Here is a 111,098-nt window from a genome sequence, read left to right as displayed (position 1 = left end):
CGCCATAAAACGGCTGCGTCTCCATACGGGCATTGGGCGACAGCGTGCCGGGCGCGCTTTGCGGTTTCGCCGCATGCGCTACCGGACAGCCACCGGCCAGCGCAAGGGCGCCCCCCAGCGCCCCTACCCCTTTTAACAATCGACGACGTGAAGGCTCAACCACGTCGTTCTCGCTATGCTTGTTCATCGTGCTTAGTCCAGACCCAGTACGCCACGCAGCAGAGAAAGGTCTTCCGCCAGGGCGGTAATCGGGCCTTTCAGCGCGTTACGGTCGGCATCGGTCAGCTTGTCGTAGGTTTCAAACCCGTCTTTGGTACGGTACTTCGCCAGAATAGCGTCGACTTTTTTGAAGTTGGCATCCACTTTGGCCAGCAGTTCGCCGTTCTCTTTCTGCAGCTGAGGTCGCAGCAGGTTAACAATTTTCTGCGCGCCGTCGACGTTGGCCTGGAAGTCCCACAGGTCGGTATGGCTGTAGCGATCTTCTTCGCCGCTGATTTTGCTGGCGGCCACTTCTTCAATCAGACCGGCCGCGCCGCCCACCACTTTTGACGGCGGGAAGGCCAGCTCGCTGATGCGCTTTTGCAGCTCCAGCACGTCGCCGTTCAGCTGCTCAGCGTATTTCTCCATCCCTTTGGTGGAGTTGTCGCCAAACAGGGCTTTCTCCAGACGGTGGAAACCGGTGAATTTCGGATCGGCGGCCTTTTGCTCGAAATCGTCTTCGCGGGCATCAATACTGCCATCAAGGTCAGAGAACAGCTCGGCAATCGGCTCGATACGCTCGTAGTGCTGACGGGTTGGCGCATAGAGGGATTTCGCTTTTTCGATGTCACCGGCTTTCACCGCATCGGTAAAGGCTTTGGTTGCCGTCGCCAGGTCCGCCGTCTCTTTCGTGACGTAGGCTTTATACGCGGTAATCGCGTCACCCAGGCTCAGCACCGCAGCGCCTTTCGCCGCATCGGCCGTCGCTTCACCTTTGACGATAAGCTTTCCTTTCGGGTTGGTCAGCAGGCCGCAGGTCATCTCATACTCGCCAGGCTGCAGGTTGGCGGTCATCTTCTGGCTAAAGCCAGGGGCGATATTTTCACGCTCCTCCACCACCAGAACCCCTTTCAGGATCTCCCATTCCAGCGCCTTCTGGCTGTGGTTCTGAATAATGAACTGGGTTTTGCCGCTGTTCACCGTGAGGGTCATCGGCTCACACTGCTTATCGTTGACGGTGACTTTAACCTGAGGAACATCCGCGCCCCAGGCGGAGAATGCAGAAGCGAACAGCGCGGCAATGCCTGCGCATAACGCACTACGACGGAACTGAATTGCCATGACTCTTCCCTTTAAAAGTATGTTGTAACTAAATCAACTATTATGGCGTAACGCGCGACGCCTGCGTGCCGGTACGCGGCGGCATTGCGAACAGCACCAGCGCCGGAACCAGATAAATAAAGTACATCGCCACTTCGCTGACGCTCGGCGTTTCCTGATAGCCGAAGATACCTTCGAGCAGGGTGCCGGTCAGAGAATGGGTGGAGAGCACGTTGCTGAGGTCGAACGCGACGTCCTGGAAATGGTTCCACAGGCCCGCCTCGTGGAAGGCACGTATCGCCCCCGCCGCCAGCCCTGCCGCCACCAGCAGAATAAACAGGCTGGTCCACTTGAAGAACGCGCCCAGGTTCAGGCGAATACCGCCCCAGTAAAGCAGAAAGCCCAGCACGACGGCGGTTGCCAGCCCGAGCATCGCGCCAACCGGCGGCCAGATGCCGACATCCTGCTGAAACGCCGCCAGCAGGAAGAAAACAGACTCCAGGCCCTCACGCGCGACGGCGAAAAAGACCATCATAATGAGCGCCCAGCCGTGGTTGTTTCCCTTTTGCAGCGCGTTATCCACCGCCTGCTCCAGCTGCACCTTCACGTTGCGCGAGACTTTACGCATCCAGAACACCATCCAGGTAAGGATCGCTACCGCAATCACGGCAACGATCCCTTCGAACAGCTCCTGCTCTTTCTGCGGGAACTCCCCGGTGGTTTCGTTGATGAGGATACCGAGGCCCAGACAGAGCGCCGCGGCAAGGAATACCCCGACCCACATGACGCCAATCCAGCGCCCGCGCTGGGTTCGCTTCAGATAGCTGGCGATGAGGCTCACGATGAGGGCAGCTTCGAGCCCTTCACGTAACATAATGAGAAATGGAACAAACATGCCGACACCTTAAATGTTTATCGCGGTCAACTGATGCAAAGAAAGGTAAATTCTTGTGATAGTGATTATCATTACGGAGAAGAGAAACACAAGCGAAATGTGCGCTGTTTTGATGACGAGTTGTAAACGCAAAGCCTGTTAATAGTTGCTGACGTTACCGTTAAGTTTATAAGTTATAATAAAATTGCCCATTTACGGTTAACCAGCGCTGTGGCTAAATATCCTCCTCAAAAACCAACTGAAAATAAACCATGTTTAAGATTGTCCATTTCCTGCTGGCGCTGGTGATTATTCTTGCGCTCGCCTGGCTGGTGAGTTTCGACCGCCGAAAAATTCGCATTCGTTATGTTTTACAGCTTATTGTCATTGAAATAGCCCTGGCGTTCTTTTTCCTGCACGCCGAAAGCGGGTTATTCCTGATTAAATACGTCTCGGGATTTTTTGAGTCACTGCTTAAATTTGCCGGCGAAGGCACCAATTTCGTCTTTGGCGGAATGGGGGAAAAAGGGCTGGCGTTCATTTTCCTCGGCGTGCTTTGCCCGATTATTTTTATTTCCGCGCTGATTGGTATTCTTCAGCACTGGCGGATCCTGCCGATTTTTATTCGGGTAATCGGTACGCTGCTGTCAAAACTGAACGGTATGGGCAAGCTGGAATCCTTTAACGCGGTGAGTTCCCTGATCCTCGGCCAGTCGGAAAACTTCATTGCCTACAAGGGCGTGCTGGGCGATCTCTCCTCTCGTCGTCTGTTCACCATGGCGGCCACGGCCATGTCGACGGTCTCCCTGTCGATTGTCGGCGCCTATATGACCATGCTCGACGCCAAATTTGTCGTCGCGGCGCTGATTCTGAACATGTTCAGCACCTTTATTATTCTCTCGGTCATCAACCCGGCGCGCCCGGAAGCGGAGCCGGATATCAAGCTGGAAAAACTGCATGAATCGCAGAGTTTCTTCGAGATGCTCGGCGAGTATATTCTGGCCGGTTTTAAAGTGGCGATGATTATTCTGGCAATGCTGATTGGCTTTATCGCGCTTATTAGCGCCGTTAACGCCCTCTTCTCCAGCGTATTTGGCATGAGCTTCCAGCAGATTTTGGGCTACGTGTTTTATCCGCTGGCATGGCTTATCGGTATTCCGCTGAGTGACTCCCTGAACGCGGGCAGCATTATGGCGACCAAGCTGGTGGCGAATGAATTTGTGGCGATGATTGAGCTGCAAAAAATCGCGCATCAGATGTCCCCGCGCGGACTGGGCATTTTGTCCGTCTTCCTGGTGTCGTTCGCGAACTTCGCCTCCATCGGCATTGTGGCCGGGGCGATTAAGGGCCTGAACGAGCAGCAGGGGAACGTGGTATCGCGCTTCGGCCTGCGTCTGGTGTACGGCGCGACGCTGGTGAGCCTGCTGTCGGCGAGCTTTGCGGGGTTGGTGTTGTAGGTTTTGTGCCGTTTGTGCCCGGCGGCGCTTCGCTTGCACGGGCCTACGATACAATAACGGCGGGAATTCCCGCCGTTTTTATTAAAACTGCACGCACACCGGCTGGTCGACGCGCATCACCGACTCCTGCGCGAAGCGTGATTTATAAATCCCGCGTAACGCTTCGATGTTCTTCTCGCTCTGCGCATCTTTACCGTGGATCAGCATCAGCGCTTTGCTCGGCTCACGCGCCACTTTTCCGTCGTTCCCCAGCCACTGCCCGCGCGCGTCAAACACCGTTAAGCCATCGCGAAAGCGCGGCGTCACGTCCTGGTCAACAAACTGCTGCCACTCGTTGCCGGTAATCTGCGCCCCGGCCGGACGATTCAGTCCGAAATAGAGCGTGGTTTGCTGCATCTGGTTATCCGCTTTGCAGGTTTCGACCGCCGCGTGTTGCGATGGCGCAGTGCACCCAGCCAGCATCAATAATGCCGCCGCCATTAACCCTGTTTTGATTGTCATGCTTCGCTATCCTCATTGTTATAAGTGCAGCGATATCAACGTAATTCTGGAAAATTTGCAAGAAAAAGCCGGGTGGCGCTAACGCTTACCCGGCCTACGGTGTTAGTGGGAAAATTATTCCGGCTGCAGCTTAGACGGCGGCGCGGAGTGGTAGTGCGCGTCGGCTTCAGCAAAGCGTTTCTGCATGGAGGCAGACGGTGCTTTACCCAGCAGGCTGAACACCACGATGCCGATGCTGCCGAAGAGGAAGCCTGGGATGATTTCGTACAGGCCCAGCCACGCGAACTGTTTCCAGACGATAACGGTCAGCGCACCGATGATCATCCCCGCCAGCGCGCCGTTACGGGTCATACGTGACCACATGACGGAGAACAGCACGACCGGACCAAACGCCGCACCAAAGCCCGCCCACGCGTAGCTCACAAGGCCCAGCACGCGGTTTTCCGGGTTGGCCGCCAGCGCGATGGCAATCAGCGCCACCACCAGCACCATAAAGCGCCCTACCCACACCAGCTCTTTCTGGCTCGCGTTTTTACGCAGGAAGGCTTTGTAGAGGTCTTCGGTGATCGCGCTGGAGCAGACCAGCAGCTGGCAGCTCAGGGTGGACATCACCGCCGCCAGGATCGCGGAGAGCAGAATACCGGCAATCCACGGGTTAAACAGAATTTGCGCCAGCTCGATGAACACGCGCTCGGCGTTCTGGTTCACCGCGCCCGCCTGCGCCGGGTTGTTGTTGAAGTACGCGATACCGAAGAAGCCGACCGCACACGCCCCTGCCAGACACAGGATCATCCACGTCATGCTGATGCGACGGGCATGAACGATGGTGTGGTGAGAATCCGCCGCCATAAAGCGCGCCAGGATATGCGGCTGACCGAAGTAGCCCAGGCCCCAGCCCATCAGCGACACGATGGCAACGAAGTTCAGCCCTTTCAGCATGTCGACGTTTTCAATGCTCTTCTGCTTGATCACTTCCAGCGAATCGGCAAAGCCACCAACGGTGAAAATCACAATCACCGGGGTCAGGATCAGGGCGAAGATCATCAGGCTCGCCTGCACGGTGTCGGTCCAGCTCACGGCCAGGAAGCCGCCCACGAAGGTATAGAGGATGGTCGCCGCAGCACCGGCCCACAGGGCGGTTTCGTAGCTCATGCCGAAGGTGCTTTCGAACAGACGCGCGCCGGCAACAATGCCGGAAGCACAGTAGATGGTAAAGAACAGCAGGATAACCACCGCGGAGATAATGCGCAGGATGCGGCTGTTATCTTCAAAGCGTCCGGTGAAGTAGTCCGGCAGCGTCAGGGCGTTGTTGTTGGCCTCGGTATGCACGCGCAGACGGCCTGCCACCAGCTTCCAGTTGATCCACGCGCCGACGGTCAGGCCGATGGCGATCCAGCTTTCAGAGATACCGGAGATGAAAATCGCGCCAGGCAGCCCCATCAGCAGCCAGCCGCTCATGTCGGATGCGCCCGCAGAGAGTGCGGTCACCATCGGGCCTAAACTGCGTCCGCCCAGAATGTAGTCGTCAAAGTTCTTCGTTGACCGCCACGCCAAAAACCCTATCAGGATCATGCCAAAAATATAAACGAGAAATGTCACCAGCATCGGTGTGCTAATAGCCATTCAAATTCTCCAAAAGTGTCGAGCGACAGCCGTCCGGGCTGCCTTGTTATATGATCACCGGAACGAGGTGAATGTATCTTGTGTTTCGGTTGGGCGCGCTATCCTGCCGTATGCGCCTTCCGCTGACAAACGATTTAACACTGCATTTACATCAATTTCATCCCCGGTTTGATACAAGTTTTCTGTAGGTTGCACTCGCTCACGCTTTTGCGGGTTGCACCTTTGAAAAGTGTTAACTCCCGCATAAAAACAGGCTTCACGTAAAGCCGCCAGCACGATTTTCCAGCTAACCATTCGTTAACAATCCATTCATTTTCCGGGTTGCAAACCAGGTCACATTTAACACGGTTGCACAAAGTTGCAACATGGTGGATATTTCACGCTATCTACAGAATGCTATTACAGAACAACAGGAGCTTTGGCATGGGTATGACCACCATGGGGGTTAAGCTGGATGACGCCACCCGCGAACGGATTAAGACCGCAGCAACCCGCATTGACCGCACGCCGCACTGGTTAATTAAGCAGGCGATTTTTAACTATCTCGAAAGACTCGAGAGCGATGAGGGCCTGCCGGAGCTGCCTGCCCTGCTGGCCGGTGCAGCAAACGAAAGCGAGGAAGCGCCAGCCGCTGGCGACGAGAACCATCAGCCGTTCCTTGAATTTGCCGAGCAGATCCTGCCGCAGTCCGTCAGCCGTGCCGCCATTACAGGCGCCTACCGCCGTGCCGAAACCGACGCCGTGCCGATGCTGCTGGAGCAGGCTCGCCTGCCGGAAGCCATTGCCGCACAGGCGCACAGCCTGGCGTATCAGTTAGCCGACAAGCTGCGCAACCAGAAAACCGCCACCGGCCGCGCCGGGATGGTTCAGGGTCTGCTGCAGGAGTTTTCCCTCTCTTCACAGGAAGGCGTGGCGCTGATGTGCCTGGCGGAAGCGCTGCTGCGTATTCCGGATAAAGCCACCCGCGACGCGCTGATCCGCGACAAGATCAGCAACGGCAACTGGCATTCACACATTGGCCGCAGCCCGTCGCTGTTCGTCAACGCGGCCACCTGGGGCCTGCTATTTACCGGCAAACTGGTCTCGACCCATAACGAAGCCAACCTCTCCCGCTCCCTGAACCGCATCATCGGTAAGAGCGGCGAGCCGCTGATCCGCAAGGGCGTGGACATGGCGATGCGCCTGATGGGCGAACAGTTCGTCACCGGCGAAACCATTGCCGAAGCGCTGGCGAACGCCCGCAAGCTGGAAGATAAAGGTTTCCGCTACTCTTACGACATGCTGGGCGAAGCGGCGCTGACCGCTGCCGACGCGCAGGCCTACATGGTCTCTTACCAGCAGGCCATTCACGCCATCGGTAAAGCCTCCAACGGTCGCGGCATATATGAAGGCCCGGGCATCTCCATCAAGCTCTCTGCCCTGCACCCGCGCTACAGCCGCGCGCAGTACGACCGCGTGATGGAAGAGCTGTATCCGCGCCTGAAGTCCCTGACCCTGCTGGCGCGCCAGTATGACATCGGCATTAACATCGACGCCGAAGAGGCTGACCGTCTGGAGATCTCCCTCGATCTGCTGGAAAAGCTGTGCTTCGAGCCGGAGCTGGCAGGCTGGAACGGCATCGGCTTCGTTATCCAGGCCTACCAGAAGCGCTGCCCGTTCGTCATTGATTACCTGATTGACCTGGCAAGCCGCAGCCGTCGTCGCCTGATGATCCGTCTGGTGAAAGGCGCCTACTGGGACAGCGAAATCAAACGCGCGCAAATGGACGGGCTGGAAGGCTATCCGGTCTATACCCGTAAGGTTTACACCGACGTCTCTTACCTCGCCTGTGCGAAAAAGCTGCTCGGCGTGCCGAACCTGATCTATCCGCAGTTCGCTACCCACAACGCCCACACCCTGGCGGCGATCTACAGCCTGGCCGGGCAAAACTACTACCCGGGCCAGTACGAGTTCCAGTGCCTGCACGGCATGGGTGAACCGCTGTACGAGCAGGTGACCGGTAAAGTGGCGGACGGCAAGCTGAACCGCCCGTGCCGTATCTATGCTCCGGTGGGTACCCACGAAACCCTGCTGGCGTACCTGGTGCGTCGTCTGCTGGAAAACGGCGCGAACACCTCCTTCGTTAACCGCATCGCCGACACCACCCTGCCGCTCGACGAGCTGGTGGCCGACCCGGTGCAGGCCGTTGAGAAGATGGCCGCGCAGGAAGGCCAGATTGGCCTGCCGCATCCGAAGATTGCCCTGCCGCGCGAGCTGTACGGCAAAGGCCGCGTCAACTCGGCGGGTCTGGATCTCGCCAACGAACACCGTCTGGCATCGCTCTCCTCTGCCCTGCTCAACAGCGCATTGCAGAAGTGGCAGGCCAAACCGATTCTGGAGCAGTCCGTCGAGGACGGCGACATGCAGCCGGTCATTAACCCGGCAGAGCCAAAAGATATCGTCGGCTACGTGCGTGAAGCCACCGAAGCGGAAGTGGATCGGGCGCTGGACAGCGCGGTAAACAACGCGCCAATCTGGTTCGCCACGCCGCCGCAGGAGCGCGCCGCGATTCTGGAACGCGCGGCGGTGCTGATGGAAGATCAGATGCAGTCGCTCATCGGCATTCTGGTGCGCGAAGCGGGTAAAACCTTCAGCAACGCCATTGCCGAAGTGCGCGAGGCCGTCGACTTCCTGCACTACTACGCGGGCCAGGTTCGCGATGACTTCGATAACGAAACCCACCGTCCGCTGGGTCCGGTCGTCTGTATCAGCCCGTGGAACTTCCCGCTGGCGATCTTCACCGGCCAGATTGCCGCCGCCCTGGCCGCAGGCAACAGCGTGCTGGCAAAACCGGCCGAGCAGACCCCGCTGATTGCCGCGCAGGGCATCAACATTCTTCTGGAAGCCGGCGTGCCGGCGGGCGTGGTTCAGCTGCTGCCGGGCCGCGGTGAAACCGTCGGCGCCAAACTGACCTCCGACAACCGCGTGCGCGGCGTGATGTTTACCGGTTCGACCGAAGTGGCGTCTCTGCTGCAGCGCAACATTGCCACCCGTCTGGATGCGCAGGGTCGTCCTACGCCGCTCATCGCGGAAACCGGCGGGATGAACGCCATGATCGTTGACTCCTCTGCCCTTACCGAGCAGGTGGTGGTCGACGTGCTGGCCTCCGCGTTCGACAGCGCCGGTCAGCGCTGCTCCGCGCTGCGCGTGCTGTGCCTGCAGGACGACGTGGCGGACCACACGCTGAAGATGCTGCGCGGCGCGATGGCCGAATGCCGCATGGGCAACCCGGGCCGTCTCACCACCGACATCGGGCCGGTGATCGACGCGGAAGCCAAAGCCAATATCGAAAACCACATTCAGACCATGCGCGCGAAAGGCCGTCCGGTATTCCAGGCGGTGCGCGAGAACAGCGAAGATACCCGCGAATGGCGGACCGGCACCTTTGTGCCGCCAACGCTGATTGAGCTGGCAAGCTTCGACGAGCTGAAAAAAGAGGTCTTCGGCCCGGTGCTCCACGTGGTGCGCTACAACCGTAACAACCTGAACGAGCTGGTTGAGCAGATCAACGCCTCCGGCTATGGCCTGACGCTCGGCGTGCATACCCGTATCGACGAGACTATCGCGCAGGTGACCGGCAGCGCCAAAGTGGGCAACCTGTACGTCAACCGCAACATGGTCGGCGCGGTCGTGGGCGTACAGCCGTTTGGCGGCGAAGGTCTCTCCGGCACCGGTCCGAAAGCGGGCGGTCCGCTTTACCTGTACCGTCTGCTGGCGAACCGTCCGGAGAACGCCCTGGGCGTCACCCTGGCGCGCCAGGATGCGGACTATCCGGTGGATGCACAGCTGAAAGCCGTACTGACGCAGCCGCTGGAGGCGCTTATCGCCTGGGCGGAAAAACGTCCTGAGCTGCGTGCCGTTGCCCGGCAGTACGGCGAGCTGGCCCAGGCGGGCACGCAGCGTCTGCTGCCGGGGCCAACCGGCGAGCGCAACACCTGGACGCTGATGCCGCGCGAGCGCGTGCTGTGCGTGGCCGATAACGAGCAGGACGCGCTGGTGCAGCTGGCCGCCGCCATGGCAACCGGGTGTGAAGTCCTATGGCCGGAAGATGCGCTGCATCGCGATCTCGCCAAACAGCTGCCGAAAGCGGTATCGGCCCGCATTCGCTTTGCGAAGGCCGATGCGCTGCTGACGCAGCCGTTTGATGCCGTGATTTACCACGGTGATTCCGACCAGCTGCGCGAACTGTGCGAGCAGGTGGCGGCCCGCAGCGGGGCGATTGTTTCGGTACAGGGCTTTGCACGCGGGGAAACCAACCTGCTGCTGGAGCGTCTGTACGTAGAGCACTCGCTCAGCGTCAACACGGCGGCGGCAGGCGGTAACGCCAGCCTGATGACAATAGGCTAACGCTGTGCTAATAAGGCTCCGGAGACGGAGCCTTATTTTATTGGGGAGTATATGAAACGATATCTTATCGCCTGTGCAGCACTGCTAATGAGCGCCAGCGCGTTGGCCGACGAGTGCGACAAAGCGACCACCCAGCTTGAACTGAACACCTGTAGCGCGCAGCAGTACCAGGCTGCCGATAAAAAACTCAACCAGACGTATCAGGCCGCCATCAAGCGCGCGGCAGCCCCTCAGCGCGACCTGCTGAAAAAAGCGCAGCAGGCGTGGATTGCCCTGCGCGACGCGGACTGCGCGTTTATCGGTTCGGGTACGGAAGGCGGGAGCGTCCAGCCAATGATTGTTAACCAGTGCCTGGCGGAAAAAACCGTCGAGCGCGAAGCGTTTCTGGCCTCGCTGATGCAGTGTGAAGAGGGCGACTTAAGCTGCCCTCTCCCGCCGGGGAACTAGCGTAAGCGGATCCCTTCAATAATCATCCGCTGCACGTTTTCCAGCGTGCTGTGGAAAAACGCCTCGTCCTGGAGCGTTTTACCGGTCACCGCCTCAACCTGGGCCGCAAAGTCAGCGTAATGCTGGGTGGAGGCCCAAATCATAAAGATCAGATGATGCGGGTCGACCGGGGCCAGCTTTCCGCTGGCGACCCATCCGGCAATAATGGCCGACTTATCGTCCACCAGCTGCTTTAAATCTCCGGTGAGTTCCGCCTGCAACAGCGGCGCGCCCTGCAGCATCTCAAGACAAAACAGCCTTGATGCCTGCGGGTAATCGCGCGACACCTCCAGCTTCAGGCGAATGTACTCTTTGATCGCCACCAGCGGGGCCAGCTCTGCGCGAAACGCTTTCAGCGGCGCCAGCCAGATATCGAGGATCTGCTGCATCACCGCGATATAGAGCGCCTCTTTCGACGGGTAATAGTAGAGCAGATTGGTTTTGGATACCCCGGACTGCTCCGCAACCTGCTCCAGGCGCGTGCCGTGAATACCAAACTGCGAAAAGGTCTCCAGCGCCGCGCTGAGGATCGCCTGCTTCTTGGCGCTCACCGCCTGCGAACGTTTACCTGGTGTTTTCACTGCGCCTTGTGCCATTCCCGCTCTCCTTATTCTGCGTTGCCCTCAGCATAGCAAAACCCCCGTCTCGCCACGACATCCTGCACTCCGATCGCGCATGAATGCCTGTTTTCTGTGCAATGTTTTTGACCATTTAGTCCACATTTAGCCGTATCAATCCACCAACTTCTGGTTAACACATTAATAACACTACCATTTTCAAAACTGGCACCGCCTTTGCACAAACACCGTTACACCTGCGACGTAATGAAGAGAGGTTCGTGATGAAAATTGGCGTATTTGTACCCATCGGCAACAACGGCTGGCTTATCTCGACCGCTGCACCGCAATACATGCCGACCTTTGAGCTCAATAAAGCCATCGTGCAGAAAGCGGAGCACTACCATTTCGATTTTGCGCTTTCGATGATCAAGCTGCGCGGCTTTGGCGGCAAAACCGAATTCTGGGATCACAACCTGGAGTCCTTTACCCTGATGGCCGGGCTGGCCGCGGTCACCTCGCGTATTCAGATCTACGCCACCGCCGCCACCCTTACTCTCCCCCCGGCGATCGTGGCGCGCATGGCCTCCACCATCGACTCCATCTCCGGCGGGCGCTTTGGCGTTAACCTGGTCACCGGCTGGCAAAAACCCGAGTACGAGCAGATGGGGCTCTGGCCGGGTGACGATTACTTCTCGCGTCGCTACGACTACTTGACCGAATACGTACAGGTGCTGCGCGATCTGTGGGGCACCGGCAAAAGCGATTTCAAGGGTGACTTCTTCACCATGAACGACTGTCGCGTCAGCCCGCAGCCGTCGGTGCCGATGAAGGTGATTTGCGCCGGGCAGAGCGACGCGGGAATGGAATTCTCGGCGAAATACGCCGACTTCAACTTCTGCTTCGGTAAAGGCGTGAACACGCCTGCCGCCTTCGCCCCGACCGCCGCGCGGATGAAAGAGGCCGCCGACAGGACCGGGCGCGACGTGGGCTCCTACGTGCTGTTTATGGTCATCGCCGATGAAACCGACGACGCCGCGCGCGCGAAATGGGAGCGCTATAAGGACGGCGCCGACGAGGAGGCCCTGAGCTGGCTCACCGAGCAGAGCCAAAAGGATACCCGCTCCGGCTCAGATACCAACGTGCGCCAGATGGCCGACCCGACCTCTGCGGTCAATATCAACATGGGCACCCTGGTCGGCTCTTATGCCAGCGTCGCCAGAATGCTTGACGAAGTGGCGGCTGTCCCCGGGGCGGAAGGCGTCCTGCTGACCTTCGATGATTTCCTCACCGGCGTGGAGACCTTCGGCGAGCGCATCCAGCCGCTGATGCAGTGCCGCGCCCACATCCCTGCCGTCACGAAGGAGGTGGCGTAATGACCACTCTTAACGCACGCCCGGAAGCCATCACCTTTGCGCCGGAGCAGAGCGCGCTGATCGTGGTGGACATGCAAAACGCCTACGCCAGCCAGGGCGGCTATCTGGATCTGGCGGGGTTCGACGTCTCCACCACCCGGCCGGTGATTGAGAACATCAAAACCGCCGTCGCCGCCGCGCGCGCCGCGGGCATGCTCATCATCTGGTTCCAGAACGGCTGGGATGACCAGTACGTCGAGGCCGGCGGCCCCGGCTCGCCCAACTTCCACAAGTCGAACGCCCTGAAAACCATGCGTAAACGGCCAGAACTGCAGGGCAAGCTGCTGGCAAAAGGCGGCTGGGACTATCAGCTGGTGGACGAGCTGGTCCCGCAGGCGGGCGATATCGTCCTGCCCAAACCGCGCTACAGCGGCTTTTTTAACACGCCGCTCGACAGCCTGCTGCGCAGCCGGGGCATTCGCCACCTGGTATTCACCGGCATCGCCACTAACGTCTGCGTGGAGTCGACCCTGCGCGACGGCTTCTTCCTCGAGTATTTCGGCGTGGTGCTGGAAGACGCGACCCACCAGGCCGGGCCGGAGTTTGCCCAAAAGGCGGCCCTGTTCAATATTGAAACCTTTTTTGGCTGGGTCAGCAGCGTTGCGGAGTTCTGCGACGCCCTGACTCCCCCGCTCGCCCGTATCGCCTGAGGAGACACCTGATGCCAAAATCCGTGATTATTCCGCCGGGCACCAGCACGCCGATTGCCCCGTTTGTTCCCGGCACCCTCGCCGACGGCGTGGTGTATGTCTCCGGCACGCTGCCGTTTGATAAAGACAACAACGTGGTGTTTATCAACGACCCAAAGGCGCAAACCCGCCACGTGCTGGAGACGATCAAAACCGTGATCGAAACGGCGGGTGGCACGATGGAGGATGTGACCTTCAACAGCATCTTTATCACCGACTGGAAAAACTACGCCGCGATTAACGAGATTTACGCCGAATTCTTCCCCGGCGATAAGCCGGCCCGGTTCTGCATTCAGTGCGGGCTGGTGAAGCCAGAGGCGCTGGTTGAAATCGCCACCGTTGCGCACATCGCGAAGTGAGGCAGGTATGAAACTCTCCGTCTCGCCGCCCCCGTTCGAGGGTGCGCCCGTGGTGGTCTTTATTTCCGGTCTCGGCGGCAGCGGCAGCTACTGGCTGCCCCAGCTGGCCGCGCTGGAGCCGGAGTACCAGGTGGTGTGCTATGACCAGCGGGGAACGGGCAATAACCCCGACACCCTGCCGGAAGGGTACAGCCTTGCGCAGATGGCGGACGAGCTGGCTCAGGCGCTGGCGGATGCCGGGATTGCCCGCTACAGCGTCGTGGGCCATGCGCTGGGGGCGCTGGTCGGCCTGCAGCTGGCGCTGGATCATCCCGACGCCCTCACCGCGCTGGTGTGCGTCAACGGCTGGCTGACCCTTAACGCGCACACCCGCCGCTGCTTTCAGATCCGCGAGCGCCTGCTGCATTCCGGCGGCCCGCAGGCGTGGGTTGAGGCGCAGCCGCTGTTTCTCTACCCGGCAGACTGGATGGCGGCCCGCGCCCCCCGTCTGGAGGCCGAAGAGGCCCTGGCGCTGGCCCATTTTCAGGGAAAAACCAACCTGCTGCACCGGCTCAGCGCCCTGAAAAAGGCCGACTTCAGCCGCCATGCCGCGCGCATTCGCTGCCCGGTACAGATCATCTGTTCCGCTGACGACATGCTGGTGCCCTCCGTCTGCTCGACTGAGCTGCAGGCCGCGATCCCGCACAGCCGCAGCGCGGTGATGCGCCAGGGCGGGCATGCCTGCAACGTCACCGAGCCGGATACCTTTAACACCCTGCTGCTAAACGGGCTTGCCAGCCTGCTGCACAGCCCGGAACCCGCTTTATAAGGAGCTTTAATGAGCGAAGCCATTACCCCCGCCGCGCTGGAAACGCTGTTCACCGGCGCCCGCACCCATAACGGCTGGCAGGATATGCCCGTCAGCGACGAAACGCTGCGCGAAATCTACAGCCTGATGAAATGGGGGCCAACGTCCGCCAACTGCTCCCCGGCGCGGATTGTGTTTGTGCGAAGCGCTGAGGGAAAAGAGAAGCTGCGCCCGGCGCTCTCCAGCGGCAACCTCGAGAAAACGCTCACCGCCCCGGTCACGGCCATTGTCGCCTGGGACGGGGAATTCTACGAGCGCCTGCCCGGGCTGTTCCCGCACGGCGATGCAAAGAGCTGGTTTACCACCAGCCCCGCGCACGCTGAAGAGACTGCCTTTCGCAACAGCTCAATGCAGGCCGCCTACCTGATTTTCGCCTGTCGCGCGCTGGGGCTGGACACCGGCCCGATGTCGGGCTTTGACCGCCAAAAGGTCGACGAGGCCTTTTTCACCGGCACCACGCTTAAAAGCAATCTGCTGATCAACATTGGCTACGGCGATACCCGCAAACTGTACGGGCGCCTGCCGCGTCTGGACTTCGACGATGCCTGCGGGCTGGCGTAAGGAGCGATTATGACGACACCGGATAAACAAACCTTTCGCGACGCCATGGCCTGCGTTGGCGCGGCGGTCAACATCATCACCACCGACGGCCCGGCGGGGATGGCAGGCTTCACCGCCAGCGCGGTGTGCAGCGTCACGGATTCACCGCCCACCCTGCTGGTGTGCCTGAACCGCGGCGCGTCCGTCTGGCCAACGTTTAGCGAAAACCGCACCCTTTGCGTGAATACCCTGAGCGCCGGACAGGAGCCGCTGTCCAATCTGTTTGGCGGGAAAACGCCGATGGAGGAACGCTTTGCCGCCGCCCGCTGGCAGACGGGCGACACGGGCTGCCCGCGCCTGGAGGATGCGCTGGCCTCGTTTGACTGCCGCATCAGCCAGGTGGTGAGCGTCGGCACCCACGACATTCTGTTTTGCGACATTGTTTCGATAATCCGCCACCCCGCGCCGCAAGGGCTGGTGTGGTTTGACCGCGGCTACCACGCGCTTATGCGCCCCGCCTGTTAACCCGCTCTAAGGAGACAGACCATGTTCGGATTTCCCCACTGGCAGTTGAAATCGACCTCCACAGACGCAGGCGTGGTCGCGCCGGATGAACGCCTTCCGCTCGGGCAGACGATGGTGATGGGCGTCCAGCACGCGGTCGCCATGTTTGGCGCCACGGTGCTGATGCCAATGCTGATGGGACTCGATCCCAACCTCTCCATTCTGATGTCGGGTATCGGCACGCTGCTGTTCTTTTTCGTCACCGGCGGGCGCGTGCCCAGCTATCTCGGATCCAGCGCCGCCTTTGTCGGAGTGGTCATCGCCACCACCGGGTTTAACGGCCAGGGGATCAACCCCAACCTGAGCGTGGCCCTCGGCGGCATCATCGCCTGCGGTCTGGTGTACACCCTGATTGGTCTGGTGGTGATGAAAATCGGTACGCGCTGGATAGAGCGAATGATGCCCCCGGTCGTGACGGGCGCCGTGGTGATGGCGATTGGTCTGAACCTCGCCCCGATTGCGGTCAGGAGCGTCTCCGCCTCGCCGTTTGAAAGCTGGATGGCGGTGATCACCGTGCTGTGCATCGGCCTGGTGGCGGTGTTCACGCGGGGCATGGTCCAGCGGCTGCTGATCCTGGTCGGGCTGATTGTCGCCTGTCTGGTTTATGCCCTGCTGGCGAACGTTTTCGGTCTGGGCAAGCCGGTTGATTTTACGCTGCTTCATCAGGCCGCCTGGTTCGGCCTGCCGAAGATCACCTCCCCCACATTCAACACCCAGGCGATGATGCTTATCGCACCTGTCGCCGTTATCCTGGTGGCGGAGAACCTGGGCCACCTGAAAGCGGTCGCCGGAATGACCGGGCGCAGCATGGATCCGTACATGGGCCGCGCGTTCGTCGGTGACGGGCTGGCGACCATGCTCTCCGGCTCCGTGGGCGGCAGCGGCGTTACCACCTATGCCGAAAACATCGGCGTGATGGCGGTGACCAAGGTCTACTCGACGCTGGTCTTCGTGGCGGCGGCGGTGATGGCGATGCTGCTCGGCTTCTCGCCGAAGTTCGGCGCGCTGATCCACACCATTCCGTCACCGGTCATCGGTGGGGCATCAATTGTGGTATTTGGGCTGATCGCCGTGGCCGGGGCGCGCATCTGGGTGCAGCATCGGGTCGATCTCAGCCAGAACGGCAACCTGATTATGGTGGCGGTCACGCTGGTGCTGGGCGCGGGGGATTTTGCCCTGACGCTGGGCGGGTTTACGATTGGCGGGATTGGTACGGCGACCTTCGGCGCTATCCTGCTTAACGCCCTGCTGAGCCGCCGGAAAGGGGATGAAGCGCAGGCGGAAGCCATCACCCCCTCCACCTGAAATGAGTGCTACTTTCTTGCCGGGTGACGCTACGCTTACCCGGCCTACAACTGGCATGTAGCGCCGCCGGGCAAAACGGGCAGCGTGCGCGTTGTTAGCTATCTGCCCCTTGTTCAGCGTTCACCACGGCAATCGCCTTGCGTCGTTTTTTGAGCTTTAACTCGCTCACCAGCACACCGGCGATAATAAATGCCGCACCCACCAGGGCCAGCAGCGGCAGACGTTCCCCGGCCAGTCGCCCGAAAATGCCCGCCCAGACCGGTTCACCGGTATAAATCACCGTCGCGCGAGTTGGCGATACGCTGCGCTGCGCCCAGTTCATGGTGACCTGAATAATGGCGCTGAAGATACCGAGCCCCAGCGCGACCACCACCAGACCGGTGGACATCGGCGGCACGGACTCGCCTGCCGGCACCATCGTCGCAAACGCCACCAGCGACGCGGTGGCAAGCTGCACCACCGTCACCCGCTTGACGTCCACCTTGCCCGCCCAGGCGCTAATCAGAATGATTTCCGCCGCAATGGCAATCGCCCCAATCAGGGTGATGATTTCGCCCGGCCCCAGCGCCAGCAGGTTATTTTCCGGCCCGGCCAGCAGGATCAGGCCAATAAAGGCCAGCACAATGCCGATGCAGGACATCAGACCGGGCATCCTCCCCAGACAGAGCCACTGCAATAGCGGCACCAGCGGCACGTACATGGCGGTAATAAACGCGGATTTACTGCTGGGGATAGTTTGTAATCCCCACGTCTGCAGGCTGTAGCCCATCGCTATCGCCACACCAATCGCCACGCCGGCCTTAAGCTCTGTAAGCGTCAGCCCCCGCAGCGTTTTAAGCGAAATCAGCCCTACGGCAATCGCCGCCGTCGCGAAGCGCAGGCCGACAAAGAAGAATGGATCGCTGAGGGTCACCGCGTACTGAACGGCCAGGAACGTCCCGCCCCAGAACATGGTGATGAGAATGAGGATGGCTTCCTGCGGTTTTACGGAGAATTTGAAGCGTGAGAGAGACATGCGGCACTCGCAATTAAGATCAATGCTCTAGTGTGCGTTGCCTTTGGTTACAGTTCAATGTTGCAGAAATAAAAAAACCGCCGGGAGATCCCGGCGGCAGGGTTCAACCCGGCGTGTTACTTACTGCTGCTGCCGTGGCTGTTTTTGCCCCCTTTCTTGCCAGCTTCAGATGCGCGTTGCGGGTCATTCTTGAAGTTGCCCCCGCTGTGCTGGCCACCTTTACGGCCTGCTTCTGATGCTCTTTCACGGTCTTCTGCGAAATTACCTGAACCACCACGATGGTTTGCCATCTCTAACCTCCAGAATGTGAAACATTAGACATCATATTGCATTCAGTAAAAGAGGATTCTTTCACCTCGCAACACAAGGACAGTGCCTTTATCTGTGCCGCGTGAAACTAAGCTTAGTGGAATGCCGCTATCCGGCAAGCCGCAGGTAATATCCTGCAACATGAACTCAGCCTTTCAGGTGAGATGACGCGACGGGGATGCATAAGCCTTTCTTATCATTTCAAAAATCCGCCGTGTAAAAGTTGTATCATTTTGCTACAACGCCTTTTTGTAACCATATTGTTATAAATCAAAGAAATGCCGTTCATTTTTGCAGTCTGGCTGTGATGGCATATCTTTAAAAGAACGCAGCGATCCGCTGTCAGAAAAACCAACGAGGAGTGATGCAAAATGGCAAAAGTTCTGGTGCTCTATTATTCCATGTATGGACACATTGAAACCATGGCTCACGCGGTAGCAGAAGGTGCAAACAGGGTTGATGGCGTTGAGGTTGTGGTGAAGCGCGTACCGGAAACCATGCACGCGGAAGCCTTCCTGAAAGCCGGGGGCAAAACCCAAAACGCCCCGGTCGCTACCCCGCAGGAGCTGGCGGATTATGATGCCATTATCTTCGGCACCCCGACCCGCTTCGGCAATATGTCGGGCCAGATGCGCACCTTCCTCGATCAAACCGGCGGACTTTGGGCATCCGGGGCGCTCTACGGCAAGCTCGCCAGCGTATTCAGCTCAACCGGCACCGGCGGCGGTCAGGAGCAGACGATTACCTCAACCTGGACTACCCTTGCTCATCACGGGATGGTGATTGTGCCGATTGGCTACGGCGCGCAGGAGCTGTTTGACGTTTCCCAGGTGCGCGGCGGTACGCCGTACGGCGCAACCACCATTGCCGGTGGGGATGGCTCACGTCAGCCAAGCAATGAAGAACTGGCTATCGCCCGCTATCAGGGTGAATACGTCGCGGGTCTGGCCAAAAAACTGAACGGCTAACACCCAACAGGAGGACAAGCATGCCAACTCAAGAATCCAAAGCTCACCACGTGGGCGAATGGGCAAGTTTACGCAACACCTCTCCGGAGATTGCTGAAGCTATCTTTGAAGTCGCGAAGTACGACGAGAAGCTGGCCGAGCAGATTTGGGAGGAAGGTAACGATGAGGTGCTGGTGCGCGCCTTCGAAAAAACGGATAAAGACTCGCTCTTCTGGGGCGAGCAAACCATCGAACGTAAAAACGTCTAAGCGTTTCCCCCCGCCGCAGCGGGGGGTTCTCCTTTACTTCGCCGCGTTATTCATGACCGCATTGAATTTATCGACAGGACAGAAGCCGTTCGCATCCACCGGGCAGCCTTTCAGCTCCAGCGTCACGCGCTGCGCGGGCGACTGCAGCGACAGCACGCTGGCGTTACGCAGCTGCTCTGCGCTCTGGTAGACATACTCAATTTTCATCAGCTCCTGGTTGGCATTTTTGTCATGCCAGCGCTGGAAGACAATTTTGCCGCCAATCGGGGTACGTTCCTGCTGGTCGTGCAGCTGGTACGGTTTGAAATCCAGGGCAGTCAGCAGGGAAGCAATGTTCGAGTCATGCCCCACCAGCAGGGTGATTTTCGGCGCTTTCGCCTGCTCGGCGACCAGCGTTTTATCGATATATTTCACCAGCGGCTTCGCCACGTTTTGCGCCACCTCGGTAGAGGTAAACAGCGAGTCCTGATAGCCGTTCTTCAGCTTCGACAGCACGCGCCACTGCTGGTCGGTTTTGATTTCGCCCCAGGCCACCTGGTCGGCCGGGAAGCCTTCGTAATACTGCAGCGTAAACGCGTCCACCAGCGAGTTACCCACCTTCAGCGGCCCGGATACGCCAGGCTCTTTTTCATAGTCGGCGCTGAAGGTATCTTTCGCGTCTGCCAGCGAGCAGACCTTTTTCTCTTTGCAGGACGGGGAATCAGCGTAGTTCGTCAGCTGCTCCAGCAGCTTATAGCTTTCCGCGAGCTGCATTTTCTGCCGCTCGGACTCCATCGCCTTCAGCGCTTTTTCGCGGAATTCCGGCGAGTTATCGGTAATCACCGGATTGAAGGTCGGGTCCATGGTGCCCATTTTTTCCTGATGGTGCACGGGGACGTCGCAGCCCGGGAACGCGCCGGTGATAAAGAACTGTGCGGTGGCGACGGTGCGCTGCAGGCTGTTGGCATAAGCATAAACGCTATCCGCCGCTGGACACTCTCCCGTCTTCACCATCCCCTGCTGCGCCAGCCACTCGCGCATGTAATGGCCCATATAGACTTCCAGCACGCCCCCCTTGGTAGTGAGCTGACCGCCCGGCACCTCCCACTCCGGCCACTGCTTCGGCGTGGACTGCTCCAGCACGCTGCCGTTATTGGCGAGCGGCGCGCGCAGGTTATGGCGACTCATGATTAAAACTTGCTCCAGCTGATACCCTTCCGGCGTCTCTTGCGCCTGCACGCCAAACGTTGCTGAAATGGAACCGGCGACTGCCAGCGCGAGTAGTGCTTTTCTCATCCCTAATTCCTCACTCGTTTTAAAATGTCGCGTTCAGTGTGACAGATTCGTGACAGTTTTCCGGGAAGCATTTCTCAAACTGATGATTAACCTGCTTACGACGCGCGCAAATTAGTTTTATAATAAAACCACACCCTACCGGAGAATTGACCGTGAAACGTACCCGCCTCGAAGAGAGCACCTGCCCCGTCGCCCGTTCGCTGGATATCATCGGCGACTGGTGGTCGCTGCTGATCGTGCGCGACGCGCTGCGCGGGATTAAACGCTTCGGCGAGTTCCAGAAAAGCCTCGGCATCGCGAAAAACATGCTGACCACGCGGCTAAAACTGCTGGTTGATGAAGGGATCCTCCGGCTCCAGCCCGCGTCCGACGGCAGCGCCTGGCAGGAGTATGTCCTGACCGAGAAAGGGCGCGCCCTGCAAACGGTGCTGGTTGCATTGTCCCAGTGGGGCAATGAATTTTTGTTTGCTGAAAACGAATGCGGCACCGTGCTGGTCGATTCTGAACAGCGCAAACCCCTGCGCAAGCTGGCGCTTATCGCCGACGATGGGCGCGAACTGACGCCTGAAGAGATCGTGGCTAAACTCCCCTCCTGATCGTTCCCGACGGCAAAAGCACAAAATGATCGCCAGAATGGTTGCATTATAAAACCAAATAGCAGAGAGTTAATTCAGTTTCATCTTGAAACCAAACAACCCACTTTGCCTTGAGGTAACACACGATGACTACGCAAATCACCACCGCCCTGATTACGGGCGCCTCTTCCGGGATCGGTGCCGTCTATGCCGACCGTCTTGCCGCGCGCGGCGCTAGCCTGGTGCTGGTTGCCCGCCGCGAGGATCGCCTGAAGACCCTCGCTGCCGACCTGCGCGCGCGCTATGGCGTGGCCGTCGATATTCTGGTGGCCGATCTTACCGACGAGACCGGGATCCGCGCCGTGGAGGAGGAACTGCGCAGCAATACCGCGATAGATACGCTCATTAACAACGCGGGCACCGCGCAGATGGCACCGTTCCTCGCGGGCGAGGTAGCGCAGCATCAGGCCATTAACACCCTGAACACCACGGCGCTGATGCGTCTGACCTACGCCATCCTGCCGCGCCTGGCGCAGAACAATCGCGGCACGCTGATCAATATCGCCTCGGTGTTAGCGCTGCACGTCCGCGCCGGTAGCGCCCTCTACAGCGCCACCAAGGCGTGGGTACTGAGCTTTACCCGTGGGTTACAGGAAGAGTTTGCCGACAGCAATGTGCGCATTCAGGCCGTACTGCCCGCCGCCACGGCGACGGAAATCTGGAGCCATTCGGGCGTCACGGTGAACGATCTGCCGGAAGGATCGGTGATGACCACCGACGATATGGTGGATGCGTCGCTGGCGGGTCTGGATCAGGGTGAACCGATCACCATCCCGCCGATGCATGACGCAGGCCTGTGGGAGCGCTACGAAGCGGCGCGCCTTGAGCTGTTCAACAGCGCGCGCACCGGCATTCCGGCACCGCGCTACGTAAAACAGTAGCCTAACGCTCAAGCTGGTCGCCGTACTCGCTCATCCAGGCGGCCAGCGGCGAGAGCGCATTTTGCAGGGTTAACCCGAGCGCGGTAATTTGATACTCCACGCGCGGCGGGATCTCCGGGTAGACCGTCCGCGTCACTAGCCCGCGCTGCTCAAACAGGCGCAGCTGCTTCGTCAGCTCTTTCTGCGTGATGGGAGCAGCGGCCCGCAGCAGATCGCCAAAGCGTACGGGCGTGTTGAACACAATCAGGCGGTAGAGAATGGGGATCGCCCACTTACCGGATATCAGGTTGACAAACTGCGTCATCGGGCAGGTATACGCCTCAGATTTTTTTTCGCAGCACGCCTCCAGCCTTTCTGCCATAGCACACCTCTTGCCTCGTTAGTATCCATTTGGTACCTGGTTTCCTTTCGATACTAACGTTTCTATAGTGCTTTCTCCAGAGACATTTCAGGAGAAGAACATGGGTCGTTTAACAGATAAATATACGCTGATTACCGGCGGCACCAGCGGCATCGGCCTCGCCACCGCGCAGGCGTTTATCGCCGAAGGCGCGCGCGTCGCCGTAACCGGACGCAACCCGGAAACGCTCGCCGAGGCAGAACGTATTCTGGGCGATAAGGCCTGGGTAATCCCGACCGATGCGGGCGATATCACGTCGCAAAAAGCGCTGGTGGAAACCCTCGCCGCCCGCTGGCCACGCCTGGACGCGGTATTTCTCAACGCGGGCGACGTCACGCACGCGCCGCTGGAAGCCTGGCAGGAGGAGGCCTGGGACCGCCTGATGGGCATCAACCTGAAGGGACCGTTCTTTTTAATTCAGGCGCTGCTGCCGCTGCTGAATAACCCGTCGTCGGTCATCCTCTGCGGCTCCGTAAGCGCGCGCATCGGCCTGCCCACCAGCAGCGCGTATGCCGCCAGCAAGGCCGCACTGCTGTCGCTGGCGCGCACGCTGTCGGCGGAGCTGCTGCCGCGCGGGATCCGCGTCAACGGCCTGAGCCCCGGCCCGGTGGAAACCCCGGCGTTTACGAAGACGGGCCTAAGCGACGAGGCGCTTAACGCAATGATGGCAGAGGTCATTAAGCTGGTGCCGCTGGGCAGAATGGGCTCGACGACGGAGCTGGCAAAAGCCGCGCTCTATCTGGCGTCCGACGAGTCGAGCTACACGGTGGGAACGGAGCTGCTGGTCGACGGCGGAATGGGGAGTTTATAACTCAAAAGGCGCTGATGCCGGTGACGATGCCGACATACAGCGCCGCCCATACGCAGGCGGAAAGCAGGCCGACGGCGTAGACCTTGACCGCATTCAGCCTGAGCATCCCCGCCGCCAGCGGGACGATGTAACGCAACACCGCCAGAAAACGCGACGTAAACAGCACGATGACCCCGTTCTTTTGCAGCTGATGCTGTACCCGCAAGAACTTATCGGCATGCTTTGTGGTGAAACGCGTGACCAGCCGGGTGTGCCCCATCAGCTGGCCGATATGGTAGTTCAGCACCGAACCCGCCGCTGCTCCCAACACCACGGCGAGCCACGCCAGCACAGGATGCATGGTCGCCTGGCTGACGGTAATCCCCGCGAGCAGCATCACCGAGGCGGGCGGCAGCACGGAGGAGATCAGCACCGTCGATTTACTCAGCGCCATCATAAATAACAGTGCGAAAAGATGTGCCGGATACAGCGCAAAATGATTCAGCAGATTATCAAACCACGCCATTTTCCTCTCCTCCGTTGATTATTTAATCCTCCATTAGAAATGAATTATCTTAAATAAACCTTCAACGCTTTATTAATAATATTCTCCTAAACCGTTCTTAAACATTAATTAATTTCCTGAGCGCTAAAATTAAATAAGCGTATTATCCCTCTCGTTTTACAACGATCTCGTTATGGCGAGGCTCCTGTACAAATACACGTTATCGCTCTGGTGGGTTCGAGAGAACCGGCACAGGGTAAAACAGGCACTGTCGAATCAAGGCTTTGTCAGTATAACTTCCCTCACGGGATACGGTGTACAGTGCTGAACCCAGGACGTGGGGATCTCCTCTTCGACATGCCCTGTCTTGCTCGCCCCTGAGAGATGTTATTATTCAAAGGGAATTCACTATGTCTTACGCTATTCACAACCAAAACCTGGCATTCAACGACAGCGCGATCGCGCAATATATGAATACCGATTTTATCGTCCTCGATATTTCATTATGCGTGGCGCTGGCGCGCGAGAAATTCTTCGAAAAATTAAAAGACGACGATATTCCGTCTCATATTTTTATTGAAGACAATGGTCGCCTGGCGGGCATGATTGCCGTGCGTAAACTGCTGCAGACCGCCGATACGGTACAGCCGGTGAAATCGCTGATGATTTCGCAGTTTTTGCAGATCAAACCGGAGGATGAGCGTGCCGACGTTGCCGGACTGCTGGCGCACGGCGGCGCGGACGTGGTGCCCGTGGTCACCCACGGCAAGCTCGTCGGCTGCCTGACCGAGCGCGAAATCGCCCATCTGCTGGAAGATGACGTCACCGAAGATGCTCAGCTTCAGGGGGCGACGCTGCCGCTGGAGAAACCCTATCTGGACACCAGCCCGTACAGCCTGTGGAAGAAACGCTCCGTCTGGCTGCTGCTGCTGTTTGTCGCGGAGGCCTACACCAGCTCGGTGATCCAGCATTTTGAAGAGGCGCTGGAGTCCGCCATCGCGCTGGCGTTCTTTATTCCGCTGCTGATCGGCACGGGCGGCAACAGCGGGACGCAGATCACCTCCACGCTGGTGCGCGCGATGGCGCTCGGGGAAGTCCACCTTCGTGACGTCGGGCGCGTGCTACGCAAGGAGATGACCACCTCGCTGATGATTGCCGCCACGCTCGGTATCGCCGGGTGTATCCGCGCCTGGATGATGGGGATTGGGCTGGAAATTACGCTTATCGTCAGCCTGACGCTGGTGTGCATTACGCTGTGGAGTGCGATTGTGTCGTCCGTCATTCCGATGGTGCTCAAACGTTGCCGGATCGACCCTGCCGTGGTGTCCGCGCCGTTTATCGCCACGCTGATCGACGGGACCGGGCTGATTATCTACTTCAAAATTGCCCAGTACACGCTGGGGCTGGAGTAACGCGGTTCCCTGCCGGGTGGCGCTGCGCTTACCCGGCCTACCTATCCCGTAGGCCCGTGCAAGCGTAGCGCCGCCGGGCAATATTCAGACCGCACCAAGCTTTCTCACCGCCCGCCCAAACGCCTCAATCGCCAGGGCAACGTCCTCAGCCATCACCGATTCTGCCGGATGGTGGCTGACGCCCCCTTTGCAGCGCACAAACAGCATCCCGACCGGCCAGCGTTCTGCCAGCGCGATGGTGTCATGCCCGGCACCGCTCGGCAGCGATAATGAGCGCCCCTGCACCGATTCAACGGCCTGCCCCAGCAGATCCTGCAAACGCGCATCGCACGGCGTGGCGGCGATACGGTAAAACTCCTCGGCGCTGAAGCTCAGCCCGCGACGAGCGGCAATGGTTTGCGCCTGCGCCAGCAGTTCCGCGAGTAGCGCGTCAAGCGGGGCATCCTGCGGGCCGCGAATATCCAGCGAGAGCGTAACCTCGCCCGGGATCACGTTGACCGCGCCGGGCAGGCAGCGCAGCTCCCCGACCGTCGCCACCCGATTACCGCCCTGCTGTCGGGTGGTGTTTTCGATCAGCACCATCCATTCGGCGGCGGCGGCCAGGGCATCCTTACGGTGATTCATCGGCACGGTTCCCGCGTGTCCGGCCTCCCCGGTGAAGCGGCAGCTGAGGCGGCGCGCGCCGTTAATGGCTTCCACCACGCCCAGCGCCAGACCTTCCTGCTCCAGACACGGCCCCTGTTCGATGTGCAGCTCCAGACAGGCGCTGAAATCGTCCGGATGGCGTGCCGCGAGCGCCACGCGGGCGGGATCGAGCCCCGCCTGCACCATCGCCTGCGCCACGCTGATGCCCTGGGCATCGCAGGTCTCCAGCCAGCCCTGCGGCCAAGTGCCCGTTATGCCCCGGCTGCCTAGCAGGGTGATCCCAAAACGGGTCCCCTCTTCGTCGCCAAACCCGACAATCTCGATGGCCTGCGCCAGATGCAGCCCCTGCTGGTGCAGGCTGTCCACCACCTCAATGGCGGTGAGCACCCCGAGCATGCCGTCGTAGCGCCCGGCGTTGCGCACGGTATCCAGATGCGAGCCGAGCAGCACCGCCTGCGCCCCTTCCTGCGCGCCCTCATAGCGTCCGCAGATATTGCCCACGCTGTCCTGCCAGACGGTCATTCCCGCCTGGCGCATCCACTCTCCGACCAGCTGGTTGGCCTGCAGATGCTGGGTGGAGAGATAGACCCTTGTCAGTGCATCCGGGGTTTCGCTGATGGCGGCCAGCGCGTCGGCGCGCGCCATCACCCGTTGTGCCGCCGGGCTCATTGCGGCGTCTCGCGACGATAGTGGTCCCACGCGGCCTGCATGGCGGCTCCCTGCGTGGTGGTGAATTTCAGGTAGTTCAGCACCGACTCCAGCGCGCTCAGGGTGGTCATCACGCAGTCTTTGCGCGCGTTGTAGCCCATGGTGCCAATCCGCCACACCTTGCCGTGCAGCGGGCCAAACGAGGTGCCGATTTCAATCCCGAAATCCTCCAGCATCAGCTTACGCACCTGGTCGCCGTTGACGCCCTGCGGGATAACCACGCCCAGCACGTTGTTCATCTTGTGCTTCAGGTCGCCGAAGGTCTCCAGCCCCATCGCCTGAATGCCCTTCAGCAGCGCATCACCGTGCAGCTTGTGACGCGCGATGCCGTTATCCAGCCCTTCCTGCAGGATCAGCCGCGCGCACTCGCGGGCGCCAAACAGCGCGGTCGTGGCTTCGGTGTGGTGGTTCAGCCGCTCCGGCCCCCAGTAGTCCATCACCATGCCGAGATCGAAATAGTTGGAGTAGATCATCTCCTCGTCGCCGTCGCGGTGGGCATCGGTGCGAATGCCCTCCTCAATACATTTGCGGCGGCGGATCGCCTCCTCCATGCGCGCGCTCAGGGTGATCGGCGACGTGCCTGACGGGCCGCCGAGGCACTTCTGCATCCCGGCCGAGACGGCATCCAGCCCCCAGGCGTCGGTCTCCAGCGCGTTGCCGCCGAGCGACGCGGTGGCGTCGGTGTAAAACAGCACGTCGTAGCGGCGGCAGATGGCACCAAGCTCGGCGAGCGGCTGCAGCATGGTGGTGGAGGTGTCGCCCTGCACGGTCAGCAGCAGGCGCGGGCGAATACGCTTAATCGCATCCTCGACCTGGTCCGGGGTAAACACCTCGCCCCACGGCACCTCAATGGTATGCACCTCCGCGCGGCAGCGGCGGGCAATTTCGCACAGCAGATGACCAAAGCGGCCAAAGACCGGCACCAGCACCTTATCCCCCGGGCGAATGGCGGAGACCAGAATGGCTTCAATTCCCGCGCGGGAGGTACCGTCCACCAGCATCGTCCAGCGGTTCTCGGTGCGGAACACCCCGCGATAGAGCGCCATCACCTCGTTCATGTAGTGGGTCATGGCCGGGTCGTACTGGCCGATCAGCTGGCTCGACATGGCGCGCAGCACGCGCGGGTCGGCGTTGATCGGGCCCGGCCCCATCAGCAGGCGCTGCGGCGGATTGATTTGCGGAAAGCGTGCGATATCCATTGTTAAGTCCTTATCAGTTGAGGCCGCGCACGGAGGAGATGAACTGCTTCAGTTCCGTGGTCTGCGGGTTGGCGAACAGCGTTTTGCTGTCGCCCTGCTCCCAGACTTTCCCCTGGTGCATAAACACCACGCGGTCGCCCACTTCGCGGGCAAAATTCATTTCATGGGTAACCAGTATGAGCGTCATCCCCTCGGCCGCCAGCTGCTCCAGCACCTTGAGCACTTCGCCCACCAGCTCCGGGTCGAGCGCGGAGGTGATCTCGTCACAGAGTAAAACTTTAGGCGACATGGCCAGCGCCCGGGCAATCGCCACGCGCTGCTGCTGGCCGCCGGAGAGACTCGACGGGTAGTAATCCAGACGATCGCCTAAGCCCACTTTCTCCAGCATCTGCTGCGCCAGCGCCCGGCATTCGGCGGCGCTTTTCTTCAGCACCCGACGCGGGGCGAGCATCACGTTTTCCAGCGCCGTCATGTGCGGAAACAGGTTGAAGCTCTGGAACACCATGCCGACCGAGCGGCTAATTTCACGCGCCTGAGAATCCCGGTCGGTAATGGTCATGCCGCCCAGCTTGATGCTGCCGTCCTGATACCCTTCCAGCCCGTTGATGCAGCGCAGCAGCGTGCTTTTGCCCGATCCGCTGCGCCCGATAATGGAGATCACCTGGCCCATGTCGATATCCAGATCGACGCCCTTGAGCACGTGGTTATCGCCGTAATACTTCTGCACCTGATTAATGGTGATGAGAGGCATTGAATTTCGTCTCCAGATAGCGGCTGTAGCGGGACAGCGGATAACACAGAATAAAGTAGCCCAGCGCCACCAGCGCAAAGACCTTAAACGGCTGATACGTCACGTTGGTCAGCATGGTCCCGGCCTTGGTCAGCTCGATAAAGCCGATAATCGACGCCAGCGCGGTGCCCTTGATCACCTGCACGGCAAAGCCGACCGTCGGGGCGATGCCGATGCGCAGCGCCTGCGGGGCGACCACGCGAAACAGGGTCTGGCCAAAGGTCAGCCCCAAGCAGCGCGACGCTTCCCACTGCCCTTTTGGCAAGGCGCGAATACTGCCAAACCAGATGTCGAGCAGAAACGCGCTGGTGTAGAAGGTTAACGCCAGCGACGCGGCGGTCCACGGCGAGACGTCGATGCCGAACAGCGCCACGCCGAAGAAGGCCAGAAACAGCTGCATCAGCAGCGGCGTGCCCTGAAAAAGCTCAATATAGCCGCGAATAATGCGCTTCACCGTGCGCCCGCCCGTCAGGCGGAGCAGCAGGAGCGGCAGCGTCACCACCGCGCCGCCGACGAAGGCCACGAGCGACAGCAGCACCGTCCAGCGTCCGGCCAGCAGCAGGTTGCGAATAATGTCCCAGTCGGTAAAGGTGGTCATCATGCCTGCACCCCCAGCCATTTCCGTCCCGCCGCCATCATCAGCTGGCGCAGGGTAATCGACAGCGCTAAGTAAATCCCGGTTGTCACCAGATAGACCTCAAAGCTCAGAAACGTTCTGGACTGGATCAGGTTGGCGGCGAAGGTCAGCTCTTCATACGAGACCTGCGACACCACCGACGAGCCGAGCATCACGATAATGCACTGGCTCACCAGCGCCGGATAAATGCGCTGCAGCGCGGGCGGCAGCACCACGCGAATAAAGGTCTGCAGGCGGGTCAGCCCCAGCACGCGTCCGGCTTCCCACTGCCCTTTCGGCGTGACCTGAATGCCCGCGCGGATAATCTCGGTGCTGTAGGCGCCCAGGTTCACCACCATGGCCAGCAGCGCCGCTTCCCCCGCCGTCATCTTCAGCCCCAGATTCGGCAGGCCGAAGACGATGAAAAACAGCTGCACGACAAACGGCGTGTTGCGGATGATTTCCACGTACGCGCCCCAGAACCGGCTGAACCAGGTGGTGCGTCCGCTGCGGATCGCCGCCCCGAAAATCCCTATCGCCAGCCCGCCGACGGTCGCCATCACCGTCAGCTGAACGGTGACCCACAGCCCCGCCAGCAGCTCCGGCCAGTGCGGCCAGAGCGCGGAGAAATGAAGTTGCTCAGTCATCGGCTCAGGCGCCAAGGTTTGCCGGCAGCGGGGCCTTCAGCCATTGCTCAGACAGGCCGTTCAGCGTGCCGTCCTTGATGCCCTGCTCAATCAGCGCATCCACTTTTGCCTTCAGGGCCGGTTCGTTTTTCTTCAGGCCAATAAAGCACGGCGAATCTTTCAGCATAAAGCTCGGCACCGGGGCTTTATCCGCGTTCTGGCGCGAAATGGCCGCCACCACGAGGTTGCCGGTTGCCACGTACTGCACCTGTCCGGAGAGGTAGGCGGAGAGCGTGGTGTTGTTATCTTCGTAGCGCTTCACGTCCGCGTCTTTCGGCGCCAGGCCGGTCAGCACCATGTCCTCCACCGCACCGCGCGTCACGCCGATGGTTTTTCCGCTCAGCGCGGCGGCGTCCTTCAGCTCGGCCCCTTTCGGGCCAAACACGCCGAGGAAGAACGGCGCGTAGGCGCGGCTAAAGTCGATCACCTTCTCGCGCTCCGGGTTTTTACCGAGGCTGGAAATGACCAGATCCACCTTATCGGTTTGCAGGTACGGCACGCGGTTGGCGCTGGTCACCGGCACCAGCTGCAGCTTGAGCTTCATCTGTTTGGCCAGATAGCGCGCCATGTCGATGTCATAGCCCTGCGGCTGCAGATCGGTCCCCACCGAGCCAAACGGCGGGAAGTCCTGCGGAACGGCAATGCGGATAGTGCCGCGCTTCTCGATATCCTGAAGCTGGTCAGCCTTTGCCGGCAGCTGTGTGAAGAGACATGCGGCCCCGGCCAGTGCAATCAACAATTTTTTCATGGTGCTTCCCCGTAACGTTAGCATGAAACAAAAGATTCTTTGAATGTGATTTTGCAACTAATGTGCCAGTTAAGGCGAAACGGGGGATATTGTTGTGAAGCCTGATAAAACGCGGACGGGGCGAAAATTCTCTCCATTTTTGCCCCGTCAAATTGCACCATTTTAATGCAAAGCACCAGCCTGATGCCCCATTATCGCTGTTCGAGTTCGTCCAGCTGCTGGTAGAGGGAGGCAATCTCGTGAATGCGCGGACGGCCTTTGTCGAGAATTTCATGCAGGAAGGCATTCGCCAGCAGGTTAATCAGGCTGTTGACCGAGGAGTAGCTGTCATAGGCCGAGACGCTGTCCAGCGGGGCGCAGAGCTGCCAGCTCGCCAGCGGAAACAGGCTGTGCGCCTGCGGCTCGCACATCAGCAGCACCGGAATACCGCTACTCTGAAGCTGCTGCATCAGCGGGCGGATAATGCGCGGGCGGCGGCGAAAGGCCATCATGACCACCAGATCGTCCGGCGTTAAATCCACCAGCTCTTCGCCCAGGCTCTGCCCGGGCTGCGGCAGGACCAGCACCTGACCGCGCGCCTGCAGCAGCTGCTGGCGCAGGTGCAGCGCCGCCGGATAGGCGTTACGCATGCCGATAATGACGATGCGCCGCGCCTTCACCATGCAGGCCATGGCGTCGGCAAACTGCTGCGCGTCGAGGGCATTGACCCATTGGGTCAGGTTCGCCATCTCCTGCTTATAGTGGCGCGCCAGCAGCGTATTGCCCTGCACCGCGTCGCGGTTATCGGTGAGCGGCATCCCGCTCTGGCGCAGGGTGCGCAGCTCGTCGCGCATGTCCTTATATTTCTCATAGCCCAGACGCTTAAACAGACGGCTGACCGTGGCTTTCGACACCCCGCTCAGCTGCGCCAGCTCGGCGCTGTTGTAGCTAATGAGATCGTCAAAATGGTCGAAAATAAAATCCGCCACCCGCTGCTCCTGCGGCGACAGCGACGGGTACTGTGCTTTCAGACGTTCGTCCAGTTGTTCCATAGCGCCTCTGTAACTTTTGTTTCATCACATTTTGCCTTTCATTCTACCTTTCATTATACGTGCCAGTTTACTGAAACTTTTCTTTCAGAACTGGAACAGCTTTTGCAGCACCTTGTGACTTTCAGGGTTACGAGGATTCTTCATGCAAAGTAATGTCTCCACGCACGGCATGGCCGTTGCGCCCCACCATCTTGCCAGCCAGAGCGCGCTGGCGGTGCTGCGCGAAGGCGGCACCGCCATAGAGGCGATGGTCGCCGCGGCGGCCACCATCGCAGTGGTTTATCCGCACATGAACGGGCTGGGCGGCGACGGCTTCTGGCTTATCGTGCCGCCGGAAGGCGAGCCTGTCGCCATTGACGCCAGCGGCGCGGCGGGATCGCGCGCAACGCTCGCCGCCTACGACGGTCTGGTGCATATCCCCCATCGCGGCCCCCGCGCGGCGCTGACCGTCGCCGGCACGGTGAGCGGCTGGGACGAGGCGCTGAAGGTCTCGCGCGAGATGACCGGCAAGGCGCTGCCGCTGGCTCGCCTGCTGGCCGACGCCATTGAGTACGCGCAGAACGGCACGCCGGTCACGGCCTCACAGGCCCACGCCACGGCCAGCAAATTCGACGAGCTGAAAGACATCCCCGGTTTCGCGGAAACCTGGCTGGTGGACGGTAAGCCGCCGCAGGTCGGGAGCCGCTTTTACCAGCCCGCCATGGCCACGACCCTGACGCGCCTGGCGGAAGACGGTCTGGACAGCTTTTACCGCGGCCCGCTGGCGGACGTGCTGGCGCACGGCATGGAGACGCTGGGCCTGCCCGTGACGCTGGCCGATTTACGCGCGCACGCTGCCCGGCGCACCGCGCCGCTGAGGCTGCAGCATCAGCAGGGGGAGATCTTTAACCACGCCCCGCCGACGCAGGGGCTGGTCTCGCTGGCGATACTCGGCATCACCGACCGGCTAAACATGGCGGAGGCCGACGACGCCGACACCCTTCACCGCATCGTTGAAGCCACCAAGCTAGCCTTTGGCCTGCGCGATGCCCACATTACCGACCCGCGCGAACTGAAAACCGATATTCAGAAACTGCTGGATCCCGCCGCTCTGCAGGCGCTTGCCGACAGGGTTGACGACGGCCGCGCCGCGCCGTGGGGCACCGGAAAAGGCCCCGGCGATACGGTGTGGATGGGGGTGATGGACAACAGCGGGCTCGCCGTGTCGTTTATCCAGAGTATCTATCACGAGTTCGGCAGCGGCGTGGTGCTGCCCGACACCGGCATCGTCTGGCAGAACCGGGGGGCATCGTTCAGCCTCGATCCGGCTCATCTTCTGGCTCTCGCGCCGGGCAAACAGCCTTTCCACACCCTGAACCCGGCGGCGGCACGTCTTAAGGACGGACGCGTGATGGTCTATGGCTCCATGGGCGGCGACGGCCAGCCGCAAACCCAGGCCGCGATCTTTACCCGCTACGCGATTCAGGGCGTGCCTTTACAGGAGAGCATTTCCCGCCCGCGCTGGCTGCTGGGGCGCACCTGGGGACAAACCTCGGACACGTTAAAGCTGGAAGGACGCTTTAGCGCTGAAACGGTCTCACGGCTTCAGGCGCTCGGACATGAGGTTGAAATATTCCCTGACTTCAGTGAAGCGATGGGCCACGCGGGCGCGATTGTTCGCCACCCCAACGGGCTGTTCGAAGGGGCATTTGACCCGCGCAGCAACGGCGCGGCCGCCGGATTCTGAGGAGAAAACAATGACGACACCACAACCCGACTGGCAGGCGTATCTTGCACAAATGGAGTCCGTGCTCGGCGTAGAGCTGGACGATGCCCGCCGCGCCGAGCTGCATCTGCAGTTCAGCCGCATTGCCACCCTGGCAGCCCCGCTGATGGCGCTGCCGCTCGACGACCGTCTGGAGATCGCAGGAGTGTATAAAGCATGAGGCTACACGAGATGAGTATCAGCGCGATCCAGCATGCGCTGAGCGCAGGCGAGCTGAGCGCGAGCGAGATTGCCCGCCAGACGCTGGAGGCGATTGCGCGCGTGAACCCGCAGATTAACGCCTGGACCGCCGTGACGGAAGAACGCATGCTCGCCGAAGCCAAGAGCATTGACACCCTTCGCCGCGAGAAGCGCCCCCTGCCGCCGCTGGCGGGCGTGCCCTACGCGGTAAAAAACCTGTTCGACGTTGCCGGCCACACCACCCTTGCCGGGGCCGAGCTGTTCAGCCAGCGGCCCGCAGCCGCCGCTGACGGCTTCGCGGTGCGCCAGCTGCGCAGCGCGGGCGGGCTGCTGACCGGAATGGTGAATATGGACGCCTACGCCTATGGCTTCACAACCGAAAATAGCCACTACGGCACCACGCGTAACCCGCACGATCTGGCGCGCATTGCGGGCGGGTCGTCCGGCGGTTCAGCCGCCGCCGTGGCCGCCGGGCTGGTGCACTTTTCGCTCGGCACCGACACCAACGGCTCGATTCGCGTTCCGGCCTCCCTGTGCGGCATCTATGGCCTTAAGCCCACCTTTGGCCGCCTGTCTCGATCCGGCAGCCATCCGTTTGTCGCGAGCCTGGATCATATCGGCCCCTTTGCCCGCCGCGTGTGCGACCTGGCGTCCGTATACGACGCGCTGCAGGGGCGGGACGGCAGCGACGGTTTTCAGGCAGAGAGCTCGCGCGAGCAGACGCGCCCCCTGCTCGATCGCGGTCTGGAAGGGTTACGCTGTGCGGTGCTCGGCGGCTACTTCACCACCTGGTGCGACGCGGATGCCAGAGATGCCGTGGCGCGGGTGTCGAAGGCGCTCGACGTGCAGGACGAGCTGCAGTTTCCGGACGCCGAGCTGGCGCGCTCCGCGGCGTTTATCATCAGCGCCTCCGAAGGAGGAAACCAGTACCTGCCCGCGCTTCGCCGCGAGCCCGAGCGTTTTGAGCCGCATTCCCGCGAACGCCTGCTGGCCGGGGCGATGATCCCCTCCGCCTGGTATATTCAGGCCCAGCGGTTTCGCGCGCACGCCCGGCAGGCGTTTAAAACCCTGTTCGCGCAGGCCGACGTGCTGATCGCCCCGGCAACCCCGCGCAGCGCGACGCTCGCGGGTGAGCAGACCATGGAGATTAACGGCCAGCCGCTCCCCGTCCGCGCCAGCATGGGGATGCTGACCCAGCCGATTTCGTTTTTGGGCCTGCCCGTGACCACCGTTCCGCTGCGCACCGCCCAGGGTGCGCCGATTGGCCTGCAGCTGATTGCCGCGCCGTTTAACGAGCAGGCGTGTCTGCGCGTCGCGCGCGTGCTGGAGGAGAGTGGAATAACCGATGCCCGCCCGGCGGAGGTGGCCGCATGATGAATCACGATGACATTAACCTGCCGTGGGTGGTTGCCGAGGTGACCGCCGCGTTTTACCGCTATGAAGACGCGCTGGTCAGCAACAACGTTGCGGTGCTGGACGAGCTGTTCTGGCACGACAAAAACACGGTGCGTCTGGGGGCGGGTGAAAACCTGTACGGGATTGATGAAATCCGCGCCTTTCGCGCGGCGCGCCCGTCCGCCGGGTTACAGCGGACGTTGCGGCATACCGTCATCACCACCTTCGGAGAGGATTATGCCGTGTGCAGCACCGAGTTTACGCGGGAGGGCACGGAACGCATTGGCCGCCAGCAGCAGACGTGGGTGCGGTTTGCCTACGGGTGGCGCATCGTAGCGGCGCAGGTGAGTTTGATGGTGTAGCGCTGAAAAACCTGCCCGGTGGCGCTGCGCTTACCGGGCCTACGATGTCCCGTATGCCCTGTGGGTCCTGTAGGCCGGGTAAGGCGCAGCCGCCACCCGGCTAAATACGGCACACTTGCTTCTGAAACGGATGCACCTGCCGCCCCGGTCGCCCCAGCAGCAGACGTGGGTGCGGTTTGCCTGCGGGTGGCGCATCGTGGCGGCGCAGGTGAGTTTGATGCTGTAACGCTGAAAAACCTGCCCGGTGGCGCTGCGCTTACCGGGCCTACAATGTCCCGTATGCTCTGTAGGTCCTGTAGGCCAGGTAAGGCGCAGCCGCCACCCGGCTAAATACGGCACACTTACTTCTGAAACGGATGCACCTGTCGCCCCGGTCGCCCCAGCAGCATATGTGGGTGCGGTTTGCCTACGGGTGGCGCATCGTGGCGGCGCAGGTGAGTTTGATGGTGTAACGCTGAAAAACCTGCCCGGTGGCGCTGCGCTTACCGGGCCTACGATGTCTCGTATGCCCTGTGGGTCCTGTAGGCCGGGTAAGACGCAGCCGCCACCCGGCTAAACATCGCACAATTATTTCTGAAACGGATACACCTGCCGCCCCGGTCGCCCCAGCAGCAGACGTGGGTGCGGTTTGCCTGCGGGTGGCGCATTGTTGCGGCGCAGGTGAGTTTGATGGTGTAGCGCCACCGGGAATACGAGGTCCTGTAGGCCGGGTAAGGCGCAGCCGCCACCCGGCTAAACACGGCACACTTACTTCTGAAACGGATGCACCTCCCGCCAGTGGTCGGCAATCTGCTGGCGGGTACAGACCCACACCCGCTCATGCTGCTGCACGTAATCCAGGAACCGCTGCAGCGCGCGAAAACGCCCCGGCCGCCCCAGCAGGCGACAGTGCATGCCGATGGACATCATCTTCGGCGCGCTTTCCCCCTCTTCGTACAGCACGTCAAAACTGTCCTTCAGATACGTATAAAACTGCTCGGCGGTGTTAAACCCCTGCGCGGTCGCGAAGCGCATGTCGTTCGCATCCAGCGCATAGGGCACAATCAGGTGCGGTTTACGGGTGCCGTCGCTGCAGGCCACTTCCGCCCAGAAGGGCAGGTCGTCGCCATAGTAGTCGCTGTCGTAGTCGAAGCCGCCATGCTCCACCACCAGCTGGCGGGTGTTGGGGCTGTCGCGCCCGGTGTACCAGCCCGTCGGCGGCTTGCCGAACAGGTCGGTCAGCACCTGCACCGCCTTGTGCAGGTGTTCGCGCTCCTGTTGGATATCCATGTGCTGATAGTGGATCCAGCGCCAGCCGTGGCTCACCACGTCGTAATCCGCCGCCCTGATTGCCTCGACGATCTCCGGGTGACGCGCCAGCGCCATCGCCACGCCAAAGACCGTCAGCGGCAGGCCGCGCTTTTGAAATTCATTGTGGATCCGCCAGAACCCGGCGCGGCTGCCATATTCGTAGAGGGAGTCCATCGACATGTGTTTATCCGGGTAGCTGGCCGCGCCGATGATGTCCGACAGGAACTGCTCGGAACCGGCATCGCCGTGCAGAACGTGGTTTTCCGCCCCTTCCTCATAATTGAGCACAAACTGCACGGCAACGCGCGCCTGATTTGGCCACCGCGCGTGCGGCGGGTTGCCCGCGTAGCCGCGCAGATCCCGCGGGTAATCCTGTTCAAAAAGCGCCATTACGTCTCCCCTCATCGTCAAAATTGATTCAATGCCTGAAACTGTCCGCTTAACGCTTTTTTCTCCGGGAAGGCCAGATCCCCGTGCTTGCTGGTCGACAGCCCCAGCGCCACCAGCGATTCCACCATCTTCACCGCCGCGCTGACGCCGTCGATGACCGGCACGCGCAGCTCGCGGGTCAGCTCCTGCGCCAGCGTCGCCATGCCGCCGCAGCCCAGCACGATGGCGCCACAGCCGTCCTCTTTCAGCGCCTGTATACAGCGCGCGCGCACCTTCTCCTGCGCCAGACCGCTGCCGTCTTCCAGCGCCAGCACCGGGAGATCGATAGCGTGCAGCGCCGCGCAGCGATCGTGAAAGCCATACTGGTGCAGCAGATGCCGGGCAATGATCAGCGTGCGCGGCAGCGTGGTCACCACCGAAAAGCGCGTCGCCACCAGCGTCGCCATATGCATGGCGGCTTCCGCAATCCCCACCACCGGCCCCTGGGCCAGCTCGCGCGCCGCCAGCAGGCCCGGATCGCCAAAGCAGGCAATCACATGACCCGATACGCCCTGCTCCCTGCCTTTTTTGATCTGTTCGAGAACCCCCACGGCGGCGATGGCTTCATCAAAGTGGCCCTCGATAGACGGCACGCCCGCGCTCGGGCAGACCGCGAGGATCTCCGTCCCCGGCGCCGCCACCGCGCGGGCCGCCGCGCCGATGGTTTCCGTCATCGCGAGGCTGGTGTTGGGGTTGATCACTTGTATACGGACAGAGGACATTACGACTCCTTGTGGCCGGCAAACAGCCGGGCAAAATCAGGCAGGCACTCGCCCGCCCGCTCGAAGCAGAGGCTGGCGACGATATGTTCAAAATGGTGCATTAGGGCATCGCTTAATGGCTCAAGCGCCTTCTGGCGCAGCAGATCCACAAGCTGTTCGTGATCGTTGCAGCGACAGCCCTGACGCCACGGCGCGCCCCAGGTGGCAATCACCAGAGACGAGCGCTGGCTCAGGCCGGTCACCATCTCCGTCAGCACCTGGTTGCCGGAGATGGCCTGCAGCTGAATGTGAAAATTGGCGGAGTGGCGGATCGCCGCCGGGCCGTCGTACGCCTCGTGCGCCTGCTGCTCCTGGCGAATGATGGCCTCCAGCGCGGCAAGGTGCGGCGGCTGACAGTGGGCCAGCACGTCCGGCAGGTTGGCGACCTCCAGCAGGGCGCGGGTGCGAAAGATGTGTCGCGCCTCTTCCACCGTCGGACTGGCGACGTGTGCACCACGCTTGGGCGTTAAGGTGACCATTTGCACAGCGGCGAGTCGCTGCAGCACCTTACGAATGCCCGTGCGGCTTACGCCAAACACCTCGGCCAGCGCTTCTTCCGGCAGTTTGCTGCCCGGCAGCAGCTGATGTTCGACAATCGCGGTCATCAGCGCCTGAAAGATCGATTCATCTTTGTCATGCAGGTCTGGCGCGGTCTGCAGGGCGTTTATGTTGTTCATTCACCACTCCGTCTTTTACTCTTCGTTATCGAATCGTATACATAAAAATAAAATATTGCATACAAGATTTATTATTTTGGCCTGGATCCTGCAACACCGTCTGCACTCCCACTCAACGGGTTTTCATTCACAGGAGCAGGTTTCATGCCAAACAGTCAAAACGCGCAGCAGGGTACGGCCGCTGATTCCGGTGCGGTTTACAGCCCACGTCTTTGCAATGAGGATCTGGCACCGACGCGTGACCAGAACTGGAGCTGGTACAACATCTTTTCGTTCTGGATGTCGGACGTTCACAGCATGGGGGGTTATGTTGTCGCCGCGAGCTTCTTTACGCTCGGGCTGGCAAGCTGGCAGGTGCTGCTTTGCCTGCTGGTGGGGATTTGCATCGTGCAGCTGTGCGCCAACCTGGTGGCCAAACCGAGCCAGATGGCGGGCGTGCCCTACGCGGTGATCAGCCGTCAGGCGTTTGGCGTCTTCGGGGCCAATATTCCGGCGGTGATCCGCGGGCTTATCGCCTTCGCGTGGTACGGCATTCAGACCTATCTGGCCGCCAACGCCCTGATGCTGGTGGCGCTGAAGTTCTGGCCGTCGCTCTCTTCGCTTACCACCGGCGCGTTCCTGGGCCTGTCGCACCTGGGCTGGCTCTGCTTTGCCATCATGTGGGTCCTGCAGGCGATGGTCTTCTGGCACGGCATGAGCGCCATCAAGCGCTTTATTGATATCGCCGGTCCGGCGGTCTACGTGGTCATGCTGGCCCTCGCAGGCTGGATTGTATACAAGACCGGTTTTGACGGCATTTCCTTCACCCTCGCCAGCAAATCCCTGAGCGCGGGCGAGCAGACCTGGCAGATGATCACCGCGACCGCGCTGGTGGTTTCGTACTTCTCCGGCCCGCTGCTCAATTTTGGCGACTTCTCCCGCTACGGGAAAAGCATGGGGGAAATCCGCCGCGGCAACCGCTGGGGTCTGCCGTTTAACTTCCTGCTGTTCTCCATCGTCACCGTGGTCATTGTCTCCGGCACCCAGTCGCTGTTTGGCCGCATGATCACCGATCCGATTGAAACCGTCAGCCGCGTGGGCAACGATCTGGCCGTGGCGATTGGCCTGCTGACGATGATCACCGCCACCATCGGGATCAACATCGTCGCGAACTTCGTCTCCCCGGCGTTTGATTTCTCTAACTGCTCGCCGCAGAAAATCAGCTTCCGCACCGGGGGCATGATTGCCGCCGTCGGCTCAATTCTGCTTACCCCGTGGAACCTGTTCAACTCGCCGGAGCTTATCCACTACACCCTGGACGTGCTCGGGGCGTTTATCGGCCCGCTGTTCGGCATTCTGATTGCCGACTTCTACCTGATTAAACGCGGCAAGGTGTCGGTCGACGATCTGTTCGACGACACGCCAAAGGGCAAATACTGGTACCGCAACGGCTTCAACCCGAAAGCCATTGGCGCGCTGATCCCGTCCGTTGCCGTCGGTCTGGTGATTAGCTTTATCCCGGCCCTGCATGAGGTGGCGAACTTCAGCTGGTTTATCGGCGTCTTCCTCGGCGGCGTGACCTACCGCTGGCTGGCGCGGGAAGATCGCGAGACGGCGGGCGCGACGTCGTTTAGCTCCCGCGTGGCGACGCAAAAAGAGTAACCCCTCCCTCCGGCCGCAGCGTATCTGCGGCCCTTTCATTCTGGCACCGTTCTTGCTGCGCCTTATCACCCCGCTACGCAAACACTAAGGCAGGAACCATGATGGATTACCAGACAGCGATCCGCGGTGCATTTTTTGATATTGCCCAGGTCTGCGACAGCGCAGACGCGATTGCCCAACACGCGCGCTACCTTGAGGACGGGCTGCTGTTTATACAGGGCGGGAAAATTCTGGCGCACATGCCCTGGCAGGAAGGCGAGCAGTATCTTGACCCTCACAAAGGCTATACCGACCTGCGCGGCAGGCTGCTGCTGCCCGGTTTTGTCGACACCCACGTCCATTACCCGCAAACGGAGATGATCGGCGCCTTTGGCGAACAGCTGCTGGAGTGGCTGACCACCTACACCTTCCCGGTGGAGAGCCAGTTTTCCGATGAAGCCTACGCGAAAGAGATCGCCGAATTTTTCATTCACCAGCTGGTGAGCAACGGCACCACCACCGCGCTGGTGTTTTGCACGCTACATCCGGAATCGGTCGAGGCGCTGTTTACCGAAGCCCTGCGCCTCAACATGCGCCTTATCGCCGGAAAGGTGATGATGGACAGACACGCGCCGGACTACCTGAGCGAAGACGCGAAGCAGAGCTACCGGCAGACGCGAGCGCTGATCCAGCGCTGGCATCACCGTGGACGCCTGGGCTACGCCATTACGCCGCGCTTTGCCCCGACCTCATCCCCCGAGCTGCTTGCCGCGGTCAGCCTGCTCAGGGAGGAGTTCCCGGATACCTGGATGCAGACCCATCTGAGCGAAAACCCCAACGAAGTGGCCTGGGTAAGCGACCTCTGGCCGGAGCATGAGCGCTATCTCGACGTATATCACCACTACGGCCTGACCGGCGAGCGCAGCGTGTTTGCCCACGCGATTCATCTTCACCACAGCGAGTGGCAGTGCCTGCATGACACCGGTTCGGCGGTGGCGTTTTGCCCCACCTCTAACCTGTTTCTCGGCAGCGGGCTGTTTCGCCTGCCCGCCTGCTGGCAGCACAGGGTGCGGATGGGCATCGGCACCGACGTCGGTGCGGGCACCACCTTCAGCATGCTGCGCACCCTGGGGGAAGCCTACAAGGTCGGCCAGCTTCAGAGCTACCGCCTGCGCGCCAGCGAGGCCTTTTACCACGCCACGCTGGGCGGCGCGCACGCCCTCCGGCTGGACGATAAGATTGGCAACTTCGCGCCCGGCAAAGAGGCGGATTTCGTGGTTATCGACCCTGACGTAACGCCGCTGCAGCGCCTGCGCAATCGCCGCTGCCAGGATATCTACGAGCAGCTTTTTGTGCTGATGACCCTGGGCGACGAGCGCAACATCAGCGAGACCTGGGTCAACGGCGAGCGGATATGGTCAACTGCCCCGGTAGGTTGACCACCCGCCGGGCGCAATCACAAACGGCAGGTGGAAGTGCTCGCCTGCCGCTTCTCCCGTCACAAAATCAATTTGCGCGCAGGGGTAGAGCGTGTCGCGACCGGTTTCGCTAAACCACGCGCCGATCTCCGCCACCAGCCGATAGCGGCCCGCGGGCAGGAAAGGGACAAATTCGGTGATGCGACCGTTTACGTTGGTCACGCCCGTCGCCATGATTTCGCCCTCCCGTTCGAGATGTACCGTCACGCCCGCTGCGGGTTTGCCCGTCGAGATATCCAGAATATGGGTGCTGAGTGTGCTCATTCGCTAATGACTCCTTCCAGCCGTAGCAGCGTAATTTCCCGCAGCTGTTCCAGCGCGGCACGGACTTCCTGCGCGTCGCTGTTCTCCAGCCGCGCGTGCAGCGCCTGTAAAATATCCTCGCCGCTGCGGCCCTTCGCGCGGATCAGAAAGACGCGTCCGAAGCGGGCCTCGTAGCGGGCATTCCCCTCGCGCAGCGCCTGGGCAAGGTCAGCATCACCTTCATTCACCGCGCCCTGCTCCTGGCGCGACAGCGCCGCCTCCGCATGTGAACCCGCGGGCTTTTCCCCGATGCGCGGATGGGCGCCCAATGCCTGCGTTAATGCCGCTTCGTCCCAGGCTTGCGTCAGCGCTTTTGCCGTACTGAGCAATTCCTCCCGGCTGGCGTATGGCCGCCCCAGCGCCAGCGCGTCGGCCCAGCCGGGGAGCGCCACGCAGGGGTGAATCAGCGCTAGCGCCTTTTCGTGGGGAAGATGATTGAACTCGTGCAGTGCGATCATAGCGTCTCCTTTATTGTCTTCCTCCGGGTTATTGCACAAACCACGCCACTCTGAGCGCGGGCGTGAAACAGTCGATTCCGCATAGCTCAACTGGAAATTTTTGATTCAAAAAAAGGCACGCTCACCGCGTTTGCGCACCTTAGCAGTGCAAACCCACCTCTCACAACGCCGTTTTCACCACTCTGCAGCCTGGTACGCAAATTGCTGAATGCCTTTACACCCTGCAAAAGGAGAGAAGCATGAGAGCAATCGTCATTGGCGCGGGTATTGGCGGCCTGAGCGCCGCCGTCGCGCTGAAGAAAGCGGGCATCGACTGTACCGTGTTTGAAGCCGTAAAGGCGATCAGGCCCGTCGGGGCGGCCATCTCCATCTGGCCTAACGGCGTGAAATGCATGCAGCACCTCGGCATGGGCGACATCATCGAGACCTACGGCGGGCCGATGCGTTTTATGGCCTACAAGGATTACCGGCGCGGCGAGACCCTGACCCGCTTTAGCCTTGCCCCGCTGGTTGAGCGTACCGGCGGGCGTCCCTGCCCCGTCTCGCGCACCGAGCTCCAGCGCGAAATGCTGGACTTCTGGGGGCGCGACAGGGTGCAGTTCGGCAAGCGCGTGGAGCGCGTAAGCGAAGACGACGCGGGCGTGAGCGTGACCTTCACCGACGGCACCACGGCATCCGGTGATTTTCTGATTGCCGCCGACGGCAGCCACTCGGCGGTTCGCCCGTACGTGCTGGGATATACCCCCGAGCGCCGCTACGCCGGGTACGTGAACTGGAACGGGCTGGTAAAGATTGACGAAGAGATCGCCCCGGCCCACCAGTGGACCACCTTCGTTGGCGAAGGCAAACGCGTGTCGCTGATGCCCGTCTCCGGCGGTCGTTTCTACTTCTTTTTTGACGTGCCGCTGCCCGCGGGCCTGGCGGAGGATCGCACCACCCTGCGCGCCGATCTCACGGGCTACTTCCGCGGCTGGGCGCCGCCGGTGCAGAAGCTTATCGCGACGCTGGATCCTGAAACCACCAACCGCATTGAAATCCACGACATTGAGCCGTTCGACAGCCTGGTGCGCGGCAACGTCGCCCTGCTCGGCGACGCCGCGCACAGCACCACGCCGGATATCGGCCAGGGCGGCTGTGCGGCGATGGAAGACGCCGTCGTGCTGGGGGAATGCCTGCGCGAAAACCACAGCATTACGCTGGCGCTGCGGCAGTACGAAGCGCTGCGCTGCGACCGGGTGCGCGACCTGGTGCTGAAGGCGCGTAAGCGCTGCGACGTCACCCACGGGAAAGACATGGCGTTGACGCAGGCCTGGTATCAGGAGCTCAAAGAGGAGACCGGAGAGCGCATCATCAACGGTCTGTGCGAGACCATTCAGGGCGGCCCGTTAGGCTGAACGCAAGAGGGACAACGATGAAAAGAGAACCGACTCCACCCGCCCACTGCACGTTTGAGCCAGAGGACTGGCTGCGCCTGGCGAAATGCTGGCACCCGGTCGCGCGCGCCTGCGACGTCGGCCCGGCACCGCTCAAGGCGACCCTGCTGGATGAACAGCTGGTGATCTACCGGATTAACGACCAGGTCGTGGTCGCCCGTGACGTCTGCCCGCACCGAGGCGTGCCGCTGACGCTCGGCTTTCACGACGAGCACGGGATTATCTGCCCCTACCACGGCCTCCGCTTTGGGGAGGACGGGCGCTGCAACCGTATTCCGTCCAGCCCCGACCAGCCCGTTCCGGCGAAGCTGAACCTGATTAACTACGCCGTGGAGGAGCGCTTCGGCCTGATCTGGACCTGCCTGGCCTTTGACCCGGACAATCCCGCGCCGCTGCCCACCATGCCGCACTGGGATGACGCCGGATTTCAGCAGATCAACTGCCCGGCGTTTGAGGTGAACGGCTTCGCCGGACGTCAGGTGGAAGGCTTTCTGGACGTAGCGCACTTTGCGTGGATCCACACCGATACCTTTGCCGATCCCAATAATCAGCTTGTGCCCGCCTATCAGCCGCAGGAGACGCCGTTCGGCTTCGTGGCGGATTACTGGAGCTCCGTGAGCAACTATCCCGCCGGTTCACCCGTGCAGGCGCCAGAAGGGTTCCAGTGGCTGCGCCATTTTGAAATGCATCTGCCGTTTACCGCCACCCTGACGATTCATTTTCCGGGAGAGTCGAGGCTGGTCATCATGAACGCCGCGTCGCCCGTGTCATCGCGCGTGACCCGCATGTTCGCCCCTATTGCGCGCAACCTTGACCTGCATATTCCGGTGGAAGACGTGCATGCCTTTAACCTGCGCATCTTCGAAGAAGATCGCCTGATGGTGGAAACCCAGCGCCCGGAAAGTCTGCCGCTGGATCTGACGCTGGAAGCCCATATTCCCGCCGATAAAAGCTCAATTGCCTACCGTCGGGGACTGAAAAAAATGGGCTTTGGCGAATTTTTCCTGGTATGACGGAGGCCGATATGCTGAGCGTAATTGTTGACGGGCTGTGGCGCGAGGGCGACAAAAGCCTCGCCGTCAGGCTGGTGGCTGAAGACGGCGAAGCGCTGCCGACGTGGCATCCCGGCGCGCACATTGACGTCCACCTGCCCTGCGGCGTGGTGCGCCAGTATTCCCTGACCGGGTCATGTCAGGACGAGAGCTATCTTATCTGCGTGGGCCGGGAAACCGCCTCGCGCGGCGGGTCGCGCTACGTTCACGAGACGCTGCGGCCCGGACAGACGCTGACCATCTCTGCCCCGCGCAATCTGTTTCCGCTTGCTCAGGCAGAGCGGGTTTTGCTGCTGGCGGCGGGCATTGGCATTACGCCGCTGTATGCGATGGCCCTCCAGCTGAAGGCGGCCGGAACGCCGTTTTTGCTGCACTATTACGTCAGAAACCGCGAAAGCGCGGCGTTTGCGCGCGAACTCTCGCAGTGCGGTGAGTGCATCATTCATACAATAAGCCCGCGCACAGTGCTGGCAGAGCATCTCCCGACGGCCGAGGCGGGGCTTCACGCCTGGATCTGCGGTCCGGCAGGATTTATGGAAAAAGTGCGTGAGGTCGCCACGGCGAAGGGATGGGAGGACGCCCATCTTCACAGCGAGGCGTTTCAGCCCGCAGCCCCTGCCGCAGGCGGTGAATCCGGCGAGATCTTTACGGTCAAGCTGGCCTCCACCGGGGAGCGCTGGCCTGTGCCTGCCGATAAGACCATCGCCCAGGTGCTGCAGGAACATGGAGTGGCAGTTCCCCTCTCCTGCGAGATGGGGATCTGCGGGGCCTGCCTGACGCCGGTGATTGACGGCGTGGTGGATCACCGGGACAGCGTGCAGTCGGAGGCGGAAAAAAGCGCGACGGAGCAGCAGGTGGCACTGTGCTGCTCGCGGAGCCATTCCGGGGAGCTGGTGATCGGGCTGTAAACCACCTGCACAGTCTTTCTTGCCGGGTGGCGCTGCGCTTACCCGGCCTACATTGCGCATACTTTTCAATTGGTTGCACGTTTTTTTGTAGGCCCGTGCAAGCGTAGCGCCGCCGGGCGAAACTCACAAATCGCACTTTGCCAGCCCGTAAACGGGCTCGCTATCCTGCCATGCGTACTCAATATGGCTGGCCTGCTCTTGCGCCAGTGCCCCATCGCCCTGCAATCGCGCCGCCAGGGTAAAGGCGAAATCAAACGCGTTGCCCAGCCCACGGCCGCTTAGCAGATTGCCGTCCTCCACCACGTCGGCATTGACGTAAATGCCATCGCTGACCGTTTTCCACAAATCGCCGGAACAGACATAGCGGCGCCCTTTGAGCAGTCCGTTACCGCCCAGCACGCGGGCGGCGGCGGAGCAGATCGGGCAGATATATTTGCCCGCTTCATCATGGCGGCGAACGAAGGCAATCACCTCCGCGCTTTTCGCCAGGTTGACGCTGCCTTCCGGGCCGCCCGGCAGCACCACGGCGTCAAAGGTCCGATTGAGGCTGGCCTTCAGGGTGCTATCCGCCACCATTGGGATGGCGTGATAGCTCACCACTTCGCGACTCTCGCCGCAGGCAATCGTCTGCACCGTAATATTCAGGCGGCGCAGGATATCGATAGTGACAATCGCTTCCCCCTCTTCAAAACCGGGGGCTAATAGCACGGCTACGCTTTTCATCTTGCTCTCCATTGCTTAAGGGTTACCAGTACGGATGCCAAATCTGTCGCAGCCGCGCGAGCAGCTCAAGATAGAAATAGTCACCCCAGCTACAGCACTGATCGACGCCCTTACCGCTGCCCATATGATAAACCGAGTGCTGCAGCAGCCCTTCGGTCGGATCGTCGTCATGAGCCAGGTAGTTATCGGTCAGCGACTGCGCAATACGCAGCGCCATCTCTTCATAATACGCGCGGTGTGCGTCGAGCGTCGGCAGCGCCTTGACCAGCTCCAGCAGGCCACAGGCGGCAATCGCCGCCGCTGAACTGTCGCGCACGGCGTCGGTACCGAGCAGGGCCAGATCCCAGTGGCAAACGTCATCTTCCGGCAGACGGTTGAGGAAGTAATGCGCCAGGCTGCGCGACAGCTCAACCATCTGCTTATCGCCGGTGTGCTGATAGCTGAGCAGAAAGCCGTAAATGCCCCATGCCTGGCCGCGCGACCAGCACGAGGTATCGCTGTAGCCCTGATGGGTATTGCCAAACCGCGGCTCGCCCGTCTGCACATCCATATAGTAAGTGTGGTACGTCGAGGCATCTTCACGCACGATATAGTTCGCTGCCTGTCCGGCGTGAGCCGTCGCCGCTTGCGCATAGCGCGGATCCCCGGTCTGTTCGCTGGCCCAGTACAGCAGCGGCAGGTTCATATTGCAGTCGATGATCATTCGCCCCTGCTGCTCCGGGTCGTTTAAATCACCCCACGCCTGAATAATGTTGGCCGTCGGATTAAAACGCTCCATCAGGCGCTCGGCTGCCAGCAGCGCCGACTGGCGAGCGGCTTCGTTGCCGGTGAGCCGCCAGGCGCTGATGCAGGAGAGCGAATAGAGGAACCCGAGATCGTGCGTTGCGGTGTCGATACGCTGCTCAATACGCCGGGCGAACGACGGTAAATAGCGCTCGGCGGCTTCGCGATAATGCGCTTTGCCGGTCATCTCCCACGCCAGCCACAGCTGGCCAGGCCAAAAGCTGGTGGTCCACTCCACGTTATCGGTGCGCGGCCAGACGCCCTTCTCACAGGCTTCGCCGGGGAACTTATCGCCGAAGGCGACAATATTTTTGTCGAGCTTGCGCGTTACGCGGGTTAAGGCCGCTTCCAGCTTCTGGCTCAGCGCCAGGCGATCGACCTGATGCAGTTCGATCGGCCGCAGCGCTTCGGTAATAACAGATTTGGTCATAACAACTCCTGAATTAATGTTTGGCCGGTTCAACCGGGGCGGTATCTAAAGCCGGAGCAAAGGGTCGTGAAACATCGCGATTCGACTGGCAGCGCGACAGCGTAAAGGCGGAAATCAGCGTAAATATCAGGGCGCAGCAGCCCATCAGCAGATAGGTATGCTCAAAGCCTATCCTGTCGTACAGGTAGCCGGCGGGCGGGGCGACCACAATCGAGCCAACGTAAATCATCGCCTGGTAGCCCAGCAGGTACATCGTGGCGTTAACCCGACGATGGAAATGCTCGGCGATGTATTTGAAGACCGAAATCAGCAGCAGCGCGATCTCGACGCCATAAAACGGTTTGATGATGGAGATAACAATCGGGTCGCTGGTCAGTCCGGAGGCGATCAGCCGTGCGCCTACCACGCAGCCGCAGAACAGCAGGCCGCGCTTAGCGCCGTAGTGGTTCACCAGCCACGGGATAAACATCATCATCACGAACTCCATCCCCGACTGGACGGTGCTCAGGTAGCCGTACCAGGCATTCCCCTGCTCTTTGGTGGCGAAGAACGACACGAAGTAGCGCGGGAACTGCTGCTCGGCGATAAACATCATCCACGCCACCCCGGCAACATAGAGGCTGAACATCCAGAATTTGCGGTTTTTCAGCAGCATCAGCACGTCGGCAAAAACGATCTTATTGGCGGAGATGACGCTGTTGTTGCGCAGCTGCTCGTCGCCGATTTTGAGGCTGACCAGCACCAGCAGCATCAGTACCGAGGTACCGCTGCTGAGCAGAAAGTTGGCGAGCGGCGTGAAGTTAAACAATAGCCCGGAGACCGAAGCCGCCATCGCCCAGCCCAGCGAACCCCACATTCTGATGCGGCCAAACTCCAGCCCGTACAGGCGGCTAAAGCGGTCGGCGTAAGATTCAGACGCCGCCACGCCGGCGTACCAGCCCAGGCTCAGATACAGCGCGCCGATGATAATCCCCGCCATCGCATGGCTTTGCAGCAGCGGCTGATACACCAGCGCGAAGAACGGCGCCATCAGCGCAGAAATGGCGCAGACAAAATAGAGCAGCCACTTGCTCATGCCGATTTTGTCCATGATGTAGCCGTACACCGGCTTCAGGACCACCGCGAAGACGCCGTTGATGGCGAACACGCTGCCGATGGTGACGCTGTCGAGCCCCACTTTCTGGCTCAGCCACAGGGCGTACAGGCCAAAGCTGGATGACCAGGTGAAGAAGTAGAGAAAAATAAAGGTACTCATTTTGTACTGTGCGGCGCGTACGGACGATGATGTGCTCATAGCGATGCCTCCGGGGCCAGAACGAGCGTCGTTTCCTGTCGTGCCGTCACGAAGCGTACCGCGTCATCGCTAATGATGGCCTGTGGGCAGCGTTGCGGATCGAAGTCGGCGGCATTTCCCGCCCACACCGCGCTTATCAACACATGCTTACCGGGGTCGAGTTCACCGCGCAGCAGCGGCACCGCCGCGCGCTCGGCGAACAACAGATTACTGTTTGGCGGCGTCACCACCGTCTCGCCGCGTCGGGCGTGCGGGTGTAAACAGAAAATGGCTGATACATCCCGGGCATTGCGTAACCAGCAGGCGCTGTCGCTCTCGTGTGCCTGCGGCTGCGGGCGGTTAGCCAGGCTAAAGCCGCCCTCCGCGCAATCCAGCGCGCGCCGGGTATTGATACGATGGACGCGCAGCTGCCAGTCGCCCAGCGCCAGCAGCCAGCTTTCAATCACCACATCGCGCCACGGCAGCCAGAGGCTGTAAATGGTGCCGTCTGCGGTGACCACGTGCTGGCATTCGCGGCGGCCACGCCAGTAGTTATCCTTTTCGGCCAGCAGCAGCATCGAATCGGGCGCGGCATGATTCAGGCCGTAGCGCCCGCGTTCGATGGTGAAGCCAAAGCGGGTGGAATAGGCAAATTTGCAGTATTTCGCTTCGGTATTGACGAAGTTGTTTAGCTCCAACTGGCCGGAAGTAAGCATCCACAGGTGATCGGCCTGATGCACCACCACCTGATCCGCGTGGGCTATCGTGTGCTGTACGGGCAACGGCGGCAGCGGCAGCTCAGCCGCCTGCCAGAAGGCGTCGCCCTCATCTAATGCCAGCACCAGCAGGGTCTTCAGGCCCCAGTACGGCGAACCCGGCGCGTTGTAGTCTTCCGCCATCGCCAGATTCGGGTAGCTGTAGCCGACGCTGAGTACGCCGTCGCGGTCGAACATCGGCTGCTTCAGCCACCAGCGCAGATGGCGCAGAACGATGCCCTTAATCACGCCGGGTGAAAAGACCTCCAGCCCGGCGAAGGCCGCCGCACTCCAGAACGCCGCCTCGGCAAAGCGGTAGGTCAGGCTACGGCCAAACGGGATCGCCGCGCCGTCTTCGGCGAAGAAATGGATGAAGTCAGAGGAGAAACGCGCGGCGCGGTGACGCAGCGTTGCACAACGCTTTGGATCGACCTCGACCATAAGCTTCGCGTAAATCAGGCCATAGAAATGAAAGCCCATCGAGATGTAATAGTCGCGCGGCCGCCCCGGACCATCGGAGTACCAGCCGTCGCCGAGATAGTAGTGCTCCATGGCAGCAAAGTGATTTTCCAGCACCTGCGGGTTGGTCGGCATGCCGCAATGATGGAAGCCGACCTGCACCAGAATCGGAAAGAAGTGCCAGTTGTTATCGGGGATCTCCTGGGTCTCGCACTGCTTTAGCCAGCGCCATAAATTCGCTTTCTCCGTCTCGGTGAAGTGCGCCAGTACGGTATCGCCCGCCAGCGCCAGCAGCAGCCCGTAGGCCGCCATCTCGACGATTCGCTGATCGTATGGTTCGACGTCGCCCCAGTAATCGGCATGCTGCGGATTGGTGCCGTTTTTTATCGCCTGTAAATAGAAAGAGAAGCGTTGCGGCTCGCTGCCGCCGGCCAGCAGCGGCGTGACGCCCCACAGCAGGCGGGAAAAGGTTTCCATGCTTGCGACCTGCTGGCCGTAGTGAGCGGTAAAGTTCGCTAAATCAATGCGGCTGGCGTCGTTTTTAAACCAGGGCGCCACCGCGTTTAGCATGTCGTTGACCAGCCGTTGCACCTCTTCCCGGCTTGTCAGTGGATTATCCAGATGAATATTTTCAGGTTGCACAGGGTCCTCCCGCATTACACGAGGGTAGAGATAAGTTATTGTTATTAGGCTTTTTAAAGCCATGAGTGCGACGTCTGGATGAAGAGTAACTGCTTTTATTCCTGGCGCTGAGTGAGCAGACTCACAAAATTGAACCGCCATTTCATTTTCTCTGGATTTTGTCGGTCGCGAGGGGGATAAATTACAAATGATGGCCTAAAAATTTAAATCTGTTGTCCTGGAGGTAAAATGGGTGAAACGCAGCTGCTGGAACGCATTACGCTCGATCGGCAGGCCATTTCTTTTAACCGCCTGTACGCCACCAGCGCGATTTACTACCACTGGCATCAGTGCGTGGAATTGCTCTATATTTCCAGCGGCTACGGCATCGTGGTAGTAGATAATCAGCACTACACCGCCCGTCCGGGGCGATTATTCATCTTCCCGCCCTTCCGTTTGCACAAGGTGCAGGTCGATCATAGCGATAAGAATCCCTATCACCGCACCACGATGCACATTGAGCAAGCGGTCGTCGAAAGCGCGCTTAGCGCCTTCCCGCGCCATCAGGCCCGGTTCGCCGCGCTGGCCGCCAGCAATCTGCCCGCGCAAATCTACGATCTCAGCGAGCACGCGGCGTTTATCGAGAGGATCCTTGAGCAGTTTCAGCGCCAGGAGGGCAACGAGCAGACCGAGGCCTGTGAGGTGGCATTTCTGATGATGCAGCTCATGACATTTCTGCCCGAGCAGCCGCAGCCCTACCCGCCGCGCCAGCAGACCGTCGCCTCGCGGATTATGAGCTGGGTCGAAGCCCACTATGCCAGCAAGTTTTCGCTCGACCAGCTAGCCCACGACCTGGGGCTTTCGCGCAGCTATACCTCACGCATTTTCCGCCAGCAGACCGGGGGCAGCATCCACGAATATTTGCTGACCCGGCGGATAAAAAGCAGCTGCGATCTCTTGCGGTACAGTGATGAGAGTATTGATGCCATTGCGCTGGCCGTCGGGTTTAGCGAGGTGACCTATTTCATTACCTGCTTTAAAAAGATGATGCGTCAGACGCCGCTGCAGTATCGACGCAGTATCCTCAGCACCAGAATGCCCTGTTAACGGGGTTTTGATAACTGGCCCAAAGCTGAAAGGTTTACTGTAGCCCGAGCCTGGCCGGGGGTTTTCTGCGCATAAAAAAACCCAGGTCGCATAACGACCTGGGTTTCGAATTTGGCGGAAGCGTAGAGATTCGAACTCTAGAACCCTTTCGGGTCGCCGGTTTTCAAGACCGGTGCCTTCAACCGCTCGGCCACGCTTCCAAAGTGAGGCGCACTATAAACATCTATTAGCGCCTTGTAAAGCAGGAATTTTTCTATTTTTAGCCGGCGGCGTTTGACTGTGCAAAAAGTCACCCGGTTGCTTCTCCGGCCCCCGTTTCTGCTCTCTTGTACATACCGTAACACAGCAACGCTCATCCTTTTAAATCGCTCTGGTATAGAATGCCAAAAAAAATAAACGGCCATTTGTTGTGTAATTGTTATAAATCTGAGTACCCACAGATTGTAGAAATTACTGCCATGCAGTCTTACTGGTTGATGATGAAAATCAAAAATACGCTTTGCTTACATATCCTGATGGCGACCCTGGCCATATTGTTCCTCTGTGTTCATCCGCTGGTGACGAGCTTCAACCCGCCGCTCACCTTCCAGCCGCTGATTAAATCAATGGCGGGTACGCCTAAAGAGCAAGCGGAAAAAATTGCGACGATTTCCCATGCTTTAGAAGGGAATGCTATTTTCTTCATTGGCGCATCTGAAGTTGCCACTTCAGAAGATGAACATTACGCGGTATATAATTACTTTAATAATCAATTGCACAAACCCGTCGTGGCGTATGGCGATGCGTTTGTCGATGACGAAACGCAATTTTTACTCTTCTCACGTTTTAAAAATAGCCTTAACGCAAACAGTAAAGTTGTTTTGCTTCTGGCACCTGACAGCTTTTATTCAAAAGGACTGCCACCGGCTATCTATGCCGATAATTTCCCCGGTTCTATTTTTAATCCGCTGATGAAGGATCCTCAGGCGCGCCCGCTGCTGGTTAATTACTTAAAACATATTGATGCGAAAGAAATAAGCCATTTAACCTTTGGCCAAATGCGCGTGTTTGGCTGGCACCCCGATCTGATGTGGGACGAGCTGAGCTTCCAGTTCGCGAACGTCTGCACCCTGATAAAAAACGACTGGCTGGCGCTGCTCAACGTCACGCCCCAAACGGTACAGCCCTGGCCGCAGCAGCCAACTACCCACATCGTCCCAAACTGGGATAAAGAGCTGGCGAATGCGCGCGAGTTAAATAAAAAACGCCAGCAGAGCGCGGCCACGCTGTGGATGGACAAAACGATTTACGAAGAGGACGGTAAGCCGCAGCAGTGGGATGACACGCCGGTCGTGCCTGCGCAAATCGCCGCGCTCAGTAAAACCGTCCAGCTGCTGAAAGAACGTCACGTGCAGGTGATTGCTATCGTCGACCCGGTTAACCCCTGGGCGCTTTACAATACCGATACCTTCCGCCCGGTTGATAAGCAAATTAAAACCATTCTGGAAAAGAACCAGATCCCTTATTTAGATATGTACGCCATGCCTTATCAGAATGGCTGGAACTGGGATCGTTTGCACCCTTCCGAACTGGCCTGGGTTCCTATGATTCGCTTTATTGCACAGAGTTTTAAATGATGAAAATCGCGATCCGTCTTTTTTTCCTTTATCTCCTGCTGGCGATCACCATCGTCGCGTGGACCTCTGTCGATGACAGCATGAGTATGCAGCTGCATTTTGAATATCAAAAGTTCTGAGGCCGAATGATGTACAGCTCAGGAATGTTTTTTGTTTATTTGTTTTCCTCCGCCCTGGCGTTTGCGCTGGTCAATCGCGTATTACGCCATCGCCTGACCGGGTTATCCGCGCTGTCGGTGCTGACGGCACTGGGCTGGGGATATATATTTCAGGGGGATTATTTTGTCCCCGCCGCTGTTTTTTTCAGTTTTTATGTTTTCGCCACGTTAAAAGCGAAGGGATGGTTAAAAACGTGGCAGGCGGTCATTCTGACATTATTGCCGTTGTTGCTGGTGAAATTGCACTTAAATAACCACTGGGGGATGATCGGCCTCTCTTTCATGACGTTCCGCGCGGTGGACGTATTGCTCTATCGCAGCAAAAAAGAAGGTCAGAATTTCCTGCACTATTTCTGCTATCTGTTTATGCCCTTTATTATCCTGGCCGGCCCCATGTACCGCTGGCGGACATGGATGAGCGACGTCAGCAAGCCCGTATTTGCCCTTAACCGCGAGCAGTTTTTAGTGGCGTTAGAGCAGATCGTTACCGGTATTATCCAGAAGTTCCTGTTTGCCATGCTTGTCGATACGTTCGTTGTGCAGCCGTGGAGCCATAAGCCGTTTACGCTGACCGTCGGCGTGGTGATGTCGATTGCCTATAGCACCTACCTCTACTTTGATTTTGCGGGTTACAGCAATATGGCCATCGGCGCAGGCCGCCTGTTTGGGCTCAACATTCCGGCAAACTTCAATATGCCGCTTCTGGCAAAGAACCCGCAGGATTTCTGGCGCCGCTTCCACATAAGCCTGTCTGAATGGCTGCGCGATGTGGTCTTTATGCCCGTTTACATGAACCTGATGAAGTTCAACTTTTTCCGTCAGAACAAAACGCTGGCGCAAAATATCGGTATTTTTTGCACCCTGTTCTGCATGGGGGCATGGAATGGCCTGGAGCGCCATTACGTCATCAGCGGCGCGCTATTTGGCGCGATTTCCGTCACGCATAACATGCTGCTGTGGTCAGCCAAACGCAGCCCGGCATTGCACCGCGGCTTGCAGTATCCGGCCGTTGCGTTTTTAGGGAGAATTCTGACGCTGGGAAGCGCCGCGGGATCCCTTTACATCTTTAGTGGAATGTCACCTCTATGAAAAATCACTCCGATCTTCAGGAACTGCAGGATTTCTTGCGTGCGGCATTGTGCGATCCCGCCTCTCCGCAGCAGCTGGCCATCAGCGGCAGCGACGAAGCCTTAAGCTGGCTACAGCTTTCTGCTGCCGTGACGGACTGGGCACAGCGCTATCAGCGTTGCCAGCCTGTTGCCGGTACGCCGGTCGTCTTATACGGACACCAGCAGGCCGAGTTCGCCGTGGCGATTTATAGCTGCCTGCTGCACAACATTCCGTACATCCCGGTGGACTGCATCTACCCGCAGGAGCGCCTGCGGGAGATCTGCCATCTGGCCAATGCCCCTTACTATTACGACGTCGCGACCCGGCAGTTCATCGCCACCGGTGAACCGGGCAAGGTGCTGGAGGAGCAGGATCTGGCCTACATCATGTTTACCTCGGGCAGCACCGGTAAACCTAAAGGCGTGCAGATTGGGCGTGAAAGCGTATGGCACTTCATGAAATGGGTCAGCCAGGAGTTTTCACTGCCGGAAAAACCGGTCCTGATGAACCACGCGGTGTTCAGTTTTGACCTCTCCCTGATCCCTTTGCTGGCGAATCTGGCGATGGGCGGACATATCGTGCTGAACGCCAAAGAGGATATTCAGAAAGAGAACTGGCTGGAGCGACTGAAAAACAACGCGGTCTCCGCCTGGGTTTCCACCCCCTCTTTTGCGTACCAGCAGCTGCTTTCCCCGCAGTTCAACAGCGAGTATTTGCCTGCGCTGAGCGTCTTTATCTTCATTGGTGAAGTGTTAAATAAGGCGCTGGTTAAACAGCTCCGCCGCCGTTTCCCGCAGGCCAAAATCATCAACTCCTATGGTCCAACGGAAGCGACCATCGCGACGACCGTGGTAGAAATTACGGATGAGATCCTGAACAGCGACAGCGCCGTGCTGCCGGTGGGGGTCATGATGCCTGAGAGCAAAATGGAAATTTCCGCCGACGGCGAGCTGATTATCTGGGGTAAAAACGTCATGCGCGGCTACCTCGGCCTGCCGCAGGAGAACGCGGAAAAATTACTCCGTCGGGAAAATGAAGCGTTTCGCGGCTACCGGACCGGCGATCTGGGCTATAAAGCGGGGCTTATCTATTGCCAGGGCCGCAACGATAGCCAGGTCAAACTGAATGGCTACCGTATTGAAATCAATGAGATTGAAAACCGCCTGCTGGCCATGTCCGGCATCAACGAAGCGGTGGTTCTGCCGCTGATGAAATCCTGCGGCAGCGTGCTGCGCATTGCCGCGTTCTGCGTGACGGAGTTGGCGCCGGATACCATCAAAACGTCGCTGTCGAAGGTGGTTCCGCACTACATGGTGCCTTCACAAATTATCGTAAAAGACGCTTTGCCGCTGAATCCTAACGGCAAAATTGACCGCAAGCTGCTGGACGCTTACGCCCGCACCAATTAATGACTCCAGGAAAAATTATGGAACAAGAAATTCTCGCCCTGTTCGAAAAAGTGTTATCCCGTAAGGTGGGCTTTCACGATGAGCTGATTGAATCCGACATTCTCGACTCCATCCTGGCCGTCGATATGGTGCTGGAAGTGCAGGACGTTTACGGCTGTATGATCCCGCCAACTGACGTGGCGACGGTGCTGAAAACCCCGGCTGACCTGGCCCAATATATTGAAGAAAACCGCTAACCCGGAAGGCTCTGGAGGCATGCTCCAGAGCCTGTTTTATTGCTGCTGTCCAAATTACCTGCAAGCCCCCTACCGCTGTCCAGCCACACTCCCGATACAAAAAGCGATCTAAAGCGCCATAATTGATAAGTACTTAACCCTTTTGTCAGGAATTCAGTATGCCGCCACGTACCGCCAGCGATCTCTATTCAGAAATGAAAAATATGTCCGTTGAAGAGCGGATCCGCTTCTTCTCCCTTTCGCTGGCGGAAATGCACAGCGAGCTGCAGGAGAGCATCAGCCAGATAGAGTCGATGAAGCAGGCGCTGGAAGAGAGCGAAGAGTACCATCGTCAGCTGGTTGAAACCGCGCAGGATGCGGTGATTACCATCGATCATGCCGGTAATGTTGTGAACTGGAACCAGGCCGCAGAGCGAATGTTCGGCTGGTCAGCGGAAGAAGCGATAGGCAACAGCCTTGGCAAGATGATCGTACCCGAAGAATTTCGCGAGCAGCACGCGCGCGGCCTGATGCGCTTTAAGGCCGGGCAACCGTCGAATATTCTCAACCGCACTATCGAGATCGCTGCGCTGCATCGCACCAAAGGCGAGTTCCCTATTGAGCTCTCGATATGGCCGCATCAGCAAGCGGGTAAGCAAATATTTTCGGCATTTATTCGCGATATTACCGACCGCAAACAGCGTGAACATATCGCCTGGCTGCACGCTAACTTTGATGCCCTGACGGGGTTACCGAACCGGAGATTATTGGTTAACCGTCTGGAGCTGGCGATCGCCCAGGCTATCGCCCACGATAAGGAAGTGGCGCTGCTGTTTATCGACCTCGACCGGTTTAAACCGGTGAACGATCTTCATGGTCATGCCGTCGGCGACGAGCTGCTGCGGCTGGTGGCATTCCGTCTGCAAAGCGTACTGCGCGAAGGTGACACGGTGGCCCGCCTCGGCGGCGATGAGTTTGTCGCCCTGCTCCCCGATTTAACGACCGACGATCCCTTACCCCCACAAACGGCGGAAAAGGTCAGCGCCGCGCTGGCACAGTCTTTTTTGATTAACGAGCAGGTGATTACCATCTCCGGCAGTATTGGCATTGCCCGCTTTCCTCATGACGCGGGTGATGCCGATACGTTGCTTAATAGCGCAGACAAGGCGATGTATACCCGCAAGCGGGTAACGCCGGGAGAACGATGATCGGATTGACGCTGTGAATACCTTTAACAGCAATGAAACCAACCGCTTTTACTATTTCTCCTACACTTTAGGAGTACTGTCGGTACGGGAAACAGAAAAAAGCCAACTTAATTAAGGCATTACTGATTCGCTGTGCGCTCAGCCGGGGATCGTTTTGCCTTTAACAGAGGAGTCTGCGGTATGGCATTCGTAACAACGAAAGATGGCGTCAATATTTACTACAAAGACTGGGGCCCAAAAGAGGCTCAGCCCATTGTCTTCCACCACGGCTGGCCGTTGAGTGCCGATGACTGGGATAACCAGATGCTCTTCTTCCTCGCGGAAGGCTATCGCGTTATCGCTATCGATCGTCGTGGTCATGGGCGTTCAGACCAGGTGAGCGAAGGCCACGACATGGATCATTATGCGTCCGACGCGTCGGCCGTGGTTGAAAGCCTGGATCTGCGCAATGCCGTGCACGTCGGTCACTCCACCGGCGGCGGCCAGGTCGCCCGCTATGTTGCCCGGTATGGACAACCGCAGGGTCGCGTCGCCAAAGCGGTGCTCGTCAGCGCCGTGCCGCCGCTGATGGTCAAAACGGACGCTAACCCTGGCGGTACGCCCATCGAGGTTTTCGACGGCTTCCGCAAAGCGCTGGCGGCTAACCGCGCCCAGTTTTACCTCGACGTCGCCAGCGGCCCGTTCTACGGTTTTAATCGCGATGGCGCAGAGGTTTCTCAGGGTACGATCGAGAACTGGTGGCGTCAGGGGATGATCGGGAGCGCTAAGGCCCACTATGAGGGGATTAAGGCGTTTTCAGAGACCGACCAGACGGAAGATTTGAAAACCATCACGGTTCCCGTTCTGGTGTTGCAGGGTGATGACGATCAGGTTGTGCCGTATAAAAATGCTGCCCTGCTGCAGGACAAGCTGCTGGCGAACAGCGTACTGAAAATTTATCCGGGCTTCCCGCACGGGATGCACACCACCCATGCGGACACCATCAACGCGGACATTCTGGCCTTTATTCGCTCATAACGCCGCGTTTCTTGCCGGGTGGCGCTGCGCTTACCCGGCCTACATTTGCACAATTCAATGCATGAACGCCACCCGAGGGTGGCGTTGTTTATTGCCCTTAGCGCTTCTGCGCAACCAGTTGGATCATGTTGAAATATGCCCCGGCGCCCGCATCCATAATGGGCACCATCATCTCCTGGGCGATCTCGCATTGCATAAACTCATCCCACGCCTGCTGGCAGGTGTCCATCTCACGCACGATGGTCAGCGCCGCACCGGGCTCTTTTTCCCACAGCGCTTTCCACCAGGAGAGCGGATAGAAATACCACTCTGGGGTCCAGAAAGGTTTAACCACCTCCGGGAGATGCGTTTCGCTGTACTCCCCGATAAACCCCGGAACGGCAACCGCAATATGTCCTCCGGGTTTCAGGAAAGGTAGCAGCGTGCCCAGCATGGCGTCATTGTTGCCAAAGTATTGATACGCATCCACGCTCACGATCAGGTCGAAGTAATCATGCGCGAACGGGATCGCTTTCGTGGCATCAACCCGTAGCGGAAAGATTTTTCCGTCCAGACCCCGTTCGCTGAAACGCGCTGCGTTTTCGCTCGGCGTAATCCACAGATCGGCGGCAAAAACCGTGACGTCATATTTTTCGGCGAGCAGGATAGAAGAGATCCCTTTCCCGCAGCCGAGATCGAGTATGCGCATTCCGGGATCAATCTGCAGTTGAGCAACCAGCTCCTCGGTAAGCCGCATGGCGTTTGGGCCCATCATGGTGTCGAGCAAAAAAGCGCGGTCATAGCTATCTGTGTAAGGTGTATTCATCACTTCTCCTTAGCGATTATCCAGCTGGGCGCGAACGTTGTTCAGCCCGGTGGTGTTGATGCGGTAAGCCTGCCCGTTCACGGATCGGATCAGCTTTTTAGTACGGAGTTTTTTAAAGACGTTAAGCGTGCAGTCGCTCAGCAGCAGCCCTTCACGGGTGTAGCACTCAACGGACGTGACGCGGCCAGAACTGTCGCGGACGTGCATAATTCGTCCACCTTTGGCGAGAACGTGTAAGGTACGTTGTTCCTGACGGGATAAATTCATACTGGAAAACCTGTGTAATCATCATGCGTAAAAACGAGCCCACACCCGCAGGTGCGTGCGTAAGGTTTAAGCGCAGCGATAACCAGTCCGTCCTGAAGAGGGCGGGAAACTGATTATCTGATGAAAACATTCTCCAGCATCAAAGCCTCGGTAAGAGATGAAAAGATATTTACGGGGTGAATGATAACGCCTGGTTTTTACAGGGGAATAGCGGGAGGTTAAAAGTGTGAGGCGGATCGGTTATTCCAAAAGAAAAACCCCAGGTTAACGAGTAACCTGGGGTTTATGTTTGGCGGAAGCGTAGAGATTCGAACTCTAGAACCCTTTCGGGTCGCCGGTTTTCAAGACCGGTGCCTTCAACCGCTCGGCCACGCTTCCTAAGTGAGGCGAACTATAAACACCTCACCGCGTGCTGTAAAGAGTGGCTGCACTCGTTCGCTGTAAAAATAGTCAAAACGTGTTTAATCGGTTGAACTGACGACACATCGACGATTTTATCAGCACAGGCTTAGTGCTTTTTGATGTACATGTCTTTCGTGAAATAGTACCCCAGCTTATCCGGCGTAAATCCGCCCACCCACGGTTTCACCAGGTGCGTACGGACGTAGTGATAAACCGGAATGGCCGGCACATCACGCCCCAGCAGATCTTCCGCCTGCTGGTAGTACTTACCCCGCTCTTCCGCCGTTTTGGCTTTTGCGGCATTCACCAGCGCGCCATCGTAGTCCGGATTGCTGTACTGGCTGGTGTTTTCGCTGTCGCCCGTGCGGAAGTTGTTCAGGAAGGTCGCCGCATCGTCGTAATCGGCAATCCACGCGTAGCGCACCGCGTCAAAGTTGTGGGTGTGCATAGTATCCAGCATGGTTTTCCACTCCTGGTTTTGCAGCTTTGCCTCCACGCCAAGGTTTTTCTTCCACATGGAGCTGGCCGCAATCGCGATGCGCTGGTGCGATTCAGAGGTGTTGTAGAGCAGGTTGAAGCTCAGAGGATGGCTGGCGTTATACCCGGCCTCGTTCAGCAGCTTTTTCGCCTCAGCGATGCGCTTGTCCAGCGGCCAGCTGGCGTAATCCGGGTTCTGTAGCTTAACGCCGCCGATATCCGGCTGGCTGATGAGCCACGCCGGGCGCTGCCCCTGCCCTAATACTTTCCCGGCAATGATGTCTTTATCCAGCGCCATGTTCAGCGCCTTGCGTACCCGCGCGTCGTTGAACGGCGGCCGGGTGGTATTGAACTCGTAGTAATAGGTCGCAAGCTGAGGTGAAACGTCCAGCTGGCTGCCCAGGGTTTTCTTGAGCTGGGCAAACTGGTTAATCGGCACCGTGTACACAATATCAATTTCGCCCGCTTTATAGCGGTTCACATCCGAGGCCTCGGAGGTGATGGGCAGGTAGGTGACCTTGTTAATCACGGTGTGCGCGTTATCCCAGTAGCGCGGGTTGCGCTCAGCCACGATGCGTTCGTTGACCACCCACTGCGACAGCTTGTACGCCCCGCTGCTGACGAAATGCTCCGGCTTGGTCCACTTTTCGCCGAAACGGCCAATCAGCACTTTATCCACCGGCACCAGCGACGGGTGCGCCAGCATCGCGAGGAAGGCCGCGTTTGGCTGCGTGAGCGTCACTTCCAGCGTGGTGTCGTTAATCGCTTTTACGCCCAGCGTATCGGGCGCTTTTTTCCCCTGGGCGATATCGGCCGCGTTGGCGATATGCATGTTGCCCGGATAGCTCGCATAAGGCGAAGCCGTTTTCGGGTCGATCAGGCGCTGCCAGCTCCAGACCACATCCTCTGCGGTAATCGCCGTGCCGTCGCTCCAGGTGATGCCCGGACGCAAATGGAACGTCCAGACGGTGTTATCCTTGTTCTCCCATTTTTCCGCCAGGCGGGGCTGGACTTCTCCTGTCGGAGAGACGCTGACCAGCCCTTCGAATAAATCACTGATAATATTGAATTCGACATCGCTTTCGACTTTATGCGGGTCGAGCGAAGCCGGTTCACTGCCGTTATTCCTGACCAGTTCCTGCTTATCGGCCAGCGCGGTTCCTGCCGGCACGTTAGCCGCCCAGGCTGCCGTGCTGGCGCACAGGATCCCTGCGGTTAACAAAGAGAGCGTAAAGTTCGTGCGTGTTTGTGGTTTCATTTCCTTCGCCTTATTGTCTGTTTTATGACGATCCGGAAATAACTCTTAGCGCTCGAATGGTAATAACGCAATATTTTTCAGTAACCTATAAGAGCTTGATCTGGTAAATTCTCGCAAACCGCTGTTCATACTAGCGAAACGGACTTCCGCAGAAGAAATAACCACCTCCAGCGCTAACGTGCTGAGTAAAGATGGGTAAAACCACTTTGAGACTGGCGTGCCGTTTCCTATTCTTTCCGCTAATTACATCTGTCATAAGAGAGTGACTCATGGATCGTATAATTACTTCTTCACGCGACCGCACATCGCTACTCAGTACCCACAAGGTGCTGCGCAATACCTATTTCATGCTCAGCCTGACGCTGGCGTTCTCAGCGATCACCGCCACCGCCAGCACCGTTCTGATGCTGCCGTCTCCGGGGCTGATCCTGACGCTGGTGGGTATGTATGGTCTGATGTTCCTGACCTACAAAACCGCTGACAAACCGGTCGGTATTCTTTCCGCGTTTGCCTTCACCGGCTTCCTGGGCTACATCCTGGGGCCGATGCTGAATGCGTATCTGTCTGCCGGAATGGGCGATCTTATCGGCATGGCGCTGGGCGGTACCGCGCTGGTGTTCTTCTGCTGCTCGGCCTACGTGCTGACCACCCGTAAGGACATGTCCTTCCTCGGCGGTATGCTGATGGCGGGCGTTGTAGTGGTGCTGGTGGGTATGGTGGCAAACATCTTCCTGCAGCTGCCTGCCCTGCATCTGGCGATCAGCGCCGTGTTTATTCTGATTTCTTCAGGCGCGATCCTGTTTGAAACCAGCAACATCATTCGCGGCGGTGAGACGAACTATATCCGCGCCACCGTGAGCCTGTACGTGTCGCTGTACAACATCTTCGTCAGCCTGCTGAGCATCCTGGGCTTCGCCAGCCGCGATTAAGCAGACCTGCTGAAACAAAAAGGAGAATGCCACCGGCATTCTCCTTTTTTTATGCCCTACTCACCCCGGCAAATATAGGTGGGATAACGCCGGTCCTGAATCAGCCACACGGAAGGCGAGAGTTCAGAGATTGTAAGGTAGTAGCGTGCGGTCGGATTAGCGAAGCTACCCCATTGGGCATCCGGCGTATTGTCATTGTGCCGACGCCAGGTTTTGGTGTAACTCAATACAATGACGTTATCATCGTCCCGCTGCTCCCAGGTAAAGTCCACATCCCTGTCAACGATTAAACTTTGCCCGCCAGCCCTTGCCGCGCCTTTATAGGTGGTCAACCCGGTACCGTCCCGATGAAAATAGAACTGGGCAACGGCATTGACCTTCACCTCACTGGCTTTTCCCTCATTGCGCGTAAAGTTAAATTCCGTGCTGCAGGCCAGCACATCCTTTTTACCCACACAGCCGGAATAGTAAAACAGCGCCAGGGCACCACCGACCAGCGCACCGCCCAGCCCAAAAAGAAGTTTTATTTTCATTTTTGCGCCCCGCTTTTATAACGTATGGTTTTGCACAGGCTGGTTTTGCTAGCCGGACAGGCGCCAATGAACACCTCATCTGCATCGGAAATAGAAAAACGGGCGCTGAAATAATAAATGTCGTACGCCTCTCGTCCGCACGCCACGTTATTAGCCTCCAGCCGCTCCGCTAATTTTGATAACACCAGCGGTCTTCCGTGATCGTTGATAATCCAGATGCTGCAACGCGCGATTTTTTCCTTAACCGGCTTGAGCTTCGCCGGAACGATGATCCCCTGCTGTCGGCTAAAGTAGAGGCTCGCCCCGAGCGCAGCGACGATCGATACGGCCACAATTGCCCATTTTTTAATGGATGCGCGTTGAGGTTTTACCTCTTGCGGTGCGGAAGAGGGCTGCGGATCGGCGGAGGGTATATTCTCTCCGGGCTGAAAAATAACATCAGCATCAAAACGAAACCCGTAACGGGGCACGGTCACGATAAATTCGTACCCCTCTCCCAGAGACTGGAAGCTTTTACGTAATTCGCTAACCGCTTTATTGAGGTTATTTCCCGATGGCGTAAAGCCAAATTCTTCCCACACGCGAGCGATCAATTCCTCCCGGCTCAGGTCGCGTCCTCTGTGTTTTATAAATTCCTGCAAAAGCCGAACGGCTGGCGCCGAAAGCGTTAATACAGATTCTGGTTGTCCAACAAGACTTATTGCATGTGCTTCAGGATCGAATAACAACGAATTATTGCATATAAAAAACATCTTTTATTCTCGGCTGTTACCGCATGCTTTTTTATCCCTGGTACATCGACATGAAAACCGCCTCCTGAACTGCTTATTTTTTCATCAGAAGGAATTTTCTTCCCATCCCTGGTCGCGGTATTTTCGCTTAACTATACAACCTTAAAGCCAGAAAATCAGGATAAAAAACTGTATTTAACGAGTTAATTAATACAAATTTTCACAAACCGCTGTTCTGGTTAAAGTTTCCCTGCCCTGAAGCGATACGAAAGCAGACGGTGTCCTGGTGTTAACGCGCCGCCGATGAACTCAGAGCAGGCAGACTGGATGTGAAACAGAAAAATAGAGTGAGCATGAAAACAGCCTTTTATGTCGCCGCGCTGTCATTGCCATTTTTCTCAGAAATGACAATGGCCAATATGAGCGTGTACCCCATGGAGCTGAATGTGGACAGGTCCGGTGCGGCGCAAATTAAGGTGGCTTCGAAAACCGATGATATTCAGTTCATTCGGGTGAGGCAAAAGAAAATTCTTAATCCCGGCACGGCCCAGGAAAAAGAGATTGATGTGGCCTCGTGGAAAGAAGGTGGCGTTGTTGTCACGCCTGAAAAATTTGCGCTTGCGGCAGGTGCAATGCGTGTGGTTCGCCTGGTATCGCTTACGCCACCAGAAAAAGAAACCACCTGGCGCGTCTATTTTGAAGGGGTAAAACAACCTGACAGCATTATTCCAGGCAAGGCAGAAACCCCTGCCGCGACGGCAACATTGGGCGTCAATGTAATCTGGGGTGCCCTGATCCACCTCGCCCCGGAAAAAAGCGTGGTTTCACTCTCGATAAACCCTCTCAAGGGTACGTTAAAAAACAACGGCACGCTGCGCGTGCCGCTGAGAGAGATCGGTATTTGTGACGCAGATTCGTCGTGTAAATGGGTTAAAGAAGACGCGACGATTTATCCGGATACCGAACGGAAATTAAAAGCGCTCACAAAGACGCAAGGCCAGAAATATAAATTTCGCTACTTCAACTGGGTGAATAAAACCGCTGAAGAAGCTGACTTACCCGTCGTGCATTAACACGACGTCACTGTAAAACCCCATGTGGGTTGTTTAAAGAGCCAGGGTGCTCATTTGTAAATATGGAGATATCAATGCGTAAGTATTTTAAACCTCTGATGATTGTTGCCGCGATGACCACGTCCGTTAGCGCGCTGGCGATTCAAAAAGATATTACCGTCAACGCCAGCGTTGATTCACAGCTGGATATGACCCAGGCCGATAACACGCCGCTGCCGGCAAGCATCGATATGCAGTACCTGCCTGGCCGTGGCCTGGAAAGCTACCGCCTGAATACCAAGGTATGGTCTAACTCCGCCACCAGCAACGTAAAAGTTCGTCTGGTCAGCGCCGCGAAGCTGGCAAATGCCGACGGTGCAGAGACCATCCCAATGACGGTGATGCTGGGTGATAAAACCCTCTCTACCGCCGATGTGGAATATACCGGTACCGAACTGTTCCCGGGGAGCATTGAAAACGGTTCAGCGGTACTGCCGCTGACCATTTCTCAGACCACCAAAGGCATTCTGAAAACCGGTCAGTACAGCGGCGTTGTCAGCCTGATGCTGACGCAGGCAACTACCACGGAAGGCGGTGCGTAACACCACAGCACCTAAGGAATAACGTCAGAGGGTGCCCACCCTCTGACGTCAGGATGATGTCGAGGCTCGTTCATGGCGTTTCACAGAAATACTCTCCTCTTTGTTGCTTTGTTACCCGCATCCATCCAACTCGCCTGCGCCGGGATGGCCGTCCCGGCAGGTTTTGAAGATCTGGCAAAAACGCAGCGCCTGTGGACAGAGGTGAACCTCTACGGCGAATCGCTTGGTCTTTTTGAAACGGATATCACGCTTGAAACGGTCAGTTTCGTTGCACCTGAAACCGTGGTTGCGGCCATCAAACGACGGTTCAATGATGCCCCTGCCCTCGTTGCCACCGTGTCTGCCGCGCTGGCCGTTCCGCTTGCCCGTAACGGCAACCTGGCCTGCAGCAGCAACGGCTCCGCGGCGGGCTGCGATTACATTGATACCGACCGCGCGGCCATTATCTATGACGAGAATAACGCCCGCATTAGCCTGTTTTTGGACAAGAAATATCTGCCTAAAGCCACCGCGGAAAATCAGTGGTATCAGCCCACGCAGGACACCGAAAATGCGCTGATCCATCAGCAGAACATTAATTTTGTTGCCGACAGGGATTATCAGTCAGCCACCGTGCAGGGCAATGGCGCGCTGGCGCTCACGCAGGACGGCTATGTTAATCTCGACTGGACCTGGCTGGGACAGCGTTCACGCCACCAGCAGCAACAGGAGATAACCGTCAACAACGCCTGGTTCCGCCAGGATATCTTGCGTCAATACTATGTCCAGCTAGGCGAGATGGATACCCGCGATCTGTTCAGCAATGCCGGCGGGAATATCAACCTCAGCCAGCTGCCGCTGGGCAAAATTCGCGGTCTGCGCACCGGTTCAACAAGGGCGTGGATGAATCCGGTTCAGCAGTCGAAGGGCACCCCCATCACCGTGCTGCTTTCCCATGACGCGCGTATCGACGCCCGCCGCGGCAATCAGCTGCTGGCCAGTTTTTACCTGAATGCCGGGGCGCAAACCCTGGACACGCGGTCGTTTCCGGACGGGAGCTATACCGTAACGCTGTCCGTCTATGAAAATAACCGGCTGACGCGTACCGAGCAGGTGCCGTTTACCCGAACCGGCATTACGCCATTCGACCGCGTTGAGTGGTTCCTGCAGGCGGGCGAAACCGACAATAGCGATCGGAACGAAGAACGTAGCGCGGTTGCGCAGGCGGGCGTACGCCTGCCCGTCACCCCGACGCTGGCGCTGACCAGCGGTGCAACGATAAAGAAAAACCAACGTTTCCTGGAAAATGCGCTCGACTGGAGCCGGGGCTTCAACGCGGGCCCGATCGACGGCGTGCTGAGCACCCGGTTTAGCTACCTTTACGGCAGCGAAGGCCAGCGCGGCAATATCCAGCAAATCAGCTACAACGACGGCTTTTCACTGAGCCTCTATCGCAACGCGCTATCAGCGGAAAACTGCAACACCCGAAGCGCAGGGTTTGACGCCGTGAACGGCTGTTATCGAACCCTCTCGGTGATGTTTTCCGTCCCTGTCGGCACCTGGTACGCGAGCCTGGGGTATTCGGATAACCGCAACGAAGGACGGTACGTTTCACGCCGGGAGCTCCCGGACAGCGACGATCGCCACGATGCGGGTTTACCGTGGGAATCGGTCTATATGACCCGCTCGCGCACGCGGGCGTGGCAGAGCGGCCTGAGCAATGCCTTTAGCACCCGAGGTCTGAACATTAACAGCAGCATTAACCTGTTTATGCGTAACGATGACTCCCGCGAGGGCAGAGACAAAGGCGGCTACCTGAGCGTGAGCCTTTCCATGGCGCATAACCGTCAGGGTGATGCGTCAAGCTACACCTCTCTGGGCGCAACGTGGCAGCACCAGCAGCGTGAAAAAAATCAGCTGAGCTACAACGTCGCGCATAACTGGTACGCCGATGCACGCGGTGAAAATGAGTACGGTCTGAGCGCGTCGGGCATTAACAGCGATTCGCTGAATACCTCAGCCTATATGCGCCAGGGCGGGCGATACGGCAACGGGAGTCTGACCGTCAGCGACGCCTGGGATCGTCAGGACAGCCGTCATACGCTAAGCAGCAGCGGCAACTACAGCTCGACCCTTGCGCTGTCGCGTTCTGGCCTGTGGCTGGGGCGCTGGAGCGACGGACGTCCTGCTTCAGCCGTCGCGGTTAACGTTGCCACACCGGAAGATACCCAGGATCCGAGCGTCGCCGTATCGCTGGATAACGGCGGCAGCGCAAACATTCCGGGCAATAGCCGCGCGCTTTTCGCCGTGCCGGGCTACCAGCAGACAACGTTGACGATTAACGAATCGCTGGATGTTTCGCGGGGGGCCAGCAGCGAGATTACGCAGGGATCAGGCAGCAGAACGCTGTTTATGGTGCCGGGCAAACTGCTGCGTCGGGACGTACAAACCACCACCAGCTACACCTGGCTCGGCCAGCTAACCGACGAGCGTCATTCGCCGTTTATCGGCGGCGTGCCGTTGAACGTAAACGGCTGGAGCGACCTTGGCAACGGCGGGTTTAGCGCCCAAAGCGACGCCCTGCTGCATAACCTTTACCTGGTGCGTCAGCAGCAGTTTTATCAGTGCGCGCTGAACGTGAAGAGCATGCGCGACGTGGTGCGCTATGTCGGTTCCATTCCTTGCCGGGAGTTAACCTTCTCCGCCCTGCCGGTTGCCGTCCAGCAGCAGGCACAGCTGATGCTCGCCGGACGCACGGTGCCTGCGGGCCCGACTGCCATGAACGCTGAGAACCTCACTAAAGGGAAATGATGTGATTAAGTACCTCTTTATTTTACTGCTCTTAAGCCTGTGGGCTGGCCAGACGCTGGCGGGCGCCCCTGCGGGGCGAAACACCACCGTCGGTATAAGCTACGATCGCGTAGCCCCACCTGCGCGCCTTGATATTTGGGTTCATGAGCCGAGCGGCTATGATGCCGCCGACCCGCAAAAATGGGGGCGAAATACCCTAACCTGTTTATCCCGCACCGACACCATCTACGGAGCCTGCATGACTGCCCCCGTGTGGTTCTCTGCGAACCCGGCCGCGCCTTATGCCATCAATTTACGTTTTACGCATACGCTCACCAGCAAAACGGTGGATATCAAGGTGTATGGCGATCACTACATGTTTATCAACAATAAAGTGTTTACCTTCGCCAGCTTTGTCACAGGGGGAACGGGCGATCTCAGCGCCTGGAACAGAGAGCCCTACTTCGATTTCTATATCGTGAAAAGCGAGCTGGATAAGCTCGCCCTGCCGGGCATCTGGACCGCAACGCTGAAGCAGAACCTGCGTCAGTGGGGAAGCGCCGACTGCGGCGGGAACTTCAATGACGTAAACGTCGGATGTCCTGGCTATCTCACCGTCGCCAGCTGGCAGGCAAATATTCGCATTGAGGTGGTCGACCCGGGTAATCAGCAGATCTATCTGCCGGCGTTTCCGCACTCTACGCCCATCGTTAACCTTAACCTGACCAACTTCCCGGGACGTCCCGGGGGCAGCGAGATCCAGGGTGAAAGCACGCTGGATATGTGCCTGTACGACGGCAAAAACAGTATCAGCACCCGTGCCTATCTTCGCTTTGAGGACGACGGACTGACGTCAGCGGACCGTGCCGAAGGCGCGTTTTCTATCAGGCGACGCGGCGGTAGCCAGACCGATGCGCGGGATCGTCTCGATTATCGGGTCTCCGTCACCAATCCAATAACAGGCGCAACCGAAACCGTCGCGAACGGTAAAACCCTGGTCTGGCAAGGCACAAACGATCCGCAGCATCTGCGTCAGGTCGTGCTGCCCGGCGGGCGCGAGAGCGTACTGTGCATCCCTGCCCCTATTATCCTGAAAACCCCCGCGTTTGCCGCCAGCAGCAAAAACGCGGGCGACTATACCGGCACGCTGCGCGTTATCTATACGCCCAGCACGTTATAACGAGGTCACCGTGAGTTACGCCATTCTCGACAATAATCGATTTTACGCCGAAGGATTGCGCTACGCGCTGCTGCGTCGGGGCGTTCAGTTAGAGGTCCAAAGCGGCACCGTGCAATGGCAGCCAACGCTGCTTACCCGCCGCGTGCTTGTTGTGCGCTGCCGTTTTTCCGTGGCGGCTACGCATCAGGCGCTGATAAACATTTTGCTCAGACTGGAAGCCGCCCGCTGGAAAGGCAGCCTTTATCTGGTCTGCAATGAAAAAGGGTGGGCGCTGGCGACGCATTTACGCAAGCGTTTCAGTACGTTAACCCTTTATATTATTGATGACAGGATCGCCGTGGCGGATGCGGCATATTTGCTGGCAAAAGAGCCCCGTCGCGTTCGAAGCCTTGACAGCTGCCTTACCGTTCCTGAATTCAACGTGCTCGATCTGATGCTTACGGGGTTGCCGGTTCGCCACATTGCCATCGTGACGCACATGTCGGAAAAACAGGTTTCAACACATAAATGCAACGCGCTGAAAAAGCTTAACGCCAACAATCTGCTGCAGCTACTCCTGTAGGTCACGGTTTATCCTGAGGCCGCTTTTTTGCTACACTGTTGCCGATTTTTTCACACACGACAGAAGATTATGTTCATTTTTGCTGGCCAGGAAATTGAGACCGATAGCGAAGGCTATCTGAAAGATATCACGCTCTGGAGCGAACCGCTGGCGGAGAAAATTGCGGAAAACGAAGGGATTACCCTCTCTCCCGAACACTGGGAAGTGGTGCGTTTTGTGCGCGAGTTCTATCTTGAATTCAACACCTCTCCGGCCATCCGCATGCTGGTCAAGGCGATGGCCAATAAGTTCGGCGAAGAGAAAGGCAACAGCCGCTACCTGTATCGTCTGTTCCCGAAAGGCCCGGCAAAACAGGCAACAAAGGTTGCTGGCCTGCCGAAGCCGGTGAAGTGTATTTAATAGCGAATACCGAAGTTAACGTACTCCCGGCCGGGTTGATGCGGTTCCGTTAAGACCTTATCAACCCGTGCGCTGCGCGGCCCACCCGCTTTCAGCCACGCCACCAGCTTGTCGACCTGCTCCGCTTCGCCGCAGGCGACCACCTCAACGCTGCCGTCATCCATGTTTCGCGCGTATCCCGTGAGCCCAAGCTCAATCGCTTCGCGCTGGGTGCTGTAGCGGAACCCGACGCCCTGAACGACGCCGTGAACCCAGGCAATGGTGCAGACTTTTGACATCTTCCTTCTCCTTATCCATCTGGCGCGTTGCATTTCCCCAGCGAACTCGGGAAAATGGCGGCCATTTTCTTGAATCGACAGAACAGCAAATTATGAGTGTACGTTTAGTGTTAGCCAAAGGGCGCGAAAAATCATTACTGCGCCGTCATCCCTGGGTCTTTTCCGGTGCGGTTGCCCGTATGGAAGGCAAAGCCAGCCTCGGTGAAACCATTGATATCGTTGACCATCAGGGGAAATGGTTAGCGCGAGGCGCTTACTCGCCAGCGTCCCAGATCCGTGCCCGCGTCTGGACCTTTGATAAAGATGAAACCATCGACATCGACTTCTTCGTCCGCCGCCTGCAGCAGGCACAGCAGTGGCGCGACTGGCTGGCAAAACGCGACGGGCTGGACAGCTACCGCCTGATTGCCGGTGAGTCCGACGGTATGCCGGGCGTGACCATCGATCGCTTCGGTAATTTCCTGGTGCTGCAGCTCCTGAGCGCCGGCGCGGAATACCAGCGTGCCGCGCTGATTAGCGCGCTGCAAACGCTGTTCCCGCAGTGTGCCATTTATGACCGCAGCGACGTTGCGGTGCGCAAAAAAGAAGGTATGGAGCTGACTCAGGGGCCCGTCACGGGCGAACTGCCACCGGCCCTGCTGCCGATTGAAGAGCACGGCATGAAGCTGCTGGTGGATATTCAGGGCGGACACAAAACCGGTTACTACCTCGACCAGCGCGACAGCCGTCTGGCTACGCGTCAGTACGTTGCCGACAAACGCGTGCTGAACTGCTTCTCCTATACCGGCGGTTTTGCCGTTTCAGCGCTGATGGGCGGCTGTTCCCAGGTTGTCAGCGTGGACACCTCGCAGGAAGCGCTGGACGTGGCAAAACAGAACGTTGAGCTCAACAAGCTGGATTTGAGCAAAGCGGAGTTTGTGCGCGATGACGTCTTCAAGCTGCTGCGTAAATATCGCGACCAGGGCGAGAAGTTCGACGTCATCGTGATGGATCCGCCAAAGTTTGTGGAAAACAAAAGCCAGCTGATGGGCGCGTGCCGAGGGTATAAAGATATCAACATGCTGGCTATCCAGCTGCTGAACCCGGGCGGGGTTCTGCTCACCTTCTCCTGCTCCGGCCTGATGACCACAGATTTATTTCAGAAAATCATCGCCGACGCCGCAATAGATGCTGGCCGTGATGTACAATTTATAGAGCAGTTCCGTCAGGCAGCCGATCACCCCGTGATTGCTACCTACCCGGAAGGACTGTATCTGAAAGGGTTTGCCTGTCGCGTCATGTAACTTGAAAAGAGAAATATTGCCCGCACATAACGTGTAAGTAGTGTTTCCCGGGAGGTGACTATGATTGCCAGCAAATTCGGTATCGGCCAGCAGGTCCGCCACACTTTGCTAGGGTATTTGGGTGTGGTCGTGGATATCGACCCGGAGTATTCCCTTGATGAACCGTCAGCAGACGAGCTGGCGGTGAACGCAGAGCTTCGCGCCGCGCCCTGGTACCATGTGGTGATGGAAGGGGATGATGGACAGCCCGTTCACACCTATCTGGCCGAAGCGCAGCTGAGTAGCGAGCTGCAGGAAGAGCATCCGGAGCAACCCACAATGGATGAGCTTGCTCAGACTATCCGCAAACAGTTACAGGCTCCGCGCCTGCGGAACTAAGCGTGTAAAAAAAGCCCGATGAACGGGCTTTTTTTTATTACTTCGCCAGCCCCAGACGGGGGATGTCGATCGCCGGACAGCGGTCCATGACGACCTTCAACCCTGCATCCCGCGCCAGCACGGCGGCCTGCTCGTTAATCACGCCCAGCTGCATCCACAGCGTTTTCGCGCCGACGGCGATAGCGTCCTGCGCCACTTCCCACGCCGCCTCGGAATTACGGAAGACATCGACCATATCAATTTTTTCCGGCACGTCAGCGAGCGTGGCATAGCCCTGCTGGCCCAGCAATGTTTTCCCCGCCACTTTTGGCGAGACCGGGATGACGTGATAGCCCTGATCGAGAAGGTATTTCATCACCCGATAGCTTGGACGATCGGGTTTATCGCTCGCGCCCACCAGCGCAATGGTACGCGTGGATGTCAGAATCTCGGCAATATCGTTCTCTTTCATGGTTTTTCTCCTGGCTTTTTTAAAAGTGTACGCCAAACCGCACATCTCAACCATCCATCCCATACAGATGCATGAGGGCAAAACGGCGAAATATGTCTATATGTTAGTAAACGTGATTCTCGAAAAATCTAGATACATTAATGCGGCGACAGGATTTCTGACGGGAGCCTTCTATGAAAACCGGTATTGCCACTGCTCTGATTGCGTTAGTGATGCCGGTCTGCGTTTTTGCTACCACGCTCCGGCTTTCTACCGACATTGACCTTCTGGTCCTGGACGGGAAAAAGGTCTCCAGTTCGTTATTGCGGGGTGCAGACAGCATCGAGTTAGATAACGGACCGCATCAGCTGGTCTTCCGGGTAGAAAAATCGATCGGTCTGGCTAATCATGAGCAAAGGATGTACATCTCCCCGCCGCTGATCGTCAGCTTTAATACCCGGCAAATTAGTCAGGTGAACATCACCCTTCCTCGCCTTGAAACGGAGAAGGAATCTGCGGCCTTCGACGCTTCACCCCGCATTGAACTGCTGGACGGGGATGCAATGCCGATTCCGGTGAAGCTGGATATTCTGGCGCTGACGGCCTCACCGAAAGGGGATTACGAGGCCGCGACCCAGACCTATAACAAAGCGGGTAAACGCGCCTCGCTTCCGCAGTTTGCCACCATGATGGCGGACGACAGTACGCTGCTATCCGGCGTCTCTGAACTGGACGTTATTCCTCCCCAGTCCCAGACCCTGACGGAACAGCGCCTTAAATTCTGGTTCCAGCAGGCCGATCCCGACACGCGGGCCCGGTTTTTACAGTGGGCAAAACAACAACCTTCATCATAAGCCACATTTTTTACGCCTTTCTCTTGCAGCGTCAGGCGGTTCCCGTCATCGTGTAGTCAGTTAACCTGATGGATATGATTATGGAACTGACAACACGCACGCTGCCTGAACGCAAACACATTGCTCTGGTGGCGCACGATCACTGTAAACAAATGCTGCTTAACTGGGTTCGCCGCCATCAGTCTTCGCTGGAGAAGCACGCCCTGTCGGCGACCGGCACAACCGGTAACCTGATCCAGCGCGAAACGGGTCTGCAGGTGAATGCCATGCTGAGCGGCCCGATGGGCGGCGATCAGCAGGTCGGCGCGCAGATTTCCGAAGGGAAAATTGATGTGCTGATTTTCTTCTGGGATCCGCTGAACGCGGTTCCGCACGATCCGGATGTTAAAGCGCTGCTGCGTCTGGCGACGGTGTGGAATATTCCGGTGGCGACGAACCTGTCCACGGCGGATTTCATCATCGAATCGCCGCAGTTTAACTCACCGGTGGATATCCTTATTCCGGACTATCAGCGTTATCTTTCCGACAGGCTGAAGTAGTTTTTTTGCCGGGTGGCGGCTACGCCTTACCCGGCCTACAAAATCTTGCCTGACATCGTTATGGTTTACGCGCCACCGGCACATCAATACTCTTCAGGATATCGACAAACACGGATGGCTCCTCTTTATTGAACAGCAGCCACACGCGATGCCGCGCGCGGGTGATGGCCACATACAGCAAACGCCGCTCTTCGGCATCCGGGAAGTCTTCCGGCACCGGCAGTAAGGCCTCTTCCATTACCGACTCGCGGGCCGGGGCCGGGAAACCGTCACTGCCCTCTTTCAGCCCCGCCACAATCACATAATCGGCCTGCTGCCCTTTGCTGGCGTGAATGGTCATAAATTCAAGCTGCAGCTTCGGCCAGCGGGTGGCGGCTTTTTCCAGCGCCGCAGGTTTAAGGTGATGGTAGCGCGCCAGCACCAGAATACGTTCATCGGGCTTTGCATAGCCGCTGAGCTTGTCCAGCAGCGGTTCCAGCTGGTCTTCCGCCAGCAGGGTGACCGCTTTTTTATCTCCTGGGCGCAGGCTATTGAGCGGCTTTGCCAGCTGATGCGGGTTCTGCTGGATAAAGCGGTTGGCGATCTCGCCAATGCGTGAATTGAAGCGGTAGGTGGTGTCCAGATCGCTGCGGTCCCCTTCGCCAAAATAGTGGTGGAACGCGGTCGTCAGGGAGAGCTGCGCCCCGCTGAAGCGATAGATGGCCTGCCAGTCGTCACCCACCGCAAACAGCGACGTATGTTTATTTTGCGCCCGCAGCGCCGAGAGCAGTGCAGCACGCTGCGGTGAGATGTCCTGGAACTCATCCACCAGAATATGTTTCCACGGGCTGACAAAACGTCCCTTTTCAAGAATGATGATGGCCTGATGGATTAAACCGGAGAAATCGACAGCATTTTCCTCCTTCAGCGCGGTTTTCCAGGCTTTCAGCAGCGGAGCCATCAGCTTGACCCGCTTCGAAAACAGATCGCGGATCGCCTCCGGCGCGCTTTCAATCATCTCTGCCTGCGTTCCACCGTGCATTCGCATCAGGCTGACCCAGCGGTCAAGGCGCGAACCCAGCCGACGCGCCAGTTTGTCATCCTGCCAGAAGCCGCCCTCTGGCACCTCCCAGTTGAGCTCCTCCTCCAGCCACTGACGCCACCCTTTCGCCTGCGCTTTTTTCTCACTGCACTGCTGGCGCCACGTTTTGATGAACAGCGCCTGTCGTACCTGCGCGTCGTTTTCCAGCTTACTAATGGAAGGCACTTTTTTACTGCCCTGCTGAATAATATGCAGCGCAAGGGCATGGAAGGTTCTGGCCGTGATATCCCGGGTGTGCAGGCGCTCCTGGATACGCTCGTCCATCTCCTGGGCAGCCTTGCGGCCAAAGGCCAGCAGCAGAATTTGATCGGCTACCGCTTCCCCGGTCGTCAGCAGCCAGCCCGCACGCGCCACCAGCACCGACGTTTTACCGCTACCGGCCCCCGCCAGCACCAGCAGCGACTGCTCGCCGTTGACCACCGCGCGCGCCTGGGCCGGATTGAGCGGTGAAGATTCCACCGTACTGAAAAAGTCGGCGTATTGGGTGAGCATGGCATCCGTCCAGGCCTGATTATGGGCGAGACGGCTTTTATCCATATCATTCAGCCAGGCCTGACACTGGCGCCAGGCGTCACGACAATTATCAAATTCGTCGAGACGCGTCACGGAGAGCGGCAGCGCCGAGAGTGCCTGTCGGATCTTTTGCTGCAGCCCGGCGGTCTGCTGACGGGTCAGCCACGTATGCTGCGCGTTGCTTTGCGCGATATCGTCCAGCACCTGCTGGAGCACCTGGGCGGCAATCACGCTCATATCCTGGCTCCACTGCTGCCAGAGCGCATTCAGGTGATGATGGAAACGCTGAGTTTCCGCCCACTCGGTGCCGTGAAGACGCACGACTTTATCGTCAGGCAGAACGAACTCCAGTTCGCCCCACACCAGCCCGCGCTTGCAGTGGATAGCCAGAAGCTGGTTAAACGGAATAAGGTATTCGTGGCGTTCCCCGGAGACTTTCACCCCGGCATTAAGGAGAACAACCCTGTCGTAAGGGTGTTGCGCCAGGCGTTTGCCTAACGACGTTGCTTTCAGTTCCATGTTCCGCCAAATCCACGAAGAGATAATTTACCTGACAGTTTAACTGCCAGTTTTAAGGTGCTCCAGCCTAAAAAAACGTTACAATCATTAGGCGTTAATTTTATCGAAAGGAAGTGAGAGTTTATGCGTACCGTTCTGAATGTGTTGAATTTTGTGTTGGGCGGTTTTGCCACCACCCTTTCCTGGCTTTTTGCCACGCTGGTGAGCATCGTCCTGATTTTCACGCTTCCCCTGACCCGTTCCTGCTGGGAAATCACAAAACTCTCCTTAATCCCCTACGGGAATGAAGCCATCCACGTTGACGAGCTGAATCCGGAGAGCAAAAACGCCCTGATGAATACAGGCGGAACCCTGCTGAACATTCTGTGGCTGATTTTCTTCGGCTGGTGGCTGTGCATCATGCATATTTTTGCCGGAATTGCACAGTGCATCACGATTATTGGTATTCCGGTGGGGATCGCGAACTTTAAGATCGCCGCCATCGCCCTTTGGCCCGTCGGTCGCAGGGTTGTTCCGGTAGAAGTGGCCCAGGCGGCGCGTGAAGCAAACGCTCGTCGTCGTTTTCAGTAAATAAGGACCGGCCGCGTTTATGCTAAGCCCACTGCTTCGCCGTTATACCTGGAACAGCACCTGGCTTTACAACGTCAGGATATTTATCGCGCTTTGCGGCACGGTTGCCCTGCCCTGGTGGCTGAATGATGTCAAGCTCACCATTCCGCTCACGCTGGGGGTGGTGGCCGGGGCGCTGGCGGACCTGGACGATCGTCTGGCCGGGCGTTTACGTAACCTGGTCATTACGCTTGTCTGCTTTTTTATTGCGTCAGCGTCCGTTGAGCTGCTTTTCCCGTGGCCCTGGCTGTTTGCCCTGGGCCTTACGCTCTCAACAAGCGGGTTTATTTTGCTGGGCGGCCTTGGGCAGCGCTATGCCACCATCGCTTTTGGGGCATTGCTGATCGCTATCTACACCATGCTGGGCGTTTCCCTGTACGACCAGTGGTACCAGCAGCCGGTTCTGCTGTTGCTGGGCGCCATCTGGTATAACCTGCTGACGCTAACCGGTCATCTGATCTTCCCGGTTCGCCCTCTGCAGGATAACCTTGCCCGCAGCTTTGAGCAGTTAGCCCACTATCTGGAACTGAAGTCCCGGCTGTTCGACCCGGATATAGAGGAAGAAAGCCAGGCTCCGCTCTACGATCTGGCGCTGGCAAACGGCCAGCTGGTCGCCACCCTAAACCAGACAAAAGCCTCTCTGCTTACCCGTCTGCGCGGCGATCGCGGTCAGCGCGGAACCCGAAGGACCTTACACTACTATTTTGCCGCCCAGGATATTCATGAACGCGCCAGCTCCTCGCACGTTCAGTATGCTGCCCTGCGCGAGAAGTTCCGCTACAGCGACGTCATGTTCCGCTTCCAGCGCCTGCTGTCCATGCAGTCCCAGGCGTGCCAGCAGCTCTCGCGCTCCATTCTGCTGCGCACGCCCTATCAGCATGACCCCCGCTTTGAACGCGTATTCAGCCATCTTGATGCGGCACTCGATCGCGTTCAGGCCAGCGGAACGTCACCGGAGCACATCAAAGCGCTGGGCTTTCTGCTGAACAACCTGCGGGCGATTGATGCTCAGCTGGCGACAATTGAGTCCGAACAGGCGATGGCGCTGCCGGGCAGTGAGGTGGAAAATCAGCTTGCTGATGACAGCATGCACAGCGTTAGCGATATGTGGCTACGGCTGAGCCGTAACTTTACGCCGGAGTCGGCTCTCTTTCGCCACGCGGTGAGAATGTCGCTGGTGCTGTGCGTGGGTTATGCCTTTATTCAGATAACCGGGCTGCACCACGGCTACTGGATCCTGCTGACCAGCCTGTTCGTGTGCCAGCCGAACTATAACGCCACCCGACACCGTCTTGCGCTGCGTATTATCGGCACGCTGGTTGGCGTCGCGATCGGCCTTCCGGTGCTCTATTTTGTGCCTTCCGTTGAAGGTCAATTGATCCTGATCGTGATCACCGGCGTGCTGTTCTTTGCGTTTCGCAACGTGCAGTATGCCCACGCCACCATGTTCATCACGCTGCTGGTGCTGCTCTGCTTTAACCTGCTGGGTGAAGGGTTTGAAGTTGCCCTTCCCCGCGTGATCGATACCCTGATTGGCTGCGCGATAGCCTGGGCCGCGGTCAGCTTTATCTGGCCGGACTGGCGTTTCCGCAATTTGCCGCGCGTGGTAGACAGGGCGATGAACGCCAACTGTCGATACCTTGACGCTATCCTGGAGCAGTACCACCAGGGGCGCGATAACCGCCTGGCTTACCGGATAGCACGTCGCGACGCGCACAACAGTGATGCAGAACTGGCCTCCGTTGTCTCTAACATGTCAACGGAGCCTCGCGCCACGGCGGAGATCCGTGAGACCGCGTTCCGCCTGCTCTGCCTGAACCATACGTTCACCAGCTATATTTCGACGCTGGGGGCCCACCGTGAGAAACTCACCAACCCAGGTATCCTCAACCTGCTCGACGACGCCGTCTGTTATGTCGATGACGCGCTTCATCACCGGCCGGCCGATGAGCCCCGCGTTGAACAGGCGCTGGATGAACTCGCGCAACGCATTGCGCATCTTGACCCAGGAAACGACAGCAAAGCGCCGCTGGTTCTTCAGCAGATAGGCCTGCTTATCGCTCTGCTGCCTGAAATTTGCCGGCTGCAACAGCAAATCGCTACCTGGAGGAGTGATTCTCCTGTGGCTCAGGCAACGCATTAAACCACTCCGTCAGCTCCCGGCGAATACCTGCCGGGAGTGCCGCCTCATGCAGCCCTTCGATAGCCCCTTCCAGCGCAAAGAGAACTTTGATACTGAGCGCTTTGTTTTTTGCCCGCATCTTTAGCCAGCTCGCTCTGGCACCCAACGCCCGCAGCGTTTCCTCATTGGTGATGCCAGCTTCTAAGAGCAAGACCTCAAGCTGAAAGGTCAGGTTTGGCAGATCCTTCAGGCGGTTTCGCTGATGGCGCTGATAGCGCTCTTTTCTTGCCGCACTGAGCGCAAACGAGGAGAGCTGAAGCAACCGCTCCCTGTCCTGCCATAATCCGTCATCCACACGATAATAGTTAAGCAGCACCGGGCGGCCTCGCTTCATCAACGTCAAAAATGAAGAGGCATTCTTTACACAGTATTTCGCACTCTCCTCACAAGCGCGAAGATAAAGCTCGCCATCGGACACCATGGCAAAAACCGCGTCATCCACCGCCAGGGTATAGCCTCCAAACAGCGCGCGATGATGTATTTCGCCCAGCGGGGAGAGGTATTCCTGGGATTTATAAATCCGTTCATAAGATATCTTTTTCATGATATTTCCCTTCAAAATCATAAAGTAACAACGAATTTTCTTACTGCCGGATCCGTTAGCAGGAAAATAGGCAACTTATCGCCGTTGAGCAAGATGATTTTACGAGGGGCATCAAGATTGAATGAATTTTGCGAGTCGCTTTCCGAAAATGAGGTTGATCTTTATGCATACAGGGGTTACTGTATATCCATACAGTAACTACAGGGCTGGAATGAATATGCACACTTCAGGCTATGCAAATCGCTCAACCTCTCTCTCTTCTACCGCAGGCAATGTCGCGCAGAATTCCGTCGAGCGTGTTTCCACGGGGCTTATCAGTGAAGTGGTTTATCGTGAAGACCAGCCCCTGTTGACGCAACTTTTGTTGTTGCCGTTATTGCAACAGCTTGGTCAGCAATCGCGCTGGCAGCTTTGGCTCACGCCTCAGCAAAAACTAAGCCGTGAGTGGGTTCAGTCCGCTGGCCTTCCACTCACCAAGGTTATGCAAATTAATCAGCTCTCGCCTTGCGATACCGTTGAGTCGATGATCCGCGCGTTACGCACCGGAAATTACAGCGTGGTGATTGGATGGTTATCGGAAGAGTTGACGGAAGAAGAACATTTCCGTCTGACTGAAGCAGCTGAAGAAGGGAATGCGATCGGCTTCATTATGCGTCCGGTTCGATCGGATTCTTACCGCAAAGGACAACATTCTGGGCTAAAAATTCACTCGAATTTGTATCATTGAGTGAAATTAAGATTTTTCCTGGAATTTTTTTTGACCTCAAGATGCGGTTTTAGTTCCCGCCCTCAAAATTGCGGCAAGGCTTGTCTGGTGCGGTTCTCCTTAATTTTATTGCACAAAATTCGTTCAGAAAATGTTAAATAATCGGTATACGGAACTTTTTTTTTCATATGCCTGACGGACTTCACACTTGTAAGTTTTCAGCTACGTTGTAGACTTTACATCGCCAGGGGTGCTCGGCCTAAGCCGAAGATATCGGTAGATTTATATTTGACCACGCCCCCCGGTGAAGGATTTAACCGTGATTCTCTCTTGAGACTTTCATGGCGAATTTTGGATGATAACGAGGCGCAAAAAATGAAAAAGACAGCTATCGCGATTGCAGTGGCACTGGCTGGCTTCGCTACCGTAGCGCAGGCCGCTCCGAAAGATAATACCTGGTATGCAGGTGGTAAACTGGGCTGGTCTCAGTTCCATGACACCGGCTGGTACGACAGCGCAAACAACAATGATGGCCCTACTCACGAGAGCCAGCTTGGTGCAGGTGCGTTCGGTGGCTATCAGGTTAACCCGTATGTTGGTTTTGAAATGGGTTACGACTGGTTAGGTCGTATGCCATACAAAGGCGACAACGTAAACGGCGCTTTCAAAGCACAGGGCGTTCAGCTGACCGCTAAACTGGGTTACCCAGTAACTGACGATCTGGACGTGTACACCCGTCTGGGCGGCATGGTATGGCGCGCTGACTCCAGCAACAGCCGTGCTGGCGACGATCATGATACCGGTGTTTCCCCAGTATTCGCTGGTGGCGTTGAGTGGGCTATGACCCGTGACATCGCTACCCGTCTGGAATACCAGTGGGTTAACAACATCGGCGACGGCAACACCGTTGGTGTTCGTCCAGACAACGGCATGCTGAGCGTAGGTGTTTCCTACCGCTTCGGCCAGCAGGAAGATGCAGCACCAGTTGTTGCTCCAGCGCCGGCTCCAGCTCCAGAAGTACAGACCAAGCACTTCACTCTGAAGTCTGACGTTCTGTTCAACTTCAACAAAGCGACTCTGAAACCAGAAGGTCAGCAGGCACTGGATCAGCTGTACTCTCAGCTGAGCAACCTGGATCCTAAAGACGGTTCTGTAGTGGTTCTGGGCTTCACCGACCGTATCGGTTCTGACGCTTACAACCAGAAACTGTCTGAGAAACGTGCTCAGTCTGTTGTTGATTACCTGATCTCTAAAGGTATCCCAGCTAACAAGATCTCCCCACGTGGTATGGGCGAATCTAACCCAGTTACTGGCAACACCTGTGACAACGTGAAAGCTCGCGCTGCACTGATCGACTGCCTGGCTCCAGATCGTCGCGTAGAGATCGAAGTTAAAGGCATCAAAGACGTTGTAACTCAGCCAGCGGCATAAGTTATCGTCTTATAAAAAAACCCCGCCATGCGGGGTTTTTTATTGTCTGCAGAAAAGAAAAATCTACTTTTTACCCAACAGAGCCTGAAGGTCGTTCTTCAGCGTTGACATCTGATTGGCGTACTTCTCTTTATGTTCGGCATCCTCAATCAACTGTACGATGGTTTCCGAAAGCGTTTTCCCCCGTCGTTGCGCCAGCCCAGCCAGGCGTTGCCAGACGACGAACTCCAGATCGATTGATTTTTTGCGAGTGTGCTGATGCTCAGCATTAAAATGCCGTTTGCGTCGCGCGCGGATAGTTTGCTTCATCCGGTTTAACAACGCGGGATTGATGTGTTTCTCAATCCAGCTGTTAACCTGTACCGGTTCATTTTCGAGGGTCAGCAAAATATCCACGGCTTCTTGCGCAGCGCTGGCTTCGATGTAGCAGGTGATCAGCTCCCCTTCACGGTGCTTTTTGACCAGGTACTTCCATTTCCAGCCGCTTTCAAGATTTTCCAGTTGTTGATATTTCATTGCGATCTCAGTGTTACCACGTAACTCTGTTCAGAATATCAGTTTTTTAGCAATCTGCTGAAAAGAAATCATATCCTGTGAGTGAATGCAGCCAATCGTCCTCTCGAAATACCCAATCCTGCTTGGGTACAGCCCCCCGCTTACGGTATACTCCACGCTTTTACATCTGACTAAAAAACATCAACTTTGACCATTACGAAACTTGCATGGCGTGACCTTGTTCCGGATACCGAAAGTTACCAGGAACTGTTTGCACAGCCCGAACTCGCAAAAGAACACGAATTCATCCTTAGCGATACGCAGCCTCGTTTGCATTATGCGCTGGAGCAGGTGTTAAGCCCGTGGGCAACAGCGCCCTTCATGCTGCTCAAGGCCCCGGAAGAAGCGGAATACCTGACGCTGCTCGGAGATGCCGTGCGCCAGCTGAAGCCGGAAGCGAACGCAGTTTTTGGCGGCCAGTATCGTATTACGGGACATGATGTCACTTTCGAACCGGCGGCGCAGGCCGATGGTCGTTTTGCCGCTAAGGGCGAAGTGATTACCGCTAACTGGGCCGAGGCGGAACAACTCTTTGGTTGTCTGCGCCAGTTTAACGGTGAACTTTCGCTGCAGCCGGGGCTGGTACATCGCGCAAATGGCGGTGTTCTCATCATCTCTCTGCGTACCCTGCTCTCGCAGCCGCTGCTGTGGATGCGTCTGAAAACCATCGTGCACCAGCAGCGTTTCGACTGGGTCGGCTACGATGAGTCTCGTCCCCTGCCTGTCTCCGTTCCGTCTATGCCGCTGTCGCTGACCGTCGTGCTGACGGGCGACCGTGAATCGCTGGCGGACTTCCAGGAAATGGAGCCAGAACTCGCTGAGCAGGCGGTGTATAGCGAATACGAAGACAACATCCAGATTGCTGACGCCGACGATATGGCACAGTGGCGTCAGTGGGTGATGGCCGTTGCTGAACGTTTTGCGCTGCCAACCCCTGCGGCTGACGCGTGGCCGGGTTTAATCCGCGAAGCGGTACGCTACACCGGTGACCAGGAAACGCTGCCGCTTTGCCCGCTCTGGATCGGCAAACAGCTGCGTGAAGTGGGTGCGATCAGCGGTGACGGAGCGTTCACCGGCGAACAGCTCACTCAGATGCTGGCTCAGCGTGAGTGGCGAGAAGGCTATCTTGCCGACCGTATGCAGGATGAAATTCTGCTGGAACAAATTCTGGTGGAGACCGAAGGCGAACGCGTCGGGCAGATCAACGCCCTGTCGGTGATTGAATTTCCTGGCCATCCGCGCGCATTCGGGGAACCGTCCCGTATCAGCTGCGTTGTGCACATTGGCGATGGTGAGTTCACCGACATCGAACGGAAAGCCGAGCTGGGCGGAAACATTCACGCGAAAGGCATGATGATCATGCAGGCGTTTTTGATGTCAGAGCTGCAGCTTGAACAACAGATCCCCTTCTCCGCCTCGCTGACGTTTGAGCAGTCCTACAGCGAAGTGGATGGCGATAGCGCCTCTATGGCCGAGCTGTGCGCCTTAATCAGCGCCCTGGCGGAAGTGCCCATCAATCAGAACATCGCGATCACCGGTTCGGTGGACCAGTTCGGTCGTGCCCAGCCAGTGGGAGGCCTCAACGAAAAGATTGAAGGCTTCTTCTCTATCTGTCAGCAGCGCGGTTTAAACGGCAAACAGGGTGTGATTATTCCTGCTCCCAACGCACGCCATTTGAGCCTCAGTCAGGACATTCTGGATGCGGTTGAGCAAGAGCAGTTCACCATCTGGGCCATCGAAGGGATTGAGGATGCGCTACCCTTACTGACAAATCTGGTTTGGGATGGCGAAGGGCAAACCACCCTGATGCAGACCATCCAGGAGCGCATTGCTCAGGCGACGCAGCAGGATGCTCGTCATCGTTATCCATGGCCGTTACGCTGGCTGGGCTGGTTTAGTTCGAACTGATCGGACTTGTTCAGCGTACACGTGTTAGCTATCCTGCGTCCTTCACTAAAATAAGGCTTACTGAGAACATGGTAGATAAACGCGAATCCTATACAAAAGAAGATCTTCTTGCCTCTGGTCGCGGCGAACTGTTTGGCGCAAATGGCCCACAGTTGCCGGCCCCGAACATGCTGATGATGGACCGTGTCGTGAAAATGACCGAAACCGGCGGCAACTTCGATAAGGGTTACGTAGAAGCAGAACTCGATATCAACCCGGACCTGTGGTTCTTCGGTTGCCACTTTATTGGCGATCCGGTAATGCCTGGCTGTCTGGGCCTGGATGCCATGTGGCAGCTGGTTGGTTTCTATCTGGGCTGGCTGGGCGGCGAAGGTAAAGGCCGTGCACTGGGCGTGGGCGAAGTAAAATTCACTGGCCAGGTTCTGCCTACAGCGAAGAAAGTGACCTATCGTATTCACTTCAAGCGCATCGTTAACCGTCGCCTGATTATGGGCCTGGCTGATGGCGAAGTGCTGGTAGACGGCCGTCTGATCTATAGCGCAAGCGATCTGAAAGTTGGCCTTTTCCAGGACACTTCCGCGTTCTGATTGTGCTTTTCGCACCTCCAGAAAGGCGAAACCTCCGCATTGCGGAGGTTTCTTTTTTTGAAAGAGACGTTATCAGGCTATGAGTGCCCTGTCGCCGATGGCTTCTCGCCAGCCTCCAAGCCATTGTGACCTTTGATTTATCGTCTGATAAGGACACATTTCTTTAGAACGTCCAGCGATGCCGGCCTGATAACCACGTTGATGAGCCCGTTCCAGGCGATCTCGTTTCTGTCTCTTCATGCCTCGTTTCCCTCATTCTTTTGTCTGGTGGAAAGAAAACAGTGTCTGCACTAAATGCACAGGCACAGATAACGAATACCCCGAATTACTCGCAGCGTCAATGTTCAAAATTCATACGGGTGTCATATTTGTGAGCTACCTGGAAGTTCATTTGTACAAAAATTGTGACGTGGCACAAGTAACGATCTGAAGTGAAAACGAAAAAAAACCGCAATCAGCGACAGGCCAACTGCGGTTTTTGATGATGAATTTTACTTATGGCAGCCGGGAAATTTCTCTCGCGATGCTGGCCGACTCCTGTGCCCAACCCTGAGCCAGGACTTTCACCATTTCGTCATAGCCATCTTTCTGCTGCTTAAGCTCCAGATGGAAAGGACGCTTAATCAGCTGCCCCTGGTGATTTAGCAACCACTCCCCGCTGATCACCACCGCACCGTCGTAACGGCCGTGGAAGGCCGTTACCGTGACGTTCAGCGTATCCTGGTCGTTACCCAGCGGCTGCGACGCGACAACCCAACCCGGAAGCTGGCTGCCCAGATTGGCCACCAGCGTGTTGCGCAGCTGCTGATCCAGCGGGCTGGCCCACAGGTTGTTCGTCGCAATCACGTATTTAACGTCGCTGGTCTGATAGACCACGCCGTTTCCTGCCAGATAATCCGGCACCGTAACCTGCTCAACCCACAGCTGACGGTTTCCCTGGCTGGCCGTACTTTGCCCACCGCTGTGGATAGCCACAGGCAGCTGATAGTAACTTTTATTATCTACCCCTGAACTGCACGCCGTTAACAGCAGAGCGCCAACCATCAATAGCCACTTTTTCATTCTTTTGCCCTCTTCGGCTCAGGATCCTTTTTATCTTTCGCTTCGAACACCAGCGCGTTGCTCTTCTCGTTGAGCGTTTTCAGCACCGGCTGCAGTTCGCGCAAAACCTGATCAAGACGCTGCATATCTGCCACCATCTTGTTGTAGGCCGCTGAACCCGGCTGGAAGCCCTGCATACTGCGGTTCAGCTCACGCAGCGTTTTCTGCATATCCTGCGGCAGCTGCTGCATACTCTGGCTCGCCGTGATCTTGTTGATGTTATCCAGCGTGGTTTGCAGACGACGCATCGTTGCCTGGCTTTCGCTCAGAGAGTTCGTCGCCGCTTCAATCATCGGATTCAGCGGCAGATTGTTGATCTTATCCAGCGTCTCCATCAGGCGCTGCTGGATCTGAGCCAGACCGCTGCTCACCGTTGGGATGATCTTGTAGCCACCGAATTCACGAATACCGGTAATCGGCGGTGCTTTCGGGTAGAAGTCCATATCCACATACAGCGCACCGGTCACCAGGTTACCCGTCTTCAACGATCCGCGCAGACCGCGTTCCATCAGTTGACTGATATGGGCGGCAATATCCTGATTCTCACCAATCTGATTAAGTAAACGTTCCGGCTCGATGCGGATCAGCACCGGAATACGATAATCATCGTCCAGCATCTGGCTCAGGCCAGGTACAAAGAACGGAACTTGTCCCACCGTACCAAGACGAATACCGCGGAACTCAACAGGCGCTCCCGGCTGCAGACCGCGGACGGAATCTTTGAAGAACATCAGGAAGCCGATGTGATCGGTATAGAGCGCGTCCTGAATGCTTCGCTGATCGTCAAAGAGTCTGAACGCCGTTTTCTCGGCAACCGGCTGCCCCAGATCCTGCCCTTCCGGCACATCAAAGCTCACCCCGCCGCCAAACAGCGTGGTTAATGATCCCATTTCTACGCGCATGCCCGCAGAGGTAAGATCCACCGCGATCCCGCTGTCCTTCCAGAAGCGAACGTTGCTGGTCACCAGACGATCGTTTGGCGCATTGATGAACAGCTGGTAGCTGATGGTACGCTTTTGCGCATCGAAGGTGCTGGTTTCAACAGAACCCACGCGGTAGCCGCGGAACAGTACCGGGTCACCCGCCGTAAGCTGGCCCGCTTTTTTGCTGTCGAGGATCACGCGGATACCCTTGGCATCAGGCGGCGCAAGCGGCGGTGAGTCGAGAAGCTGATATTGCCCAGGCTGGCTGCCCTTCGTGCCGGGCTGCAGTTCAATGTAGGCCCCAGAGAGCAGCGTCCCTAAGCCGCTGATCCCTTCGCGCCCCACCTGCGGTTTAACCACCCAGAAAACGGAATCGCCATGCAGCAGTTTTTCCATGCCGGCATTAAGGCGCGCCTTAATCTCCACATGGGTTAAATCGTCGGTCAGGGTTGCGCTTTCGACCACGCCAACGTCCACGCTACGGCTTTTGATGGTCGTTTTACCGCCCTCAATCCCCTCGGCATTGGTGGTTATCAGCGTGACTTCCGGTCCCTGATGGCTGTAATGATAAAACAGGATCCATGCACCGATCAGCGCGGTCACGATGGGAAAAATCCACACCGGCGACCAGTTTTTGACCTTCTGCACTTTCGCCTCTCCACTCTTATTTTCCATGCTCTTACTCTTCCTCATGGCTTGATTCAGGCTCACGATCCCACGATAAACGAGGGTCGAAGGTCATGGCCGCAAACATGGTCATAATCACAACCAGTGCAAACATTAAAGCCCCCATCGCGGGATAAATACTCATCAAACCGCCCATCCGCACCAGCGCAGAGAGAACGGCGATGACAAACACGTCAATCATTGACCAGCGTCCGACAAACTCGACCACTTCATAAATCAGGTGCATGCGCTCGCTGTCGCGTTTCCCATGACCTTTCGCATCCCAGCAGAGCCAGGCGATGGCGATCATTTTTAGGGTTGGCACCATAATACTGGCGATAAAAATGACGCCGGCGACCGGATAAGAACCTTCGCCCCACAGCAATACCACCCCGGCCAGGATCGTCGAGGGCATTTTGTCGCCAAGCAAATCGGTGATCATGATCGGCAGAATATTGGCGGGCAGATACAGCATGATGGACGTAACCAGCAGCGCCATCGTCCACTGCAGACTATTTTTACGGCGTACGTGACCTTTTGTTTCGCAGCGTGGACAAACGTCGAGATCGGCGGGCAGTACGGCGGTGCAGCAGGGGCAAGAACGCAGCCCCTGACGAATACCGGGCACGCCGACCTTCACCGTCTGCGCAAGCGTCGGTGCCGGGGCGATATCATCCCACGCCCAGCGCCTGTCCACGCACTGAAACGCGCGCAGCTGCAGGACGCAGTACAGGCACCAGGGAACAAAGCTGCTGCCGATCCCCACATCGCCATACGCCATCAGCTTCACGAAACTGACCAGAATGCCCGCCAGAAAAATCTCGGCCATGCCCCAGCTTTTGAGCTGAAAAAGGATACGCGCAAGCCGGATTTTCAGTGATACCGGCATCCTAACGCGGTTCACCAGTAAAAGGATGGCGACCAGGCACAACGCCGGGACTATCTGGACAAACAGGAGAAAAAAGGTGCCGAGGCTGGCGTAATCTTCCGAGAACATCACGCCCGGGATTTCAAGCAAATCCACCTGGCTGGTTATCCCCCCCACCTTCATATAGATGAAGGGGAAGAGATTGGAGAGCAGCAGCATGAACAATGCTGCGAGAGCGTAAGCAGTGGGACGCTGCCGCGGCGCGTCCCACTCGGTTGTCAACGTCGCACCGCAACGTGGACACAGGGCTTTATGTCCGTGACCAAGCTCTGGCAACGCCACGAGCATATCGCATTGCGAGCATAAAATATGCCTGTCGGCATGGTGCTGGTCACACATATGTTATCCCTGTTTATGCGCCGTTCTTCAGAGACTCAAGGTACTCCCAGCGCTCAAATGCTTCTTCCAGGGCTTTTTCAGCCGCGGACAGTTCAGCCAGTACTTTCTGAGTATAGTCATGAGATTGGGTAAAGAATGACGCATCAGCAACCTGTTTTTGCAGATCCTCAAGCGCGTTCTCCAGCTCTTCCAGACGCTGAGGTAGCCCCTCCAGTTCGCGCTGCAGGTTATAACTTAGTTTAGCCGAGGTTTTCTTGACAGTTTCTGCTTTTGTTACAGCAGGTTCAGAACCTGTTTTGGACTTTGACTGTTTCTGCGCCAGAGACTGCGATTGCTGCCCTTTTGCATCGTGATAACCGCCGACGTACTGTCCAATTCGCCCTTCACCTTCGAAGATCCAGCACTCGGTCACGGTGTTATCAACGAACTGACGATCGTGGCTGACCAGCATCACGGTACCCTGATAGCCGTCAATCAGTTCTTCGAGCAGTTCCAGCGTTTCGACATCCAGGTCGTTCGTTGGTTCATCGAGAATCAACAGGTTACTCGGTTTCAGGAACAAACGCGCCAGCAGCAGACGATTTCGCTCCCCGCCTGACAACGCACGCACCGGGGTCATTGCACGTTTCGGATGGAACAGGAAGTCCTGCAGATAGCCCAGCACGTGGCGCGGTTTACCGTTAACCATCACCTCTTGCTTACCTTCAGCAAGGTTATCCATCACCGTTCTGTCTGGGTCCAGCTCTGCACGGTGCTGGTCAAAGTAGGCGACTTCCAGCTTGGTCCCGCAGTGAACGCGGCCGCTGTCAGCCTGCAGCTGACCGAGCATCAGCTTGAGCAGCGTGGTTTTACCACAGCCGTTCGGGCCAATGAGGGCAATTTTATCGCCACGCTGCACCTGAGCGGAGAAGTCTTTCACCAGAACTTTTCCATCGACCTGGTAATCGACATTTTCCATTTCAAAGACAATCTTACCGGAGCGGGATGCCTCTTCGACCTGCATCTTCGCGCTGCCCATCACTTCACGACGAGCGCTGCGCTCGTTACGCATCGCCTTCAGGGCACGCACGCGGCCTTCGTTACGGGTACGGCGGGCTTTGATACCCTGACGGATCCAGACCTCTTCCTGTGCTAGCTTGCGGTCGAACTCCGCATTTTGCAGCTCTTCCACGCGCAGGTTTTCTTCTTTTTCCAGCAGATAGGTATCGTAATCGCCAGGATAAGTCACCAGCTTGCCGCGATCGAGATCGACAATACGCGTCGCCATGTTGCGGATAAACGAACGGTCGTGTGAGATGAAAATAATGGTGCCGTTAAAGGTCTTCAGGAACCCTTCCAGCCAGTCAATCGCTTCGATATCCAGGTGGTTGGTCGGTTCATCCAGCAACAGCACCTTCGGGCCGCTGACCAGCGCGCGGCCAAGCGCCGCTTTACGCAGCCAGCCGCCGGAGAGCGCCGACAGCTCCATATCCGCATCCAGACCTAACTGATCCAGCACTTCGGTGATACGGCTTTCAAGCTGCCACAGACCGTGATGATCCAGAAGCTCCTGCAGGCGCGCCATCTCATTGAGATTTTTTTCACTTGGGTCGGTCATCACCAGATGTGAAATTTCGTGGTAGCCCTTCAGGTATTCAGCCTGCTCAGAAATCCCTTCTGCAACGAAATCATAAACGGTACCCGCCACGTTACGAGGAGGGTCCTGCTGCAGACGGGAAACAATCAGATCCTGTTCGTAAACAATGCGCCCGTCATCCAGGCCCTGTTCACGGTTGAGGATTTTCATCAGCGTGGATTTACCCGCGCCGTTACGGCCTACAAGACAGACGCGTTCGTTATCTTCAATATGCAGTTCAGTATCATCGAGAAGTGGCGCATCGCTAAAAGAGAGCCACGCGCCGTGCATGCTAATTAATGACATTTATTTTTCCTTTCAGACCGCGGTAATCAACCAGCAGTTATGAATTTGACGGTTACGGGCAAAGTCCTGAGACAGCGTTTTTTGGCTGATTTCTTGTGCTTTCAGGCCCAGGGCTGCTAAACCGTCATGGTCCATACGGAAGCCGCGTTTGTTGTTCGAGAACATAATGGTGCCGCCCTTGCGCAGCAGGCGCTTCAGGTCGGTCATCAGGCGCAGGTGATCGCGCTGTACGTCAAAGCTATCTTCCATACGCTTGGAGTTGGAGAAGGTCGGCGGATCGATAAAGATCAGATCGAACTGCTCGTCGGTTTCACGCAGCCAGCCCAGCACGTCGGCCTGCATCAGGCGGTGCTGGCGTCCGGTTAAACCGTTAAGACGCAGGTTGCGCTCCGCCCATTCCAGATAGGTGCGGGACATATCCACCGTAGTGGTGCTCCGCGCGCCGCCCAGACCCGCATGCACGCTCGCGCTGCCGGTATAGGAGAACAGGTTGAGGAAATCTTTGCCCTTGCTCATCTGGCCCAGCATGCGACGGGCGATACGGTGGTCCAGGAACAGGCCGGTATCCAGATAGTCGGTCAGGTTTACCCACAGGCGGGCGTTGTACTCGCCCACTTCGATAAAATCGCCCTTCTCATTCATCTTCTGGTACTGGTTTTTCCCTTTCTGCCGCTCGCGGGTTTTCAGCACCAGCTTGTTTGGCGTGATGCCGAGCACGGCGATGGTCGCCGCAATGACGTCCAGCATGCGCTGACGCGCTTTTTGCGCATCGATGGTTTTCGGTGGAGCATATTCCTGAATCACCACCCAGTCCGCGTAGCGGTCAACCGCCACGTTGTACTCCGGCAGGTCGGCGTCGTACAGGCGGTAGCATTCAATCCCTTCCTGCTTCGCCCACTTCTCGTATTTCTTCAGGTTCTTGCGCAGGCGGTTGGCGTAATCCTCCGCCACGCCGGATGGCTTGCTGTCTGCCGCTTTCTCCGCCAGATGGTAGTTCTTCTGCACGCAGTCCAGCGGGCCGTTTTTCGCCTTAAACTGGCGATCGGCACGCAGCTGCAGGCAGCTCAGCAGCTCCGGCGAGGCGCTAAACAGAGACAGGTTCCAGCCGCCGAAGTAGTCCTTCATATTGCGGCCCAGCAGGCTGTGCAGGGCAATCAGCGCCGGTTCGCTGTCCAGACGCTCGCCGTATGGCGGGTTGCTGATCACGGTTCCGTACGGGCCTTTTGGCAGCGGGTTGGTCAGGTTCGCCACGTCTTTCACCTCGAAGGTGACCAGCTCGCCGATACCGGCGCGACGGGCGTTGCTGCGCGCGCGTTCAATGACGCGCGGGTCGCTGTCCGAACCGTAGAAGTGGGAGGTGTACTCCGCCAGACCTTTGCGCGCGCGGGTTTGCGCGTCGTCTTTGACCTCTTTCCAGATCGCTTCGTCGTGCTGTGCCCAGCCTTTAAAGCCCCAGTGACCGCGATGCAGGCCCGGCGCGCGGTCGGTTGCCAGCATGGCCGCTTCAATCAGCAACGTACCGGAACCACACATCGGATCGAGCAGCGGCGTGCCCGGCTGCCAGCCGGAGCGCATGACGATGGCGGCGGCCAGCGTTTCTTTAATTGGCGCCATACCGGTACGATCGCGGTAGCCGCGCAGGTGCAGGCCCGCGCCGCTCAGATCGAGAGAAATACTCGCCGTGTCGCCGTTGAGCCAGACGTTAATACGCAGATCCGGATTTTCGCGATCGACGTTCGGACGTTCCTTATTTTTACGCGTGAAGCAGTCCACAATGGCGTCTTTTACGCGCAGGGCACCGTACTGGCTGTTGCGGATCTCGTCGTTCACGCCGTTGAAATGCACCGCAAAGGTGGCATTTGGCGTGAAGATCTCTGTCCAGTCGATCATCTGTACGCCGGTATAGAGGTCCAGGTCGCTATAGACCTTGCACTCCTTCATCGGCAGCATGATGCGCGACGCCAGACGGCTCCACATCAGGCTCTGGTAAATAAGCCGCGTGTCGCCCTCAAAGTGGACACCACCCTGAACCACCTGACACTCTTGTGCGCCCAGGCTTTCCAGTTCAGTTTTTAACAGCTCTTCCAGCCCACGGGCCGTACTGGCAAACAGAGAATTCATATCGTCACTTTTACTCTTAGAAAATTGTCGCGCATTATAGCTAATATGGCGTGTATGTCATAAAGTTGAAGGCTTATTTTCACTTGTGGGAGTGTGCAGTGGCGACGTTATCCAGGCTTTTTATTCATCCGGTGAAATCCATGCGCGGAATCGGCGTCTCTCACGCGCTGGCCGACATGAGCGGATTTGCCTTCGATCGTATTTTTATGGTCACCGAGCCTGACGGCACGTTCATTACCGCACGCCAGTTCCCGCAGATGGTTCGCTTTACCCCTTCCCCGCTTCATGACGGTTTGCATCTGACCGCGCCGGACGGTTCCAGTACGGTCATTCGCTTTGCTGATTTTGCGCCTGTCGATGCGCCAACGGAAGTGTGGGGCAATCATTTTACCGCGCGCATCGCTCCGGATGAAATTAACCGCTGGCTGAGCGGTTTCTTCTCCCGCGACGTGCAGCTGCGCTGGGTTGGGCCTGAACCGACGCGTCGCGTGAAGCGCCACGACGCCGTTCCCCTCTCCTTCGCCGATGGCTTCCCTTTCCTGCTGACTAACGAAGCCTCGCTGCGTGATTTACAAGGCCGCTGCAAAGCCAGCGTTCAGATGGAACAGTTCCGCCCTAACCTGGTGGTGACGGGTGTCGACGCCTGGGAAGAAGACACCTGGAAAGTGATCCGCATTGGCAGCGTCATTTTTGACGTCGTTAAACCCTGTAGCCGCTGCATTTTCACCACGGTGAGCCCTGAGAAAGGCCAGAAGCACCCTTCCGGCGAACCGCTGAAGACGCTGCAGTCGTTCCGCACCGCGCAGGACAACGGCGATGTGGATTTCGGCCAGAACCTGATCCCTCGCTCCAGCGGCGCAATTCGCGTCGGTGATGAGGTAGAGATCCTGGCCCGCGGGCCAGCAAGAGTGTACGGCTCAGGTCAGGAAGAAGAAATGGTCGACGTTGTGACGAATGTCGCTTCTGCGGTAGATATTCACTGGCAGGGCAACGTCATCCGTGGCAACAACCAGCAGGTATTACTGGAGCAACTGGAGCAGGCAGGTATTCGCGTACCCTATTCCTGTCGCGCAGGCATTTGCGGATGCTGCCGCATCAAGCTGGTGGATGGAGAGGTCAGTGCGCTGAAAAAATCGGCAATTGGAAATGACGGCACAATCCTGTGCTGTAGCTGCATACCGAAAACGTCCGTACAGCTGGAAGCTTAAACCGCCTGTTCGAGGCTGAAGGAATCTACGCGCAGCTGTGGCTTCAGCCGGTCGTTCATCACTTTAATGGCATCGCCAAGCTGCATCGTCCGCCCGGCAATGGTTACGCCGGGCTGTGCCAGCAGGCAGAGCGCAGCATTTTCGCCTGGCTCAACCACCAACAGGCTTACCTCTTCTGCGGTATCGCTCAGATTTACGCTGGCCGCGTCACCCGTTGCCGGGGTCCAGCTCATACCGTGCGCAAGAAAATGCCAGCTTTTTGGCATTTGCGGTTTCAGGAAGCGGATAGCCACCAGCGCATTTAATACCAGCTCGGCACGCTGCTCTTTCGAGAGCACCAGATCGCGGCATTTTTCTTCAAAAGAGAAATAAAGCGCCGCATCGTCAACGCAAAAGCCCGACGGGGAAAACGCGTCCGGGGTTAACATTCGGCGGGCAAAACGAGAACGAAACAACATGCCATTGGCTAAATCGAGCATCATTCGATCATGCTCGTCGCAAAAATACCAGCGCCAGTTATCGTCAGGTTTAATTCGCATGTGTCTCTCCCGTCCCCAAACATCCTGTACTAAAATTGTCCTGATCGCCGCTTCGTTTATAACACCATTAATAAAAGACTATAATGTTTAAATAAGCAACAGTGACGGAATATAAAACAACCAGGGCTGGAAATAAAGCCCTGGTTGTCTGATTAAGAGAAAAGATTAGATATGAGTAACGATTTCTTTAATCAGCGGTGGTCCTTTAAAAATAAAGCCGGAATAGATTTGCACCAGTGACGCACCCGCAGCCATCTTCTCGCGTGCAGCAATCACTGAGTCAATGCCGCCGACGCCAATAATCGGCAGACGTCCTTTTAATTCCACAGACAGGGCGCGAATAATTTCGGTGCTTTTTAATTGTACCGGACGTCCACTTAACCCACCCGCTTCGTCACAGTTTTTCATTCCCTGTACGAGGGAACGATCGAGGGTGGTATTGGTCGCAATCACACCATCAATATTATGGCGAACCAAACTGTCGGCAACCTGGATCAATTCTTCGGCAGAAAGATCCGGGGCGATCTTAACCGCGACCGGAACATATTTATGGTGGATCGTCTGGAGTTCATTTTGCTTATTTTTAATGGCACTCAGAAGATCGTCCAGCGCTTCGCCATATTGTAAGGAACGCAGCCCCGGGGTATTGGGTGAAGAAATATTCACCGCAATATAACCGGCATAGGCGTAGACTTTTTCCATACAAATCAGATAGTCATCTTTACCCTGCTCTACCGGCGTGTCTTTATTTTTGCCGATATTGATGCCTAATATCCCGTCAAAATGGGCTTTTTTTACGTTCTCAACAAGGTGATCAACACCGAGGTTATTAAAGCCCATGCGGTTGATCAGCCCTTCGGCTTCAACCAGGCGGAACAGGCGCGGCTTGTCATTTCCCGGCTGCGGGCGCGGCGTGACGGTACCGATTTCAATGGAGCCAAAGCCCATCGCGCCCAGGGCATCAATGCACTCGCCATTTTTGTCCAGACCCGCCGCCAGACCCAGCGGATTTTTAAAGGTCAGACCCATGCACTGCACAGGTTTTTCCGGCACATTCTGACGCACCAGAGCGGCCAGAGGCGTTCCGGTAATACGACGTAATTGCTGGAATGTAAATTCATGAGCGCGCTCAGGGTCGAGCTGGAAAAGGGCTTTACGAACGAAGGGGTAGTACATGAACTCTCCTGGATTCCCGGTGTGCAAACCGGGAGGGGATTATGGGCGATCCACGCGCGAAAGGGAATTGACCTGCGGCAAAAAATCAGCGTAAAACGCAATCGTTTTCCTCCCTGCCTATTTCTTATGCACTTTTTCGCATTTTAATTGCAGATAAATCATTTAGTGGAATAACCGCGCGGTGTCACACTCCTGAAAATTGTTATGAATGTTAGATAAAAGCAAACAATTAGTTATAAGGAGGAAGTATGCGCGTCATTACCCTGGCCGGAAGTCCACGATTCCCTTCGCGCTCCAGCGCCCTGCTGGAATATGCCCGCGAAAAACTCAATGCCCTGGATGTGGAAGTGTGCCACTGGAACCTGCATAACTTCGAACCTGAAGATCTGCTCTATGCCCGTTTCGACAGCCCTGCGCTTAAAACGCTCATTGAGCAGCTTAACGGAGCTGACGGCTTAATTGTGGCAACGCCCATTTATAAAGCCTCTTTTTCCGGGGCGCTGAAAACCCTGCTCGACCTGCTTCCTGAACGCGCGCTGGACGGCAAAGTCGTGCTGCCGCTGGCAACGGGCGGTACGGTTGCCCATTTACTGGCCGTGGATTATGCCCTGAAGCCGGTGCTGAACGCGCTGAAAGCGCAGGAGATCCTCCACGGCGTTTTCGCAGATGACTCCCAGGTTATCGATTATCAACATAAACCTCATTTTACGCCGAACCTGCAAACCCGCCTCGATACTGCCCTGGAAACCTTCTGGCACGCTCTGCACCGCAGGGATATTCAGGCGCCGGCGTTTGGTCAGCCTCAAGGAGTCGCACATGTTTAAAACGTTAACCCGCATCGGCCTGGCAGGTCTGATGGCGCTTACCTCGCTGGCCCATGCCGCAGAAACGGCTCCGGAAAGTTTACGCATTGGCTACCAGAAAGGCAGCGTCAGCATGGTGCTGGCGAAAAGCCACCAGCTTCTGGAAAAACGCTTCCCGGACACCAAATTCTCCTGGGTGGAGTTCCCGGCTGGCCCGCAGATGCTTGAGGCCCTGAACGTTGGCAGTATCGATCTCGGCAGCACGGGTGATATTCCGCCGATATTCGCCCAGGCGGCGGGAGCAGACCTCGTCTATGTTGGCGTTGAGCCGCCCAAACCAAAGGCAGAAGTGATTCTGGTGCCTGAAAACAGCGATATTAAAAGCGTCGCCGACCTTAAAGGGCATAAAGTTGCTTTCCAGAAAGGTTCCAGCTCACACAACCTGCTGCTGCGCGCCCTGCAAGAAGCCGGGCTCAAGTTCACGGACATTCAACCGGTTTACCTGACGCCTGCCGACGCCCGCGCCGCGTTCCAGCAGAAGAACGTTGATGCCTGGGCTATCTGGGATCCGTACTACTCCGCCGCATTACTGCAGGGCGGCGTTCGCGTGCTGAAAGACGGTACCACGCTGAAGCAGACCGGCTCGTTCTATCTGGCCGCCCGTCCTTATGCGGAAAAGAACGGCGCATTTATTCAGGGCGTACTGGATACCTTTACCCAGGCCGATGCGCTGACCCAGACCCAGCGCCAGGAGAGCATTACCCTGCTGGCGAAAACCATGGGCTTACCTGAGCCGGTGATCGCGAGCTATCTCAACCACCGTCCGCCGACCACCATTACGCCTGTGGACGCGCACGTCGCCGCGCTTCAGCAACAAACGGCTGACCTTTTCTATCAAAACCACCTGGTACCAAAACAGGTCACTATTCGCGAACGCATCTGGCAGCCCGCAGGCAAAGAAGGAGCTAAATCATGAGTCTGAATCTTTTCTGGTTTTTACCTACCCACGGTGATGGACACTATCTTGGTACAGAAGAGGGCTCGCGCCCGGTTGACCACGGCTACCTGCAGCAGATTGCGCAGGCGGCGGACCGAATCGGTTTCACCGGGGTGCTGATCCCGACCGGACGTTCATGTGAAGATGCCTGGCTGGTGGCCGCGTCGATGATCCCGGTCACCCAGCGCCTGAAGTTCCTGGTTGCATTACGCCCGAGCGTAGTCTCCCCCACCGTGGCGGCGCGTCAGGCGGCAACGCTGGACAGGCTGTCCAACGGTCGCGCCCTGTTTAACCTGGTGACGGGCAGCGATCCGCAGGAGCTGGCGGGCGATGGGGTGTTCCTCGACCATACCGAGCGCTATGAAGCCTCCGCCGAGTTCACCCGCGTCTGGCGACGTCTGCTCGAAGGTGAAACCGTCACCTTTGAAGGCAAACATATTCACGTTCGCGACGCGAAACTCTACTTCCCGCCGGTGCAGCAGCCGCGCCCGCCGCTCTATTTTGGCGGATCGTCGGATGTGGCCCAGGATCTGGCGGCAGAGCAGGTCGATCTCTATCTGACCTGGGGCGAACCGCCTGAGCTGGTGAAAGAAAAAATTGCCCAGGTACGCGCTAAAGCAGCCGCCCATGGCCGCAAGGTGCGCTTCGGCATTCGCCTGCACGTGATTGTGCGCGAAACCAATGAAGAAGCCTGGCAGGCCGCCGACCGCCTGATTTCCCATCTGGACGATGAGACCATTGCGAAGGCGCAGGCCGCGTTTGCGAAGACCGACTCCGTCGGACAGCACCGAATGGCGTCCCTGCACAACGGCAAGCGCGAGAACCTGGAGATCAGCCCGAACCTGTGGGCGGGCGTCGGTCTGGTGCGCGGCGGTGCGGGCACGGCGCTGGTCGGCGACGGGCCGACCGTAGCCGCCCGGATTAATGAATACGCCGAGCTGGGTATCGACAGCTTTATTCTCTCCGGTTATCCGCATCTGGAAGAGGCATACAAGGTGGGCGAGCTGTTATTCCCGCATCTGGATGTTGCCATTCCGGAAATTCCGCAGCCGCAGCGGCTTCAGCTTCAGGGCGAAGCCGTGGCGAACGAGTTTATTCCACGCAAAGCCGCACAGAGCTAAGGAGTGACCATGTCTGCCACCTCACAAAAATGGCTGCTGCGCGCCGCGCCGTGGTTTTTACCCGTCGGCATTGTGGCTCTCTGGCAGCTCGCGTCATCCACCGGCTGGCTGTCGAGCCGCATTCTGCCCTCTCCGGAGGGCGTCGTAGAAGCGTTCTGGTCGCTGAGCGTGAGCGGTGAGCTGTGGCAGCATCTGGCGATCAGCTCCTGGCGCGCCGTGATAGGGTTTTCCATTGGCGGCAGCATCGGTCTGGTTCTGGGCTTGATCAGCGGCCTTTCCCGCTGGGGCGAGCGGCTACTGGATACCTCCATTCAGATGCTGCGAAACGTGCCGCATCTGGCGCTGATCCCGCTGGTTATCCTGTGGTTTGGTATTGATGAGAGCGCCAAGATCTTCCTCGTGGCGCTGGGCACATTGTTCCCGATCTACATCAACACCTGGCACGGCATCCGCAACATCGATCGCGGTCTGGTCGAGATGGCGCGCAGCTACGGCTTATCGGGTTTCTCTCTCTTTATACACGTGATCCTGCCGGGCGCCCTGCCCTCCATTATGGTCGGGGTGCGTTTTGCGCTCGGCCTGATGTGGCTGACGCTGATTGTGGCAGAGACCATCTCGGCCAATTCAGGCATTGGCTACCTGGCGATGAACGCCCGCGAATTCCTGCAAACGGACGTGGTGGTGGTTGCCATCATTCTGTATGCCCTGCTCGGCAAACTCGCCGACGTTAGCGCCCAGTGGCTGGAGCGCAGCTGGCTGCGCTGGAACCCGGCCTACACCCTTCAGGAGGCGAAAGCATGAATACAGCACGACTGAACCAGGGAACACCGTTACTGCTGAACGGTGTGACCAAACGCTACGGCGAAAACACCATTCTTAACGGGCTGGATCTGCATATTCCCGCCGGACAATTTGTGGCCGTTGTCGGTCGCAGCGGCGGCGGCAAGAGTACCCTGCTACGCCTTCTGGCCGGACTGGAAGCCCCCAACGGCGGTGACATTCTGGCAGGAACGACGCCGCTTTCGAATATTCAGGACGATACCCGCATGATGTTTCAGGACGCGCGCCTGCTGCCGTGGAAAACGGTTATCGACAATGTCGGGCTCGGTCTGAAGGGCAACTGGCGGGATGAAGCCCGCCAGGCGCTGGCCGCCGTTGGGCTGGAAAATCGTGCGGGTGAATGGCCGGCAGCCCTCTCGGGTGGGCAGAAGCAGCGCGTGGCGCTGGCGCGCGCGCTGATTCACCGTCCGGGCCTGCTGTTGCTTGATGAACCGCTCGGCGCGCTCGATGCCCTGACGCGGATCGAAATGCAGGATTTGATTTGGTCCCTGTGGCAGGCGCACGGCTTTACGGTACTGCTGGTCACCCATGACGTGAGCGAAGCCGTCGCGATGGCTGACCGGGTGCTGTTAATAGAAGAAGGGAAAATTGGCCTGGACCTGACGGTCGATCTTCCTCGCCCTCGTCGCGTCGGTTCGGCAAGACTGGCGGAGCTAGAGGCGGAAGTGCTGGATCGGGTAATGAAACGTGGGGTGAATGAGCGGGCGTTGATTAAAGCTAATGCCTGATGCCCTCACCCCGGCCCTCTCCCACAGGGAGAGGGAGGGTTAAGCTTTCTATCAGGCCAGCGCCTTAGCAATCTTCTCGTACAGATCGCCAGACAGGTTCTCCAGCCCTTTCAGCTGCTCAAGCGCGGCACGCATCTTCGCCTGACGCTTCGCGTCGTAGCGTTTCAGACGGATTAGCGGCTCAATCAGGCGGGACGCCACCTGCGGGTTACGGCTGTTCAGCTCGGTCAGCATTTCCACCATGAACTGATAACCGCTGCCGTCTTCGGCGTGGAACGCGGCCGGGTTGCTGCTGGCAAACGCGCCAATCAGAGAACGCACGCGGTTTGGGTTGCTCAGGGTAAAGGAGCGATGCTTCAGCAGGCTGCGCACGTTGCTGAGCGCATCGGCCGCCGGGCTGGTCGCCTGAAGGATGAACCACTTGTCCATCACCAGGCCATCCTTATGCCACTTGTCGTCGTACTCCTGCATCAGCGCATCGCGGCACGGCAGTTCGGCGGCAACGCTTGCACCCAGCGCGGCCAGGGCGTCGGTCATGTTATCCGCTTCGTGATACTGCTTGCTCACCAGGGTGTTCGCCAGCCCGGTTTCACCAAACGCCAGATAGCGCAGGCAGGTATTGCGCAGAGAACGCTTACCAATGTCGGCGTGCTCAACGCGATAAGCGTCAAGCTTGTTGGCGTTATAAATCGCCAGGAACTCATCGGCCAGTTCTGCAGCCAGCGTACGGGTCAGCGCTTCACGCACCGCCACGATGGCAATCGGGTCGATGATATCAAACAGCTCGGCGATTTCAGTCGCTGACGGCAGGGTCAGAATTTCAGCGGCCAGCGCCGGGTCAATCTTCTCATCCAGCAGGATCGCGCGGAACGCGTCAGCCACATGGACAGGCAGCGACAGCGGCTGGCCCTGCTGATGACGGTTTACGTTGAGCTTAATGTAGGTCGCCAGCAGGCTTTGCGCCGCATCCCAGCGGGAGAAGTCGTTACGCGCGTGACGCATCAGGAACGTCAGCTGCTGATCGCTCCACTTGTACTCCAGCTTCACCGGCGCGGAAAATTCGCACAGCAGCGCAGGTACCGGCTGGAAGTAGACGTTATCAAAGATAAAGGTCTGCTCGGCCTGGGTCACGTTCAGCACGTGGTGTACCGGGTGGCCGCCCTTCTGGAGCGGGATGACTTTGCCTTCGTTATCGTACAGCTCAATGCTGAACGGAATATGCAGCGGATATTTCTCTTCCTGCTCGGCCGTAGGCGGCGTGCGCTGGCTGATGGTCAGCGTGTACTGCTCGGTTTCCGGGTTGTAGTCGTCTTTGACGGTAACAATCGGCGTACCGGCCTGGCTGTACCAGCGGCGGAAGTGAGAGAGATCGACGTTAGAGGCATCTTCCATCGCCTGCACAAAATCGTCGCAGGTGGCCGCGCTGCCGTCATGACGCTCGAAGTACAGCTGCATCCCTTTCTGGAAGTTCTCCTCACCCAGCAGGGTGTGGATCATGCGGATAATTTCAGCGCCCTTCTCGTACACCGTCAGGGTGTAGAAGTTGTTCATCTCGATGACTTTATCCGGGCGGATCGGGTGCGCCATTGGGCTGGCATCTTCCGCAAACTGCAGGCCACGCATGGTGCGCACGTTGTTGATGCGGTTCACCGCGCGTGAACCCAGATCGGAGCTGAACTCCTGATCGCGGAAGACGGTCAGGCCCTCTTTCAGGCTCAGCTGGAACCAGTCGCGACAGGTAACGCGGTTACCGGTCCAGTTGTGGAAATATTCGTGGCCGATGACGCGTTCAATATCGAGGTAGTCTTTATCCGTTGCGGTATCGGTACGCGCCAGCACGTATTTGGAGTTAAAGACGTTAAGGCCTTTGTTCTCCATTGCGCCCATGTTGAAGAAATCGACGGCGACGATCATATAGATGTCGAGGTCATATTCGAGGCCGAAGCGCTCCTCGTCCCACTTCATAGAGTTGATGAGGGAGGTCATCGCCCACGGCGCACGGTCAAGGTTGCCGCGGTCAACAAACAGCTCCAGCGCCACTTCGCGGCCTGAGCGCGTTTTGAAGGTGTCGCGCAGAACGTCGAAGTCCCCCGCCACCAGCGCAAACAGGTAGCACGGTTTCGGGAAGGGATCCTGCCACTGTACCCAGTGACGGCCATTCTCCAGCTCGCCTTCGCCTACGCGGTTACCGTTGGAGAGCAGGAAGGGATACAGGGTTTTATCGGCGATGATTTTGGTGGTGAAGCGCGCCAGGACGTCCGGACGGTCGAGATACCACGTAATGTGGCGGAACCCTTCCGCTTCACACTGGGTACACAGCGCCACGCCTGACTGGTAAAGCCCTTCCAGCGCGGTGTTGGCGGCTGGGCTGATTTCATTCACGATGCGCAGCGTAAACTGTTCCGGCAGGTTGTCGATGACCAGCTGGTTGTTTTCTTCTTTATAGTCCGACCAGGCTTCATCATTAATATGCAGGGAGACCAGCGTCAGGTCTTCACCATCCAGACGCAGCGGCACCGCAGTTGCGCTGTGACGCGTCACCTGGCTCACCGCCGTGACAACGGTTTTAGTGGCATCCAGGTCAAAAGTCAGATCGATTTCGCTAATCAGGTAATCCGGCGCACGGTAGTCGTGGCGGTATTTGGCTTGTGGCTGTTGTGTCATAGAAAACCTTATGCATCGTTTGTCGAGTAACGTTTCAATATATTCCTGTTGCGCAAAACGCGCTATGCAGAATGTTCATCTTTTCAGGTACAAAACCTTTTTTTGCTACATTTGTATAACACGGGGCACAAAATGCCCTCGACCATAAAACGCGCTTATGTTGTGATCGGGGTTCAATAAATCACTAAACAAGGTATACTCCGGAGTTGTTTATTGTACTAAACGCTCCTGTGAGAGGATGCTACTGCGCACCTATGACTCAATTCGCTTCTCCAGTTCTGCATACGTTGCTGGATACCGACGCGTATAAACTGCATATGCAGCAAGCCGTTTTCCACCATTACTATGACGTTAATGTCGCGGCGGAATTCCGCTGTCGTGGCGACGACTTGCTTGGTATCTACGCAGACGCCATCCGTGAACAGGTCAATGCTATGCAGCATCTGACGCTGCAGGACGAGGAATATCAGTGGCTTTCTGGCCTGCCTTTCTTCAAAGCCGACTACCTGAACTGGCTGCGCGATTTCCGCTATAAGCCGGAACAGGTCACCGTGCTTAACGATAACGGCAAGCTGGATATTCGCCTTGAAGGTCCGTGGCGGGAAGTGATCATGTGGGAAGTGCCGCTTCTGGCGGTGATCAGTGAACTGGCTCACCGCTACCGTTCGCCGGAAACCGGCGTCGAGCAGGCGGTCGCCGCGCTGGAAAATAAACTCACTGCCTTCTCCACGCTGACCGAAGGGCTGGACATGTCCCGCTTCCGCCTGATGGACTTTGGCACACGTCGCCGTTTCTCGCGTGACGTTCAGGAGGCCATCGTTAAACGTATGCAGCGGGAGCCGTGGTTCGTGGGCACCAGTAACTACGATCTGGCACGCCGCCTCAACCTGACGCCAATGGGCACCCAGGCGCACGAGTGGTTCCAGGCGCATCAGCAGATCAGCCCAGACCTGGCTAACAGCCAGCGCGCGGCACTGGCCGCATGGCTTGAGGAGTACCCGAATCAACTCGGGATCGCCCTCACCGACTGTATTACGATGGATGCCTTCCTGCGCGACTTTGGTCCCGAGTTCGCTGAACGTTACCAGGGGTTACGCCACGACTCCGGGGATCCGGTTGAATGGGGCGAGAAGGCCATTGCCCATTACCAGAAACTCGGCATCGATCCGATGAGCAAGGTGCTGGTCTTCTCGGATAATCTCGACCTGGCGAAAGCGGTCGAACTCTATCGCCATTTCAACACCCGGGTGAACCTGAGCTTCGGAATTGGTACCCGTCTGACCTGCGATATTCCTCAGGTAAAACCTCTGAATATCGTCATCAAACTGGTGGAATGTAACGGCAAGCCGGTGGCAAAACTCTCCGACAGCCCGGGTAAAACCATCTGCCATGACAAAGCGTTTGTCCGCGCATTGCGCAAAGCGTTCGATCTTCCCCAGATCAAAAAAGCCAGTTAAGCGCTTACGGGAGCCTTCATGGCTCCCTTCTCCTTATTTATTTCTCAATTCTTCTCTTTTGACTGCGAAATTTACTTGTCTGATAGCAGATGGCAGGTAACATAGATATCCCCCCTTAAGGGTGGACAAGTGTTTATTTTTTCCGACTATTAACAGAGAGAATATTATGAGCGTTGTGCCTGTAGCCGACGTACTCCAGGGCCGTGTCGCCGTTGACCAGGAAGTCACCGTGCGCGGATGGGTGCGTACCCGCCGAGATTCTAAAGCTGGCATCTCCTTCCTTGCCGTCTATGACGGTTCCTGCTTTGATCCTGTACAGGCCGTCATTAATAATTCTCTGCCCAATTACAATGATGACGTTCTGCGCCTGACAACCGGTTGCTCCGTCATTGTTACCGGCGTGGTTGTAGCATCACCGGGTCAGGGCCAGAGCTTCGAAATTCAGGCGTCCGCGATTGAAGTCACCGGCTGGGTTGACGATCCGGACACCTATCCGATGGCGGCAAAACGTCACAGCATCGAATATCTGCGCGAAGTCGCCCACCTGCGTCCGCGTACCAACCTGATTGGTGCGGTGGCGCGCGTGCGTCATACGCTGGCGCAGGCGCTGCATCGTTTCTTCGACGAGCAGGGTTACTTCTGGGTGTCTACCCCGCTGATCACCGCGTCCGATACGGAAGGTGCGGGTGAGATGTTCCGCGTCTCGACGCTGGACATGGAAAACCTGCCGCGCACGCCTGAAGGTAAAGTGGACTATGACAAAGACTTCTTTGGTAAAGAAGCCTTCCTGACGGTATCTGGTCAGCTCAACGGCGAAACGTACGCCTGTGCGCTGTCTAAGATCTACACCTTTGGCCCAACCTTCCGTGCCGAAAACTCCAACACCAGCCGTCACCTGGCGGAATTCTGGATGCTGGAGCCTGAAGTGGCGTTCGCCGACCTGGACGATGTTGCGGGTCTGGCGGAAGCAATGCTGAAGTATGTCTTCAAAGCGGTGCTGGAAGAGCGTGCTGACGACATGAAATTCTTCGCAGAACGCGTAGACAGCGATGCTGTGGCGCGTCTGGAGCGTTTCGTCTCTGCTGACTTTGCGCAGGTGGACTATACCGACGCGGTGGCGATCCTCGAGAAATGCGGTGAGACGTTCGAGAACCCGGTTTACTGGGGCGTTGACCTGGCGTCTGAGCACGAACGCTATCTGGCCGAGAAACATTTCAAAGCGCCGGTTGTCGTTAAAAACTACCCGAAAGACATTAAGGCCTTCTATATGCGTCTTAACGAAGACGGTAAAACCGTGGCAGCGATGGACGTACTGGCGCCGGGCATTGGTGAAATCATCGGTGGCTCTCAGCGTGAAGAGCGTCTTGACGTGCTGGACGCGCGTATGGAAGAGATGGGGCTCAACCCAGCTGACTACAGCTGGTACCGCGATCTGCGTCGTTACGGTACCGTACCGCACGCCGGTTTTGGTCTGGGCTTCGAGCGTTTGATCGCCTACGTTACCGGTGTTCAGAACGTACGCGACGTGATTCCGTTCCCACGTACTCCACGTAACGCCAGCTTCTAATCGATAAAAACTAAAATGGCCAGCATCTGCTGGCCATTATTTTATTCTGTATTGTCAGTTTTCGTCAGCGCAAAGTCAGGGTCTTTAAACCTTCTCCCCGTCACAACCACTACCTGTTACGTTTTGTTTCCGCGAAATATCCAGCCACAAAAAATAAACCCCATTCTTATTGCGATTATTACATCCTCAAGCGATAGCACAAATTTCAACCACTTTTACAGCCATCCAGAAGTCTTTTTGGGGTCATAAGAAAAACAGAGTCGTTTAACGTCTGTTGATACGAATCGCCTTTATCTCAATTAATCATAAGCAATTCATATATATAGGATAGGTTTTGCCGTTTAATTCGCCAGGCTGGTCTGAAGTTTGAGGTGGTTCACAAAGTTCCCAAAAATACATATTTAGTTACACATAATTTCTTTTGGTTACTTAATCTTGAGAATTGTAGCACTTTCAGGCTAGCGAAACGCTTCGCCGAATGGAAAGATGCCTGTCAGATACATAAAGACACCAAACTCTCATCAATAGTTCCGGAAATATTTATTGACAGAATTTATTGACGGCAGTGGCGAGTGTCATAAAAAAACCAATGAGGGTAATAAATAATGATGAAGCGCAATATTCTGGCAGTGGTAATCCCTGCCCTGCTGGTAGCCGGTGCAGCTAACGCTGCAGAAATCTATAACAAGAACGGCAACAAGCTGGACTTCTACGGTAAAGTTAACGCCGAGCACGACTTCGTGACTTCCGGTGATAGCACAAACAATAACGACGCTACCTATGCGCAGATCGGTTTCAAAGGCGAAACTCAGATCAACGACCAGCTGACCGGTTACGGCCAGTGGGAATACCGTTTCGTGGCTAGCGATGCAGAAAACTCTGCACAGAAAAACAAAAACCGTCTGGCTTTCGCTGGCCTGAAAGCGGGCGACGCTGGAAGCATCGACTACGGTCGTAACTACGGTATCGTTTACGACGTAGAATCTTACACCGATATGGCGCCGTCCTTCTCTGGTATGACCTGGGGCGGTAACTATGTTGATAACTTTATGACCAGCCGCAGCACCGGTCTGCTGACCTACCGTAACAGCAACTTCTTCGGTCTGGTTGACGGTCTGAGCCTGGGCGTTCAGTACCAGGGCAAAAACGACCGTGCTGACGTTAAAACTTCTAACGGTGACGGCGTAGGCTACTCCCTGGGCTACGATTTCGGCGAAGGCTTCGGTGCAATCGCATCTTACAGCAACGCTAACCGTACTCTGAATCAGAAAGCTGACGGCGAAGGCGACAAAGCTGAAGCATGGGGTCTGGGTCTGAAATACGACGCCAACAACATCTACCTGGCGACCACCTATGCTGAAACCCGTAACACCACCCGTACCGGTCCTAACGGTGATGCTGGCTTCGCTAACAAAACGCAGAACTTCGAAGTTGTTGCTCAGTACCAGTTCGATTTCGGCCTGCGTCCAGCCATCTCCTACGTGCAGACCAAAGGTAAAGACCTGGCTGCCGTCAATGGCTTCAGCGGTGGCGATGCAGACCTGGCTAAATTCATCCAGGTTGGTACCACTTACTACTTCAACAAGAACTTCAACGTGTGGGCTGACTACTACATCAACCTGCTGGACAAAGACTCCGACTACGCGAAAGCTGTTGGCGGTCTGAACGGCAACGACGATATGGCTGCTGTAGGCGTGACTTACCAGTTCTAATCAGTACACCACTTTGTTATATGCTTAATGAACAGGGCTTCGGCCCTGTTTTTTTATGCGTGACAGAAAATAATGGCGACTTTTGAAAAGCCGCACGCTTTTCGTCGCAAACGGTTGGCATTTTGTAAATCTACCGTTAACCTGATAGCGGATTTCACTTCTGTAATCACAATGGAACTTCGTCATGTTTGAGAACATTACCGCCGCTCCTGCCGACCCTATTCTGGGCCTGGCCGATCTGTTTCGTGCCGACGACCGCCCTGGCAAAATCAACCTGGGTATTGGTGTATATAAAGATGAAACCGGCAAAACTCCGGTACTGACCAGCGTTAAGAAAGCTGAGCAGTATCTGCTGGAAAACGAAACCACCAAAAACTACCTCGGTATTGATGGTATCCCTGAATTTGGTCGCTGCACCCAGGAGCTGCTGTTCGGTAAAGGCAGCGCAATTGTGAGTGACAAACGCGCCCGTACAGCACAGACCCCAGGCGGTACCGGTGCGCTGCGCGTGGCGGCGGATTTCCTGGCAAAAAACACCTCTGTTAAGCGCGTATGGGTAAGCAACCCAAGCTGGCCGAACCACAAGAGCGTGTTTAACTCAGCGGGTCTGGAAGTGCGTGAATATGCCTACTACGACGCGGCAAACCACTCTCTCGACTTTGACGGCCTGCTGGCGAGCCTCGGCGAAGCGCAGGCGGGTGACGTAGTGCTGTTCCACGGCTGCTGCCACAACCCAACCGGTATCGATCCGACGCTTGAGCAGTGGGAACACCTGGCGAAGCTGTCCGTAGAAAAAGGCTGGCTGCCGCTGTTTGACTTTGCCTACCAGGGCTTCGCCCGTGGTCTGGAAGAAGATGCCGAAGGCCTGCGCGCGTTCGCAGCCGTGCATCAGGAGCTGATTGTCGCAAGCTCTTATTCCAAGAACTTCGGTCTGTACAATGAGCGCGTAGGCGCCTGTACGCTGGTTGCAGCTAACGAAGAGACCGTCGATCGTGCGTTCAGCCAGATGAAATCGGTTATCCGCGCGAACTACTCTAACCCACCGGCACACGGTGCGTCTGTTGTTGCCACCATCCTGAGCAACGATGCGCTGCGCGCTATCTGGGAACAAGAGCTGAACGACATGCGCCAGCGCATTCAGCGCATGCGCCTGCTGTTTGTGAACACCCTGGCTGAGAAAGGCGCGGACCGCGACTTCAGCTTTATCATCAAACAGAACGGCATGTTCTCGTTCAGCGGCCTGACCAAAGAGCAAGTTCTGCGCCTGCGTGAAGAGTTTGGCGTGTACGCCGTCGCGTCTGGCCGCGTGAACGTTGCAGGCATGACGCCTGACAACATGGCGCCACTGTGCGAAGCGATTGTCGCCGTACTGTAATTTGCGCCCATAAAAAAGCCTGCGTTATGCAGGCTTTTTTTTATTCTGGTTACCAGACAGGCATTTCATCCTGAAGGAACGGGTTATGGAGCCGTTCATAGCCCAGCGTCGACATCGGACCGTGTCCAGGAATAAACGTAACGTCATCACCCAGCGGCAATAGCTTCTGTTTAATCGACTGAATCAGCTGCCCGTGGTCGCCGCGCGGAAAATCGCTGCGTCCTACGCCACCTTTGAAGATCACATCGCCGGAAATCAGCAGACGGGACTGGTCATCAAAGAAGACAATATGGCCTGGCGTATGCCCAGGACAATGCAACACCTGTAAAGTCACATCCCCTACGTTAACGCGCTCTCCCTCATTCAGGTAAGCGTCGGGCGTCAGGGGCTGACACTCATCAAGGCCAAACATGCGGCTTTGGGCGGGTAACCCCTGCAGCCAGAACTCATCTTCTTTTTCCGGGCCGATCACCGGCACACCGTAGTGTTCAGCCAGTTCAGCGGCAGCACCTACATGATCAAGATGACCATGAGTGAGCAAAATCTGCATCAGCGTGACGCCGCTTGCTGCGACTTCCTGCTTGATTTTCTCAGCGTCACCGCCGGGATCGACAAGCGCGGCCAGTTTAGTCTGTTCGCACCAGATCAATGAACAATTCTGGGAGAACGCGGTAACCGGAATAATACGATAGTTCATACTGCTCCTGTGTTTCGTTATTACCAGTGCCGAACCGGACCGGTATCAATATGCACAAAGTTGCTGCTGGGGTAATATCCTACACCACCTGCGCGCATAGATAACGCGGCTTTGCGAATATTGGCTAACGAAACGCCTTCAATATGGAAATCCATTGCCTGTCCCTTCGTGTGATAGCTTTTTTTCGCTACCCCGCGGCTGTGGGCGCGCAGTTCATTGTTGGTATCAATCGAGCGATAGCCAGAGATGAGCTGAACCGGCTTGCTGGTGCCCAGCAGGCCCTGAAGGCGGAAAATCTGATCAAACAGTCCTGGATCGATGGCTTTTATTTTATTCGCGCGGAAATCACGGAAAAAATGGTTAAGTCTTGCTAATTCATCCTGAATATAGCCTCTGCCATCGAAAAACTCCGCTTTTAGCGACTCACCGGTATGAAGATTGTTGAGCGTTAAAACTCGCGGACGAGGTGTCGAGAGGGTGGCAAATGCTGGCGTCGGCAGGATGGCCGCTGCGCCAAGCGCAACGCCACCTAACGCCAGCAGTTTGCGGCGATTAGCGTCAAATTTGTCCATGATAATCAGGTCTACAGGTAAAAGAAATCGTAATATGCTTAGCGCACGAAGGGCACCATAACTGGCAAAACCAGGTACGTCAAGGCGCCCAACCCCAGTGAATATGCGGCTTGCAGCGATATAGCCCCTTATTCACCATAACTTACGACAATCATTTTTCCCGAACTGCTTCATTTACCTGATTAATTGTTCCGCTTTTGGCAAAATTTGTGCGCCGGATCGCGCGGTGAGATCATAATTGTAAATATCTGTACGATACTGAGTACGCCCGTCTTCGCCCACAAACGCCGTCAGATAGTAAAGATTGACCGGAATATTGTGGCGAATATTAACGTAACGCGTATCCCCCTGTTTCAGGGCATCCGAGATGCGCGTATCGTTCCAGCCCGCATCCTGCAGCAGCATATTGGCCAGCTCCGAGGCTTTGTTCACGCGCACGCAACCAGAACTCAGCGCACGAGTATCTTTCTGGAACAGGTTGTGGTTCGGCGTATCGTGAAGATAGATGGCTTCTGAACTCGG

At 57.5% G+C, this 111,098-nt stretch carries 109 protein-coding genes, 2 tRNA genes, 4 pseudogenes and 1 riboswitch (2 of these 116 only partly in view); of the genes and pseudogenes, 63 read left to right on the top strand and 52 right to left on the bottom strand.

The features are described 5' to 3' along the window. The 3 genes in view from efeB to efeU are tightly spaced (at most 40 nt apart) and all read right to left on the bottom strand, a layout consistent with a single transcriptional unit that may run on beyond the window. Nucleotides 1-187, bottom strand: the beginning of a protein-coding gene (efeB, locus tag AB8846_RS01055; protein WP_370731816.1) for an iron uptake transporter deferrochelatase/peroxidase subunit. It extends 1,097 nt beyond the left edge of the window; only the first 187 of its 1,284 coding nucleotides appear in the window; it begins with the start codon at nucleotides 185-187; the stop codon falls past the left edge of the window. A 5-nt stretch (nucleotides 188-192) separates the two neighbouring features. Beyond that, nucleotides 193-1,320 (bottom strand): iron uptake system protein EfeO, encoded by a 1,128-nt coding sequence (efeO, locus tag AB8846_RS01050; RefSeq protein WP_063143920.1) that lies wholly within the window; start codon nucleotides 1,318-1,320, stop codon nucleotides 193-195. A 40-nt stretch (nucleotides 1,321-1,360) separates the two neighbouring features. Further along, nucleotides 1,361-2,194: an iron uptake transporter permease EfeU gene (gene efeU, locus AB8846_RS01045; RefSeq protein ID WP_126794710.1), complete on the bottom strand. Its 834-nt coding sequence runs from the start codon at nucleotides 2,192-2,194 to the stop codon at nucleotides 1,361-1,363. Nucleotides 2,195-2,445: 251 nt separating this feature from the next. Between efeU and AB8846_RS01040 the strand changes: the two genes are divergently transcribed. Next, complete coding sequence (locus tag AB8846_RS01040; protein WP_370731815.1) at nucleotides 2,446-3,630, top strand: NupC/NupG family nucleoside CNT transporter; 1,185 nt, start codon at nucleotides 2,446-2,448, stop codon at nucleotides 3,628-3,630. Between the two features lie 81 nt (nucleotides 3,631-3,711). On the opposite strand, the gene AB8846_RS01035 is transcribed toward AB8846_RS01040, so the two are convergent. The 3 genes from AB8846_RS01035 to AB8846_RS01025 all read right to left on the bottom strand — a co-directional run bounded on the left by AB8846_RS01035 (nucleotide 3,712) and on the right by AB8846_RS01025 (nucleotide 6,048). Further along, nucleotides 3,712-4,131 (bottom strand): DUF3574 domain-containing protein, encoded by a 420-nt coding sequence (locus AB8846_RS01035; protein ID WP_059311066.1) that lies wholly within the window; start codon nucleotides 4,129-4,131, stop codon nucleotides 3,712-3,714. A 114-nt stretch (nucleotides 4,132-4,245) separates the two neighbouring features. Then, nucleotides 4,246-5,754 carry a sodium/proline symporter PutP gene (gene putP / locus AB8846_RS01030; protein ID WP_213328286.1) on the bottom strand — a complete coding sequence of 503 codons (1,509 nt, stop codon included), beginning with the start codon at nucleotides 5,752-5,754 and terminating at the stop codon, nucleotides 4,246-4,248. Nucleotides 5,755-5,808: 54 nt separating this feature from the next. Continuing rightward, on the bottom strand, nucleotides 5,809-6,048 hold the full coding sequence (locus tag AB8846_RS01025) for a hypothetical protein (RefSeq protein ID WP_331412673.1): 240 nt from the start codon (nucleotides 6,046-6,048) through the stop codon (nucleotides 5,809-5,811). Between the two features lie 129 nt (nucleotides 6,049-6,177). On the opposite strand from AB8846_RS01025, the gene putA reads away from it, so the two are divergent. Both putA and AB8846_RS01015 read left to right on the top strand, forming a co-directional pair. Further along, nucleotides 6,178-10,140: a trifunctional transcriptional regulator/proline dehydrogenase/L-glutamate gamma-semialdehyde dehydrogenase gene (gene putA, locus AB8846_RS01020; protein ID WP_370731814.1), complete on the top strand. Its 3,963-nt coding sequence runs from the start codon at nucleotides 6,178-6,180 to the stop codon at nucleotides 10,138-10,140. 51 nt (nucleotides 10,141-10,191) lie between these two features. Beyond that, complete coding sequence (locus AB8846_RS01015; protein ID WP_370731813.1) at nucleotides 10,192-10,587, top strand: lysozyme inhibitor LprI family protein; 396 nt, start codon at nucleotides 10,192-10,194, stop codon at nucleotides 10,585-10,587. Here AB8846_RS01015 and rutR read toward each other — a convergent pair. Further along, nucleotides 10,584-11,222: an HTH-type transcriptional regulator RutR gene (rutR, locus tag AB8846_RS01010; RefSeq protein ID WP_023335217.1), complete on the bottom strand. Its 639-nt coding sequence runs from the start codon at nucleotides 11,220-11,222 to the stop codon at nucleotides 10,584-10,586. The two genes, AB8846_RS01015 and rutR, sit on opposite strands and share 4 nt — an antisense overlap. Nucleotides 11,223-11,467: 245 nt before the next feature. Here rutR and rutA point away from each other — a divergent pair, with 245 nt between their 5' ends. Genes rutA through rutG form a run of 7 tightly spaced genes read left to right on the top strand, consistent with a single transcriptional unit; the run spans nucleotide 11,468 to nucleotide 16,902 of the window. After that, nucleotides 11,468-12,559, top strand: a complete 1,092-nt coding sequence (gene rutA, locus AB8846_RS01005) for a pyrimidine utilization protein A (protein ID WP_370731812.1) — start codon at nucleotides 11,468-11,470, stop codon at nucleotides 12,557-12,559. Beyond that, entirely contained in the window at nucleotides 12,559-13,248 is a 690-nt protein-coding gene (gene rutB / locus AB8846_RS01000) for a pyrimidine utilization protein B (RefSeq protein WP_370731811.1), read from the top strand. Before rutA ends, rutB begins: the two co-directional genes overlap by 1 nt. Nucleotides 13,249-13,259: 11 nt before the next feature. Beyond that, nucleotides 13,260-13,646, top strand: a complete 387-nt coding sequence (rutC, locus tag AB8846_RS00995; RefSeq protein ID WP_010429508.1) for a pyrimidine utilization protein C — start codon at nucleotides 13,260-13,262, stop codon at nucleotides 13,644-13,646. Between the two features lie 7 nt (nucleotides 13,647-13,653). Further along, entirely contained in the window at nucleotides 13,654-14,454 is an 801-nt protein-coding gene (gene rutD, locus AB8846_RS00990) for a pyrimidine utilization protein D (RefSeq protein WP_370731810.1), read from the top strand. 9 nt (nucleotides 14,455-14,463) lie between these two features. After that, nucleotides 14,464-15,054: a malonic semialdehyde reductase gene (locus tag AB8846_RS00985; RefSeq protein WP_370731809.1), complete on the top strand. Its 591-nt coding sequence runs from the start codon at nucleotides 14,464-14,466 to the stop codon at nucleotides 15,052-15,054. Nucleotides 15,055-15,063: 9 nt separating this feature from the next. After that, the gene (rutF, locus tag AB8846_RS00980; RefSeq protein WP_023327078.1) at nucleotides 15,064-15,558 is read left to right on the top strand and encodes an NADH-dependent FMN reductase RutF; all 495 of its coding nucleotides are present in this window, start codon (nucleotides 15,064-15,066) and stop codon (nucleotides 15,556-15,558) included. A 21-nt stretch (nucleotides 15,559-15,579) separates the two neighbouring features. Then, a complete protein-coding gene (gene rutG, locus AB8846_RS00975; protein ID WP_331412687.1) occupies nucleotides 15,580-16,902 on the top strand; it encodes a pyrimidine utilization transport protein G in 1,323 nt (440 codons plus the stop codon). Nucleotides 16,903-16,996: 94 nt separating this feature from the next. Here the strand turns inward: rutG and AB8846_RS00970 are convergent, their stop codons facing one another. Then, a complete protein-coding gene (locus AB8846_RS00970; protein ID WP_370731808.1) occupies nucleotides 16,997-17,917 on the bottom strand; it encodes a DMT family transporter in 921 nt (306 codons plus the stop codon). A 116-nt stretch (nucleotides 17,918-18,033) separates the two neighbouring features. Continuing rightward, nucleotides 18,034-18,207: a general stress protein gene (locus tag AB8846_RS00965; protein ID WP_024909630.1), complete on the bottom strand. Its 174-nt coding sequence runs from the start codon at nucleotides 18,205-18,207 to the stop codon at nucleotides 18,034-18,036. Nucleotides 18,208-18,597: 390 nt separating this feature from the next. On the opposite strand from AB8846_RS00965, the gene wrbA reads away from it, so the two are divergent. Together wrbA and AB8846_RS00955 are read left to right on the top strand one after the other, a co-directional pair. Then, nucleotides 18,598-19,194, top strand: a complete 597-nt coding sequence (gene wrbA / locus AB8846_RS00960; RefSeq protein WP_370731807.1) for an NAD(P)H:quinone oxidoreductase — start codon at nucleotides 18,598-18,600, stop codon at nucleotides 19,192-19,194. Between the two features lie 20 nt (nucleotides 19,195-19,214). After that, complete coding sequence (locus AB8846_RS00955; protein WP_008499832.1) at nucleotides 19,215-19,442, top strand: YccJ family protein; 228 nt, start codon at nucleotides 19,215-19,217, stop codon at nucleotides 19,440-19,442. A gap of 33 nt (nucleotides 19,443-19,475) precedes the next feature. On the opposite strand, the gene agp is transcribed toward AB8846_RS00955, so the two are convergent. Next, on the bottom strand, nucleotides 19,476-20,717 hold the full coding sequence (gene agp / locus AB8846_RS00950) for a bifunctional glucose-1-phosphatase/inositol phosphatase (RefSeq protein WP_370731806.1): 1,242 nt from the start codon (nucleotides 20,715-20,717) through the stop codon (nucleotides 19,476-19,478). A gap of 152 nt (nucleotides 20,718-20,869) precedes the next feature. Here agp and AB8846_RS00945 point away from each other — a divergent pair, with 152 nt between their 5' ends. Both AB8846_RS00945 and AB8846_RS00940 read left to right on the top strand, forming a co-directional pair. After that, nucleotides 20,870-21,313, top strand: coding sequence for a helix-turn-helix domain-containing protein (locus AB8846_RS00945; protein ID WP_032648983.1), 444 nt, complete (start codon nucleotides 20,870-20,872; stop codon nucleotides 21,311-21,313). Between the two features lie 125 nt (nucleotides 21,314-21,438). Then, complete coding sequence (locus tag AB8846_RS00940; protein WP_370731805.1) at nucleotides 21,439-22,233, top strand: SDR family NAD(P)-dependent oxidoreductase; 795 nt, start codon at nucleotides 21,439-21,441, stop codon at nucleotides 22,231-22,233. Between the two features lies 1 nt (nucleotide 22,234). On the opposite strand, the gene AB8846_RS00935 is transcribed toward AB8846_RS00940, so the two are convergent. Beyond that, nucleotides 22,235-22,594, bottom strand: a complete 360-nt coding sequence (locus tag AB8846_RS00935; protein WP_063143935.1) for a helix-turn-helix domain-containing protein — start codon at nucleotides 22,592-22,594, stop codon at nucleotides 22,235-22,237. 100 nt (nucleotides 22,595-22,694) lie between these two features. Between AB8846_RS00935 and AB8846_RS00930 the strand changes: the two genes are divergently transcribed. Next, a complete protein-coding gene (locus AB8846_RS00930) occupies nucleotides 22,695-23,444 on the top strand; it encodes an SDR family oxidoreductase (RefSeq protein ID WP_370731804.1) in 750 nt (249 codons plus the stop codon). Between the two features lies 1 nt (nucleotide 23,445). On the opposite strand, the gene AB8846_RS00925 is transcribed toward AB8846_RS00930, so the two are convergent. Further along, the gene (locus tag AB8846_RS00925) at nucleotides 23,446-23,949 is read right to left on the bottom strand and encodes a DedA family protein (RefSeq protein WP_370731803.1); all 504 of its coding nucleotides are present in this window, start codon (nucleotides 23,947-23,949) and stop codon (nucleotides 23,446-23,448) included. A 159-nt stretch (nucleotides 23,950-24,108) separates the two neighbouring features. Next, nucleotides 24,109-24,278, top strand: a riboswitch (M-box (ykoK) riboswitch). A 60-nt stretch (nucleotides 24,279-24,338) separates the two neighbouring features. On the opposite strand from AB8846_RS00925, the gene AB8846_RS00920 reads away from it, so the two are divergent. Beyond that, a complete protein-coding gene (locus tag AB8846_RS00920; RefSeq protein WP_370731802.1) occupies nucleotides 24,339-25,340 on the top strand; it encodes a magnesium transporter in 1,002 nt (333 codons plus the stop codon). An 84-nt stretch (nucleotides 25,341-25,424) separates the two neighbouring features. Here the strand turns inward: AB8846_RS00920 and hpxK are convergent, their stop codons facing one another. The 7 genes from hpxK to hpxU all read right to left on the bottom strand — a co-directional run bounded on the left by hpxK (nucleotide 25,425) and on the right by hpxU (nucleotide 31,763). Continuing rightward, complete coding sequence (gene hpxK / locus AB8846_RS00915) at nucleotides 25,425-26,654, bottom strand: allantoate amidohydrolase (protein ID WP_370731801.1); 1,230 nt, start codon at nucleotides 26,652-26,654, stop codon at nucleotides 25,425-25,427. Further along, a complete protein-coding gene (locus AB8846_RS00910; RefSeq protein ID WP_370731800.1) occupies nucleotides 26,651-27,892 on the bottom strand; it encodes an alanine--glyoxylate aminotransferase family protein in 1,242 nt (413 codons plus the stop codon). Before AB8846_RS00910 ends, hpxK begins: the two co-directional genes overlap by 4 nt. Nucleotides 27,893-27,905: 13 nt before the next feature. Beyond that, nucleotides 27,906-28,643, bottom strand: a complete 738-nt coding sequence (locus AB8846_RS00905) for an amino acid ABC transporter ATP-binding protein (RefSeq protein ID WP_023327069.1) — start codon at nucleotides 28,641-28,643, stop codon at nucleotides 27,906-27,908. Then, complete coding sequence (locus AB8846_RS00900; RefSeq protein ID WP_049008460.1) at nucleotides 28,624-29,280, bottom strand: amino acid ABC transporter permease; 657 nt, start codon at nucleotides 29,278-29,280, stop codon at nucleotides 28,624-28,626. The genes AB8846_RS00905 and AB8846_RS00900 overlap by 20 nt, the downstream gene beginning before the upstream one ends. Beyond that, the gene (locus AB8846_RS00895) at nucleotides 29,280-29,945 is read right to left on the bottom strand and encodes an amino acid ABC transporter permease (protein WP_370731799.1); all 666 of its coding nucleotides are present in this window, start codon (nucleotides 29,943-29,945) and stop codon (nucleotides 29,280-29,282) included. The genes AB8846_RS00900 and AB8846_RS00895 overlap by 1 nt, the downstream gene beginning before the upstream one ends. Before the next feature lie 4 nt (nucleotides 29,946-29,949). Then, entirely contained in the window at nucleotides 29,950-30,732 is a 783-nt protein-coding gene (locus tag AB8846_RS00890) for a transporter substrate-binding domain-containing protein (RefSeq protein ID WP_023311064.1), read from the bottom strand. 191 nt (nucleotides 30,733-30,923) lie between these two features. Then, on the bottom strand, nucleotides 30,924-31,763 hold the full coding sequence (gene hpxU, locus AB8846_RS00885; protein WP_023311063.1) for a MurR/RpiR family transcriptional regulator HpxU: 840 nt from the start codon (nucleotides 31,761-31,763) through the stop codon (nucleotides 30,924-30,926). A 142-nt stretch (nucleotides 31,764-31,905) separates the two neighbouring features. Here hpxU and hpxW point away from each other — a divergent pair, with 142 nt between their 5' ends. The 7 genes and pseudogenes from hpxW to AB8846_RS00850 form a co-directional block, all read left to right on the top strand. After that, entirely contained in the window at nucleotides 31,906-33,489 is a 1,584-nt protein-coding gene (gene hpxW / locus AB8846_RS00880; RefSeq protein WP_370731798.1) for an oxamate amidohydrolase, read from the top strand. A gap of 10 nt (nucleotides 33,490-33,499) precedes the next feature. Next, complete coding sequence (hpxX, locus tag AB8846_RS00875; protein ID WP_063143944.1) at nucleotides 33,500-33,688, top strand: oxalurate catabolism protein HpxX; 189 nt, start codon at nucleotides 33,500-33,502, stop codon at nucleotides 33,686-33,688. Next, a complete protein-coding gene (locus tag AB8846_RS00870; protein ID WP_370731797.1) occupies nucleotides 33,685-35,082 on the top strand; it encodes an AtzE family amidohydrolase in 1,398 nt (465 codons plus the stop codon). The genes hpxX and AB8846_RS00870 overlap by 4 nt, the downstream gene beginning before the upstream one ends. Then, nucleotides 35,079-35,465, top strand: coding sequence for an oxalurate catabolism protein HpxZ (gene hpxZ, locus AB8846_RS00865; protein WP_063143946.1), 387 nt, complete (start codon nucleotides 35,079-35,081; stop codon nucleotides 35,463-35,465). The genes AB8846_RS00870 and hpxZ overlap by 4 nt, the downstream gene beginning before the upstream one ends. Nucleotides 35,466-35,560: 95 nt before the next feature. Further along, nucleotides 35,561-35,691 (top strand): annotated as a pseudogene (locus tag AB8846_RS00860) (AtzH-like domain-containing protein); the annotation flags it as partial. A gap of 115 nt (nucleotides 35,692-35,806) precedes the next feature. Next, nucleotides 35,807-35,917, top strand: a pseudogene (locus AB8846_RS00855) (AtzH-like domain-containing protein); the annotation flags it as partial. Between the two features lie 154 nt (nucleotides 35,918-36,071). Then, nucleotides 36,072-36,143, top strand: a pseudogene (locus AB8846_RS00850) (AtzH-like domain-containing protein); the annotation flags it as partial. Between the two features lie 69 nt (nucleotides 36,144-36,212). On the opposite strand, the gene puuE reads toward AB8846_RS00850, so the two are convergent. The 3 genes and pseudogenes from puuE to AB8846_RS00835 form a co-directional block, all read right to left on the bottom strand. Beyond that, on the bottom strand, nucleotides 36,213-37,112 hold the full coding sequence (gene puuE / locus AB8846_RS00845) for an allantoinase PuuE (protein ID WP_370731903.1): 900 nt from the start codon (nucleotides 37,110-37,112) through the stop codon (nucleotides 36,213-36,215). Then, nucleotides 37,030-37,906: pseudogene (hpxA, locus tag AB8846_RS00840) on the bottom strand (allantoin racemase). Before hpxA ends, puuE begins: the two are co-directional and overlap by 83 nt. Further along, nucleotides 37,906-38,622, bottom strand: coding sequence for a GntR family transcriptional regulator (locus AB8846_RS00835; protein ID WP_157188900.1), 717 nt, complete (start codon nucleotides 38,620-38,622; stop codon nucleotides 37,906-37,908). The pseudogene hpxA and the gene AB8846_RS00835 overlap by 1 nt, the downstream one beginning before the upstream one ends. A gap of 144 nt (nucleotides 38,623-38,766) precedes the next feature. Between AB8846_RS00835 and AB8846_RS00830 the strand changes: the two genes are divergently transcribed. Both AB8846_RS00830 and guaD read left to right on the top strand, forming a co-directional pair. Beyond that, nucleotides 38,767-40,263: an NCS1 family nucleobase:cation symporter-1 gene (locus tag AB8846_RS00830; RefSeq protein WP_370731796.1), complete on the top strand. Its 1,497-nt coding sequence runs from the start codon at nucleotides 38,767-38,769 to the stop codon at nucleotides 40,261-40,263. Between the two features lie 98 nt (nucleotides 40,264-40,361). Continuing rightward, nucleotides 40,362-41,681 (top strand): guanine deaminase, encoded by a 1,320-nt coding sequence (gene guaD / locus AB8846_RS00825; protein ID WP_370731795.1) that lies wholly within the window; start codon nucleotides 40,362-40,364, stop codon nucleotides 41,679-41,681. Here guaD and uraH read toward each other — a convergent pair. Next, entirely contained in the window at nucleotides 41,661-41,984 is a 324-nt protein-coding gene (gene uraH / locus AB8846_RS00820) for a hydroxyisourate hydrolase (RefSeq protein ID WP_370731794.1), read from the bottom strand. The genes guaD and uraH overlap by 21 nt on opposite strands. Next, the gene (uraD, locus tag AB8846_RS00815) at nucleotides 41,981-42,481 is read right to left on the bottom strand and encodes a 2-oxo-4-hydroxy-4-carboxy-5-ureidoimidazoline decarboxylase (RefSeq protein ID WP_370731793.1); all 501 of its coding nucleotides are present in this window, start codon (nucleotides 42,479-42,481) and stop codon (nucleotides 41,981-41,983) included. The genes uraH and uraD overlap by 4 nt, the downstream gene beginning before the upstream one ends. Before the next feature lie 239 nt (nucleotides 42,482-42,720). Here uraD and hpxO point away from each other — a divergent pair, with 239 nt between their 5' ends. Genes hpxO through AB8846_RS00800 form a run of 3 tightly spaced genes read left to right on the top strand, consistent with a single transcriptional unit; the run spans nucleotide 42,721 to nucleotide 45,874 of the window. Further along, on the top strand, nucleotides 42,721-43,875 hold the full coding sequence (gene hpxO / locus AB8846_RS00810) for an FAD-dependent urate hydroxylase HpxO (protein WP_370731792.1): 1,155 nt from the start codon (nucleotides 42,721-42,723) through the stop codon (nucleotides 43,873-43,875). Nucleotides 43,876-43,892: 17 nt separating this feature from the next. Beyond that, nucleotides 43,893-44,927 carry a molybdenum cofactor-independent xanthine hydroxylase subunit HpxD gene (gene hpxD, locus AB8846_RS00805; protein ID WP_370731791.1) on the top strand — a complete coding sequence of 345 codons (1,035 nt, stop codon included), beginning with the start codon at nucleotides 43,893-43,895 and terminating at the stop codon, nucleotides 44,925-44,927. An 11-nt stretch (nucleotides 44,928-44,938) separates the two neighbouring features. After that, complete coding sequence (locus AB8846_RS00800) at nucleotides 44,939-45,874, top strand: 2Fe-2S iron-sulfur cluster-binding protein (protein WP_370731790.1); 936 nt, start codon at nucleotides 44,939-44,941, stop codon at nucleotides 45,872-45,874. A gap of 123 nt (nucleotides 45,875-45,997) precedes the next feature. Here AB8846_RS00800 and AB8846_RS00795 read toward each other — a convergent pair whose 3' ends face one another. Genes AB8846_RS00795 through AB8846_RS00780 form a run of 4 tightly spaced genes read right to left on the bottom strand, consistent with a single transcriptional unit; the run spans nucleotide 45,998 to nucleotide 50,939 of the window. Continuing rightward, nucleotides 45,998-46,597: a DJ-1/PfpI family protein gene (locus AB8846_RS00795; RefSeq protein ID WP_370731789.1), complete on the bottom strand. Its 600-nt coding sequence runs from the start codon at nucleotides 46,595-46,597 to the stop codon at nucleotides 45,998-46,000. A gap of 22 nt (nucleotides 46,598-46,619) precedes the next feature. Continuing rightward, on the bottom strand, nucleotides 46,620-47,810 hold the full coding sequence (locus AB8846_RS00790) for a glycoside hydrolase family 88 protein (protein ID WP_370731788.1): 1,191 nt from the start codon (nucleotides 47,808-47,810) through the stop codon (nucleotides 46,620-46,622). Nucleotides 47,811-47,823: 13 nt separating this feature from the next. Further along, complete coding sequence (locus tag AB8846_RS00785; RefSeq protein WP_370731787.1) at nucleotides 47,824-49,104, bottom strand: oligosaccharide MFS transporter; 1,281 nt, start codon at nucleotides 49,102-49,104, stop codon at nucleotides 47,824-47,826. Continuing rightward, complete coding sequence (locus tag AB8846_RS00780) at nucleotides 49,101-50,939, bottom strand: DUF2264 domain-containing protein (protein WP_370731786.1); 1,839 nt, start codon at nucleotides 50,937-50,939, stop codon at nucleotides 49,101-49,103. The genes AB8846_RS00785 and AB8846_RS00780 overlap by 4 nt, the downstream gene beginning before the upstream one ends. Nucleotides 50,940-51,167: 228 nt before the next feature. Here AB8846_RS00780 and AB8846_RS00775 point away from each other — a divergent pair, with 228 nt between their 5' ends. Next, the gene (locus tag AB8846_RS00775) at nucleotides 51,168-52,025 is read left to right on the top strand and encodes a helix-turn-helix domain-containing protein (RefSeq protein WP_370731785.1); all 858 of its coding nucleotides are present in this window, start codon (nucleotides 51,168-51,170) and stop codon (nucleotides 52,023-52,025) included. Nucleotides 52,026-52,137: 112 nt separating this feature from the next. Here AB8846_RS00775 and AB8846_RS00770 read toward each other — a convergent pair. Next, a tRNA-Ser gene (locus AB8846_RS00770) sits at nucleotides 52,138-52,225 on the bottom strand. Between the two features lie 279 nt (nucleotides 52,226-52,504). On the opposite strand from AB8846_RS00770, the gene AB8846_RS00765 reads away from it, so the two are divergent. The 7 genes from AB8846_RS00765 (at nucleotide 52,505) to AB8846_RS00735 (ending at nucleotide 58,758) form a co-directional block, all read left to right on the top strand. Then, nucleotides 52,505-53,641, top strand: coding sequence for a D-alanyl-lipoteichoic acid biosynthesis protein DltD (locus AB8846_RS00765; RefSeq protein ID WP_370731902.1), 1,137 nt, complete (start codon nucleotides 52,505-52,507; stop codon nucleotides 53,639-53,641). After that, nucleotides 53,638-53,760: a hypothetical protein gene (locus tag AB8846_RS00760; RefSeq protein ID WP_023335174.1), complete on the top strand. Its 123-nt coding sequence runs from the start codon at nucleotides 53,638-53,640 to the stop codon at nucleotides 53,758-53,760. The genes AB8846_RS00765 and AB8846_RS00760 overlap by 4 nt, the downstream gene beginning before the upstream one ends. 9 nt (nucleotides 53,761-53,769) lie before the next feature. Beyond that, nucleotides 53,770-54,888 carry an MBOAT family O-acyltransferase gene (locus AB8846_RS00755; protein WP_370731901.1) on the top strand — a complete coding sequence of 373 codons (1,119 nt, stop codon included), beginning with the start codon at nucleotides 53,770-53,772 and terminating at the stop codon, nucleotides 54,886-54,888. Beyond that, nucleotides 54,885-56,318: an AMP-binding protein gene (locus AB8846_RS00750; RefSeq protein ID WP_331412728.1), complete on the top strand. Its 1,434-nt coding sequence runs from the start codon at nucleotides 54,885-54,887 to the stop codon at nucleotides 56,316-56,318. The genes AB8846_RS00755 and AB8846_RS00750 overlap by 4 nt, the downstream gene beginning before the upstream one ends. Nucleotides 56,319-56,335: 17 nt before the next feature. After that, nucleotides 56,336-56,554 (top strand): acyl carrier protein, encoded by a 219-nt coding sequence (locus tag AB8846_RS00745; RefSeq protein WP_331412730.1) that lies wholly within the window; start codon nucleotides 56,336-56,338, stop codon nucleotides 56,552-56,554. Nucleotides 56,555-56,712: 158 nt separating this feature from the next. After that, entirely contained in the window at nucleotides 56,713-57,741 is a 1,029-nt protein-coding gene (locus tag AB8846_RS00740) for a diguanylate cyclase domain-containing protein (RefSeq protein ID WP_370731784.1), read from the top strand. Nucleotides 57,742-57,921: 180 nt separating this feature from the next. Beyond that, a complete protein-coding gene (locus tag AB8846_RS00735) occupies nucleotides 57,922-58,758 on the top strand; it encodes an alpha/beta fold hydrolase (protein WP_370731783.1) in 837 nt (278 codons plus the stop codon). A 97-nt stretch (nucleotides 58,759-58,855) separates the two neighbouring features. Here AB8846_RS00735 and AB8846_RS00730 read toward each other — a convergent pair whose 3' ends face one another. The 4 genes from AB8846_RS00730 to AB8846_RS00715 all read right to left on the bottom strand — a co-directional run bounded on the left by AB8846_RS00730 (nucleotide 58,856) and on the right by AB8846_RS00715 (nucleotide 61,967). Further along, nucleotides 58,856-59,563: a cyclopropane-fatty-acyl-phospholipid synthase family protein gene (locus AB8846_RS00730; RefSeq protein WP_370731782.1), complete on the bottom strand. Its 708-nt coding sequence runs from the start codon at nucleotides 59,561-59,563 to the stop codon at nucleotides 58,856-58,858. A gap of 9 nt (nucleotides 59,564-59,572) precedes the next feature. Beyond that, the gene (locus AB8846_RS00725; RefSeq protein ID WP_370731781.1) at nucleotides 59,573-59,830 is read right to left on the bottom strand and encodes a YjhX family toxin; all 258 of its coding nucleotides are present in this window, start codon (nucleotides 59,828-59,830) and stop codon (nucleotides 59,573-59,575) included. 290 nt (nucleotides 59,831-60,120) lie between these two features. Further along, a tRNA-Ser gene (locus tag AB8846_RS00720) sits at nucleotides 60,121-60,208 on the bottom strand. A 130-nt stretch (nucleotides 60,209-60,338) separates the two neighbouring features. Continuing rightward, the gene (locus tag AB8846_RS00715) at nucleotides 60,339-61,967 is read right to left on the bottom strand and encodes an ABC transporter substrate-binding protein (RefSeq protein ID WP_331412737.1); all 1,629 of its coding nucleotides are present in this window, start codon (nucleotides 61,965-61,967) and stop codon (nucleotides 60,339-60,341) included. Nucleotides 61,968-62,236: 269 nt separating this feature from the next. Here AB8846_RS00715 and yccA point away from each other — a divergent pair, with 269 nt between their 5' ends. Then, entirely contained in the window at nucleotides 62,237-62,896 is a 660-nt protein-coding gene (gene yccA / locus AB8846_RS00710; RefSeq protein ID WP_023335168.1) for an FtsH protease modulator YccA, read from the top strand. 56 nt (nucleotides 62,897-62,952) lie between these two features. On the opposite strand, the gene AB8846_RS00705 is transcribed toward yccA, so the two are convergent. Then, nucleotides 62,953-63,429, bottom strand: coding sequence for a hypothetical protein (locus tag AB8846_RS00705; protein WP_063143968.1), 477 nt, complete (start codon nucleotides 63,427-63,429; stop codon nucleotides 62,953-62,955). Continuing rightward, on the bottom strand, nucleotides 63,426-64,181 hold the full coding sequence (locus AB8846_RS00700) for a transcriptional regulator (protein WP_370731780.1): 756 nt from the start codon (nucleotides 64,179-64,181) through the stop codon (nucleotides 63,426-63,428). The genes AB8846_RS00705 and AB8846_RS00700 overlap by 4 nt, the downstream gene beginning before the upstream one ends. A 308-nt stretch (nucleotides 64,182-64,489) precedes the next feature. Between AB8846_RS00700 and AB8846_RS00695 the strand changes: the two genes are divergently transcribed. The 6 genes from AB8846_RS00695 to tusE all read left to right on the top strand — a co-directional run bounded on the left by AB8846_RS00695 (nucleotide 64,490) and on the right by tusE (nucleotide 70,724). Continuing rightward, nucleotides 64,490-65,233 carry a fimbrial protein gene (locus AB8846_RS00695; RefSeq protein WP_370731779.1) on the top strand — a complete coding sequence of 248 codons (744 nt, stop codon included), beginning with the start codon at nucleotides 64,490-64,492 and terminating at the stop codon, nucleotides 65,231-65,233. Between the two features lie 74 nt (nucleotides 65,234-65,307). After that, on the top strand, nucleotides 65,308-65,814 hold the full coding sequence (locus AB8846_RS00690; RefSeq protein WP_047648150.1) for a CS1 type fimbrial major subunit: 507 nt from the start codon (nucleotides 65,308-65,310) through the stop codon (nucleotides 65,812-65,814). 72 nt (nucleotides 65,815-65,886) lie between these two features. Then, nucleotides 65,887-68,604, top strand: coding sequence for a TcfC E-set like domain-containing protein (locus tag AB8846_RS00685; protein WP_370731778.1), 2,718 nt, complete (start codon nucleotides 65,887-65,889; stop codon nucleotides 68,602-68,604). 1 nt (nucleotide 68,605) lies between these two features. After that, nucleotides 68,606-69,763: a CfaE/CblD family pilus tip adhesin gene (locus AB8846_RS00680; protein ID WP_370731777.1), complete on the top strand. Its 1,158-nt coding sequence runs from the start codon at nucleotides 68,606-68,608 to the stop codon at nucleotides 69,761-69,763. Between the two features lie 10 nt (nucleotides 69,764-69,773). Continuing rightward, nucleotides 69,774-70,325 carry a LuxR C-terminal-related transcriptional regulator gene (locus tag AB8846_RS00675; protein ID WP_370731776.1) on the top strand — a complete coding sequence of 184 codons (552 nt, stop codon included), beginning with the start codon at nucleotides 69,774-69,776 and terminating at the stop codon, nucleotides 70,323-70,325. 69 nt (nucleotides 70,326-70,394) lie between these two features. After that, complete coding sequence (tusE, locus tag AB8846_RS00670; protein ID WP_063143975.1) at nucleotides 70,395-70,724, top strand: sulfurtransferase TusE; 330 nt, start codon at nucleotides 70,395-70,397, stop codon at nucleotides 70,722-70,724. On the opposite strand, the gene yccX is transcribed toward tusE, so the two are convergent. After that, nucleotides 70,721-71,002 (bottom strand): acylphosphatase, encoded by a 282-nt coding sequence (gene yccX / locus AB8846_RS00665; RefSeq protein ID WP_008499914.1) that lies wholly within the window; start codon nucleotides 71,000-71,002, stop codon nucleotides 70,721-70,723. The two genes, tusE and yccX, sit on opposite strands and share 4 nt — an antisense overlap. Nucleotides 71,003-71,094: 92 nt before the next feature. On the opposite strand from yccX, the gene rlmI reads away from it, so the two are divergent. Together rlmI and hspQ are read left to right on the top strand one after the other, a co-directional pair. Further along, nucleotides 71,095-72,285: a 23S rRNA (cytosine(1962)-C(5))-methyltransferase RlmI gene (gene rlmI, locus AB8846_RS00660; protein ID WP_370731775.1), complete on the top strand. Its 1,191-nt coding sequence runs from the start codon at nucleotides 71,095-71,097 to the stop codon at nucleotides 72,283-72,285. Between the two features lie 60 nt (nucleotides 72,286-72,345). Next, nucleotides 72,346-72,663, top strand: coding sequence for a heat shock protein HspQ (gene hspQ, locus AB8846_RS00655; protein ID WP_008499919.1), 318 nt, complete (start codon nucleotides 72,346-72,348; stop codon nucleotides 72,661-72,663). A 37-nt stretch (nucleotides 72,664-72,700) separates the two neighbouring features. Here the strand turns inward: hspQ and AB8846_RS00650 are convergent, their stop codons facing one another. Then, the gene (locus AB8846_RS00650) at nucleotides 72,701-73,114 is read right to left on the bottom strand and encodes a CoA-binding protein (RefSeq protein WP_028012609.1); all 414 of its coding nucleotides are present in this window, start codon (nucleotides 73,112-73,114) and stop codon (nucleotides 72,701-72,703) included. A 173-nt stretch (nucleotides 73,115-73,287) separates the two neighbouring features. Between AB8846_RS00650 and AB8846_RS00645 the strand changes: the two genes are divergently transcribed. Then, nucleotides 73,288-73,947 (top strand): DUF2057 family protein, encoded by a 660-nt coding sequence (locus AB8846_RS00645; RefSeq protein ID WP_063143978.1) that lies wholly within the window; start codon nucleotides 73,288-73,290, stop codon nucleotides 73,945-73,947. An 80-nt stretch (nucleotides 73,948-74,027) separates the two neighbouring features. After that, complete coding sequence (gene mgsA, locus AB8846_RS00640) at nucleotides 74,028-74,486, top strand: methylglyoxal synthase (RefSeq protein WP_023311034.1); 459 nt, start codon at nucleotides 74,028-74,030, stop codon at nucleotides 74,484-74,486. A gap of 58 nt (nucleotides 74,487-74,544) precedes the next feature. On the opposite strand, the gene helD is transcribed toward mgsA, so the two are convergent. Next, the gene (gene helD, locus AB8846_RS00635; protein ID WP_370731774.1) at nucleotides 74,545-76,599 is read right to left on the bottom strand and encodes a DNA helicase IV; all 2,055 of its coding nucleotides are present in this window, start codon (nucleotides 76,597-76,599) and stop codon (nucleotides 74,545-74,547) included. 123 nt (nucleotides 76,600-76,722) lie between these two features. Here helD and AB8846_RS00630 point away from each other — a divergent pair, with 123 nt between their 5' ends. Then, the gene (locus AB8846_RS00630) at nucleotides 76,723-77,169 is read left to right on the top strand and encodes a YccF domain-containing protein (protein WP_023311032.1); all 447 of its coding nucleotides are present in this window, start codon (nucleotides 76,723-76,725) and stop codon (nucleotides 77,167-77,169) included. 19 nt (nucleotides 77,170-77,188) lie between these two features. Next, entirely contained in the window at nucleotides 77,189-79,351 is a 2,163-nt protein-coding gene (yccS, locus tag AB8846_RS00625; RefSeq protein ID WP_370731773.1) for a YccS family putative transporter, read from the top strand. Here yccS and AB8846_RS00620 read toward each other — a convergent pair. Beyond that, nucleotides 79,308-79,934, bottom strand: coding sequence for a TfoX/Sxy family DNA transformation protein (locus AB8846_RS00620; protein ID WP_063143981.1), 627 nt, complete (start codon nucleotides 79,932-79,934; stop codon nucleotides 79,308-79,310). The genes yccS and AB8846_RS00620 overlap by 44 nt on opposite strands. A 217-nt stretch (nucleotides 79,935-80,151) precedes the next feature. On the opposite strand from AB8846_RS00620, the gene sulA reads away from it, so the two are divergent. Both sulA and ompA read left to right on the top strand, forming a co-directional pair. Beyond that, entirely contained in the window at nucleotides 80,152-80,661 is a 510-nt protein-coding gene (sulA, locus tag AB8846_RS00615) for an SOS-induced cell division inhibitor SulA (protein WP_032638797.1), read from the top strand. A 354-nt stretch (nucleotides 80,662-81,015) separates the two neighbouring features. Beyond that, nucleotides 81,016-82,071 carry a porin OmpA gene (gene ompA, locus AB8846_RS00610; protein WP_331412751.1) on the top strand — a complete coding sequence of 352 codons (1,056 nt, stop codon included), beginning with the start codon at nucleotides 81,016-81,018 and terminating at the stop codon, nucleotides 82,069-82,071. A 63-nt stretch (nucleotides 82,072-82,134) separates the two neighbouring features. Here the strand turns inward: ompA and matP are convergent, their stop codons facing one another. Beyond that, on the bottom strand, nucleotides 82,135-82,587 hold the full coding sequence (gene matP, locus AB8846_RS00605; protein WP_063143983.1) for a macrodomain Ter protein MatP: 453 nt from the start codon (nucleotides 82,585-82,587) through the stop codon (nucleotides 82,135-82,137). Between the two features lie 186 nt (nucleotides 82,588-82,773). Between matP and AB8846_RS00600 the strand changes: the two genes are divergently transcribed. Then, entirely contained in the window at nucleotides 82,774-84,534 is a 1,761-nt protein-coding gene (locus AB8846_RS00600; RefSeq protein ID WP_370731772.1) for an AAA family ATPase, read from the top strand. A 68-nt stretch (nucleotides 84,535-84,602) separates the two neighbouring features. Next, nucleotides 84,603-85,121 (top strand): 3-hydroxyacyl-[acyl-carrier-protein] dehydratase FabA, encoded by a 519-nt coding sequence (gene fabA / locus AB8846_RS00595; protein ID WP_047347377.1) that lies wholly within the window; start codon nucleotides 84,603-84,605, stop codon nucleotides 85,119-85,121. A 72-nt stretch (nucleotides 85,122-85,193) separates the two neighbouring features. On the opposite strand, the gene rmf is transcribed toward fabA, so the two are convergent. From rmf to rlmKL, 6 genes are all read right to left on the bottom strand, one after another. Further along, nucleotides 85,194-85,361 carry a ribosome modulation factor gene (gene rmf, locus AB8846_RS00590; protein WP_013097261.1) on the bottom strand — a complete coding sequence of 56 codons (168 nt, stop codon included), beginning with the start codon at nucleotides 85,359-85,361 and terminating at the stop codon, nucleotides 85,194-85,196. A gap of 255 nt (nucleotides 85,362-85,616) precedes the next feature. Next, nucleotides 85,617-86,183, bottom strand: a complete 567-nt coding sequence (gene pqiC / locus AB8846_RS00585) for a membrane integrity-associated transporter subunit PqiC (protein ID WP_370731771.1) — start codon at nucleotides 86,181-86,183, stop codon at nucleotides 85,617-85,619. Then, nucleotides 86,180-87,820, bottom strand: coding sequence for an intermembrane transport protein PqiB (pqiB, locus tag AB8846_RS00580; protein ID WP_370731770.1), 1,641 nt, complete (start codon nucleotides 87,818-87,820; stop codon nucleotides 86,180-86,182). The genes pqiC and pqiB overlap by 4 nt, the downstream gene beginning before the upstream one ends. A 4-nt stretch (nucleotides 87,821-87,824) precedes the next feature. Continuing rightward, nucleotides 87,825-89,078, bottom strand: coding sequence for a membrane integrity-associated transporter subunit PqiA (pqiA, locus tag AB8846_RS00575; protein ID WP_063143987.1), 1,254 nt, complete (start codon nucleotides 89,076-89,078; stop codon nucleotides 87,825-87,827). 13 nt (nucleotides 89,079-89,091) lie between these two features. Next, nucleotides 89,092-90,999, bottom strand: coding sequence for an ABC transporter ATP-binding protein (locus AB8846_RS00570; RefSeq protein ID WP_063143988.1), 1,908 nt, complete (start codon nucleotides 90,997-90,999; stop codon nucleotides 89,092-89,094). Nucleotides 91,000-91,011: 12 nt separating this feature from the next. Next, nucleotides 91,012-93,120 carry a bifunctional 23S rRNA (guanine(2069)-N(7))-methyltransferase RlmK/23S rRNA (guanine(2445)-N(2))-methyltransferase RlmL gene (gene rlmKL, locus AB8846_RS00565; protein WP_059346432.1) on the bottom strand — a complete coding sequence of 703 codons (2,109 nt, stop codon included), beginning with the start codon at nucleotides 93,118-93,120 and terminating at the stop codon, nucleotides 91,012-91,014. Nucleotides 93,121-93,218: 98 nt separating this feature from the next. On the opposite strand from rlmKL, the gene AB8846_RS00560 reads away from it, so the two are divergent. After that, nucleotides 93,219-94,328 (top strand): YcbX family protein, encoded by a 1,110-nt coding sequence (locus tag AB8846_RS00560; RefSeq protein WP_370731769.1) that lies wholly within the window; start codon nucleotides 93,219-93,221, stop codon nucleotides 94,326-94,328. Here AB8846_RS00560 and zapC read toward each other — a convergent pair. Continuing rightward, nucleotides 94,325-94,867 carry a cell division protein ZapC gene (gene zapC / locus AB8846_RS00555; protein ID WP_023311020.1) on the bottom strand — a complete coding sequence of 181 codons (543 nt, stop codon included), beginning with the start codon at nucleotides 94,865-94,867 and terminating at the stop codon, nucleotides 94,325-94,327. The genes AB8846_RS00560 and zapC overlap by 4 nt on opposite strands. A 165-nt stretch (nucleotides 94,868-95,032) precedes the next feature. Then, entirely contained in the window at nucleotides 95,033-96,043 is a 1,011-nt protein-coding gene (gene pyrD / locus AB8846_RS00550; RefSeq protein WP_063143992.1) for a quinone-dependent dihydroorotate dehydrogenase, read from the bottom strand. Nucleotides 96,044-96,291: 248 nt separating this feature from the next. Between pyrD and ssuE the strand changes: the two genes are divergently transcribed. The 5 genes from ssuE to ssuB are packed head-to-tail and all read left to right on the top strand — an operon-like array spanning nucleotide 96,292 to nucleotide 100,532. After that, the gene (gene ssuE / locus AB8846_RS00545) at nucleotides 96,292-96,867 is read left to right on the top strand and encodes an NADPH-dependent FMN reductase (RefSeq protein ID WP_023335146.1); all 576 of its coding nucleotides are present in this window, start codon (nucleotides 96,292-96,294) and stop codon (nucleotides 96,865-96,867) included. Beyond that, on the top strand, nucleotides 96,860-97,822 hold the full coding sequence (locus AB8846_RS00540; RefSeq protein ID WP_370731768.1) for a sulfonate ABC transporter substrate-binding protein: 963 nt from the start codon (nucleotides 96,860-96,862) through the stop codon (nucleotides 97,820-97,822). Before ssuE ends, AB8846_RS00540 begins: the two co-directional genes overlap by 8 nt. Further along, on the top strand, nucleotides 97,819-98,964 hold the full coding sequence (gene ssuD / locus AB8846_RS00535; protein WP_032638814.1) for an FMNH2-dependent alkanesulfonate monooxygenase: 1,146 nt from the start codon (nucleotides 97,819-97,821) through the stop codon (nucleotides 98,962-98,964). Before AB8846_RS00540 ends, ssuD begins: the two co-directional genes overlap by 4 nt. Nucleotides 98,965-98,973: 9 nt before the next feature. Beyond that, the gene (gene ssuC / locus AB8846_RS00530; protein ID WP_023311016.1) at nucleotides 98,974-99,765 is read left to right on the top strand and encodes an aliphatic sulfonate ABC transporter permease SsuC; all 792 of its coding nucleotides are present in this window, start codon (nucleotides 98,974-98,976) and stop codon (nucleotides 99,763-99,765) included. Further along, on the top strand, nucleotides 99,762-100,532 hold the full coding sequence (gene ssuB, locus AB8846_RS00525; RefSeq protein WP_370731767.1) for an aliphatic sulfonates ABC transporter ATP-binding protein: 771 nt from the start codon (nucleotides 99,762-99,764) through the stop codon (nucleotides 100,530-100,532). Before ssuC ends, ssuB begins: the two co-directional genes overlap by 4 nt. A 51-nt stretch (nucleotides 100,533-100,583) precedes the next feature. Here ssuB and pepN read toward each other — a convergent pair whose 3' ends face one another. Continuing rightward, on the bottom strand, nucleotides 100,584-103,196 hold the full coding sequence (gene pepN / locus AB8846_RS00520) for an aminopeptidase N (protein ID WP_370731766.1): 2,613 nt from the start codon (nucleotides 103,194-103,196) through the stop codon (nucleotides 100,584-100,586). Between the two features lie 254 nt (nucleotides 103,197-103,450). Here pepN and pncB point away from each other — a divergent pair, with 254 nt between their 5' ends. The 4 genes from pncB to aspC all read left to right on the top strand — a co-directional run bounded on the left by pncB (nucleotide 103,451) and on the right by aspC (nucleotide 109,307). Beyond that, nucleotides 103,451-104,653: a nicotinate phosphoribosyltransferase gene (gene pncB, locus AB8846_RS00515; protein ID WP_370731765.1), complete on the top strand. Its 1,203-nt coding sequence runs from the start codon at nucleotides 103,451-103,453 to the stop codon at nucleotides 104,651-104,653. Nucleotides 104,654-104,819: 166 nt separating this feature from the next. Then, nucleotides 104,820-106,220 carry an asparagine--tRNA ligase gene (asnS, locus tag AB8846_RS00510; RefSeq protein ID WP_063144409.1) on the top strand — a complete coding sequence of 467 codons (1,401 nt, stop codon included), beginning with the start codon at nucleotides 104,820-104,822 and terminating at the stop codon, nucleotides 106,218-106,220. Nucleotides 106,221-106,825: 605 nt separating this feature from the next. Then, nucleotides 106,826-107,932, top strand: coding sequence for a porin (locus AB8846_RS00505; RefSeq protein ID WP_331412823.1), 1,107 nt, complete (start codon nucleotides 106,826-106,828; stop codon nucleotides 107,930-107,932). Between the two features lie 184 nt (nucleotides 107,933-108,116). Continuing rightward, on the top strand, nucleotides 108,117-109,307 hold the full coding sequence (gene aspC / locus AB8846_RS00500) for an aspartate transaminase (protein ID WP_331412824.1): 1,191 nt from the start codon (nucleotides 108,117-108,119) through the stop codon (nucleotides 109,305-109,307). 49 nt (nucleotides 109,308-109,356) lie between these two features. Here the strand turns inward: aspC and AB8846_RS00495 are convergent, their stop codons facing one another. The 3 genes from AB8846_RS00495 to ldtD all read right to left on the bottom strand — a co-directional run. After that, entirely contained in the window at nucleotides 109,357-110,004 is a 648-nt protein-coding gene (locus AB8846_RS00495) for an MBL fold metallo-hydrolase (protein WP_370731764.1), read from the bottom strand. A 20-nt stretch (nucleotides 110,005-110,024) separates the two neighbouring features. Further along, nucleotides 110,025-110,576: a YcbK family protein gene (locus AB8846_RS00490; RefSeq protein ID WP_023335137.1), complete on the bottom strand. Its 552-nt coding sequence runs from the start codon at nucleotides 110,574-110,576 to the stop codon at nucleotides 110,025-110,027. 174 nt (nucleotides 110,577-110,750) lie between these two features. Then, nucleotides 110,751-111,098: the end of a L,D-transpeptidase gene (gene ldtD / locus AB8846_RS00485; RefSeq protein WP_370731763.1), read on the bottom strand. It continues 1,476 nt past the right edge of the window; 348 of the gene's 1,824 nt are visible here — the last part of the coding sequence; its start codon lies beyond the right edge, outside the window; it ends in the stop codon at nucleotides 110,751-110,753.

Origin of the sequence: Enterobacter sp. KB-221C9, from assembly GCF_041320715.1 — a bacterium.
Classification (GTDB): Bacteria; Pseudomonadota; Gammaproteobacteria; order Enterobacterales; family Enterobacteriaceae; genus Enterobacter; species Enterobacter asburiae_D.
This window is presented reverse-complemented; position numbering and strand designations above follow the sequence as displayed.

What these genes read in the sequence shown, in the direction of transcription:
- efeO (WP_063143920.1), bottom strand. Translation starts at nt 1,320, where the DNA reads ATGGCAATTCAGTTCCGTCGTAGTGCGTTATGCGCAGGCATTGCCGCG.
- efeU (WP_126794710.1), bottom strand. Translation starts at nt 2,194, where the DNA reads ATGTTTGTTCCATTTCTCATTATGTTACGTGAAGGGCTCGAAGCTGCC.
- AB8846_RS01040 (WP_370731815.1), top strand. Translation starts at nt 2,446, where the DNA reads ATGTTTAAGATTGTCCATTTCCTGCTGGCGCTGGTGATTATTCTTGCG.
- AB8846_RS01035 (WP_059311066.1), bottom strand. Translation starts at nt 4,131, where the DNA reads ATGACAATCAAAACAGGGTTAATGGCGGCGGCATTATTGATGCTGGCT.
- putP (WP_213328286.1), bottom strand. Translation starts at nt 5,754, where the DNA reads ATGGCTATTAGCACACCGATGCTGGTGACATTTCTCGTTTATATTTTT.
- AB8846_RS01025 (WP_331412673.1), bottom strand. Translation starts at nt 6,048, where the DNA reads ATGGTTAGCTGGAAAATCGTGCTGGCGGCTTTACGTGAAGCCTGTTTT.
- putA (WP_370731814.1), top strand. Translation starts at nt 6,178, where the DNA reads ATGGGTATGACCACCATGGGGGTTAAGCTGGATGACGCCACCCGCGAA.
- AB8846_RS01015 (WP_370731813.1), top strand. Translation starts at nt 10,192, where the DNA reads ATGAAACGATATCTTATCGCCTGTGCAGCACTGCTAATGAGCGCCAGC.
- rutR (WP_023335217.1), bottom strand. Translation starts at nt 11,222, where the DNA reads ATGGCACAAGGCGCAGTGAAAACACCAGGTAAACGTTCGCAGGCGGTG.
- rutA (WP_370731812.1), top strand. Translation starts at nt 11,468, where the DNA reads ATGAAAATTGGCGTATTTGTACCCATCGGCAACAACGGCTGGCTTATC.
- rutB (WP_370731811.1), top strand. Translation starts at nt 12,559, where the DNA reads ATGACCACTCTTAACGCACGCCCGGAAGCCATCACCTTTGCGCCGGAG.
- rutC (WP_010429508.1), top strand. Translation starts at nt 13,260, where the DNA reads ATGCCAAAATCCGTGATTATTCCGCCGGGCACCAGCACGCCGATTGCC.
- rutD (WP_370731810.1), top strand. Translation starts at nt 13,654, where the DNA reads ATGAAACTCTCCGTCTCGCCGCCCCCGTTCGAGGGTGCGCCCGTGGTG.
- AB8846_RS00985 (WP_370731809.1), top strand. Translation starts at nt 14,464, where the DNA reads ATGAGCGAAGCCATTACCCCCGCCGCGCTGGAAACGCTGTTCACCGGC.
- rutF (WP_023327078.1), top strand. Translation starts at nt 15,064, where the DNA reads ATGACGACACCGGATAAACAAACCTTTCGCGACGCCATGGCCTGCGTT.
- rutG (WP_331412687.1), top strand. Translation starts at nt 15,580, where the DNA reads ATGTTCGGATTTCCCCACTGGCAGTTGAAATCGACCTCCACAGACGCA.
- AB8846_RS00970 (WP_370731808.1), bottom strand. Translation starts at nt 17,917, where the DNA reads ATGTCTCTCTCACGCTTCAAATTCTCCGTAAAACCGCAGGAAGCCATC.
- AB8846_RS00965 (WP_024909630.1), bottom strand. Translation starts at nt 18,207, where the DNA reads ATGGCAAACCATCGTGGTGGTTCAGGTAATTTCGCAGAAGACCGTGAA.
- wrbA (WP_370731807.1), top strand. Translation starts at nt 18,598, where the DNA reads ATGGCAAAAGTTCTGGTGCTCTATTATTCCATGTATGGACACATTGAA.
- AB8846_RS00955 (WP_008499832.1), top strand. Translation starts at nt 19,215, where the DNA reads ATGCCAACTCAAGAATCCAAAGCTCACCACGTGGGCGAATGGGCAAGT.
- agp (WP_370731806.1), bottom strand. Translation starts at nt 20,717, where the DNA reads ATGAGAAAAGCACTACTCGCGCTGGCAGTCGCCGGTTCCATTTCAGCA.
- AB8846_RS00940 (WP_370731805.1), top strand. Translation starts at nt 21,439, where the DNA reads ATGACTACGCAAATCACCACCGCCCTGATTACGGGCGCCTCTTCCGGG.
- AB8846_RS00935 (WP_063143935.1), bottom strand. Translation starts at nt 22,594, where the DNA reads ATGGCAGAAAGGCTGGAGGCGTGCTGCGAAAAAAAATCTGAGGCGTAT.
- AB8846_RS00930 (WP_370731804.1), top strand. Translation starts at nt 22,695, where the DNA reads ATGGGTCGTTTAACAGATAAATATACGCTGATTACCGGCGGCACCAGC.
- AB8846_RS00925 (WP_370731803.1), bottom strand. Translation starts at nt 23,949, where the DNA reads ATGGCGTGGTTTGATAATCTGCTGAATCATTTTGCGCTGTATCCGGCA.
- AB8846_RS00920 (WP_370731802.1), top strand. Translation starts at nt 24,339, where the DNA reads ATGTCTTACGCTATTCACAACCAAAACCTGGCATTCAACGACAGCGCG.
- hpxK (WP_370731801.1), bottom strand. Translation starts at nt 26,654, where the DNA reads ATGAGCCCGGCGGCACAACGGGTGATGGCGCGCGCCGACGCGCTGGCC.
- AB8846_RS00910 (WP_370731800.1), bottom strand. Translation starts at nt 27,892, where the DNA reads ATGGATATCGCACGCTTTCCGCAAATCAATCCGCCGCAGCGCCTGCTG.
- AB8846_RS00905 (WP_023327069.1), bottom strand. Translation starts at nt 28,643, where the DNA reads ATGCCTCTCATCACCATTAATCAGGTGCAGAAGTATTACGGCGATAAC.
- AB8846_RS00900 (WP_049008460.1), bottom strand. Translation starts at nt 29,280, where the DNA reads ATGACCACCTTTACCGACTGGGACATTATTCGCAACCTGCTGCTGGCC.
- AB8846_RS00895 (WP_370731799.1), bottom strand. Translation starts at nt 29,945, where the DNA reads ATGACTGAGCAACTTCATTTCTCCGCGCTCTGGCCGCACTGGCCGGAG.
- AB8846_RS00890 (WP_023311064.1), bottom strand. Translation starts at nt 30,732, where the DNA reads ATGAAAAAATTGTTGATTGCACTGGCCGGGGCCGCATGTCTCTTCACA.
- hpxU (WP_023311063.1), bottom strand. Translation starts at nt 31,763, where the DNA reads ATGGAACAACTGGACGAACGTCTGAAAGCACAGTACCCGTCGCTGTCG.
- hpxW (WP_370731798.1), top strand. Translation starts at nt 31,906, where the DNA reads ATGCAAAGTAATGTCTCCACGCACGGCATGGCCGTTGCGCCCCACCAT.
- hpxX (WP_063143944.1), top strand. Translation starts at nt 33,500, where the DNA reads ATGACGACACCACAACCCGACTGGCAGGCGTATCTTGCACAAATGGAG.
- AB8846_RS00870 (WP_370731797.1), top strand. Translation starts at nt 33,685, where the DNA reads ATGAGGCTACACGAGATGAGTATCAGCGCGATCCAGCATGCGCTGAGC.
- hpxZ (WP_063143946.1), top strand. Translation starts at nt 35,079, where the DNA reads ATGATGAATCACGATGACATTAACCTGCCGTGGGTGGTTGCCGAGGTG.
- AB8846_RS00835 (WP_157188900.1), bottom strand. Translation starts at nt 38,622, where the DNA reads ATGAACAACATAAACGCCCTGCAGACCGCGCCAGACCTGCATGACAAA.
- AB8846_RS00830 (WP_370731796.1), top strand. Translation starts at nt 38,767, where the DNA reads ATGCCAAACAGTCAAAACGCGCAGCAGGGTACGGCCGCTGATTCCGGT.
- guaD (WP_370731795.1), top strand. Translation starts at nt 40,362, where the DNA reads ATGATGGATTACCAGACAGCGATCCGCGGTGCATTTTTTGATATTGCC.
- uraH (WP_370731794.1), bottom strand. Translation starts at nt 41,984, where the DNA reads ATGAGCACACTCAGCACCCATATTCTGGATATCTCGACGGGCAAACCC.
- uraD (WP_370731793.1), bottom strand. Translation starts at nt 42,481, where the DNA reads ATGATCGCACTGCACGAGTTCAATCATCTTCCCCACGAAAAGGCGCTA.
- hpxO (WP_370731792.1), top strand. Translation starts at nt 42,721, where the DNA reads ATGAGAGCAATCGTCATTGGCGCGGGTATTGGCGGCCTGAGCGCCGCC.
- hpxD (WP_370731791.1), top strand. Translation starts at nt 43,893, where the DNA reads ATGAAAAGAGAACCGACTCCACCCGCCCACTGCACGTTTGAGCCAGAG.
- AB8846_RS00800 (WP_370731790.1), top strand. Translation starts at nt 44,939, where the DNA reads ATGCTGAGCGTAATTGTTGACGGGCTGTGGCGCGAGGGCGACAAAAGC.
- AB8846_RS00795 (WP_370731789.1), bottom strand. Translation starts at nt 46,597, where the DNA reads ATGAAAAGCGTAGCCGTGCTATTAGCCCCCGGTTTTGAAGAGGGGGAA.
- AB8846_RS00790 (WP_370731788.1), bottom strand. Translation starts at nt 47,810, where the DNA reads ATGACCAAATCTGTTATTACCGAAGCGCTGCGGCCGATCGAACTGCAT.
- AB8846_RS00785 (WP_370731787.1), bottom strand. Translation starts at nt 49,104, where the DNA reads ATGAGCACATCATCGTCCGTACGCGCCGCACAGTACAAAATGAGTACC.
- AB8846_RS00775 (WP_370731785.1), top strand. Translation starts at nt 51,168, where the DNA reads ATGGGTGAAACGCAGCTGCTGGAACGCATTACGCTCGATCGGCAGGCC.
- AB8846_RS00765 (WP_370731902.1), top strand. Translation starts at nt 52,505, where the DNA reads ATGAAAATCAAAAATACGCTTTGCTTACATATCCTGATGGCGACCCTG.
- AB8846_RS00760 (WP_023335174.1), top strand. Translation starts at nt 53,638, where the DNA reads ATGATGAAAATCGCGATCCGTCTTTTTTTCCTTTATCTCCTGCTGGCG.
- AB8846_RS00755 (WP_370731901.1), top strand. Translation starts at nt 53,770, where the DNA reads ATGTACAGCTCAGGAATGTTTTTTGTTTATTTGTTTTCCTCCGCCCTG.
- AB8846_RS00750 (WP_331412728.1), top strand. Translation starts at nt 54,885, where the DNA reads ATGAAAAATCACTCCGATCTTCAGGAACTGCAGGATTTCTTGCGTGCG.
- AB8846_RS00745 (WP_331412730.1), top strand. Translation starts at nt 56,336, where the DNA reads ATGGAACAAGAAATTCTCGCCCTGTTCGAAAAAGTGTTATCCCGTAAG.
- AB8846_RS00740 (WP_370731784.1), top strand. Translation starts at nt 56,713, where the DNA reads ATGCCGCCACGTACCGCCAGCGATCTCTATTCAGAAATGAAAAATATG.
- AB8846_RS00735 (WP_370731783.1), top strand. Translation starts at nt 57,922, where the DNA reads ATGGCATTCGTAACAACGAAAGATGGCGTCAATATTTACTACAAAGAC.
- AB8846_RS00730 (WP_370731782.1), bottom strand. Translation starts at nt 59,563, where the DNA reads ATGAATACACCTTACACAGATAGCTATGACCGCGCTTTTTTGCTCGAC.
- AB8846_RS00725 (WP_370731781.1), bottom strand. Translation starts at nt 59,830, where the DNA reads ATGAATTTATCCCGTCAGGAACAACGTACCTTACACGTTCTCGCCAAA.
- AB8846_RS00715 (WP_331412737.1), bottom strand. Translation starts at nt 61,967, where the DNA reads ATGAAACCACAAACACGCACGAACTTTACGCTCTCTTTGTTAACCGCA.
- yccA (WP_023335168.1), top strand. Translation starts at nt 62,237, where the DNA reads ATGGATCGTATAATTACTTCTTCACGCGACCGCACATCGCTACTCAGT.
- AB8846_RS00705 (WP_063143968.1), bottom strand. Translation starts at nt 63,429, where the DNA reads ATGAAAATAAAACTTCTTTTTGGGCTGGGCGGTGCGCTGGTCGGTGGT.
- AB8846_RS00700 (WP_370731780.1), bottom strand. Translation starts at nt 64,181, where the DNA reads ATGTTTTTTATATGCAATAATTCGTTGTTATTCGATCCTGAAGCACAT.
- AB8846_RS00690 (WP_047648150.1), top strand. Translation starts at nt 65,308, where the DNA reads ATGCGTAAGTATTTTAAACCTCTGATGATTGTTGCCGCGATGACCACG.
- AB8846_RS00685 (WP_370731778.1), top strand. Translation starts at nt 65,887, where the DNA reads ATGGCGTTTCACAGAAATACTCTCCTCTTTGTTGCTTTGTTACCCGCA.
- tusE (WP_063143975.1), top strand. Translation starts at nt 70,395, where the DNA reads ATGTTCATTTTTGCTGGCCAGGAAATTGAGACCGATAGCGAAGGCTAT.
- yccX (WP_008499914.1), bottom strand. Translation starts at nt 71,002, where the DNA reads ATGTCAAAAGTCTGCACCATTGCCTGGGTTCACGGCGTCGTTCAGGGC.
- rlmI (WP_370731775.1), top strand. Translation starts at nt 71,095, where the DNA reads ATGAGTGTACGTTTAGTGTTAGCCAAAGGGCGCGAAAAATCATTACTG.
- hspQ (WP_008499919.1), top strand. Translation starts at nt 72,346, where the DNA reads ATGATTGCCAGCAAATTCGGTATCGGCCAGCAGGTCCGCCACACTTTG.
- AB8846_RS00650 (WP_028012609.1), bottom strand. Translation starts at nt 73,114, where the DNA reads ATGAAAGAGAACGATATTGCCGAGATTCTGACATCCACGCGTACCATT.
- AB8846_RS00645 (WP_063143978.1), top strand. Translation starts at nt 73,288, where the DNA reads ATGAAAACCGGTATTGCCACTGCTCTGATTGCGTTAGTGATGCCGGTC.
- mgsA (WP_023311034.1), top strand. Translation starts at nt 74,028, where the DNA reads ATGGAACTGACAACACGCACGCTGCCTGAACGCAAACACATTGCTCTG.
- helD (WP_370731774.1), bottom strand. Translation starts at nt 76,599, where the DNA reads ATGGAACTGAAAGCAACGTCGTTAGGCAAACGCCTGGCGCAACACCCT.
- AB8846_RS00630 (WP_023311032.1), top strand. Translation starts at nt 76,723, where the DNA reads ATGCGTACCGTTCTGAATGTGTTGAATTTTGTGTTGGGCGGTTTTGCC.
- yccS (WP_370731773.1), top strand. Translation starts at nt 77,189, where the DNA reads ATGCTAAGCCCACTGCTTCGCCGTTATACCTGGAACAGCACCTGGCTT.
- AB8846_RS00620 (WP_063143981.1), bottom strand. Translation starts at nt 79,934, where the DNA reads ATGAAAAAGATATCTTATGAACGGATTTATAAATCCCAGGAATACCTC.
- sulA (WP_032638797.1), top strand. Translation starts at nt 80,152, where the DNA reads ATGCACACTTCAGGCTATGCAAATCGCTCAACCTCTCTCTCTTCTACC.
- ompA (WP_331412751.1), top strand. Translation starts at nt 81,016, where the DNA reads ATGAAAAAGACAGCTATCGCGATTGCAGTGGCACTGGCTGGCTTCGCT.
- matP (WP_063143983.1), bottom strand. Translation starts at nt 82,587, where the DNA reads ATGAAATATCAACAACTGGAAAATCTTGAAAGCGGCTGGAAATGGAAG.
- fabA (WP_047347377.1), top strand. Translation starts at nt 84,603, where the DNA reads ATGGTAGATAAACGCGAATCCTATACAAAAGAAGATCTTCTTGCCTCT.
- rmf (WP_013097261.1), bottom strand. Translation starts at nt 85,361, where the DNA reads ATGAAGAGACAGAAACGAGATCGCCTGGAACGGGCTCATCAACGTGGT.
- pqiC (WP_370731771.1), bottom strand. Translation starts at nt 86,183, where the DNA reads ATGAAAAAGTGGCTATTGATGGTTGGCGCTCTGCTGTTAACGGCGTGC.
- pqiB (WP_370731770.1), bottom strand. Translation starts at nt 87,820, where the DNA reads ATGGAAAATAAGAGTGGAGAGGCGAAAGTGCAGAAGGTCAAAAACTGG.
- pqiA (WP_063143987.1), bottom strand. Translation starts at nt 89,078, where the DNA reads ATGTGTGACCAGCACCATGCCGACAGGCATATTTTATGCTCGCAATGC.
- AB8846_RS00570 (WP_063143988.1), bottom strand. Translation starts at nt 90,999, where the DNA reads ATGTCATTAATTAGCATGCACGGCGCGTGGCTCTCTTTTAGCGATGCG.
- rlmKL (WP_059346432.1), bottom strand. Translation starts at nt 93,120, where the DNA reads ATGAATTCTCTGTTTGCCAGTACGGCCCGTGGGCTGGAAGAGCTGTTA.
- zapC (WP_023311020.1), bottom strand. Translation starts at nt 94,867, where the DNA reads ATGCGAATTAAACCTGACGATAACTGGCGCTGGTATTTTTGCGACGAG.
- pyrD (WP_063143992.1), bottom strand. Translation starts at nt 96,043, where the DNA reads ATGTACTACCCCTTCGTTCGTAAAGCCCTTTTCCAGCTCGACCCTGAG.
- ssuE (WP_023335146.1), top strand. Translation starts at nt 96,292, where the DNA reads ATGCGCGTCATTACCCTGGCCGGAAGTCCACGATTCCCTTCGCGCTCC.
- AB8846_RS00540 (WP_370731768.1), top strand. Translation starts at nt 96,860, where the DNA reads ATGTTTAAAACGTTAACCCGCATCGGCCTGGCAGGTCTGATGGCGCTT.
- ssuD (WP_032638814.1), top strand. Translation starts at nt 97,819, where the DNA reads ATGAGTCTGAATCTTTTCTGGTTTTTACCTACCCACGGTGATGGACAC.
- ssuC (WP_023311016.1), top strand. Translation starts at nt 98,974, where the DNA reads ATGTCTGCCACCTCACAAAAATGGCTGCTGCGCGCCGCGCCGTGGTTT.
- ssuB (WP_370731767.1), top strand. Translation starts at nt 99,762, where the DNA reads ATGAATACAGCACGACTGAACCAGGGAACACCGTTACTGCTGAACGGT.
- pepN (WP_370731766.1), bottom strand. Translation starts at nt 103,196, where the DNA reads ATGACACAACAGCCACAAGCCAAATACCGCCACGACTACCGTGCGCCG.
- pncB (WP_370731765.1), top strand. Translation starts at nt 103,451, where the DNA reads ATGACTCAATTCGCTTCTCCAGTTCTGCATACGTTGCTGGATACCGAC.
- asnS (WP_063144409.1), top strand. Translation starts at nt 104,820, where the DNA reads ATGAGCGTTGTGCCTGTAGCCGACGTACTCCAGGGCCGTGTCGCCGTT.
- AB8846_RS00505 (WP_331412823.1), top strand. Translation starts at nt 106,826, where the DNA reads ATGATGAAGCGCAATATTCTGGCAGTGGTAATCCCTGCCCTGCTGGTA.
- aspC (WP_331412824.1), top strand. Translation starts at nt 108,117, where the DNA reads ATGTTTGAGAACATTACCGCCGCTCCTGCCGACCCTATTCTGGGCCTG.
- AB8846_RS00495 (WP_370731764.1), bottom strand. Translation starts at nt 110,004, where the DNA reads ATGAACTATCGTATTATTCCGGTTACCGCGTTCTCCCAGAATTGTTCA.
- AB8846_RS00490 (WP_023335137.1), bottom strand. Translation starts at nt 110,576, where the DNA reads ATGGACAAATTTGACGCTAATCGCCGCAAACTGCTGGCGTTAGGTGGC.